Source organism: Phycisphaerales bacterium (assembly GCA_016716475.1).
Lineage (GTDB): Bacteria > Planctomycetota > Phycisphaerae > UBA1845 > Fen-1342 > JADJWG01.
Genome location: JADJWG010000004.1, coordinates 403,701 through 519,043, shown reverse-complemented (window position 1 = coordinate 519,043; position 115,343 = coordinate 403,701). Strand labels below are relative to the sequence as shown.

Sequence of the window (115,343 nt, the reverse complement as noted above, 5' to 3'; positions counted from 1 at the left end):
GATCGTGGTCATTGCATTGCTGGGAGCAATCTGCCGGTTCTGCAATGAAGGATTCGTAGCCCTGGCGGTGCAGCGCACCATGCATGACCTGCGGACGTCGCTGGCTGACCACACGCTGCGATTGCCATTGACATGGCACAGCCGGCAGCCGGCGGGCGACACGCTGAGCCGTTTTGCGACCGATCTAAACAAGGTCGAAGTAGGTGTCTCGACATTGTTCGGCAAGGTGGCGCGCGAACCGCTCAAGGCCATCGGCGTACTGGTGCTGGCTTTGGCGTTCGACTGGCGGATGCTCGTAGCCGCCCTGGTCGGATTACCGATCGGGTACTTCGTCATCCGGCTGTTCGGCCGCATGGTGAAGCGGGCCCAGCGGCGGGTATCGCAGTCATGGGGCCGGTTGCTTGATCATCTCGATGAGCGGCTGGCGGGCATCCGGGTGGTGAAGGCGTCGAATATGGAGGCGGCGGAAAGCCGCCGGTTCGCCACCGAAGGGCGCGAGCTGCAACGGGCGCAGACGCATATCGAACTCGTAGATGCGGCGAGCAACCCGGTGCTGGAACTGTTGGCGTCGCTGGCCATCTCCGCATTCGTATTGTACGGCGGCAGCCGCGTGTTCCAGGGTGAGTTGGAACCCCAACTGCTGTTCGGTGCGGTGATCTGCCTGGGCGGCGTGTTCGACCCGCTGCGCAAGATGGGTAACGTGAACAATCGCCTGCAGGCCGCCGAAGCTGCCGCACGGCGCCTGTTCGAGTTGCTCGATCTCCCGATGGAGGAGCATGCGAACGAAGCGGACCGGCCGGCGCTGCCGCGCCTGACGGAAGCCATCGAGTTCCGCGACGTGACGTTCGCGTACCCGTCCAATCCCGGACAACCGGTGCTTGAGGGGATCAATCTGCGGATTGAGAAGGGGACCGTCGTGGCGCTCGTGGGGGGCAACGGCTCCGGAAAAACGACACTGATGTCGTTGCTCTTGCGGTTCTTCGAGCCGACGAAGGGGACGATCCTGATCGATGGGCGGGATATCCGCGCCCACAACCTGACGTCGTTGCGGTCTCAGATCGGGCTCGTGACGCAGGAGGCGATCATCTTCTCCGACAGCGTGCGTGCGAACATCGCCTACGGCGCCAACGGCATCGGTCCGGATGCAGTGGAACAGGCGGCCCGGCGGGCCTTCGCGGACGAATTCGTACGCGCGCTGCATGTGGAGGCGGACGGGGTCCTGACGACCGGCTACGACGCACTGGTCAACGGCCGGACACTCTCGGGCGGGCAGCGACAGCGAATCGCACTGGCGCGCGCGATCCTGCGGGATCCCCCGATTCTGATCCTGGACGAGGCGACGAGCCAGATCGACACGGAATCCGAGCAGCGCATTCAGGCGGCGCTCGAGGACGTGACACGAGACCGCACAACATTCATTATTGCCCACCGCTTCAGCACGATCGCGCGGGCCCAGTTGATCGTCGTGCTGGAGCAAGGCCGGCTGGTCGGTTGTGGAGCGCACGAAGAGCTGCTGCAATCGTGCCCGGCCTACGAGGTGCTGGTACGTACACAGTTTGCCGGCGCGCGGTGAGGAGCAGGCGTGGTCACCCGGGAGGGTGGGAATGTGGGCAGGAGGAGCACCGCCAGGACGGTCCGCGATCCTGGGCTTGCACCCGCACAACAAGCCCCCCTTACCCGGCGGGACCCGCCAACTCGCTGCGTCACGAGACCCACGGAGCGTAACCGATGACACCTCACGACCGGTTGCGACAACTGCCCAGTGTCGATGTCCTGCTCAACCACCCGGCGGTCGCGGGCCTGCTGGTTGATCAGCCCCGCGCGGAGGTCCGGGCGGCCCTGCGCGAGTTGCTCGCCATGCGGCGGAGCCAGCTCTTGGCGGGGGAGGACTGCAAGCTGGACACCGCCACGCTGGCGCGCGAACTGCGCGAGCGTCTCTATGCACGGGCACAACCCCGGCTGCGGCGCGTACTCAACGCGACCGGAATCGTCCTGCACACGGGCCTTGGGCGGGCGCCGCTGGCCGAGGAAGCGATCGAGGCGCTCGCAGAAGTTGCGGGGGGCTACTGCAACCTCGAACTGGACCTCGAAACCGGTCAGCGCGGCGACCGGCAGGGCCACCTGCGCGCGCTGCTGTGCGAGTTGACCGGGGCCGAGGACGCGCTCGTCGTCAACAACAACGCCGCCGCCACGTGGCTCGCGCTGCATGCACTGGGCGCCGGCGGGGAGGCCCTGATCGCCCGCGGTCAGCTGGTCGAGATCGGCGGCTCGTATCGCCTGCCGGATATCATGGCCGCGGCCGGCTGTCGCATGGTCGAAGTGGGCACCACGAACCGCACGCGCATCAGCGACTACGCCCGGGCGCTGACGCCCGAAGCGCGGTTGCTCGTGCGGGTCCACACCAGCAATTACCGCATGGTGGGTTTCACCGAAGACGCGACACTCGCCGAACTCGTCGCCCTCGCGCGGCAACACGGGCTGGTGGTCATCGACGACCTCGGGAGTGGTCTGCTGCGGCGCGATCTGCCCTGGGACGAAGACGAACAGAAGATGCAAACCCCCGCAGGCGGTAGGGTCTCGGACCTGTTCACCGCGCTTTCCGATCCGGTCGCACCGCCCGCAGCACGGCTGAAGCTGCCTGGCGACGAGCCGGTCGTGTGCGAGAGTGTCGCGGGCGGTGCCGACCTCACGCTCTTCAGCGGCGACAAGCTGCTCGGCGGGCCGCAGGCGGGAATCCTCGTCGGCCGGCGCGCGCTGCTGGAGCGTCTGAAGCAGAGTCCCCTCACCCGCGCGCTGCGGCCGGACAAACTGACGCTCGCCGCGCTGGAGGCCACACTGCGGCTGTATCGGGATCCCGAAACCGCGGCCCGGCGCCTGCCGGTCTACCGCTTCCTGCTGCGGCCGCTACCGGAGATCACACGCCTGGCGGAACAACTCGCGGAAACGCTGGTGACGGCGGGTTTACCTGCGCAAGTCGCGGCGGTGCCGGAAATGTCGGAAGTCGGCGGCGGTGCCGTTCCAGAGCACGCATTGCCAACGCGTTGCGTTGCCGTGCGCCCGCATACGACGCCATGCAACGTAGTGGCGGAACTTCTGCGGCAGCGCGAGGTGCCGGTGCTGTGTCGAGTGCGTGCGGGGGTGCTGTTGTTCGATCTGCGTACGATCGAGGTGGAGGAACTGGATGTGCTGGCCGGGGCCATCGCCGAAGCGCTCCGCGAAGCAGACGCGGCGGGCGACTGAGCGCGTCGTTCAGGGCGCGCGTCGTTCAGGGACGCGGATCGCGGCGGTGGTCGCGCCGGCTGAAATCCCCGCGCTCGCACGCCACGACGAAGCTCTCGGCGTGGTACTTCAAGCGCTCCCAGGACTCGCGGATGACGATGCTCTCGTCAGCGGTGATGAGTCCGTCGTTCTCGATGCTGCGACTGATGTTGGCCAGCAGTTCACTGAAGCTCTGCACGAAGCGCTGGGTGGTGCCGAGCAGGTGTTCCTCCCGGTCGCCCAAGTCCACCTTGGGATTATGGACGAAGAAGCCATCGGCCACCTGGCAGAGCCAGTTGATGATGCGCGGGTCGCAGGTTTCCTCAAAGAGAATGCGAATGCGGTCGAGCGGATTGCGGGCGCCGGAGGCGTCGGGGTCGTCGCCGGCGGGTTCCTGGCACCACTTGTAGACCAGCGCGGTGCTGATTTTCAGCTTGGCCGCGATGGCTTTCACACCGACTCGATCGGTGGCTTCGCGCAGGATTTCCCAGGACTTCACCGGCACAACACCCAACACCCTTCTGCACCGACCGCAGGCGCGGTCGCGGTGCGTCTTCTTCCGGACGCGTACTCGACCCGCCGCATTCTGGAATCCAACGGGCCGGGCGTCAAGGTGTCCGGCCACGACTACGATCGGGTTATGGCTCGTGCCTTCACCCTGATCGAACTGCTGATCGTGGTTGCGATCCTGGCCCTACTGCTGGCCGTGCTGCTCCCCACACTGGGACAGGCGCGGGCAGCCGGACAGGCGGCGATCTGCCTTTCGAACCTGCGGCAGGCCTTCCTTGCCTGCCGCACCTACGCCGATGAGCACCGCGGCTACGGGCCGGCCATCGGCGAACCTTATGGGGAATTGCCGAACTGGGGGCTCGTGGTACAACGCTTCGCCCACGAGGATGGGACCACACCTGCGGAGCTGTTTCGGGTGAAGTCCGTGCTGGTTTGTCCGGCAGCACAACGGATCTACGGTGGCCTGATGACACGCACCTACGCGATGAATGCCACCGGCCATGGCGGAGCGCCGGGTGACCCCGACGACTTTGACGATCCGCAACGACGCGGGCACATCCACCTGGACCGTGTGCAGCGGCCGGCGGAGCGTGTCCTGCTGGTCGACGCCGCCCGCGCGCCGATCCTCGGGGACGCCCCGCCGCCCACGCGCACGGCCAGTGTGCTGGACTTTCGACGGCCTGAGCACGTGACGCTCCGCCTGGGGTGGCACCACCAGCGCGGGCGGGCGTTTCAACTTGTGCGGCTCGATGGGTCGGCCGGCGCGGAACGCCGGGTGACAGCGGCCTGGACGGAGCCGCTACCCTGAGAACCTACGGGCCCGCCGGCAGGCCGGCGCTAGAGCTTTCAACACCGCCGGACACGATGGTTCCGAGCTACAATCCCGCATGTCCCCCAAGGAACGCGATTTACCCAGGACGTTAGGCGCTTTACGGGCAAGTGGCTGGCAGCCCCGCAGTGTGAAGCGCGAACTGCACGACAATCTGCTGCGCATGCTGGCTGCCGGGGAGCCACTGTTCCCCGGCATCGTCGGCTACGACGACACCGTCATCCCGGAACTGTGCACGGCGCTGCTCGCGCAGCACGACCTGCTGGTGCTTGGTGAGAAGGGGCAGGCCAAGAGCCGCCTGATGCGCGGTTTGCGGGACCTGCTCGACCCACTCGTACCGTTCATCGCCGGCAGCGAGTTACACGACGACCCCTGCGAACCCATCACGCGCTTCGGTCGGGCGCGGCTGGCCGAAGCGGGCGAGGATACGCCGATCGACTGGTGGCCACGGGAGGAGCGCTACGTGGAGCGGCTGGCACCCGGAACGAAGTTCGCGGACGTCATCGGCGAAATCGACCCCGCGCGGCTGGCGACCGGGACGAGTCTGAGCGCGGAGGAGGCGCTGCACTTCGGCCTGATCCCTCGGATGAACCGCGGGATTTTCGCGATGAACGAGATCCCCGAGTTAGACGAGCTGGTACAGGTGGGACTGTTCAACATCCTCGAAGAGCGCGACGTGCAGATCCGCGGCTACCCGGTACGGTTCAACCTCGATGTCGTGATCCTGTTCTCCGCAAACCCGGCAACCTACAACCGCAGCGGCAAGGTGATTCCGCAACTCAAGGACCGCATCGGATCGATCATCCGAACGCACTACCCGCGCGACCGGGCCTACGGTATCGCGATCATGGAACAGGAAGCGGGCCTCGACCTCGGGGGCGACTTTCCCGTGCATGTGCCGCTCTTCATGCAGGAGATCGTCGAGCAAATCACGATCGAAGCGCGCAAGAGCCCCTATGTGGACCACGCCTCGGGCGTCAGCGCGCGGTTCTCGATCGCGAACTACCGCACGCTGATCGCCGCTGCCCGCCGCCGGGCCGTGCTGCTCGGCGAAAAACCCGCGGTGCCACGGATCAGCGACCTCGCGCACCTGCTGGCCTCCAGTCTCGGCAAACTCGAAATCGACCTGATGAGCAGCCACCAGTTGAGCGAACCTCAGGTGCTCGAAGCGGTGCAGAATGCGGCCATCAAGCAGGTCTTCGATGAATATGTCGATCGCCACGGACTGGAAGAAATCGCCGATGTGTTCGGCAAGGGCGTCAAGGTCGAGGTCGGCACCCTGCTGCCGAGCGGACACTACGCCGAACGGCTGAAACGCGTGCCCCCGGCGTGGGCTAAGGCGTTCGAGGTAAGCGCCGCAACGGATTCGGCCATGCGGGCGAGTTGCGTGGAGTTTGTTCTGGCAGGCCTGTACGCGCACGAGAAGATTTCGCGCTCGGCGCGCCACGGCGTGATTCGCTACGACGTGTCCTGAACCGGCTGGATTCGTGCCGGTCGCGGCGCGCAGGAAAGCAAGGCGATGTCCAATACTCCCCGGCTCGTGGGCGGCGTCATCCACACCTACCGCAAGTACGATCCGCAGCGATTCCCTCTGCCGGCCGCGGACCCGCCCGACATGCTTTCACCCGCGTTCGAGCATCTCCTGCTCTACGGTCGGGCGCGGAAGCTGACCCCCGAGCAACTTGCTGACGCGGTCGAGCTGGATCCGCGACAGATCGCCGGGCTGGGTCCGAGTCTGGCGGCCCTGCGGGCACTCCTCGAGGAGCGCAAGCGCAAGCTGCTCAGCACATACGAGACCCAGACGGTCCGGCGGCTCGCGGAGCAGGTGTTTCGAGCCGCGCTGCGCCAGGCCCGGCCACCCAGAGAGCTGCGCGACGCGTTTCAGCGGGCCGCCCGGGATGAGCAGAACCTCGATTTCGAACGGCTCTGGTACCGGGTGCCGCAGCGCAGTCCGTTCGCCCGGGAGCTGGTGCAGATCAACGAGCGGCTCGTCGAACGGGATGAAGTGGAGGAGTTGGCTACCCAGTACGCCTTCACGGGGCGCACTGCTCTGGACGTGCCCCGCGCACTGGAGGTGAAGGAAGAGCTGGAAACGATCGACCGGCTGCTGAAACAGATCGCGGAGGCGGAGAAGAACGCCCGCGTCTACGTGATCGACCAGGAAGCACTGCGGCGCTTCGCGGATGAAGAACAGCTCGAGGGCCTGCGCGAAACTCAGAAACGGATCGAAGAACTGCTGCGCAGACAGGCCGAAGAGCAGGGCCTGCTGGAGGAGCAGGGCGAGCTACGGCTCTCGCCGAAGGCCTACCGACTGTTCCAGGGGCGGCTGCTCGAACAGATTTTCAGCGAGCTGCACGCCGCCCGGTCCGGCCGGCACCACGTCGTGCTCGCGGGCGATGGGGCGGTGGAGCTGCAGCGCACCAAGCCGTATGAGTTCGGCGACTCGCTCGGCTCCATGGACGTGACGGCGACCCTACTCAACGCGCTGCTGCGGGAGCGCAGAGAGCCGGCCGCGGGTGTCGCCCGAGAGGGAGGAGGTCCCATGCAGCCGGTGCGGCTGCGGCCGGGTGACATCGAGATTCACCTCACGCGGAACCAGCCGAAGTGCGCGACCAGCGTGTTGATGGACATGAGCGGCTCGATGCGCTGGGACGGCCTGTACGTGCATGTGAAGCGCATGGCGCTGGCGCTGCACGGGCTGATCCGGAGCGAGTATCCGGGCGATTTCGTGGACTTCGTGGAGGTGGCGACGCTGGCGAAGCGGCGACACGTGGCCGAGATCATCGAACTGCTGCCGCGGCCTGTCACGATCCGCGAACCGGTCGTGCGGCTGCGCGCGGACATGGGCGACCCCAGCTTCTCCGAACTGCTGCTGCCGCCGCACTTCACCAACCTCGAACACGGTCTGCGGCTTGCACGGCAGGTGCTGCAGGTGCAGGATACGCCGAACCGCCAGATCGTACTGATTACGGACGGGCTGCCGACTGCACACTTCGAGGGACAGCAGCTCTACATGCTTTTCCCGCCGGATGCACGGACGGCGGAACACACACTGCGGGAGGGACTGCGCTGCCGTGCGCAGGGCATCGTGATCAACATCTTCCTGCTGAGCACGTGGGCCCAGAACGAGGAGGATGTGCGCTTCGCGCACACCCTCGCCGAAAGCACTACGGGTCGCGTCTTCTTCGTGACGGGCGGGGAACTGGAGCGCTTCGTGGTGTGGGATTATGTCAAGCGCCGCCGCTTCATACTCGGTTGACCGCGTAACACGGTTGCGGGGGCACGGCCCATCCGATTCACGCACGATAGCGCGCACCGCCGCTATCATCTGGGTTGGATGGGGGTATGAAAGAGCAGGTGATGATGCGGTTCGTGGTTGCGGGGTGCAGGTACATCGGCAAGTGGGGGACTCATGGTTGGCTGGTGACTCTGGTCGCGGGGGTGTGCCTGCTGAGCGCGGCGCGTGCGCAGGAACCACCGCCGCCACCGACTGACCAGGAGCCCGCCACCGCAACCGCCGGCGCGGCTCCGCTGATCATCCCGCCCGCGTCCACACAGGCCGCCACGCTGCTGCGGCAGGTCCCGCAGGGACCGGGCGACCTCCCGGCGCGGGTGGAACTCGCCGAAGCACGACTGACGGTACTGGCACCCACAACCCAGCCGGCCGAGTCACCCGAAGCACCGGATGCGGCCCTGCGGGCGGACGCGTTGGCGCTATATGACGCCTGGCAGAATTACCTGGGGCGCGTGCAGCGCGCGGCGGGGTTGTACACAGCGCTCGAAGAGCTGGGCAGCCCCGCACAAGTGGAATTGCTTTCGGCGGAACTTGTGCAGATCGAGGCCCAGGCGCTGGAACTGGCGGCGGCCCTGCCGATCGAGGAGTTGCGGGCCGTCACCGCGGCCGACGTGGAGGCGTTGCGGCAGCGCGTGCAGGGTATCGAAACGGCGCGGGGGATTCTGGCGGATGAACAGGCGCGCCGTGCTGCGCAACTCGCCGGGGGTTTCGCACAGCGGCGGGCGCAGCTCGAAGCCGAGCTGCGCGCCCTGCGGCAAGAGCACGAAGCGGCCGTACAGCAGCCGGAGGCGGAGGCGGCCGTGACGACCGCACCGGCAACCGAGTCGCTGGGGGAGCGGCGGCTGCGCGTGCTCATCGGCGCGCTCGAGCTCGCGCTGCACAACATCGCTCTGGATGAGCGGCACACCGAGCTGTTACAGCGCCGGGATGAGCGCCGGCTGACGGTCCAGCGTGAGCTGCTGACCGCGGCCCAGGCCCGCCTGGCACAACTCACCGAAGAACTCGGACGTTCACAACTTGAACGGCTCGAGCTGGAGCGCCAGGCCACGACACGACCGTTCGAGCGGGCGCTGCTGGATACCGAGGTCTTCGTCGAGCGCGTGCTGCAGCGCTACTTCACCGGTCCGGAGCGCGTCCAAACACTCCAGAGATATGCTGCCGACACGCGCGCCGATCGCCTGATCGAGCGGATCAACACCGCGCGCGCTGCCTGGGAACGCATCGTTGACACGCTCGACTATCGCTCCAGCGAGGAAACCCGCACGCTCTACCTGCGCAGCGAAGCGGACCAGATCGACATTACCCGCCGCGCGACCGAACTGCGCCGCGCGCAGGTGGAACTGCTCACCCTCCAACAGAGCATGCAGACCGCACGCGATCGCGCGTTGCTGCGTTTCGTGGAACTGGCGGCGGCGGTCGAAGTAGAAGCATTGGGTACCGATGCCGTGGAGCGCACGCGCCTCGATGCCCAGCTCGCGGAACTCCGGGCCCGGTTCGCGGAAGCCATGTCCGCCGCATTGACGCCGGCGGGCCCGGTGCTCGACCGCTTGATCACCGCGCTGGAACGCGCGGATGAGCATCTCTCCTACCTTGAAACCGTGAACCTGTCGCTGTTCTGGCGGCGCATCGGTAGTCGCGATGCGGGCGTATTGCGCACCGACTGGTGGCGCGCCGGCACCGAATTGCGGGCCGTCGTCGCCGCGTTTGGACCACCCGCGGCGGTCCTCGCTGCGGCCGAAGCCGACCTGGACGCCACGCTTTTCGGCGGCAACGATGATGAAGGCCGTGCCCGGACGCTGCTGGCCGCGCTCGCCGCACCCCTGCGGGTTCCGGGGAGTGCGGTCTGGACCTGGGGCCCCGCGCTGCTCGCGCTGAGTGTCGTGTGCGGAATCGTTCTGACGGTTCTCGCACGTCGTCGTGGCGTCGTACTGGCACGTCACATCGAAGCGGATTACCTTCGTCCGCGGCCCACCGACGGCGAATCCGCACCTCCGCCAGCCAGCGGTCTCAGCGACCGCATCAATCTGCTCGGCTGGAACATGCTGGGTGATCTCGCGATCGTGGTGCTGGTGACGGGCGCTGCTCGTGCTCGTCTGGCAGGCGTATCCGGAAGGGCGGGCCCGCCTCGTGGCCGCCGCGCTGCTGGGGCTCGCAGCCGCAGCACCGCTGGCAATCCGCCTTGTGCATCACCTTTTTGAGGACAACAGCCCCGCCCACCGGCCATTGCCGTGTTCAGACCTTGTGGCACAGCACTACCGCTGGTGGCTCGGCACCATCATCTTCTATTCCGCCTGCGTGCTGGCGGTGCCGCTCGCGCTGGATGTGGGCGGCTTCGCCCTGACACTGCGCAACGCGAGTTACGAGGTCTTCAAGACCGGTCTGCTGGTGCTGCTGCTGCTGTTCCTGCTGCCCAAGCAACGCGTGCTGGGAGTGTTCGATGCCTGGCAGGGCCAGTGGGTCGCGGCGTTCGCGGTGCTGTTGTACCCGGTGGTCACGCTGGTCGTGGTCGCGTTGCTCGCGCTCCAGGTGGTCGGCTTTGGAGCACTGGCAACCTACATCGGCTTTGGGATTCTGGTGACGGGCCTGCTGTTGATCGTCGCTCTGACCGTGTCCGAATACGTGGTCGACCTGCTCGACCATTACGCCGAAAGGGAACCGCGGACACGGGTGAACACCGCCGCTCCCCTGGCGCATTCGACGGGCACGGAGCGCGACGGCGAACCGGAGGATCCCGTCCTGGCCGAGAGTCGTTCGCGGTATGTGCTGGCGCTCTTGCGCGCCGCCGTCCGGCTGGCGTTACTGGCGACCTTCCTGGTGGGATTCCTGTGGATCTGGAATATCCGCCTCCCACGTGAGTGGCTCGACCTGCGCATGCTGGGAACGGGCGCTCTGGTCCTGATCGCGGCGCTGGTACTGGACCGGCTGGCGTATGCGGCGCTTTTTGCGCTGCACCGCGGCGGGCGTCTGCCGGAGAGCATCGTCAATCTCCTGCGCCGCTGGCTGCGGGGCGTCTTGACGGTGCTCGCAGCGCTCAGTTTCATCGCCCTGTCGGGCTGGCGCATCGACAGCATCTGGACGCTGCTGACGACCGTGGTCGCGATGATCGCCGTGGCCTTTGTGGCGGTCTGGAGTATTCTCAGCAACCTGCTGGCCACCATCGTGATCCTGATCTGGCGGCCGTTCAACATCGGCGAGCAGGTGGAAATTCTCCCCGAGGGGCTGCAGGGCCGCGTGGTGGACATCAATTTCATGTACACCGTTCTGCAGGGCGAAGGCGGCACCCGGATGTCCGTGCCCAACAACCTCTTCGCACAGAAGTTCATCCGCCGCAAGACGCTGCGCGGCGTGCCGGTTCGGACGCTGGCAGAGCAGATCGAGAGTAAAGCGGCGCTGGGTGAGGACACGGCGGCGCCACCGGCGCGCTGACCGGACGGGACACGATACCCCCCGCGCCGGCCGGCGGATTGCCCGGCTGGCGCAACACCGCGCCCGGCCGTCAGGCCCCCCAGCGCGTGCGCAGCCGTTCGGCCGACCAGAGGCAGACGTCCCAGAGGTTGGCGAGTGGCTGGCGCGTGTAGGGCAAGGCCGGCATGTAGCCCGGCGGGCCGTACTCCGGTGTGAAGGTCAGCTCGACGGCCTGACGCTGCTGGTGCGCAGCGCGAATGCGATCCCAGAACTCCTCGTGTCGTGCCACGTAGTGTGCTACCTCGGGCGCCCGTGGATCCGCCACCTGCGGTCCTTCTTCCCAGCCGACACGCCCGTGCACATGCACGGCCCGCTCGCAGGTCAATTGCACCCAGTCCTCCATGTCCTTCAGCAGCGACTCGCACACGCAACACCAGTGGCTGAAATCTGCACAGACCCGCAAGCGCGGGAATCGCTCCAGGTAGCGGGCCGTGGCCCACGGCGCGTAGAGCAGCCGGTGGCGGTGGGTTTCGTGTGCGATCGGAATCCCGAGATCCTCCTCGAGCGCCAGGGCCGCTTCGAAAAAGTCACAACCCTCCTCGAAAGTCATTTTGTCCCGGCCGCTGTGCATCGTGATTTTGACAGGGCCGTAGGCGCGGACCTTCTGCACCTCGGCCGCAATCTCTCCGGGCGTCAGCGGGAACACCATGGCGATGTACTCGAGCCCCAGTTCACCGCACCAGTCGCGCCACGCCGCCGGGTCGGCCTGGGGTGCCGACCACTCGATGCCGTCGTACCCGGCACCCCGAATGCGCGCCAGGTCCGCCTGTGTGGCATGCCCCTCGGCGTCACCCCACAGTCCCTTGAAGATCTTGAGCTGCATGCTGCTCCCTTGCTTCTTGCCTTGCTTGTGGCGCAGCAACCCTGCGCCACCGCAGGGTTTGTTCAGCGCTCGCCCGGCGGATAGTAGCGCGCCACGCAGCCCGGCGCCTCGACGACGGCCACGCATGTCAGCCGAGCCCCGTGACCTGCGAAGCCCACGAGTTGCTCGGCTACATACAGGGCGACATGCTCCGCCGACGGGGAATGGTTACGGAAGACGCGAACATGATTGAGATTCTGCTCGTGCAGGACGCTCAGAATCTCGTCCATCCGCTGCGCAAGCGGCACGAAATCGACCAGCAGGCCGGTCGCATCGAGCGCGGGCCCCGCATAGGTCACCGTCACCTCCCAAACGTGCTCGTGCAACTCTTCGAGGGTGCCGTCCGGGTAGCGAAGCTGGTGAGTCGCCACGAAGGTCCGGGTCACGCTGACATCGTACATGTTCGGAACACCTCCACACGCATGATGCCGACAGCGCCGCGCGGGGACAAGGGGACGGTTGGAGCGGCGTGGGGCTGGAAATGGCACGCGAACCACGAGCCGGCACCCCTCCCGGTGCACTGCGTGCTCGGGACGAATCCGGCCGACAGGGGAAGACCACCGGGGGGAATTGCTGCAATGTGCTTGTTGAGCGTATGCGCAGCGATCCCACTACTCCGTTCCACCAGGCGGAACGATCCGGTGAAGGGCGCCATTCAACGGAACTTGACCCGCTCCCCCAACCCCTCCCTGCACGGGCGGGGTGCGCGGGGGCGAAGTTCTAGAGCCCTGCAGCTTTGCGCAGCGCCGCGGCCTTGTCGGTCTTCTCCCAGGTGAAGTTCGGGAGTTCGCGACCGAAGTGGCCATGCCGGGCGGTGTCGCGGTAAATCGGGCGGCGCAAGTCGAGGTGTTCGATAATTCCACGGGGCGTCAGCGGGAAGAATTCCCGCACCAGTTCCGCGATTTTGCGCTCGTCGATCTTCGCGGTACCTTCGGTGGTGACGAACACACTGGTCGGGTCCGCGACCCCGATGGCGTAGGAGAGCTGGAGCTCACAGACGTCGGCGAGCCCGGCCGAAACAATGTTCTTCGCGATGTAGCGCGCCATGTAGGCCGCCGAGCGATCCACCTTGGTGGGATCCTTGCCCGAAAAGGCCCCACCCCCATGGCGCCCGCGACCGCCGTACGTATCAACAATGATCTTGCGGCCCGTCAGGCCACAATCGCCGTGCGGGCCGCCAATCTCGAAGCGGCCGGTGGGGTTCACATGCACCTTGACCTGCGAGTTCCACCAGTCGCCAAGAACCGGCTTGATGAGCTTCTCGGTGATCTCACCGCCGAGTTGCTTCTGGCGGTCGTTCCAGGTGGGCTCGTGCTGCGTCGAGAGCACGACGGTATCCACGCGGACGGGTTTGCCGTCGGCGTACTCGATCGTGACCTGGCTCTTCGCATCGGGTCGCAGGCCGGTAATGACGTTTTCGCGGCGAATGTGGACGTGCGTCTCGACCAGGCGGTGCGCCAAGCGAATCGCGAGCGGCATGAGCTCCGGCGTTTCGCGGCAGGCGAAGCCGAACATCATGCCCTGGTCTCCGGCACCGTCGCGATCGACACCCATGGCGATGTCCGGCGACTGCCGCTTGATCGAACTCAGTACGGCGCAGGAAATGTAGTCGAAGGCCATGTCGGCCGAGGTGTATCCGATTTCATGGACGGTCTCCCGGACCACATCGGGGATCTCGACGTACGCCTGGGTCGTGACCTCACCGGCAACCACAACCATGCCGGTGGAAACGAGCGTCTCGACCGCGACCCGCGAGTACGGATCCTGCGCCAGCATCGCATCGAGAATCGCGTCGGAGATTTGATCCGCCACCTTATCCGGGTGCCCCATGCTCACGGATTCGGACGTGAACAGGTGCTGATCTCGCTGGGCTGCCAAGTTGGGCTCCTTCTCTGCGGCTTTTTCCGGGGAATCCGGCACATCCCCCACCGGCTCAAGTCGACCATGCTAGCTTGCCGGAGGGACGCCGACAAGGTTATCGTGCCTCGTGGGTGTGGCTTCCGCGTTCCTGCCTCCAACATACCGGGCAGGCCGCCCTACCGAACACCTGAGACCGCCCAAGGCCTGTAACCGACCGGAACCGGTCGCGGATGCGATGAATTCGTCCGACACCCCATTTCGCGACGGTGCTGCCGCTTCGGTACTGGCGTTGCTCGTCAACGCCTGCCTCGGTACGGGCAAACTCGTAGCCGGCATCCTGGGGAATTCATTCGCGCTGGTTGCCGACGCCGTGGAATCCCTGCTCGACTTGGTTTCCTCTGCCGTCGTGCTGCGCGGCCTGCACATTGCGGGACAGCCCGCTGACGACGACCACCCTTACGGCCACGGACGGGCTGAATCGCTCGCGGGACTGATCGTCGCACTGCTGGTGTTCGGCACGGGTGTGAGTATCGCAGTGGAATCGGTGCGCGGCTTGTTCAACGAGCGCCTGCCACCGGCGGGGTATACGCTGTTCGTGCTGCTGGGCGTGGTTGTGGTCAAGGAGGGTCTCTTCCGGTTTGTGCGGCGTGTCGGGCGAAAGATTGACAGCGGCTCGGTGGAGGCCGACGCGTGGCACCATCGCAGTGACGCCATCACTTCACTGGCGGCGGCGGTCGGCATTGCGGTGGCGCTGCTGGGCGGTCCGGCCTGGGCCCATGCGGACAACTGGGCCGCACTCGTCGCGGCCGGACTGATCCTCTTCAATGCCACGCGGCTCGTGCGGCGTCCCTTGCGTGAATTGATGGATACGCAGGCCCCGGAGATCGGCGCGGCGGCGCGGCTGGTCGCGCGCGCGGTCCCTGGTGTAGCGGACATCGAGAAAGTCTACGCCCGCAAAGTAGGGCTGCATTACCTGATCGACATGCATGTGGAGGTAGACGGCGAGATGTCCGTACGACATTCACACGAGGTAGCGCACGAGGTGGACCACGCCGTGCGCGCCGTGCTGCCACAGGTACGGCAAGTGCTGGTGCATGTGGAACCCCACCGGGCCGGGGAGCAGTCCACCGGGGATTGAGGGGTGCATGCCACCCGGGCAAATCGGCGCCCAAGGGGGGGAGCCCTTGGCGGTTTCGCGATCACCGAGCCCTCTGTTTCTCGCCCTACCCCCCTGCCCGGTCTCAGGCACTGCTGTCGGCGCCCGTGTCCTTCGGTCGCCGGAAAACCGCGACCACATCCTCCACAGGCACGACGAAGAGCCGGTTGTCACCCTCGAAGTCAACTGGAATCGCATTCTTCGGGTTGAACAGCACCTTATCGTACTGCGCAATCGGATAGTCCTCATCCCGCGCGACCTGCGCCGAGACGGCGACGACGCGGCCGGTAATGGTGGGAATCTCGATGTTCCCCGGCAGTTGTATACCGCCCTTGGTGGTTTTCTTGTCCTCGTCCTTGCGGATCAGCACGCGGGTGCCAATGGGCTCGACGGTCTCGATCACGGGCTTGCGACTGGTCTCGCGCATACGGCTCCTCTCGTGACGGCAGCGTACCGCTCGTATACTAGGCGCTGCCGCCGCGTGATGCGAGTTCTACAGCGCGCCCGGTACCCCAGGTGCCTGCGGCGCTCTACCGGAGTCCTGCCCCGATGCAACCCGCTGCCATCCGCACCCTGCTCGACCAGGTCGCCGCCGGCGATCTCGCGGTCGGCGAGGCACTGCGCCGACTTGAAACATTGCCCTTCGAACAACTCGACTACGCCTGTCTCGACCACCACCGCGCGCTGCGTTGCGGCTTCCCGGAGGTGATTTTCGGACAGGGTAAGACCGACGAACAACTCGCCGGAATCTTTGCCAAGCTGGCGATCACGGGGGCGAACGTCCTCGCTACACGGGTGGCGCCCTCTGCCGCCGAGCGGGTGCGCGTGGCCTACCCTGCTGCGGAATACCACGCCTTGGCACGAACATTGACACTGCGGCAGGCGGCCCACACCGCGGCAGTTGCTGCGCCGCCGGTGGCGGTCGTTTGTGCCGGCAGCAGCGACCTGCCCGTGGCCGAGGAAGCCCGCGTGACGCTGGAGATCATGGACCAGCCGACGCAGACCCTGTACGACGTCGGTGTAGCCGGCCTGCATCGCCTGCTGGCAAGATCAGGCGAATTGCGCGCCGCGCGGGTGCTCATCGTCGTGGCAGGCATGGAAGGTGCCCTGCCCAGTGTCGTAGGCGGACTGGTCAGCGCACCGGTGATTGCCGTGCCGACAAGCATCGGGTACGGCGCGAGTTTCGGCGGGCTTGCCGCACTGCTCGCGATGCTCAATACGTGCGCTTCGGGAGTGTCCGTTGTGAATATCGACAATGGCTTTGGGGCCGGTTATCAGGCCGCCCTGATCAACCGGTTGGCGACTGGCCGCCCACGGCCCTCCGGCGAGCCCGATTTCAGCCCCCCAACCTGAACGGATGCAAACTCCAGGCAAGGTGCACGCATGAACCTGCCCGAACCGATTGCGACGATCCCGGGCCTGCCGGCGCGCCACCTGCAAACCCACAAGGGACAGACGGGCCATGTCGCACTCTTCGTCGGCAGCCCCGGGTTGTCGGGGGCCGCGGTGCTCAGCGGCCTCGGAGCGTTGCGCGGGGGCGCGGGGCTCGTACGCCTCTACTGCCCGGCCACCATCCAACCGCCGGTGGCTGCGGCCGAGCCCAGTCTGATGGTGATCGGGCTGCCGGACGACGATCCCACTGCGGCACTCGTCGCAGCCGGTGATCCCTGGTCACATGTCCTGGCGGCGGGGCCCGGCTGCGGGCAATCGCCCGGGTTCGTTGCCTTTGTCAGGGGCCTATGGAAACAAACTCGGCCGGCGCAGCCACTCGTCCTCGACGCCGATGGGCTCAACGCACTCGCACTTGTGATCTCTGGCGAAGAATGCGAGGAGTGGGAGCGCGCCCGCGCGGCGCGGACCGGCCTCACGACCGTACTCACACCACACCCCGGTGAACTTGCGCGCCTGCAGGTGGCAGCAGGTCAACCCCCCTTGCACGACAGCAGCGATGAAGCGCGCTGCCGCGCGGCGTACGACCTCGCGGGCATGCTCGGCGCCGTCATCGTGCTGAAAGGCCACCGCACAGTCGTGGCTTCCGCGGATCATCTCTTCATCAACACCACCGGCAATCCGGGCATGGCGACGGGGGGCATGGGTGACGTGCTCACCGGGCTGATCGCCGCCCTGCTCGGGCAGGGACTCTCGGGCTTCGACGCCGCCTGCCTCGGCGTCTACGTACACGGCCTCGCCGCGGACTACTGTGCCCGTCAGATCGGCCCGCGTGGTTACCTCGCACGCGAGGTCGCCGCCAGCATCCCGGCGGCGCTGGAGGAAGCCACACGGCCACGGATCGGATTCGGCGGGCGTGGTTCCTGATCCGTTGCGTGCACTCTGCACAATACGCGGCATGACCCTTGCATCACAGCGGATTTCCGCCAGAACTAGCGGTGCAACTCCGCGACACTTCCGACACTTTCCAACGCGCGCTTCCTGAAACCTGCCGTCCTCACCGTAAGTCTACTGTAGTAGCCACCGCCGGCCATGCAGCCGCGCAGGAAGTTGGTCGCTTGACGTTCAATGGTCGCACCCTCCAGACCCGAGTTCGCATCGTGGGTGTGTGAGTGTGCGGCATCTGCAGGAGGAATGATCGTGTCTGGTAGTACAATTTGTGGTGCACTCGCCGTGGCGGGTTTGGTTTTCTCATTCACAGCGGGTTATGTCGCGGCGGTCGATCGCTGGTACGAGATGGAATTACTGCGCCTGGCGCAGCCGAGCGCTACGCGCCCTGCCGGAGTCAGCTCGAGCCCCCAGCTAAGGGTTCCAGCGATCGTCATGAGACCGATTCTCGAAGGGCTGCCTTCAGAACGCGGCGCGCATTGGTTCACGCAACCACTCGGCTGGCAACCTGCCTGGGAATCAACGGCGGCATCGTCTGACGAACCGAAGTCCGCAGGGGCCGCCCTCCTGATCTGAGTAAAGCACCGGTGCGAATCAAGGGCCGGCGACCGGAAATACAGAGCGGCGTTACCCGCAGGGCTTGTACGACCGGCCCTTCGCACATCCCAGGTGTCTGCCACTACACTCTCAGGCATGTCGGTCCCTTCGCCCATGCGCGTCGTGCTGCTGGTGACCGACCTGCAGCCCGGTGGTACGCCGTTGCGCATCGCACGGTTGGCGCGCGGGCTGCGCGCCGCCGGTGACGAAGTGCATGTCGGATGCCTGGCGGCCGCCGGTGACGTATCACAAGAACTTGTCTCCGACGGTGTTCCGACCTTCGCCTGCGGCGCGCGCGGCTGGTGGGACCTCGTCGCGTTCAGCCGCCTCGCTGCGCACTTGCGCCGCATTCGGCCGACCCTCGTGCATGCGACCCTGTTCCACGCGAACGTCGCGGCGCGGTTGGTCGGCCGGCGCCTGGGACTGCCCGTACTCGGCAGCACGGCGACGATCGAGGTCGAGCGCCATTGGCATCGCGTGGTCGAGCGGTTGACGATTCGCTGGGAAGGCGGCCACCTCGTCACGAGTCGGGCGCTCCAGCAGCACGTGGTAGCCGCATTCGGCGTGGCCGCTGCGCGGGTACACGTCATTCCGCCCTCGCTCGATCCACCGCCGCACCGTACGGAGCGCAGTGCCGCGCGCCGTGCGCTGGGGTTGCCGAGCGACGCTTTCATCCTGGGCTGGGCCGGACGGTTCGACCCGGTCAAGCGACTCGAGCGACTGCTGGACTTCGTGGCTGCGAGCAGTTCAGACACGCACGCGCTGCTCGTCGGAGCTGGGCCCGAGTCGGCGCGTATCGCTGCCGCGCGCACCGCCCGGGGCCTCGCCGCCCGCGTACATCTCGTCGGTTGGCAGTCCAACAGCGCCGCGGCACTCAGCGCTGCCGACGTGTTCGTGCTGCCTTCGCGAACGGAGGGGTTGCCGAACGCTTTGCTCGAAGCGCTGGCCATCGGGCTGCCTGTGATTGCAAGCGAACTGCCGGCGCTGCGCGAACTGCGCGCGGACGGCGCCCCGCTCGAACTTGTGCCACCTGAATCCTCGACGGCCGCGTGGCTCGCCGCCTGGGCGCCCCTGCGTTCCGACCCCAACTTGTCCGCGGCGCGCGGCAACGCCGCGGCGGCCTGGGCGGCGGAGAACCTGCGGCCCGAGCGCACCATCGCCGCGCTGCGCGCCGTATATGCCAGCGTGGTGGAGCGCACTGCCGGGGTATGACCGGCGGTGGACCATGCGAGAATCAGCCCCCCGTCACTACTCTCAGAGCGGTGTTCCGAAGTATACACCCGGCCGAATGCATGCCCCCTTGGTCGCCGTTTACCCGCTGCCTGGTATTCCCCTACCGGACTCACCCTCCCAGCAACGCAAGCCAATTCGGTCGCGTCACCAACAGGTTCGCACCACTGCCTGCCACTGGCCGAGGCAGGCGCATCTGTCTGCGGCCATGCATGGCCTGCAATACCCGCGGTGTTGGTTGGAAGCGCTCGCGGGCCGTGACGCTGTCGGAGTGGATAGTCAGCTCGAAAACCGAAGCCATGCCGATCTCGAAGCGGTCGCCGCTCGACAACTCAAGCGTTTCTGGCACACCGGCACGGTGCCACGGCACATGCGGCAGATAGAGCGCCGAGCGCAACAGTGCGAGGATCGGCGATGCGTGGCTCACGACCACCGCGCAAGTTTCCATCGTTCGAAGCCAATGTATCAGCCAGCGTGTGAGACGCACGCCCACCGAGGAGAGCGTCTCCGTGCGCTGCCACTCACCGATCTCGGTCGAGGTCTGCGGTGTAAGACCCAACGCCCGCCCGAGGGGTTCGGCGGTTTGCTGCGCACGCGTCAGTGGCGACACGAACAGCGCCTGAGGGCGCGGCCAACAAGTCGCTAGGAACGCGGCCGCCTGGTGGGCCTGGTCCCAGCCCGTCTCGGAAAGGACGGGGCCGGGAAGTATGTCTCCGGCCTTCCGCGCACGGTAGTCCGGCAGTCCGTGGCGTACCAACAGCAGGTGACGCGCCGCAGGTGTCATGGCTGCTCCGCGGCGCCAGCAGGGGGCGGCGCGGCCCGGGACCGGGCCTCTGCGGTGGATAGCAACTGCACACCGCGCCGCAGTCGAGCACGGGCCTTCTCCAGCAGCAAGTCGGGATTACGCTGCAGATCGGAGCGCGCGAGTTGCCCGGTGGCAAGCTCACGTTGCAGCAGATCAAGCCCGGTGCCCAATTCCTGAAACGCCTCCGCAAAAGCCGGAGCCCCCGGGCTCTCGGGGATGAAGAACCAGCGCTCCTGCACCTGACGAAACGTAATGCGCTGCACGGGCAATTGGTCGTCGACAAGATACGATACCGTCGCGGTGCCATCGCGGAGGTGGGCCTCATCCAGTACGCGTACACGGGTACTGAACACCGCCAGGTCCGGACCGACATAGGGGCGTAAGTCGGCCACCAGGTATCCCTGATCCACGTCATGGGCGGCCCCCGGCCCTAGGTTTTCGCGCAACCAGCGCGTCAGCTTTGCATTGGCATCCTGAAGTCGGTCGACGGCCTGAACAAACGCCAACACCTCGTCGGCGGCTTCCGGTCCCAAGTGCTCGCGGACCTGCGCATACATCCGCCGTTCGCGCGCTGCGAGCAGCGCCATCAGCACCTCGCGTGGCCCCATTTCCGCTTTACCAACCGCCGTAACCGGCGGTCGGGCCTCGCAGCCGGCTAGCCCGATCAGTGCCAGGGTAAGCCACATCACATTTGTTCGTCGGTTGGCTTTCGACCCGCCGAAGTGCTTTGGCATGCGGGATTCCGCCACTTGCTGTGCAGGTGCATCGCCGCCAATACCAACATCAGCGCGGCCGGCGCGGCCCAGCACCAGTGCTGTTGCCAGATCTCGAACGTGAGCCAGACCGCCGCCGCGATCAGCAGAAACAGGGCCCAGGCCATGTTCCACTCCTGCCGTTCCCGGTCCGGTCAAGCGCCGGTGCTCCGGCAGGGTGCCTGAAAGGGGACTTGAGCGGTCCATTGTGCGTTGTGAATCTGCCCTTAAGTCGATCGTGCAAAATCATTTAGAGAGAAGGTAGCAACTCCCGGTGGAGATCGCGACCTACTTTTCGAAAAAAATCCGAGGGGCCGATAAGTTTTGGTTGACAGGACGTGAGCAACAGGTAAAGTACGCACGCTTCTTTCCCCTCCGGAGAGCACCGGGCTGCCGCACGGCACTCGGTGCCCTCTTTATTATGGGATGTTGCCGCATGTGGGGGGCCGCAACTTGGGTGTGTCGCCAGCTCGCTTCAAACCGTGCTGCAAAGGTCGGCACACCCCGCCTCAAACGATATACTCCCGCACGAGCGCCAGTCAGTCGGTAGCCGAGCGCGGGCCGAAGTCTCGTATGGGGCGTGCAACCAGCGACAAAAGTCGGTGGGTGCGCCCGGCAGGTCAGAGCCATGAACCTGAAGCTGCCACCGCTTTCCTGTGCCTTATGCACAGGCGCACTCGATCCATTGGAGCCGTTCTTCCGCGCCACGGGTGATTTCCTTTCGCCGCGTGATCCGCTCGCCAAGTACGCCAATTTACCGCTGCACTGGTCCTGCTATGCTGATTGGTCGGAGCGGCCACGCTTCGCGCAGTCATACGTACAGGCGTGGGTGGTCGCGAACCGGCGGAACCCGTTCTGGTGGACGGCCTGCGCCGACGACCAGATTTTCATCTCCGTCAACCCGGAACCCCCGGTCGAAGAGGCAGCGGTGCGCCTCATGACCGTTGGGAGCGACATTCGCGTCCCCCTCGTACAATGGAAGGAGTGGCTCCGCGATCCGCAGTGCATCACGCCGAATCTGCAACCCGTAGAAGTGGAAACACTCCAGACACTCCTGCCACGCCTCCGTGAACGCTTCCCCGATGATCACGCCGTCGTGCAGGCGATCGATCCGGAAGAGAAAGCGCGTTCGGCCCGCGGGGGAGCCCGGCAGCGACGCGCCGCCGGCACCGAAGACGAGCAGTAGCGCTTGATTACTCTTCCGGTCGCACCAACACCCCCGGCCTGTGGCCGGTTGCGGAGGATGCGTCCATGACGGGTTCTTATTGTCCGTGGGGGGTGAGGCCGGCTACACGCAGCGTAGTCCTCGCGCGCCGTGGCATGGCCGCAACCAGCCAGCCCCTGGCGACCCAGACCGCACTGCGGCTGCTGCAAGCCGGGGGGTCAGCGGTTGATGCAGCCATCGGGGCCAATGCGGTGCTGGGATTGGTCGAGCCCACGAGCTGCGGGATCGGTGGAGATCTCTTCGCGCTGGTCTGGGAAGGGGCTGCCCGGCGTCTGCACGGTCTCAATGCGAGTGGTCGCGCCCCGCGCGCGCTGACGATCGACGTGTGCCGAGCGCAGCGGCTGACGGCCATTCCACCGCACGGACCGCTGCCTGTGAGTGTACCGGGCTGTGTAGCTGGGTGGGCGGAATTGCACGCGCGTTTCGGTCGGCTGTCCTGGTCCGATGTGCTGGCGCCGGCCATCGCTTATGCCCGCGAGGGGTTCCCCGTCACCGAGGTAATCGCGCGGGATTGGGAGCACGGCGGGCGAATTCTTGGTGCACTGCCGGGATTCGCAGAGACGTTTTTACCGAAGGGGCGCGCACCGCGCTGCGGCGAGGTCTTTACCAACCCCGGCCTCGCCGACACGCTGGCTACGATCGCAACGGCCGGTAGCGCTGCGTTCTATCGTGGTGAACTCGCGGCACGTCTCGGTACATTCTGCGCACGCGTGGGGGCGTACCTGGGAACGCACGATCTGGCCACGCACACTTCGACGTGGGTGACTCCGCACACGACCACCTTCCGTGGGTGCGAGATCTGGGCGCTGCCCCCCAACGGCCAAGGTCTCGCCGTGCTGCAGATGCTTAACCTTCTCGAACCTTACCCGCTTGGGAAGCTCGGTCACAACAGCTCCGCGTACCTGCATCTGTTGATCGAGGCGAAGAAGATCGCCTACGAAGATCGAGCACGCTACTACGCCGATCCAGATTTCGTCCGGGTGCCATGGGAGCGTCTGATCTCGAAGGGTTATGCGGAGGAGCGCCGCAAACTGCTCGGTGAGCGCGCCAGCCGGGCGCTGCCGCCGGGGGAAATCGCCGTTACCGCGGCCGACGCACACCTGCGCGACAGTGATACGGCCTACCTTGCAACGGCCGACGATGCCGGGAACATGGTCTCCCTCATCCAGAGTAACTACCGCGGGTTCGGCTCCGGTTTGTGTCCCGACGGCATGGGTTTTTGCCTCCAGAATCGCGGCGAACTCTTTGCGCTGGACGAGCGGCATCCGAATGTCCTCGCACCCGGCAAACGCCCGTTCCACACGATCATCCCCGGTTTCGTGACGCGCCACGGCGAAGCATGGCTGTGCTTCGGCGTCATGGGCGGCGACATGCAGCCACAGGGACAGGTGCAAATCCTTTGTAACCTGCTCGAACATGGCATGGACTTGCAGGCGGCGGGGGACTCCGCCCGCTGTCATCACTCCGGCTCGTCGACGCCGACCGGTGAGACCATGACGGACGGCGGCAGCGTGGCGCTTGAAGCGGGCGTGGCAGCACCCGTGCGCCATGAACTTGAGGGGCGCGGGCACGTACTGGTCGAGCGCCCCGGCGTGTTCGGCGGGTATCAGGCGATTCTGCGCGACGCCGTAACCGGGGTGCTGCATGGGGCGACAGAATCGCGGAAGGACGGTCAGGCCGCCGGCTACTGACCCCATCCGGTGTGCCGCATCCGCCGATGTCGAAGCCGCCTACCGGCTGGTTGTCGATTGGCGGAGGGGCTCCTAGAATCCCGCGTCGAGCCCGCCCGAACGTCCGCCCACCGGCGGGGCATGGAATTGCGCACCATGAGTAGAACAACCGGTCGTCGGCCCCATTCCCTCGGGGTGCTTCTCGTCTGTGCCGCGGGTCTGTCTGTGGCCAGCGCCCAGCAGCGCCCGCCCACGATGGTCGCCGTAACCACGGTGCAAGAGCGTACGATCCCGCCGTCCCTGCGGCTGGTCGGTTCCATTCGGCCGGATCGAGCGGTGGTCGTCGCGTCGGAAGTCTCCGGCGTGGTCGCCGCGTTCGAGGCGGAAGAGGGGCAGTATCTGCAGGCGGGGGACGTGCTGTGCCGGCTGGATGACGCCGTCGCCGAGTACCGTCTGCAAGAAGCCGAGGCCACGCTCCAGGCGCTCTCTGCGGAGCTCGAGGAACTTGAAAACGGGGAGCGGCCCGAGGACCTCGCCCGGCTGGAGGCCGTGGTGGCCGAAGTGGAAGCACTGTTGAGGAAAGCGGAGTTCGACCTGGAGCGGTTGCGCGGGCTTCATGAACGGCAGCAGTCCAGCTTCAAAGAGTTTTTCGACGCCGAGATGGATTATCTCGCCAATCGTGGGCGGCTCGCCCAGGCCCGCGCACAACTCGATCGAGCCCGCAATGGTACGCGTCCCGAGGTCCTGGCCCGCGCGCGGCAGGCCGTGGCCGCCCAGAAGGCCGTCGTAGCACGGCTGCAGCGCGAGTACGATCGCACGGTCGTACGGGCCCCCTTCGCCGGCGCCGTCGTGTCGAAGCGCACCGATACCGGCGAGTGGCTCGGCGAGGGCGGCGCCGTGTGCGAGTTCATTGCGCTCGACACGGTGAAGGTGCGCGTGGATGTGCCGGAGAGCGCCATCATGTTCGCACAGCGCGGAGCCCCGGCCACGGTCGAAGTCGAGGCGCTGCGCAAGTCCCTCGCGGCGCAGATCAGCCGCATCATCCCGCAGGCATCCCCGGCAGCGCGCACCTTCCCGGTCGAGGTCGACCTGCCAAACACGGACAGAACCCTGCTGCCGGGGATGTTCGTCTGGACCTACGTGCCGTCCGGCCCCAGCGCGACGCGCCTGATGGTGAATAAGGATGCCATCGTCGCGGACCCGACCGGCAAGCGCGTCATGCTTGTAAGGCCCGGTCCGGAGGGCCAGGCGATTGCCAGCCCCCTCCCGGTCACCACAGGGCTTGAGATCGGTGGCGAGATTGAAGTGCAGGGTACCGGCTTGCAGGCGGGTGACGTGGTCGTGGCCCGGGCCAACGAGCGCCTGATCCCGGGTCCCGTCATTCCGCGCCCGATGGAGGAGATCCTGCCGCAACAACTGCCCGGCGCGCGCTCGGCCGGTGAGCCGGCCACGTCCAACCAGGGAGCGGATCGTTCGTGAGCATCATCCAGTTCTGCATCGCACGGCCGGTCGCGGTCTCGGTCGGTGTTCTTTACATCGTGTTGTTCGGCGTGCTGGCGTTGTTCAACATTCCGGTGCAACTCACACCCAACGTCGACATTCCGGTAATCAAGGTCGAGACCCGCTGGACCGGTGCCACGCCGCAGGAAGTCGAACGCGAAGTGGTGGAGCGCCAGGAGGAGCAACTCCGCAGTGTGCAGGGGCTGCGCGAGATGCGCAGCTCGTCGTTCGACAACCGCGCCGAGATCGAACTGGAGTTCTACAACGACGTGAACAAGGACACCGCGCTGCGCGACGTCACCGACAAGCTGCGGCAAGTGTCCGGCTATCCGCTCGAGGTCGAGCAGCCCACTGTGGTCGCCACGGATGCGGCGGCGGATTCACCCATCGCCTGGCTGGTGCTGTACACCCGGGACGGCTCGGACGTCGACACTCCCAAGCTGCGTGACTTCGCCGAGGATTACATCAAGCCGTATCTCGACCGCGTGCCGGGCGTCGGGTCGACGGACGTCTTCGGTGGGCGCGAGCGCGAGATCGAAATCTTCGTGGATTCCGGCGCGCTTGCGACGCGCGGGCTCACCTTCCAGCAGCTCGACGCCGCCCTGCGGCAGCAGAACATCAACCGCTCCGCCGGCACGATGGCCCAGGGCAAGCTGGATTACTCGGTACGCACCGTCGGCCAGTACGAGGACCTCGACCAGATCCTGAACACGGTCGTGGCCTACACCCCCGGCGGGCCGGTCTACGTACGCGACGTCGCGCAGGTCCAGAGCGGGTTCAAGAAGCAGCTCGGCTTCGTCCGCAACAAGGGCCAATACGTGCTCGCGTTTCCCGTGCGGCGCGAGGTGGGGGCGAACGTGATCGAAGTCATGCGGGGTCTGCGGAGCGCCATTGAGCGCGTCAATACCGACGTGCTGCAGGCCCGCGGCTTATCCATGGAACTCGTGCAGGTCTACGACGAAACCGTCTATATCGACCAGGCCATCGCGATGGTGCGCAACAACATCGTGGTCGGCGGCCTGCTGGCGATCGGCGTGCTCTTGCTGTTCCTGCGCAACTGGCGCGCGACGGCCGTCGTGGCGATCGCCATTCCGGTCTCGGTCATCGGCACCTTCCTGCTGGTGGCGTCCTTCGGTCGCACCATGAACGTCATCATGCTCGCAGGCATGGCGTTCGCCGTCGGCATGGTGGTGGACAATGCGATCGTGGTGCTCGAGAACATCTACCGCCATTTCCAGATGGGCAAGCGGGCGATCGAGGCGGCTTACGAGGGGACCCGGGAAGTCTGGGGCGCGGTCGTTGCCAGCACGCTCACCACCATCGCAGTTTTCGTCCCGGTGATCTTTGTGCGGGAGGAGGCCGGCCAGCTCTTCCTCGACATCTCCATCGCCACCGTGGCCGCCGTCGGGCTCTCGCTCGTCATCTCCCTGACGGTCATCCCGACGCTGGCCACACGGCTGCTGGCGATCGGTCGGCGCCCCACCGCGGCCGCCCTACCCGCGGACGCACAGCGCAGCGCTGTGTCCGGCGGGGTCAGTCGTACAGCGGCGTGGGTGGGTGCCCGCATTGGCGGTCTCCAGGGGCGGCCCATCTGGCGCGGGCTGGTCGTGGGGGTGATGGTGATGCTGTGCGTCGTGCTGGTGCCGTTCTTCGTCCCGCCCACCAGCTACCTGCCGCAGGGCAACCGCAACCTGATCTTCGGGTTCATGATCACGCCGCCAGGTTACAGCGTGGACGAGTTCCGCCGCATGGCCTTGATGGTCGAAGACCGCATTCATCGCTACTGGGAAGTCGCGCCCGGCTCGCCGGAGAAAGCCGAGCTCGATCGGGAGTGGCGGGCCGAGGTCGAAGCCCGGGTCGCAGGACAGCCGTTACCATCGCTGTGGCAGGGGCTCGGCGCCTATCTGCAGGCACGGCGCGACCGCAATGAGCAGCTCACTCCACCGCCGCTGATCCAGAATTTCTTTTTCGTCGTGCGCGGCACGGGCTGCTTCATGGGCGCTGCGAGCCAGGACGATGCGGTCGTGCGACCGCTCGCGAACCTGCTGCGATCGGCGGGCGCGCGGATTCCGGGCGTCATCCCGATCTTCAACCAGGCCTCGATCTTCCGAATCGCGGGCGGCAACAATGTCCAGATCCAGGTGCGCGGCGACGACCTGGATCGCGTGCGCGAAGCCGCGACTGCGCTGCAAATGGAGTTGTTGAACGAACTCAAGGTCTTTCCACGGGCGACACCGGCGAACTTCGATCTGGGGCGCCCCGAGCTGCAAATCTTTCCGGATCGCGAGCGGGCCGCGGATGTCGGCCTCAATGCCCGGGATGTCGGGTTCATCCTGTCGGCGTGCGTGGAAGGGGCGTACGTGGGCGACTACCGCTTCGCCGGCGGGGATACGGTCGACATCCGCCTGAAGGTGCAGGGTCAGATCGACCGGCCCACCCAGGCCCTGCGCGACGTGCCGATCGCGACACCACTGGCGGGTATCGTGCCGCTCGGGTCCGTGGTGCGGCTGGTGGACACGACGGCTTTGGAGACGATCTACCGGGTGGAACGGCAGCGCGCGGTAACGCTGGAAGTGACACCCCCGGAGTCGCTTGCGCTCGAGGAGGTGCTCACGAAGATCCGCGATGGAATCCTGCCGAAGCTGCGTGAGACGGAGCGCATTCACCCAAGCGTGATCGTGCAATTCACGGGCAACGCGGACAAACTGCAGACCGCCCGCGAGACGATGGTCGGGGCCTGGACAGGGCCGAATCTCAAGACGCTGCTGAACATCGTCTCCAGCCGCTTTTTTCTTTCCCTGCTGATCGTGTACCTGCTGATGGCGGCATTGTACGAGAGTTGGGTGTATCCCTTCGTGATCATGTTCAGCGTGCCGCTGGCGATCCTGGGGGGCTTCCTCGGGTTGTCACTGGCCCACTGGGGAACGCTGCTGACTACCAGCCAGCCGGTGCAGCAACTCGATGTGGTGACCTTCCTCGGGTTCGTGATCCTGGTCGGCATCGTCGTGAACAACGCGATTCTGCTGGTGGACCAGGCGCTCCAGAACTGGCGCCTGCACGGCATGGCGCAACGCGACGCAATCCGCGCGGCCGTCAGCGCCCGCCTGCGCCCGATCTTCATGACCAGTCTGACCACGATCGCGGGGCAGTTGCCGCTGGCGTTGTGGCCAGGGGCGGGCAGCGAGCTGTATCGAGGGCTGGCCTCGGTGATGGTGGTGGGCCTGCTGGTGAGTTCCATCGGGACACTGGTACTGGTGCCGAGCGTGCTCGGCATCGTGTTCGACACGCAAGGGTGGCTGGCGCGGCTGTGGCGCGGCGGCGCAGCTCCAGCACCGGCCACGACGACGCGGGAACCGTAGTCGTAGCGGCTCGGACGCCAGGGGGGGCCGCCACCGCACCACGCGTGGGGGCTGCGCCGTGCATTCTCCGCGCCGGCGCCGCACCACCCGGAGTTCTGCTAAAATGCCGCCCGGACACCGTGGCCGCGTCGTGGCGGCGAAGTGCCCGCCGGGGGTCAGGTTGCAGCGGAGGAGCGCGTGATGCGGTTCAGTTGTTTCGTCCTCACCCTCACGATCGTACTTGCCTGGCATGCCGCGGACCTCACCACCGCCCAGACCACGGCCCCGGCGGAGGCCACCCGCGCCGCGGCGCGGAAGCTGCCCCCCCCGCCCGGATTGGGGGACGACCTTTCCGTCTGGCCTAACCGGGTCAGCTACCGTAATTCCGATCCGTGGCTCATCGAACACCACGACCGCATCCGCGTGCTGAAGCCGCGCCTGCTCGTGCTCAACTTTTCAAATGACCGCGACCCGGCCTGGATTCAGCAGCGCACCGAGGAAACGATCCGCGCGCTGGCCGAGTCCTCCCGCTACCACGGTTTCAGGAACCCCGACGCACCGGCTTTCCTGCAGTACGAGGTGGTGAAGTACGTCGATCTGCGTGACATGCCGATCCCGGAGGGGCGCGCGGCACGCAACAGTGCGAAGTATCCCCGTGGTCCGCGCCAGAACACGCTCTACGCACCGTTTTACAGCCCGGAGTTCGCGCGGCACTACGGCTTCGTCGACCCGGAGCAGCCCGACCGCCACCTCGACCTGCACGAGCTCATCCACGCCGGCCTCGTGCATGAACTCTGGTTCTACGGGGTGCATGACGACGAGGGCGCGGCGTTCGAAAGCGTCGAATTCAAGCAGTATTACGACGAGGCGTTCAAGCCGCTCCCGGAACGGTTTGGCCGCAGCGGCAACGGCCACCCGCGTGACATGCCCTGGTCCGGACGGAGCTTTCGCATCTCGTGGTTCAATACGAACCGTGGGCTGGGCTGCGCGCTGGAGAACTTCGGCCATGCGTTGGAAGGCACGGCGAACGCGAACGCGATTCCGTACTTCAAGAAGTACTTCGACGAATTCGCGGAGTTCAACCTGAATACGCGGTTTCCGGAGTTCCCGGTGGACCGGCTGTACGCCGTCGGCCCGGACGACAAGATCGAGTATCCGACTCCGACCACGCTCGTGATGCACAAGGACGGCAAGACCCATACGATCGAGAACTACGTCGCGATGGGCGGCAACGTGCATTTCCCGCCGGGGGCGCGCAACCATTACGACCTGGTGAGCCCCTATACCGTACAGACGACCATCGAGAACTGGCGACTGCGCAACGGTCCGGATGGCCAGGACCGGGTGCACGAATTCGAGCGGGCACGTTTTGAGGCGTATCACGAACTCGCGCCGGACTGCATGGGCCGCTGGCTGGTTTATTGGCGGCAGTGCATGCCCGGACTGGATAATCCGTGCCGCGACGACGACGGCAAGCCCATGAAGAACTGGTGGGTGTTCCTGTTCTATTAAAAGCGGAAGGTCGCGTGTCACCGGCGCACCCGCCCTATGGGGCTGCTTGACCGCGGTCCCGGAGAGCGCAAGAATCCAGTCCATCGTACCGTTGCCGATCCTGATCCCGGCCCTGGCCGGCGCCCGCGCGTGGGGTGTCCGGGCCGGGCCCGCCAGCGAGGTGCCCGCATGCCGCGCCAACCGCGTTCGGCTCGATCCGCCCCCGCCACCAAGTCTCCCTTGTCGGCCGATGCCACGGTCCTGCTCGCCCGCTTCCACGAGCACCTGCGCCTGACACAAGGCGAAGCGTGGGAAACAGCGCAGCCCTTCGACCACTTCGTGAGTCTGGCACGCGCCACGCGCGACCAGATCGTCGACCGCATGATCGCTACGCAGACGCTCTACAGCCGCCGCGACGTCAAGCGCGTGTACTACCTCTCGTTGGAGTACCTGCTCGGCCGCATGCTCAAGAACCACCTCGTCTGCCTCGGCATCTACGACGAGTGTGTGCCGCTCTTCGCCGAACTGGGCCTCGAACTTGACACGATCTGCGAACTGCAGCCCGACGCCGGACTCGGCAACGGCGGCCTCGGCCGGCTGGCCGCGTGTTATCTCGACTCGGCCGCAACCCTCGGCCTGCCTGTCTACGGCTACGGGCTGCGCTACGAGTTCGGCATTTTCCGCCAGGAAATCATCGACGGCTGGCAGGTCGAGCGGCCGGACTACTGGCTGCGTTTCGGCTCACCCTGGGAGATTGCCCGTCCGGAGTGCTCCTGCCCGGTCCGGCTCTACGGTCACGTCGAACCGGCCACGGATCGCCAGGGACGGTACCGTCCGCAATGGCGTGGCTACAAGGTCGTGATGGGCGTGCCGTACGATTGGCCGATTCTCGGCTACGGCGGGGAGACGGTGAACTTCCTGCGGCTCTGGTCGGCCCGGGCACCGGAGATGTTTGATCTCGCCGCTTTTAACCGCGGCGGCTACGTAGAGGCGGTGGCGGAACAGGCCCGCACCGAGACGCTGACCAAGGTGCTGTACCCCGCCGACGACAATGATGCCGGGCGGGAGTTGCGGCTTGCGCAACAGTACTTTTTTGTGGCATGCACGCTGAACGACGTTCTGCGGCGTTTCCTCGATCGACACCAGGACTTTGCGCTGCTGCCGGACCGTGTGGCTGTCCAACTCAACGACACGCACCCCGCACTGGGCGTGGCGGAACTGATGCGCATCCTCGTGGACGAACGTGGGCTCGAGTGGGAGCAGGCGTGGGACATCACGCAGCGCGTCTTCCATTACACGAACCACACGTTGCTGCCGGAAGCGCTGGAGAAGTGGCCCGTGGCCCTGCTGGCGCGCGTGCTGCCACGGCACCTGCAGATCATCTTCGAGATCAACCAGCGTTTCCTGGATGGCCCGGTGGCGAGCCGTTGGCCTGGCGACGGCGCCCGGCGGCAGCGGTTGTCGCTGATCGAAGAGGGCCCGACCCCCTTGGTCCGGATGGCCAATCTCGCCATTGTGGGCAGCCGCCGGGTCAATGGCGTGGCCGCGCTGCATACCGATCTGCTGCAAGAGCGCGTGGTGCCGGATTTCGCGGCGCTGTGGCCGGAGAAGTTCCTGAACGTGACCAATGGCGTCACGCCACGGCGCTGGGTGCTGGCGTGCAACCCGGACCTGTCACGGCTGATTAAGGCGCGCCTGGGTCCGGGCTGGGTACGGGAGTTGGCGGAGTTGCGGAAACTGGCACCGCTGGCGGATGACCCGAGCTTCCGTGCGGAGGTGCGGGCCGCCAAGCGGGCCTGCAAGGATAACTTCGCCGACTGGCTACAACGGAATCTGCACATCGCTGTCTCGCCGGATGCCTTGTTCGACGTGCAGGTCAAACGGTTGCACGAATACAAGCGTCAATTACTCAACATCCTCTACGTCGTGATGCGCTACCAGGCCATGTGCGACGATCCCGGCACAGATTTCGTCCCGCGGGTCGTTTTCTTCGGTGCCAAGGCCGCCCCGGCCTACTCCCGCGCCAAGCTGATCATCAAGCTGATCAATGACGTGGCACGCACGATTCAGCAGGACGAGCGCGTGCGCGACCGCCTGCGGGTGGTGTTCCTGCCGAACTACGACGTGTCGCTGGCGGAGCGCGTGATTCCCGCCGCTGACCTGTCGCAACAGATTTCGACGGCCGGGCACGAGGCCTCCGGCACGGGCAACATGAAGTTCGCGCTGAACGGCGCGCTGACGATCGGCACACTCGACGGCGCCAACATCGAGATTCGCAACGCAGTGGGAGCGGAGAACTTCTTCCTGTTCGGCCTGACGGCCGAAGAAGTCGCGATGCGGCGCATGCACCACGATCCGTGGGCGGTATACCAGTCCCATGCGGCCGTACGGCGGGCGCTCGATTCGATCGCGGATGGGGCCTTCAGCCCCCGGGCACCGCATCTCTTCCAGCCGATTCGTGATTGGCTCACTCACGAGCGCGATGTCTACATGCTGATGGCGGATATCGAGTCGTATGTCGCCGCACAGGACCGCGTGGATGCGCTGTGGCGCGACCCCGCCGCCTGGGATCGCGCGGCCGTGTTGAACATCGCCAACATGGGGTACTTCTCGAGCGACCGTTCGGTGGGCGAATACGCAGAGCACATCTGGGGTGTCGCGCCGATCGTAGCACCGGCCGCACCACGGCGCATCCTGAGCGAGCCGGTCGCCACCGCACCCGCGCAGGCAAAGGCCACCGGCAGCGGGCGCCGGACGAGTTCGAAGGCACCGGACAAGAAGGGATAGGTGCATGACCGAGCCGGAAAATGCCATCGGCATGGCACAGTCGCGAATGATCTGAGTCGGCCCGGCCCTCAGAGTTTTCTCTCGAGCTGCTTGCGTGCCGCCTCCAGCGTGTTCCGTAGCAGCATGGCCACCGTCATCGGCCCGACGCCGCCTGGCACCGGCGTCAGGTGCCCGGCCACCGGCGCGACGGAGTCGAAGTCCACATCGCCCACGGTCCGCCGCACGTCGCGCCCTTCCGGGCCGCGCTCCGTTACACGGTTGATTCCGACGTCGATCACGACAGCCCCCGGTTTCACGTGCTCTGCCCTGATCAGCCGTGGCTTGCCCACGGCCACCACCAGGATATCCGCCGCCCGGGTATGCGCCGCGAGGTCCCGCGTCGCGATGTGGCAGCCGGTCACCGTCGCCATACGACTCAGCAGGAACATGGTGACCGGCCGGCCGACAATCCGGCTCTGTCCCACGACCACTGCGTTGGCGCCGCGCACCTCGATACCGCTGCGGTCGACCAGCTCCGTCACGGCAAGGGCCGTACACGGCGCAATGATCGGTTCACCGTAGAAGAGCAGCCCGATGTTGGCCGGGTTGACCCCCTCAACGTCCTTGTACGGATCGATGTGGTACTGGGCGACGGCCGTGTCAATGTGCGCTGGCAATGGCAATTGCAGGATGATGCCGGTGACCGTGGGGTCGGTATTCAGGCGCTCAAGAGTGCGCAGCAGCTCGGCCTGGGTCGTACCGTCGGGCAATTCGACCAGCTCATACTGCACGCCCACCTTGACGCTGAGCTTACGCTGTGAAGTGGCGTAGACCCGGCCGGCATCATCACTGCCCACCAGCACGGCGCAGAGCTTCAGAGGTCCGTGGTGCGCCGTAAAGTGGGCGACACCCCGCGTGACATCGGTGCGAATCTCGGCTGCATACGCCGCGCCGTCGAGTAGTTCTGCCACCATGCCGCTCCTCGGAAACCATCGGCCAAGAGCAAGCCCGTGATAATCGCCGTGCGCCGGCCGGCCCGCAACCAGGCAGGGTCTTATGCCAGCCGCCGCACGGCAACCCGCCGCTCTCCGCGACTCTGGCACCTGCGATCCCGTCCGGCTACAGTGCCCGCACCAATCGCACGGCCCCTCTCGAGCCCACACCATGCAGCTCACGACGCTCGACTGGATCGTCATCGCCGCCAGTCTCCTCCTCGCGTTCACGCCGGCGCTGTTCCTCGCCCGCCGCGCCGCGCGTGGCACCGTCGACTTTTTCGCCTCCGGCCGGGCGGCGCCCTGGTGGCTCGTCGGCACCTCCATGGTCGCCACGACTTTCAGTACCGATACGCCCAACCTCGTGACCGACATCGTCCGCCGCGATGGCGTGGCCGGAAATTGGGTCTGGTGGGCCTTCCTCCTCACCGGCATGCTTACAGTCTTTTTTTACGCCCGCCTCTGGCGCCGCTCCGGCGTGCTGACCGACCTTGAATTCTACGAGCAGCGCTATTCCGGGCCCTCCGCGAAGTTCGTGCGCGGCTTCCGCGCCGTCTACCTGGGCTTGTTCTTCAACTGCTGCATCATGGCCACCGTCACCCTCGCCGCAGTCAAGATCGCCAACATCATGCTCGGCTGGGAACGCGATCAGACACTGCTGTTCTGTGCCGTGGTCTGCATCATGTTTTCCGCCGTTTCCGGTTTGTGGGGGGTCATGGCCACCGACCTGATCCAATTCTGCATTGCCATGTTCGGCGTGCTCGCGGCGGCCTTCTTCGCCCTCCAGCATCCCGCCGTGGGCGGGCTGTCGGGTCTCCTGGCGCAGATCGAGCCGGCGCGGCTCAGTCTCCTGCCTGACTTCGGCAACCCCCAGCTCGTGCTGGCGGTGCTGGTGATCCCGCTCACCGTCCAGTGGTGGTCGGTCTGGTATCCGGGCTCCGAACCCGGCGGCGGCAGCTACGTCGCTCAGCGGATGCTCGCCGCGAAGGACGAGCGCCACGCCCTCGCCGCCACGCTCTGGTTCAATATCGCGCACTACGCCCTGCGACCGTGGCCCTGGATCATCGTCGCGCTGTGTTCCCTGCTGGTCTTTCCCGAGCTGGACGACATCCAGCGCGCGTTTCCACGGCTCGACGCCCGGCTGCTTGGGCACGACATCGCGTATCCCGCCATGCTGACGCTTCTGCCGGCCGGCGTGCTGGGACTGCTGATCGCCTCCTTGCTGTCGGCGTACATCTCAACCATGTCGACGCACCTGAACTGGGGTGCTTCTTACCTCGTGCATGACCTCTACCGGCGCTTCGCCGTGCGCGACCGCAGCGAGCGGCATTACGTCTGGGTATCACGCGGTGTCACGGCGGGACTGATGATCGCGGTCTGCGGGCTGGTCCCTTGGCTGGATACGGCCAAGGACGCGTTTGATCTATTGCTGACACTCGGGGCCGGCACCGGCCTGCTCTACCTGCTGCGCTGGTTCTGGTGGCGCATCAACGCGTGGAGCGAGATCGCCGCGATGGTCAGCTCTTTCGCGATCGCGGCGGGGGTCTTCACGCTGAATCGTGCGCTGCTGGCGGGGCACGACCTGGGCGCGTGGCACCAGCAACTGCTGGCGGCGGGGGTGCTGCAAGCGGACCCGTCGGGCGGAGCGATGGTGGCGAGCACGGCCAGTCTGCTCGTGACGGTGTTCGCGACCACGGGGGTGTGGGTGGCGGTCACCCTCCTGACGCGCCCCGCTGCCGAGGCGACGCTGGTGGCGTTCTACCGGCGCGTGCGGCCGGCGGGGCCGGGTTGGCGGAAGATTCGGTTGCTGGCGGGGGTGGGGCCCGCACCGGACAGTGTGCCACAGGCGCTGCTCGGGTGGGTGCTGGGGTGCCTCTTCGTCTATGCAGCACTATTTGGCACCGGGAGTTTCCTGTACGGCCACTTGCTCACCGGCACGATCTGCGCGGCGGTATGTGTGTTAAGCGGGTGGCAGGTTGCGCGGATCGTAAACGGCATCTGGCGGGCGTAGGTGCCGATGGTTCCGGGTCCCCGAAGCCCCCGTCGCCAGGTGCCTGCCCGGCGTCTACGATGCGCACATGGACTGGCTCACCTGGATTTTCCTCGAGAATGCCTACGCATTGTCGGCCGCGTGCGGCACGGCTCTCTTCATCCTGCTCGTACTCTGGCGGCGCGGCGGGTCGCCCCGGCCACTGCTGATCGGCCTGGCGTTGACGGCCCTGCTTTTCGCCGTCCAGACATTCGTGACGACTCCACGTGAGCATGCGCTGCAGGCGCTGCGGGCCATCGAGCGTGACCTGCGCGCGGGCCGCTCCGACGCTCTCGCCGGCTGGCTGGCGCCGGAGTTCGACGCCGGCCGGTTCGCGGGCGAACCGCTCAACCGGTCCTCCTTCCTCGCCTTGGTCGATCGACAACTCGCGGAAACGCGTGTCCGCGAGTTATACCGCACGTCGCTGAGCGTTGAACGCGAGAGCCCGGAGCGCTTCACAGCGAGTGTTGCCTACCTGGCCGAGATTGTGCGTGGGCAGATGGGCGGGAGTTTCCGTTCGCGCTGGGAGCTGACATTCGACCGAACACCGCGCGGGTGGCGGATCACATGCATCCAGCCCCGGTTTGTCGACGGCTTACCCAGCGCCACGTGGGATGCGATCGACCGGAACTGAGCGGGCCACGCCGGTGGGCGGCCAGGCCCCGCGGCCCGGAACGAGCCCCCCCGGGCCGACCGGAGTGACCGTCCTGCCTTGTGCCCGCCCCGCTGCCGTACAATAATGCCCGCAACATAGGCGCCTGTAGCTCAACTGGATAGAGCATCGGCCTTCGGAGCCGAGGGTTGGGGGTTCGAATCCCTCCGGGCGCGTTTGGGACAGTCGTCACCGTGTAGGTTCACGGCGCATGACAACCCCATAGTCGCAACCCGGACTGGTTTCCGACCACGAATTCATATCCTCAGAAGAATTGCGCACCAGCGGCCGCAGTTAGCCGCAGCACATGGGGTGGATCCGGTTACTTCTCCGCAAACACCCGCACCTCGCTCAGGTGCGTCCCGCCCGGCGCCGTCGCTTCAATCCGGATCACCTGGGCCGTCACTGGCGCGCGGGCGTAGGTAATCCACCGTTCACTTGGCCGGTCGGGGTTGATATCACGGTCGTTGCCCATCGCTCCATTGAAATGCAGCGGGTCCTGCGCACCGAACCACTCCGGCTCCGCAGCGGCGACATCTTCAACCATGCGCGTCGTGATCGTGAAGTGCTGGAAGAAATCTCCGTGCCGGCCGTCCTGCACGATGTCGATGCGGCCGACGCGCTGCGGCGCGGGCAGCGTGATCTCGATCCAGTCACCGACCTCCGCCCGGCCGCCCTCCCAGGCCGTCTCCACGTTCCCGTCGACGACCCGGCCGGCGGTGTCCGCGCCGCGCGACGCCCGCACCTGCGCTCCCTGCGCAACGTTCGTCGCGAGGTCCAGCCGTTCCGACGGGCTGATACGGCACACGACCGGCAAGTCGTACGAATCGGTATGCCCACCCCAGAACGCCCGGTTGAACTGCGTCACGTCGATGAACTGGTAGTCCCGCTGGCCGTAAGCGTCGATCCGCAGGCAGAACGTGATGTTTTGACCCACCACGTCAAGGCGGCCCCACGGGTTCCACTTCCGCAAGGTGTGGCCGGTGGCCGTGGTCGCATCGGTGGGATGCAGACTGTCCTGGTTGGGCAGGGTGAGGACGCCATAAGGGCCGCTGTCAAGGTTGGCTGCCACGACATTCGTATCGCGCATGCCGCTCCAGTTCTGCTGGAAGATCGTGACCTGGGCGTGGCGGATCGGCGTGCCGTCGGCGGAGATCAGCTTCACCCCGCAGCGCCGCGGCGTGTCGTACTGCCAGTCGCCGTAGAAACCGTTGCGGAAGCGCGCGTTCGCATTCGCCCCGCCGACGCTGTTGGCGGAGTAGAGACCCGTACCGGTGCGATAGCGCGGGTCCGGCCGTGTGTCACACCCGCCCATGAGTCCGGCCCAGTGCCACCAGCGACCGCGCGTCATGAACTTGCCGTTCTCCTCGCGGATCTGGCCCTTGCCGCGGGGCTGGTCGGGCTCGGCGGCTTCGATGGCCGACCAGTAGATGTCGTAGGCACCCCAAACCTGGTGCGAGCCCTCGTGCAGCAGGGACGGCTCGAGGACGATCTGCCGCGATTCGACGAAGCGGAAGTAGTTGCGGCGTTCGGCTTCGTTCGCGTCGTCCCGAATCCAACGCGAGCCCCACTCGCCATCGTAGCGCGGGTCGAGACGGTCCTCGGCCCGGTGAATCCCGCCGCCCGCGAGCCCGTTCGGCATGATCTCGATGGCGTCGAGCGTAACGCGCAGCACGCTGCCGTCCGGGGCGAAGTCATCGAAGCGTGACTTGTCGAAGTAGGTTTCGTTCCAGACATCGACGTGCCATTGCAGGTAGTCCTCGAAAGCGTAGGATCCCCATGGCTTCGGGTGGTTCTTCACGTGTTCGTAAAGCCCGGCTTCAACCCAGTACTTCCAGGTCTTGCCCGCGACGTACTTGTTCAAGGCGTTGTTGTTCTTCGTGATTTCGTCCGCGAGATTCTCGTGGTCGATCTCGAACTGCACGACGACCTTGCGCGGGTCTGCCAGATCCACGTCCCAGTGCCATTCCAGCCGCGTGGTGAACTCCTCCCACGGCCCCAGCGTGATCTCCTGGACCGGCTGCGCACGCCGTCCACGTCGCCCTTCACCCGCCACACCCGATTTTTCCAGCACGACTTCGTCGTTGATCTTCCACCGGTAATTCAACGTACCCTTGAACGGCACATCGCTCGCGTTCTTCACATGCGCGATGAAGACCACCAATTCGCCCGGTTCCGGCCACTTCTTGTCGTCACCGTAATCCGGATTCAGCATGATGCCCGGCATGTCGCCGCGGAACGGTTGCCGGAGGTAGCTTGTTTGCCCGTTATCGTTGTAGCGGTAGTACTTGGGCGTCCGTTCGATGTAAGTCACCGTCAGATCCGGCTTCGCCGGCCGCACGATCGGTCGCTCCTGGAACCGCACGCGCAGTCCGGGGCGGTCCGCTTCCTCAAAAACGTCTGATGCAAAGAGCTTCAGGGGTTCGGACGGCTTCTCCTCCGTGGCCAGCGCAATCATCCAGCCGTGGTTCTGCCAGTGCCGCTCCAACCACGCGGCCACATCCGCCTGTAAGCCCGGACCCGTCAGCACGTACGCACCCAGCTCCGCATCCCAGCAGTCCGCCAGCTTGCCACGCCAGCTCGGTTCCTCCAGCCGGTCACGATCCCCCCCCGGCGCCGTCCAGGGTCGGGCGAATTTGCACAGTTCCGCCCCTTCCGAGTAGCGCTGGTTGTAGGTGACGGTCTGCACCATCTTGATGCCGTCACCGCCCCCATCACGCCAGGGCTGCGTGACGCGGTAGACCACGATCTCCGTCTCTGGGTCGGGCGTGCCATCTGGCTTCAGAATCAGCGCCACGTCCTGCACATGGCTCCCGACCGTAATCCAGCGATACAACCGCCCAAACTGGATCAGAATCTTGTCCTGCGGCTCGGTGAGTACGAGTCGCTCACTGCGACCATAGTTGAGGTCGGGGTTCGCTCGGCTGAGGTACGTGTCACCCACATCCATGTACGGCATCGTGCGCCCGGGGTCGCTGTCGACCGCCGGACTCCAACCGGTGTACGGCGTAAGCGGCACATAGCGCCGCAGCAGCAGTGTCTTTTCCTGTGGATCGGCGGGGAAGGGCAGGGTTTCGTCGCCCGGGGCTTGGGCACCGGCATAAAAACCCGTAGCAGCCACGAAGAAGAGCACGGCCCACGTGGCGAAACGGTTCATGGAGCGATTTGACGGCATCGGGAAACTCCTCACGGGCGATCCGGTGCACAGGGCAGCGGAGACGTTACGCACCTCAGCCATCCAACGGACCGAGACTGCGCACGAAGGGCGGGGTCCGGCGGCGCAGTACCACCGCGCGCCGGTCAACGGCAGCCGCGCGACTTTGGAAGCCACCAACACCGGCTGCCACGGGTGGAAAGAATACGACGATTTGTGGTGCGGTTTCAATCCCGAAAAACCGATTTCCTTGTCGCGAACCCGTACCACCATCCGTATACTGATGACGCGTGTATCAGAGCCGCACCGTGGCTCGAAGCTGTAGCAGGTCTAACCCCCGCCGGATGAGCATCCCATGAAGCCCGACACGCCCCCATCACAAGCGGCCCGCCGGAACCCCATCGTCCGGCTGTTTTCGAGCGTCTGGTTCGGCATCACCTTACTGACGCTGATCCTCGTTTACAGTTCGCTCTTCTCGGCATACGCCCCCGCCCGGTGGGAAGTCGAGATGACGGATATGCAGACGTTCGCGCATCCGTTCTTCGTGGTGCTTTGCGCGCTCTTTTTCGCGGCCATCGCCACCACGACGCTGGTGCGATCGCGTTGGACCTGGGTCAATGCGGGGTCCGTCACGGCCCACCTGGGCCTGCTGATCCTGACGCTGGGTGCCACGACCTATTTTTCGAGCAAGATTGAAGGCAACGTGTTGCTGCAATCGCCACTGATCGCGGTACGCGACACCACCGCGCCGCAGGCCGGCGTGCTCGGTCGGCTTCCGGCTTACGCGGGGGCGACCTGGGCCCGGCTGCTGCCGAACCAGATGCAGCCGGTGCAACTCGAAGTGCTCAGCGTAGAGGGTGAGGGTCTGGATGTCGCGCAACGAGCCACGGTGCGCGTGCATGTCGCCGGCCGCCAGCCGGAAGTCGTCACGCTCGACGACAACCGCGGCACATGGCAGAGCGTCGGCACGCTGCAACTCGCGCTGGCAGGGTCGCCACCGGAGCGCACGTTCTATGACGATCAGGGCGCGACACTCTACTTCCGCCACCTCGCCAGCGGCCAGGAGATCGTGCGGCAGGTGCCGAAACTGCCGATCTACCACGAGCGTTACCTCATCGGACCCGAGGGCGAACTGCTCGACAGCGACGGGAACTCCATCCGCCGCCACCGCCCAAGGCCGCGCATCCAAATGGCGGGCTGGGACATTCGGACGTCGTGGTTCGAGCGGTGGGACATGCCGCTCGTTGTCGAAAGCGGTAATGAGCTGCCCTACCGCGTGGAAATTACGGGTTACGTCCCGTTCGTGACCGGCACGCAGCGGCGGCTCGGCACGGATGGTCGTCAGCGTGATGTCCCCGTGCTCATGCCGCTGCGTCAACGGCGCGGGGACTCGCTCGCGCGGTCGAGCTCGGCCATCCGGGTACGCATTTCTTCGCCGGAGGGTGTCGAGCCGGCCTGGGGTGATTCCCAGTGGGTCATGTTCAGCCAGTTTCCCCATCTCGGAGCCCAGCCGCTCGAGATCACGCTGCCCGGCACCCAGGACCGCTGGCAACTGATCTACTCTCGGAAGCGACACAGTCTCGGTGCCACCGTGACCGCCACGAAGCTCACGGTGGATCACTTCCCGGGCATGCGCAGCGTGAAGAGCTGGCACAGCGACATCGCCGTGCAGTCGCCCGCGGGACACGTGGATTACGCCACGGTACAGACCAACGAGACCCAGAACATCGCCGGTTGGACGCTTTACCAGAGTGGCTTTGCTGAAGACGGCTGGAGCTGGACGATTCTCGGCGTCGGCAACCGCAAGGGCATGCTGCTGATGAACATCGGCTGGATCATCGTGACCCTGGGCTGCTTGTATGCCTTCTATGTCAAGCCGGTCCTGCTGCGCCGTCGCCGCCAGCGTGTTGCGGTCATCGAGAACGCAGCACCTTCGCTGCGCGCCCCGGAGGCCGCCTGAGCCACGGCGATCGATCCAACCGCCGTATCCCTAGAACTGAACGCCACATGCGGAGCATGAGGATGAAGACCAAGCTGATTGCACTGGGTTGTGTGACACTGCTGCTGGCGGCCGCCGGCCTGACGGGCTGCCGCAAGCCCGACCCGATCCCCGGCACGGACGAGCTGCGGGCCATGGACAGCCAGATCGACTGGAGCCGCGCCGGCCTGATCGCCGTGCAGGACGGCAACCGCTACAAGACGCTCGATTCCTTTTCACGCGAGGCGCTGGCCATCATGACCGGGCGGGAGCACTTCCCCGGTGTGTCGCCGGTCGGCTCGATGCTCGAATGGAATTTCAACCGCAACGCCTATCGGGACATCCCGCTGGTGCGCGTTTCGAGCGAGTCGGTCGTCTACGGCCTGCTGGATGTCGTCCCGGCGAAGCGTCGCACCGACATCCTGAAGGACAAGCGCTTCACGCTGCGGCAGGTGTCGGCCGACGCCTTCACGCAGGCGCTGACGCGCATCGAGTCTGACACGCGCAAGCGCTCGGCCGCGAGCCGGGCGCGCCACGCGCAGGTCATCGCCATGCACATGGACGCGTTCCTCCAGATCGTGCCCCAGCCGGGTGGTTCCGAGAAGGAGCCCTGGCACACACCCGAGACCGTGCTGGGCTCGCTGACCGATGCACACCTCGGGGAACTGGGGCTCTCGCGGGCGGCGCTGCCGGTCGAGTCACGTTTCCCGATCGACGGACTGTCGCCGACCCAGGCGCTCGAGATCACCACCGCGTGGGCTTCGCTGCGCAGCGCCTGGATGCAGCGCGACGCCACCCGCGTGCAGCAGTACCTGGAGCGACTCGCGACGCAGTTACCGGCGCTCGCTTCCGCCCAGGTCTACCCCGCACTGAGCCAGCGGCAGGCCGAAGCCCGCTATTACGCCCAGGGTAAGTTCACCTACGCCTGGATCCTGTACTTCGTCGGCGTCCTTTTCAGCGTGGTCGCACTGGTCACGCAATGGCGCTGGGCTTGGATCGTCACGCTGCTGTTCACCCTCTTGGGCCTCGGGATTCATACTTATGGCATGAGTCTCCGCTGGTACATCCTTGCCCGCATTCCCGTCGCGAATATCTTCGAAGCGGTCATGGCCGCCAGCGTCATCGCCATCGTGGTCGGTCTGCTGGTCGAGGGCTTCCACCGCACGCGCGTGCTGCTGGTCGCGGCCGCGGCGGTCGGTTTCATGGCCTGCATCTCGGGGCAGTACATTCTGCCCAACAGCGAGCTCAACACGATTCCCGCAATTCTCGACGACATCCAGCTTCGTATCCACACCGTCATGATCATCACGGCATACGCACTGAGCTACATCGGCGCGGTTGTCGCGCTCGTCTATCTCGGCGGCTTCTACGGGTGGAAACTGCAGAACTTCGCGGCTCTTGCGCCCGCCCCCGCCGCCACGCTTGACCAGGGCGGCGCGCTCGCCCTCGGCAGCGGACCGAGCACGTTGCGGCCCATCATGGCCGGCGGCGCCCCGGGGGACGACACGCGCCACAGCAGTATCCCGACCTGGCTGAACAACATCGACATGGCACACCTGATCATCCTGAACATGATCTTCGTGCTGCTGTTCGTCGGGGGGATCATCCTCGGCGCCTGGTGGGCGGACTACTCCTGGGGCCGGCCGTGGGGCTGGGATCCGAAGGAGGTCTTCGCGCTGAACACCTGGATCATCTACGCGATCCTGATCCACCTGCGCTTCGCGGTGCAGAAGAACAAGGGCCTCTGGACCGCCTGGCTCTCCATCGCGGGCTGCGCGATGGTGACGTTCAACTGGTTCTATGTGAACTTCTTCATCGTGAGCATTCACAGCTACGCGTAAGAAGATCGGAGGGAATGGGCAAGACGAACCCGCGTCCGATCGGGTGAGGCGGCCGCGCGGGTACCGGCCTTGTGCTGCGCCGGCCGCTCATTCCCCGTACGTGAAGTTCATGTGCCGCACCCCGTGGCACGTCAGCGTGCATGATCCCTTGAAGCGGCCCAGGTCAATGAACCGCCGCTCACCACCTACAATCGCCGTATCGAAGTTGATCAGGTGACTGTGTTCCGTCGGGCTGCCGCTCACGCCGTGCGCGGTATGACAGGCGCTGCAGGGCGTCCGGCTGCGTACGACGTGCAGGTTGTGGAACGCGAAGCTCTCGTCGTTCAGGATCGAATTCCGGTCATGGCACTTGTAGCACAAGTCGTACGCCTGCTGAGATTCGATCGTGAAGTCCCGAGTCTCGTACCGTGCCACCAGTAACGGCTCGAACCGTGAAGTGTGCGGCCCCGCCGCCTCCGATCCGCCCACATCCCGCGCATCCGGGTTGTTATGGCAGTCCTGGCAACTGACAAACGCCTGTCCGCGGTACTCCGGCCGCAAACTCGGCACCTCTGCGCTGTTCCGTGCCGGAAAAGCCACCGGATGCGCCGACGCCGCCGTGGGAAGAAACTGTCGCCGCACATTCCCGCCGGCATCCCGCGCCCGGATGATCCGGTTCGGCACCAGCGCGGGCCAATCCGCGTGGCAGCGGAAACACACCTCATAATAGAAGCGCGCCCGCTCCACCTCCGCCCCCGTGATGCTGATGCCCGGCACCTCCGCCATCGCCCCCGGCACGAACGGCCCATCCGCCCCAAACCGCCGTGCGGCCGTCAGCACGTCCTGCTGCACCGCGTGCGGATTGTGGCAGTCTGTGCATTCGACATGACCGGTATTGCCCGGCCGCCACTCCGGCGAGGAGCGGTGCGCCCGCCGCCGATCGACACGGTGGCCACTGCGCTGCCCGGCAACCGTCAGGATGTTGGAACCACCGATTCCGTCGTGACAATTCAAGCAGAGTTGCGACGGCCGGTCATACAACAGTTGTTCCCGGTGCGGCGCACTGTGCGATACGTGGCAGGCCGCACAGGCGTTGTCCGCCAGCGAGCGAAAGGGCAGTTTCTCGCCATGCGTCACGGTCATCGGCACGCTGCGCGCGCTCAGGGCATGCGCGCTGAGCCGCCAACCGCGCAGGTCGTGGCAGCTCAGGCACAGCGCCCCCTCGCGCTCCGTGATGCGCAGGAAGTTGCCCAGTTCGTTGTTGTGCGGGTCGTGGCAGGCCGTGCACTCCACCTCGCCCCGGCGCCCCAGCACAATCCGGGAATCCACCAATTCCACCGGCCGCAACTGCGGGTCGCGGTTCGACAGGGCACGGTCGTAGCGGAAGCCGATCGGGTGATCGTCGGACAGGTCATTCGTCAGATCTGATGGTCCGCTCGGCATGTACAGGTGCGTCATCGGGATCGGTTGGGTCAGTGGCCGATCCAGGGTCAGCCCCAAAGCGATGCTGCCGTCGTGACAACTCAGGCACAACTTGCTGGCCGGACCGGGCTGATCAACGCGTGCGTCCAAAGATGTACTGCGGTAGATACGGTAGTGCGTGGTCGGATTGTGCCGGTTCCACAGCGGCGCCACCGGGCTCGCATTGTGCGGGGCATGGCAGAAGATGCAGACCTGGTCTTCCTCCAGCGCCCGCACCGGACCCGGCCCGAAGACCGAAAGATCATGCTTGGAATTCAGCACACTGTCGTCTGCCCACGCAGCCGTCACCGCGAGGAGCAGCGAAACAAACAGGATCAGGGCGAAGCGGGCCATGCCGTGCCCTCCGGCAGAAATTCGAATACCTGAACGCGGCGATTGGCACTGTCTGCGATCCAGATCCGGTCGCGCGCGTCGATCACGAGACCCGACGGCAGCGAAAACTCGCCCGCCGCCGCTCCGCCCTGGCCCCAGGCCAGCAGCAGCCGTCCTTCACGGTCAAAAACTTGCACGTTTTCGAACTGATTGTCCAGTACATAAATGTGCCCACCGGCATCCACCGCCACCCCGCGCGGCAGCGCCAAGTCACCGGCCGCGTCACCTTTGCGCCCAAAACGGCTCCGGGGGGTACCGTCCGGCGCGAGTGTCTGAATGCGGAAGTTCATGGCGTCCGCGACGACCAGGCCCACTGCCGGCTGAAACGCGAGCGCGATCGGGAAATTGAACTCACCCGGCGCCAGACCACGTGCCCCGAACGCCTGCACGCTCCCGTTCGCGGCAACCGCAAAGACCGCGTGTGCCTGGGCATCTGCGAGCCAGAAACGCGGCCCCTCCGGCGGTCCGGCCGCGATGGCAACCGGCGCCGTGATCTCCGGCCAGCGCGCCGTGCGCAACCAGCGGCCGTCCGGGGTGAAGAATTCAACCGCGGCCCGTACACGGTCCACGACCGCTACTTCGCCCCCCACGATGGCCAGCGCGATCGGAACGCGCAGGGGATCCTCCGGGTCGCCCCGGACGAACAGGTACTCGCGCGTTGCGAGGTTTAGCACATGGACCACCGCGGCGCCGGTGTCGGCGACGAAGACGCGCTCTCCAGCCACGGCAACCGCTGCCGGCTTCACGAACACCGCTCGCGGCCGCAGCCCGGTGACCGCCGCGCCAATGGTTTCCCAGAAACCGGGCTGGGCGCCGAGACTCTCCTCCCCGGTGAGCGTGCCCACGTAGCGAATCCGGGGCGTCTCCGGCGGTGCCGGCCACACCAGGGGCGGATCCACCGGCGGGAAGATGGGGCCCGGTGTGACCTGGCAACCGGCCAGCAGCGCCCCCAACGCCAACATGGTGGTGCTACGAACCAGCGCCGCGCAGGGACGGGCGAACAGGGACGGTGGCGGCAGCGCGCGTTCCGTCGACATCAGCGCGCCGCCTTTTTCGCGATGATGGGGAAGTCGCGGCGCAGTTTCAACCAGAACGCCATGGTGTTGTCCCGCGAGCCGGGCAGGTCGAGCATGTCGTACTCGGCCTCGAATAACAGGGTGAAGTACCCGATGCGCCACTCCATCCCCGCCGTCACATCCACGCCATGGGTCACGCCGTAAAACGAGTCATCCTCAAACCGGTAAAGCGTTGCCACGCTCGCTTCGAGCTGCTGAGTCAGCAGGTGGCGATAGTTGAGTCCCACGTCCAGGAGGAGCGCATCCCGAGCGTCCAGGTAGCGCGTCCCATCGTACCAGAAGTGTGAAAAGGTGGTTTTGCCGTCGAGTTGGTTCTGCCCGCGCGCCCAAAGCACTACGTCCCCGTTCGCATGCAGGGCCTGGTACGGATCGATGGAATCGTCGTTGTACTCATACTCGAAGCCCGCCGACCAGCCGGACCGCCGGTACGTCGCCCCCAACCGGTGGCGGTTTACATCGCGCGGCTCGTACCGCAGGAAACCGCGTTCCGTGATCCGCTCCTCCTGGAGCGAGCCCGCGTAATACGGCGTCAGGCCGAAGTCGAACGCTTGCTGAATGCGCACGTCGAACCGGTCGCGATCCAGGGCGTAGTCGCGGTACACCTCGTATACGTAGCTGACGAGCACCGTCTCACGATCCGCGATCGCCCCCGTGGCAAGCCGCCGGAGCGCGGTGAATCGACCGATGCGCAGCGCCACGTAATCCCGGCCGCGCAGGTACGTGCGGGTGCGACTCGCATCCGTCACCACGAGACTGAAGTGGTCGACATTCTGTTTTGCGAGATAGCTCGCCTGCGGATCGCGCATGCTCACCGCTTCGGCGATCACGATGCCGCGGCGATCGCCGTTGCGGGTCTGGATGGAGGCGTGGTTGTAGCTGACGTTGGCCGAGAAGCGCCCCCAGTCATTCTTCTGCGAGTACGACAGGTCGGCGACCGCCCCCCACTCGGACAGGTCCGCGTTCGCGTTCTGTTGCTGTTGCAGACCGTATAACTGGGCCGAAGCCGTCAGGGCTTCGCTGAACCGATAGGCGGCTCCCACCTCGCCCCGCCAGGTTTCGGCCTCCAGATCCTGGAATGCGTCGCGCAGCCACTGGGCCCGGAAATCCGTACTGAACTGGTCTGTCCATTGCAGGCGCAACCGTGACGACGCCTCGGCGGTGTCGCGCGAAAGATCACCGGATTCGTCCTGCAGCCGCAGCAGGTTTTCCCACGAACTGCGATTGTCGCGCCCGAAACGCAGCAGATGGTTCAGCGTGAGATAATGCCGGTAAGTGTCGAAACGGGTTCGCGTACCCGCGTAGCGCTCGGAACGGTCGTCGTACTCGTAGCGGAACTCAAGCTGCTGGTTCCGATCGAGATTCCACGTCGCCTCGTAGCGGAATGTGTCTCGGCCGCGCTGCTCGTCATCGTAAGGGCTGCCCGTACGGCTGCGCAGCTCTTCCCATTCGTGCTCGAAGGAGAAGCGCATCGACACCACGCGATCATTGAGGGTGAGCACGGTGCCGTAGCGCTCGCGCGTGCGGTCGAGACTGGGTTGGAACGCGCGCGGCACCCGGCTGTCGAGTCGCTGGGCATAGGCGGTCGCACTGACCTTGCCGCGGGGGAAAAGCGTCAAATTCAGGTCGTATTCAAACAACCCGCCGTCGTCATGGTCTCGGCGCGCCGGCCAGCGTCCTGTTTCCGCGAAGTAATCCTGCGACAGGCCGCCCCGCACAGCGATGTCGAACAGTGCAAATCTTTCATCCAGTAGCGCTCCCCGGGTCGCAACGCCGAGGGTTTCCTCGAAGCTTCGGCTGCGGTTATTCTGACGCTCGGTGCGGGTGCCGAATGCGCGCCGCCGCTGCGCAGTGACGCTGCGCTGGTCGTAGCTCGCTTCAAAACCGAGCTGCAACTCGAGCAGCTCAATCTCCAGCAGCCGATCGTAGGTCGGCGCCGCGGCCGGACCGGGCGGTTCGTCCGGCGGAGGACGCACTTCGGCCTCCGGCTGCGGCTCGGCCGTTGCGGGCACCGCCGGTGCCGCAGTCTGTGACCAGGCCGGCAGCGTGCAGGCCGTCGCCACCAGGACACTGGCTGAGAGGAGTAAACGCACGATGGCAATCCGCAGGCTTAGGCCGTCGACCGCACACGGACCCCGGGAGAACTCCCGGGTTGTGTCGCAACGTATCGCTCGTGCACGAACTTGTCTACCCTATGACGGACTTGTCGATACTTTTCTATTGTAAATTTCTCCACGGCCGATATAGTCGGCGCCCGGTGGCGCGTGCCGCCCGGTCCCAGGAGGTTCGCATGCCGGTCATCCTGCGCCTCACCGTGCCTGTCGCCGCGCTCGCGCTCCTCGTCGGTGCCGTCCGCATTCAGTCCGCGGATGAACCAGCCCCTTCCTCCGGCACCCCACCAGCCGCAACGCAACCGGCCTCCACGACCCAGCCCGGGGTCGGCCTGCTGCCGGTCACACTGACCGACCCCGCTTCCGACCTGGTCAGCGGCCTCATCGGCAGCAAGCACGACTTCTCGCACGGCGGCCGGACCGGACGCGACCTGTGCCTGCCCTGCCACGCGCCGCACCTCGTGAGCCCGCCTCCGCCACAGCTCGACGCCCGCCCTACCACGACGCAACCGCTCCGCCCGTACGAAGGCCCCGGAATCGTGCTCAACTCTTGGTCCATGCTCTGCCTCGGCTGCCACGACGGCATCACCGCCCACGACGTGTATTCCGGCTCGCACGCCCTTGCGACCGGCGATCAGCTCGCGAATTCCCGCCTGCCCGCGACGGCCCGTACGAGCCACCCCATCGGTATCACTTACCCGCTCGCCGCACCGGGCTATCGCACGCGTGCCGAAGTCGAGGCCGCTGGCCTGCTGCTGCCCGACGGCCGCATTCAGTGCACCACCTGTCACGATGCCCACAACACGCATCGCCACCCAGGCATGCTGAAGATCTCCAACAGCCGCAGCCGGATGTGTCTCGCATGCCACAACATCTGACCCCATCGCGCCGCCTTTGCCGAGCCCGCTTCGCCTACTGGGCGCTGGGCCTGGGTGTGGCCGCGTGCGCCCTTGCCGTCGCCGTCCCCGCCGGCTGCGCCGGCGCCGGGCGCACCCGGCCGTACCAGTACGCGGGACTCTACCCGCCGACACCCCAGCCGCCACGGGTTGTGGCACTCGGCACCCTGCGCGGTACACCTCCACCCACCCGGGCGGAAGTGGCCGCCTCGCAGGTTCTCTTCGGCACGGACCCCCCGCCGCCGCTCGCGATTACGAGTCCGTACGGTCTCGCCGTGCAAGAGCGTGCTTTGCTGATCTGCGACACCGTACTCAACACGGTCTTCCGCTGGCACGCCGACTCCAACACGCTCGACGAGTTCCCTTTCGCGACTCCGCCGACGGCACCTTTCGCGCTCGATCCCCTGCCCGATGGGGAACTTCTCCTTGCGGACCAGAAGGGTGTCCATCGCATCGGCTCCGACGGTCGCATTCGCGTCACCTACCGCCCCCCTGACGAGCCGTATCGCCCTGCCGGCGTCCTTGCGGTCGGCGACGCCGTCTGGGTCACCAACACCCTCGGCCATCGTATCGAGGTGTTCGACCTTGCCGGCGGCACCTACCGCGGCGCGCTCGGTCAGTACGGTACCGGGCCGGGTGAACTCGCGCTGCCACGCGGCCTCACGCGCACACCGCAGGGTGAGATCTGCATCGTGGATATGCTGAACAATCGTGTGCAGGTGTGGTCCCCGGACGGCACCTGGCTGCGCACTCTCGGCCAGCCCGGAATCACCGACGGCAGTTTCGGCCGGCCGCGCGATGCAACCGTCGGTCCCGATGGCACTATCTTCGTGACCGATGCGCTTTCGCAACGCGTCCATGCCTTCTCCGCCGATGGCGCCCCGCTGCTGGCCTTTGGCGAGCCCGGTTCCGGCGTTGGCGAACTCCGCATGCCCAGCGGCATCACGATCACACGCTTCGCCCCACCAGCCGAGCGTCCGCTGCCCATCGACGTACGGCCGCGCTACTACGTGCTCGTCGCCGAACCGCTGCTGCGCTCCGGCGTCCGCGTCTACGCCTGGCTCGGTGCGGAAGCGCATGAGCTGGGCGTGCCCGTGGCGCTGCCGTCGGGCGCTGCACTCGCCTGGCAGCCGCGCTCCCCCGAGATGAGCGCCATCAACCCACACTGGGATCCGCAACGCTGCACCACGTGTCACACGAGCACGGCCGGCCAGATGGCACCGATCGCACCGCTGGAAATCGACGCGCTGTGCATTTCCTGCCATGACGGCGTGCGGGCTCCGGCCGATCCGCACCCCATCGGTCGCCCGGTCACGAGCGCGGGCGTCCACGTGCCGGACGAATATCCGCTCCCCGGCAACCTGATCGGGTGCATCACCTGCCACGACATTCAGCGCCACTGCGACGTCAGCGTGCAGCGACCCGCCGTCAACGCCGTGCTGCTGCGGGGCTTTGACCCCCAGCGCCCCCTGGCATATTGCACCAACTGCCACCAACCCGAGGGGGGCGGACGCTTCAGTCCGCACCTCCAGCACGATGCCACCGGCCGAGTGCGCGAAGACGCGTGTCTATTCTGCCATACGCGCCGCCCGCCACCCTCGCTGGACGGCAAGCGCCGCTTCGAACCCTACCTGCGCGACAACACGTCACGCCTGTGCCTCAACTGCCATGTGAAGCACTGGGATCTATCCCCCGAGGGGCACGTGGATCGCCCGGTCTCTGAAGAAACCTACCAGTGGATGATCGTGCGCGAACTCGCCCGCGCGACCAACGGTACGCGCCGCGAACTGCTCGAACTCGCCGCCCGGCATGAGCGCCCGCCGGCCTGGCTGCCACTGGGTGATGGCATGGTGACGTGCTACACCTGCCATAATCCGCACTACCATGGCCTGTTCCCCGAAAACACCGAGCTCGGCGCACTGGCAACCAATCCCGCCGATCGCGCTGCCGGGCTACGGACCGATTGGATTCAGATCTGCAGCGAGTGCCACCACCGCTGACGACCGCCAACGCGGACGCCCGCGACACGCGGCGGTCCGTGCAGGAGCCCCTGTGATGCCGCGGATGCCATCTCATCCTTGCCCCTTGCGGATGACCTTTGCGCTGCTGCCGCTCGCCGCCGTTGCGCTGGCGTTCCCGCTCGGACTCGGCGGTTGCCCGCGCCCCGACTCCGACGGCAACAACACTGGCATCTACCGCAACACGTCAGACCCCACGAATGCCGGTGCCACTTTCGTCGGCTCGGCCGCTTGTGCCGCCTGCCATGCGGAAACCGCTGCCACCGCCGCCCGCCACGGCCACGTGCATGCCCTGCAGACCGTGCGCGGCGCTGCACCCCGCTTCGACGCAGCCAGCACAGCGGCCGGCGTGCCCGCACCGCCGCCCGGCTTCACCTGGAACGACATCAGCTATGTCATCGGTGGCTACACCCGCGGTGCGCGATTCGTCAATGCTGCGGGTTTCGTCCTGACTGACGGCACCGCCGGCACGCTCACGCAATGGAATCTCTCATACCCCGCGACCGGTACACTCACCGGCTTTGCCGCGTTTCTTCCCACGCAGGTGATTGCCCTGCCCTTCGCGTTTGAAGACTTCCGCCGCCTCACCACCGGACCCCGCGAGCGCACCGCCCAGCATCCGAAATCGCAGGACAGCCGCCCCGGCATCCTCGGCACCTGGTTCGAGACCGGCGTCGGCTGCGAGGCCTGCCATGGCCCGGGCTCACGCCACGTCCCCAACCCGGGCGCACGCGATCTCTTCGTCGGTTCGCGCGCGTCCGACTGCGGCCAGTGCCACACCGCGAGTTCCGACCCGCGCACCATCCCAACAGCCGACGGCTACCTGCACCCGTACGCACAGTACTCCGAGCTGCTCGCAAGCGGCGGACACGCCGGTTTCAACTGCACCTACTGCCACGACCCACACGCTTCCACGCTCCACGACCGGTCGGTCGGCATCCGCAACCAATGCACCGCCTGCCACACGGATGCCACGATGGCCGCCCACGGTGGTGTCGTTTTCCGCCGCGGCGACTATGTCGAGCCGGTCACCTGTGAAAGCTGCCACATGCCTTTCACTGGCCGGAGCTACACGGCAGCTTCCACAGCCCTCGTGGGTTCCACCGGGCGGATGGGGGATGTGCGCGGTCACATTTTTCGCATCGACCCGGCCCGGGCGACAGTTGCGGACATGCTCACCGCCGACGGGAGTACCGTGGCGCGCGATACAGCGGGGCGAGCGGGTGTAAGTATCGACTTCGCATGCCTGCGCTGCCACACCACCGACAACACCGTGCCCAACAACGCGTTTCCCCTGACCCCCGACCTGGCCGGGCAGATTGCGCAGAACGTGCACCGTCTACCGCGCGGGAATGCTGCGGAGTTCCGGCGGTAAAGCGCTGCCGCGGATTTCGCCCTGTTTGCAGGCGGTGTCCGTTCCGGCATCCACCCTGCAGATCACAGCCCGCGCACGAACTGCTCCGCCGCCGGAAGCACCCGCCCCAGCACCGCTTCGAACGCGCTATCCACGACCGCCCCCGCGCTCGCGTAATGTCCACCGCCCCCGAACTGCTCCGCCAGAGGCAGTACCGAAACGCCCTGCTCGCCGCGGAAGTTCATCCGTACCCGCCCGGGCGTACCTTCACTGAACAGAATCGCCACACGCACACCTTCGACACGGCGTACGATTTCCACCTGGTCGTCGATGTCCTGCGCCGTGCAACCCGCCTCCAAGATCTCAGCGTGAGTCACGGTACTCCACCCCAGTGCTCCGCCAGCCCCGATCCGCGTATTCGCGTAGACCGTCTTCAGCAGCGCGAACTCCGCGGCCGTCTGGCTCCGAAACAGCTCCTCGCACACACCCGCCACGTCCGCGCCGGCCAGCGTCAGCGCATGGGCGACCGCCAGACTGCCCGTGCTCGTGTTGGCCAGCGAGAAACCCTGCGTGTCCCCGGCCAAGCCCGCATACAGCAGCGTCGCCACGGCGGCGGAGAGGGTCGCCCCGAGTCCCACCAGCAGCCCGTACACGAGCTCCGATGTGCTGCTCGCAGCAGGCACGATCCAATTCCACTTTCCGAAACCCGGGTTGGTCGCGTGGTGGTCGATGTTGACGAGCGGCACACCCGCGAGCGCGGCCAGCTTGCCGGGCACGTTGATGCGCTCAGGTTTCGCGGTGTCGAACACAATCGCCAGATCGCAGGCGCCGAGCCCCACGGGCAAACCGGGCACGACCCCACCGCGCCGCGCGAAGCGTTCCATGCGCTGCGAGGCCGAGTGCTCCGGCAGGACCGGGACAGGGGTGATTCCCAGCGTGGGGAGTGTCAGCGTCAGAGCGGCAACACCGGCGAGCGCATCGGCATCCGGGCTTACATGGCAAAGCAGCGCCACGCGGCGAGCTCCGCGAATGGCGCCGCACACTTCCGCGGGCGGCAGGTGCAATACTCCGATCCGCGGCGCCACACTCATTTCGACGTCCGCATGGAAGCGATCAGTACGTCGGCAATTTCCGACCGGGTGAACTCGACCGGCGGACGCTCGCCACGGGAAAGCATCTCCCGCACGAGCGTGCCGGACAGGAAGACGCGCTCTTCAGGTTTACTGTTCGTGGTCTTCTCGCTCGCCATGGCACCGGACTTGCGGCACCAGAACGTATGCTCGAATTTGAGCGGCGTAATGCCAATCTCCGCGAGATCGAACTCGTCGAAGATACGCTGGGCATCGTACGTGCCGTAATAATTGCCGACGCCGGCGTGATCGCGACCGACAATGAAGTGCGTGCAGCCGTAATTCTTCCGCACTAGCGCGTGCAGAATCGCCTCCCGCGGACCGGCATAGCGCATCGCCGCCGGCCAGACCGTCAACAACGTGCTCTGGGGGTGGTAGTAGCTCTGCAGCAACACCTCGTAGCACTGCATCCGCACGTCGGCCGGAATGTCACCCGCCTGCGTCTGCCCCACCAGGGGATGCACGAGCAGGCCATCACAGATCTCCAGGGCGCACTTCGTGATGTATTCGTGTGCGCGGTGGATCGGGTTCCGCGTCTGGAAAGCAACCACCGTCCGCCAGCCGCGCTCGCGAAACAGCGCACGCGTTTGGGCCGGGGCTTTCCGGTAGGAACCGAACTCCGGCGCATGCCGCGGCGTGAGCACCTCCACCGGCCCGGCGAGGCACACGTCGCCTTGCGCCAGCGTCACGGCCACACCGGGATGAGCCGGGTCACTCGTACGATAGACGCGCTCGACTTCCAGCGCCTTGTCGTGGGCGTACTTCTCGTCGACGGTCAGAATCGCCAGTGGCCGATCCTGCTCATCCGTCAATACCACACGCTGGCCAGTCTCGATGTGCTGGGCGGTCGCGGCGTCGACCGAGCAGGTGATCGGGACGCTCCATGGCAGGCCGCCGGACAGGCGCATCTCCTCGCAGACCCGGTGGAAATCCGCCGAGCCCATGAAGCCGCGCAGCGGACTGAAGGCGCCGATCGCAAGCAGCTCCAGGTCACACTGCTCCCGTTCCGGCAGCCGGATGCGCGGCAGGTCGGTCGCGGATGACTCCAGATCGGCCCGGCGCGGACCCTCGACGCACAGGTTGACGAGCGCGCCGCCATGCGGAGCGATGAGATCGGTCGCGGACATGATATCTCCAGCAGTGGACCGCAGGGCCCGTTTCTACGCGCGGAGCAGCTTACGCTCCGCCAGGAGGTCAAGCAGCTTGATCGTCGCGTCCTGCGGCGAAAGCGTCGCGGTATCGAGAATCAGCTCGGGGGACAACGGCTCCTCATACGGCGCCGAAATACCGGTAAACTCGGGAATCTGGCCGGCCCGGGCTTTGGCGTAAAGCCCCTTCGGATCACGCTGTTCGCACACCTCGACACTCGCCCGTACAAAAACTTCGAAAAACGGCAGGCCGGCCTCGGCATGCAGCTTCCGCACCAGGTCGCGATCCGCGCGGTACGGGCTGATGAAACTTGTCAGCGTGACGACACCCGTGTCGGCGAAGAGCTTGGCCACCTCCCCAATGCGGCGGATGTTCTCAGTCCGGTCGGCCGGCGAGAAGCCCAGGTTGCTGTTGAGCCCGTGCCGGATATTGTCACCATCGAGCACATACGCGAGGTGTCCGCGCTCGACCAGCGCGTGCTCGGTGGTGAATGCGATCGTGCTCTTGCCACTCGCGCTCAGGCCTGTGAGCCAGATCGTGGCACCCGCCTGCCGCAACAGCTCGTAGCGGGCCGTTCGCGCCACGTGCCCTTCGTGCCAGGTGATGTTCGTCGCCTTGAGGTCTGCCATGCTGGATTCCTATTGCGGCTGTAGAGCGCGGCCGGCCGGTGACAACGCCCCCCACCCCGGCGCGACCGGTGCGCCGCATCCGCGGAGGATAGAAGCGCCGGCGGTTCCCCGCAACTCACACGTTTGGAACCGGTCGTGTCCGCTGGTCGGGGGCGCGCCGGGCGACTACACTGTGCGACCGGTGTCCGATCGGAACCTCGACGTGGCCGTAGCGGCGCGGCGCGGGTGCGGATTTGCGGACACGCACCGGAGGTGGTATGGCCCGAACGGCTCCCGCCCGTGGACGCCCGCAGCCCCCAGAACCGCAAGCCACGCGTCTGGCGCAATTGCGGGCCTGGATGCGGCAGCAACGGCTCGATGCGTTCCTCGTGCAGGACCGCTTGGATCAGTTCTGGCTCACCGGTTTTACGGGGGAAGACGGGACGGCCTTGATCACGGCACGCGAGGTGGTGCTGTTGACCGACGGGCGTTTCGACGAAACAGCCGACCGTGAAGCGCCCTATGCCCGCAAGGTCATCCGTAAGCGCCGTACGCCGGATGTCACCGCCCTTGAATTGCGCCGCCGCAAGCTCACGCGCGTCGGTTTCGCTGAAAATCAGATGAGCGTGGCGGAATTCCGCGCCTTGGGAACCCTGGCGAAGCCCGTGCGGCTGGTGCCGGGATCCAGTCCGCTCAGCATGCTGCGAGCGGTCAAAACCTCCGCCGAGGTAGACCAGATCCGTGTGGCGATTGATATCGCCCAGCGGGCGTTTCAGCGCATGCAGGCCTGGCTGCGGCCGGGGCGGACAGAGCGGCAGATCGCGGCCCGACTCGCGTACGAGATGCAATCGCTGGGCGCGGAAGGCGAGTCGTTCCCCGCCATCGTCGCGGCGGGCGCAACGTCCTCATTGCCCCATTACCAACCCCAGGATCGGCCTTTTGAGCCGAATCAGCCGCTGCTGATCGACTGGGGCGCCCGGGTGGGTTGGTACGTCAGCGACTTGACCCGCGTTCTGTGGGTCGGTAGTCTCCCGCCCCGCCTGCGGAAAATCTTCGACGTGGTGCGCACGGCCCATGATCAGGCGATTGCCGCCGTGCGTCCTGGAATCCCGGCGCGGCAGGTGGATCGTGTGGCGCGGTCGGTCATGCGCGCTGCGGGTTACGAAAAGAAGTTCAACCACGGCCTGGGACATGGCATCGGACTCGCGGTGCATGAAGCGCCGCGGGTTTCACGGGTGTCGACAGACGAATTGCAGCCCGGCATGGTCATCACCATTGAACCGGGGATCTACGTGCCGGGGCTCGGCGGCGTGCGCTTGGAGGATGATGTGCTTGTAACCGCTTCTGGTTGCGAAGTCCTGTCATCCCTGCCCCTGGACGGTTCCTAGCCCGCCTGCGAAGACGTGCGAACGGCAGCGCGGCGCGTGCGAGAAAGCCTCATGGAAATCGATCATCTCAGGAAGCTCGTCGAACTCATGGTCGACAACGACCTCAGCCGCATCGAACTACGCGAGGGCGAGACCCACATCCTCCTGCGGCGCGGGCAGCCGGTGATCCAGACCGGCCCGCTGCCCGTGGCGAGCCCGGTCGGACCGCCGGCGGCACCGGCCCACGTAGCGGCGCCCCCGGCTTCGCCTGCGCCGGCCCCGGCGCCCGACAACGAAGTCCTGATCCGCTCGCCGATGGTCGGCACGTTCTACGCCGCGCCGGACCCGGAGTCCCCGCCCTACGTCAGCATCGGCTCCGCTGTGCAGCCCAACACCGTCGTCTGCCTGATCGAGGCCATGAAGGTGTTCAATGAATTGAAGGCGGAGGTCGCGGGCCAGATCTCCCGCGTTCTGGTGAAAAGCGGACAGGCCGTCGAATTTGATCAGCCGCTCTTTGCGGTCACCCCGGCCTAGCGCGGAGCGGCGATGTTCACACGAATTCTGGTGGCCAACCGGGGCGAAATTGCGCTGCGGATCATCCGCGCCTGCCGCGACATGGGCATCGAGGCCATCGCCGTCTACTCACGGGCGGACCGTGACGCGGCGTACCTCAAACTCGCCCATGACGCGATCTGTATCGGCGGCGAGTCCCCGGGGCAGTCGTACCTCAACGCCGCCGCGATCATCTCGGCCGCCGAGATCGCCGACGTGCAGGCCATCCATCCCGGGTACGGCTTCCTCGCCGAGAATCCGCGCTTCGCGCAGATGTGCCGCGACTGCAAGATCGAGTTCATCGGCCCCTCGGCCGAGGCGATGGAGAAGCTTGGCGACAAGGTCGAGGCGCGCAAGCTTGCCAAGCTTGCCCGCGTGCCGCTCGTGCCGGGCAGCGGGGGGATTGTCGCGAACGAGGACGAAGCCGTCGTCGTGGCCGAGAAGATCGGTTACCCCATCATGATCAAGGCCGCCGCGGGCGGTGGGGGTCGCGGCATGCGACCCGCACACAACGAGGCCACGCTGCGCAGCAGTTTCCGCAACGCCCGGGCGGAGGCGGAAGCCGCTTTTCGGGACGGCAGTCTTTACATCGAAAAGCTCATCGAGCGTCCGCGTCACGTTGAAGTGCAGTTGCTCGGTGATCCGCGCGGGAACGTCATCCACCTGTGGGAGCGTGACTGCTCCCTCCAGCGGCGGCACCAGAAACTGGTCGAGGAATCGCCTTCACCGCACATCAGCAACAAGACGCGCACCAAGCTCTGTACGGCGGCGGTACGCCTTGCGAAAGCAGCTAATTATTACTCGGCGGGTACGTGCGAGTTCCTCGTCGATCAGAACGACGATTTCTACTTCATCGAGGTGAACGCCCGCATCCAAGTCGAGCACCCCGTTACCGAGCTCGTCACCGGTGAAGACCTGATCCAGTGGCAGATTCGGATCGCCGCCGGTGAGCCGCTCAAGCTCAAGCAGGACCAGATTCGCCAGAACGGCGCCGCCATCGAGTGCCGCATCAATGCCGAGGATCCCGAGGGTGGCTTCCGGCCAAGTCCCGGCCCGATCCACGAGCTGATCGCCCCCGGAGGTCCCGGGGTCCGGCTCGATACGCACGCCCACGCGGGTTATACGGTCAGCCCCTACTACGACTCGATGATCGCCAAGCTGCTGGTCCACCGCCCCACGCGACAGGAGGCCATTCGGGTGATGGCCCGGGCGCTGAGCGAGTTCACGATCCGTCCGATCAAGACCACCATCCCGATTTTGCGGGCCATCATGGATAATGCGGATTTTGTGAAGGGCAACGTGGACACGGGCTTTATCGAGCGTACTTTCTCGGCGCCCAGTCCGCGCTGACTGGCAGTGTGCCCAGGGCAGTCCCTCATGCCGGAGGGGCGGGTGTGAATCCGAACCCACGACTGTGCGCGGCTTCTTCCGCCCGGTTAGGATGACACTGTGGGGCTGTTGTGTCCGGAGGCCGGCCCATGAAGATCCTGATTGCCTGCGAAATGCCCGAGGCCGCCCGGGAACAGTTCCGGGCACTCGCGCTCAACGTGGACTATCGGCCGACCGTTGCTTTACCGGAGTTGCGTGACGCGTTGGCCGACGCGAGTGTCCTCGTGGTCGGTGACCTACGCGTTTCTCCTGAAGCGCTGCGCCGCGCAAACGCTTTGCAGCTCATCGTGCATGCCGGCCCGGGTCCGGGCGACATCGCCATCGACGATGCTTCGACCCAGGGCGTCTTCGTAGCGCATTGCCCCGACCAGCACGCGGTCGCGGTCGCAGAACACGCCTTCGGGCTGATTCTCGCCCTGGATCGACAGATTGCGACCCACACGACGGAATTGCGCGCGGGCAATTGGAATCGGGCGGCCATGGGCGATGCCCGCGGGCTGGCTGGTGCCACACTCGGCCTGCTCGGATTCGGTACCGCCGGTCGTCTCCTTGCCCGCCGCGCGCGGGCGTTCGACATGCGCGTCCTGGTTTGGACGCCGCAACTGGCCCTGAGCGGGGCCCACGAGCGTGATATCGAGTTCTGCAACTGGCCACGTGAACTCGCCCGGCAGGCCGACATTGTCGTGGTGCTTAGTGTACGGGATGAACGCGGGGTGCTGGTGGATGCCGACTTTGTACAGGCCCTCCGCGATGGTAGTTACCTCGTGCATCTCGGCGCACCCGGTGCCGTGGACGAAGCTGCCGTGGCGCAGGCCGTCGAGCAACGCGGCTTGCGTGCCGCTTTCGACGTCTTTGCGTCGGAGCCCGGAACGGGGACCGGTCGATTCCGCTGGCCGTTTCCCGACTTACCGCACGTGGTCGCGACACCGCACGTCGGGGCACTGACCGCTCAGGCGCAGACGGCCACGTGTGCCGAGGTTGTGCGGATCGTCCACGACTTTATGGTCACCGGCGAAGTGCATAACTGCCTGAACGTGTGCGATCGGAGTCCGGCGACATGGCAGCTCGTTCTCCGGGTTCGGGACCAGGTCGGTGTCATGGCTTCGATCCTCGAAGCGGTACGGGCGGACGGCGTGAATGCACAGGAAATCACCAGTCGGGTCTTTAGCGGCGCCAAGGCCGCCTGGTGCACGATCGCCCTCGATGAACGTCCGAGTAGCGAGGCACTGGAGTCGATTCGTGCTCTTTCCGACGTACTGCATCTGGAATTGCGGGCGGTCGTCTGATAGCTTGCGGCACGTTGGCCGGCTGGCAGAATTTCGATCGGCCGGCGTCACCGTGTGAGCCCAAGCGGGTATAAGGACCTGGAGTCGCATGCACCCAAGGCGAAGTGGTCATCTCGGTCGGCCGGAGCTCCTACTGGTCGTTTTGGGCACGCTCAGCGCGCTCGGCCTCCTGGTGGCCCCCTTGGCCGCCAGCCCGCGGCCGGACGGCTGGGTGCCCGCAGACCGCGCGCCCGCCGTGCGGCTCGCGCTCGAGCCGGTCCAACCGTTCTATTTCCCCGACGATCCCGCGCGCTTCCGCTTCATGATCTACAACAACAGTGACGAGGTGCTTGAGTTGCCGATCACCTCGGCGGATGGAGATACCGCGGTCGGCCTGCCGCTCGAACTCATGCTCGGCACGGAGAATGAACCCGCCCTCATGCTCGCTTACGAGAATGAGCCGCTGCGGGCGCTTGCGGTCCGCGCGCGGGGTGAACTTGCGTCGACGGCTTCCGCCCAGACACCCCCGCCGGAAATCCCAACGATTCTGCGACTGGCGCCCCGCGCCGTGCTTGGCGGCGAAGTCGACCTGCGCCCCCACCACAGCATGCTCCGCTACACCGGTCGCCACCGGCTGGAATGGCGGCCGCTGGGTGGCCGTTTGGGCGCCGCCACCGCGGCGGTGGACGTCGATCCGCGACGCGAGATTGTGGTCGTGACGGACCTCGGGAAGATGACCTTTCGCGTGGCCTACGACGAGGCCCCGCAGAACGTGCGGAATTTCCTTGAACTCGCCCGCTCCGGGTTCTACGACGGCAAGTCGTTCCACCGCCTGCTGCCGGGCCAGTTGCTGCAAGGCGGCTGCCCCGAGGGCACGGGCCGCGGCATGCGCCCGGATCGCAAGACGGTCCCCGCCGAATTCAGCGACTGGCCGATCGATGCCGGTACGCTCGTCATGGCACGGCTGCCCAGCGACCCCGATTCCGCCAGTTGCCAGTTCTTCATCGGGCTCGCACGCCTGCGTGAGCTCGACGGGACCTTCACCGTCATCGGTCAGGCAAGCGATGAGGAAAGCTTGGCGACGCTGCGCCGGCTGAATCAACGCCCCGTCGATGGCCAGGATCGACCACTCGAACCCCTGCTGATCCGCTCGGTGAACCTGGTCGTTGCCGCCGAAGCCCGCGTGCGACGCCTCGAAGTCAGCCCGACTCCACGCCCAGTGCCTCCACCGCCGGTCTCCACGCCCGACGAAGAGTGAGCCCCTGCCCCACCCCTGTTGTATCCAGAACACCCGGGGCCCCTGCTGCGCGCCATCACCCCCAGCTCCCGACATACCTGCGCATCCCCATCGCGCAGTAGCGACACAGCACTTCGTGCGGGCGAATGTTGTGATGGGTGGCCAACGCCGCTACATCGAGACCGTCACCCAGGAGCACCACTTCGTCACCTTCACGGTCTGATGCCGCCACACTGACGAAGGACGTGTTCATGCCGACTTCAAGCAGGCGCTGCGGGCGGCCGTTTACGAGCACCGGCCCCGGTGCCAGCAGGTTGCTGTAGCCCGCGAGGATGATTCCTACACGACCGGCATCAAAGCCGGTGTACCCGATCGGGCCCACCGTCTCACGCACCGCACGCAGTCGTGTGGTCACTCGAACCGCGCCGCGATAGAGCGCCAAGCCGGGCCGCACGGCATCGAGCCACGCTGCGGGCTCGTGCAGCAGCGCCGTCGCTGCCGCGTGCAGGGGCCGGCCACGGTGTCCACACGCCGCTTGCAGTTTCTCAACCGCCGTGAGCGTTACGGCATGGCAGAAGTAATCGGCCACCTCACACGCCGCGGCCAGCTCATCAATCTGCTCGGCACGACAACCGAAACGCTGCATGCCCGTGTCGACCTTGATGGCAACCTGGTGGCCGCGGAAGCGGGCCGCTTCGCTCAGCGACGCGACGGCCGGCCGGAGCCGCAGTTCCCGGTACTCGGCGGGATCACCGTCCGGCGGTCCCAGCGCGAGTCCTGCGCGCCGTACCTCACGGGCTTCATGCACCGAGAAATAGACGAACTCGTCGGCGACCGCGGCGATCGCATCCGCTACTGCGGACGCTCCGAGGCCATAGGCATCCGCCTTGATGACGGGCAGCAGACGCACACCGGTCCGCGCCTTGATCGATTCGGCGGCAGCCCGCACCTGATCCAGCGCGACGACGACATCCACAAGGGGGGAACGCATGGTACAAATCCTGGCGGACCTCCGTGTCCGGGGCGGAGTATACCACGGTGCCCCCATCTGCCAGACGCTGGGGGGATCGAGCTGGCTGCGCAATGTCAGAAAAAGTGTGACGGAGCCGCCGGCCACCGAGACCGACCGCTCCGTCACATGCTGAAGAAGAGAGATTCGTGGCCCGCGGGGTGGCGGGCATCAGAAACTTACCAGCGTAGCGACCGTGCCTGGACCTGAACCCGCCGATCACTCGACCGGTACTGCGGCGTGTAGTAGCGCGTGTGCGATTGGACGAGACGCGGGTCCTGATAGACCGGACGATGGTACGAGCGGTACTGCGGCTGCACTTGGACAAAGCGCGGACTGCGGTCCACGTAGACGTAACGCGGGCTGCGATCCACATAGACCACGGGCGGGGCGCAGTCGTTGTACACGTACCGCGACCGATGTACGATCACGGGCGGGGCACAGTCACGCACCACGACCGGCCGGTGGTGGTACCGAGGGGCGTGAACATGCCGCCCACCACTGCCATAGCTGAAACCGAAGGAGAACCCGCCAGCCAGTGCCGGCGCTGCAGCCGTAGCCAAAATCAGGCCGGCTGCTGCCCACAAACTCTTGGTTACCCGCATGTCAGTATTCCTCACTTCCGGGCGCCCGAGGATTCGAGTCGATTATAGCTCGCCCCCAACTGAGACACTGCTGAATCTCCCGAAGTTAGCCCGAATGCGGGAAAAACCGCAGTTCGACGCCGGGAGCGGTTTGAGTGGCCAAAGGGTCGTCGCGACCAGGGCGGGGACCTAGGGAAAAAAGGTCCGCAAAAAGCCCGGTGAGACGCCTATCATCCCGCAAGCCGAGAGGAGAGCCCATGCTCGAAACGTTTCATACAAGCCCGGTCACCGTCCCGCGGAATCTGGCGGCCGCTGTCCGAACTTTCTGCTCAGGGTCGGAAGCTGCCTGGCTGGACGGTGGCACCCACGCCTTCAGATCGTCCGGCGTACCGCGCCGCAGCGTCATTACCCGCACTCCGCTTGCGGTGCTCGAACAGTTGGCCGGCGAACCGGCACGGCTGCGTGTGCGATCCACCACGGTGGCCGAAGCTGCGAGTGCATGGGAACTTTGGCGCCATGTGCAGCGCCGTCTGCCCCCGTACGCGCCACATCCGACACTCGCCCCGGGGTGGATCGGTTACCTGGGGTTCGAAGCCGTGCACCAGCTCGACAAGCTCGCGGTCGCCGCGCCACAGGCCCCCGGCTTGCCACTCGTACGACTGGCACTCTTCGACCAGGCGATCACCCTCAACCACGATGACGGCACCGCACAGCACACCCACGCGCCCAACCTGGCGGCCGCGCTCGGGGCACTCTTCGAGGTCACTCCGCAGACAGATGCCGCTTTCGAGCGGGACTGGCGTAGCGCCTGTGACCAGTCGCCCGGACCGTTCCCGGTGCATCCGCGCCCGACACTGACCACAACCGTGGACCGGGCCGAGCACGAGCGCCGTGTCGCCCGGGCCCTGGAATACATCGCCGCCGGTGACGTCTACCAGGTTAACCTGGCCCATCCACTGCGGTTGTCGGGTTGCGGCGATGCCTGGGATGTTTTCACGAGTATTCGCAGCGCCAACCCGGCCCCCTACTCCGCCCTGTTGACGTGGGACGGTGGCGCAGTGGCGTCATTTTCGCCCGAGTTGTTCCTGCACCTCGATCGCGACCGCGTGCTTACCCGCCCCATCAAAGGGACCCGCCCGCGCTGCGGCGAAATGGAGATTGACGAGCCGGCAGCCGCAGCGCTGCTCGCTTCGCGCAAGGAGGCCGCCGAACTCGCGATGGTCGTCGACCTGCACCGCAACGACCTGGGGCGCGTGTGCGAATACGGCAGCGTCCGCGTGGTTCATCCGCGGCGGCTGGAAACGCACCCGACGGTCTACCACACCGTTGCCGACGTCGCGGGGATTCTGCGGCCGGAGTGCGACGCCATCGACCTGATCGCGGCGGCGTTTCCGGCGGGCTCCGTGACCGGGGTCCCGAAACTGCGTGCCCTGGAGATCATTGCGGAGTTGGAGCAAGCACCCCGCGGCGTTTACACCGGCAGCATCGGGGCACTGGGGCTCGGCGGTCGCATGACAATGAATGTCGCAATCCGCACGCTGCAGATTCGCGGCGATGAGGCCACGCTTTACGTCGGCGGTGGCATCGTGGCCGAGTCCAACCCCACCGCGGAGTACGACGAGACACTCGCGAAAGCCGCGGGCATCCTGCGCGGACTCGGCCTGGCAACACCCCACGTACAGACCCCGGAGTTCGTCGTCGCGCCGCAGCCGGCCAGCATTGCACATTGACAGGCGCGTATAGATCAGCACGTGGCGTCCCCGCGGGCGTGATAACACGGATACAACCCCGCATGCCAGCCCACCCAACGCGAGACGGGGGTGCGGACAGGCGATCTGGCCTGCTGCGCTCAACGGGTCAGGGCATACAGCACAATATTACTTGTCAGGCGCAAGGCATCTTCGCTCGCATAGCCCCAGCAACCATCGAAGGCCGGCCCGCTGAGGCCACAACTCAAACTATAGGGGCTGAAAACCACTACCAGCCGGCCGGCGCTGCGCAGACCCCAAAGTTCCGGCGCGCGCAGATCTCCCTTGGCTCGCACGACATCCTCCGAGTACGACACCTGCCGCACGTCGAAGCCAGGTGTACCGGTGTAAATAGGATGGTCTGGCGGTAGCCGCTCCAGCGTGCTGTCCGGGAACATCGCACCCAGCAAGGCCCGTAAATCGGTCGCGAAGGGTTCAGTTCCGCAGCACGCATCCGCGAGCAGGAATCCGCCGCGTTGCAGGTGTGTCCGCAGCGCGGTTTGTTCCTCTGGGGACAGACGCAGTGCCCCGTGGCCGGCAAGCACGAGAATCGGGCTGCTCACCAGTTCCGGCGCGGTCGCCCGAAGCTGGCGATACTGGGTGACGACATCGACGCCGGCCGCATCACGCAGGAATTCTGCCAACCGCACGAGTGCGGTCGGGAACGGGCGCCAGTCCCCCTCGTGGACCAACTGCGTGAGTCGCAGCGCGTCGAGCGCTGGCGGACCGGCAGTGGCGGCGGCGGAATCGGATGGCAGTACAACCGCATCTAGACGATCGCGCAGGGGACGGCGGCCGGTGGCGTAGGCGGCAATGTTGGCTCCGAGTTGCAGCGGTCGTTCGCTCGGACCCGGCACATCGCTGCGTTCCCATGGGCAGGCGAGATCGTGCGGGCTGAACAGGATGCTCGTACGGCAGCCGTAGTCGAGGCCGAAGAGCTCGAGTGCGCCGTCCTGGTCCCCGAAGAGCACAAGCGGATAGAGCAGGCGGTACACGGCGTGTTCCGCTCCGATGCGCCGCAACGGCACTTCGGGAAAGGTCTCGGCCACAAAGCGCTCGAAGCCCTCACGAAAGGCGGGCGCGCCATCGGCGGCTTCGAATAGCACCGTGCCGCCGTTTTCGACGTACGCACGCAGCTTGGCACGGCGATCCGCGTCCCACGAAGGAAATCGCGACCCGTGGACAAACAGCAGCGGCGCAGCGAGCCAGTCCTCCAGAGGCGCTTCGAAACGCACCGTCTGCCAGGTCACCGGCTGACCAAGATCCTGCCCGAGGAATACGACCAGCCCGGCCAGGTCAAAACGTGTCGGACTCCAGGCATCCGGGACGTCGGACCATTGCAGCTTCTGGACAAGCAGCGCGCGATACCCCTTCGTGAGGAAGAGCACGGCAAAGCACGTGTCGGTCAGGTCGCCGCGCCAGCGACCGTCACGGTCCTGCGCACGCACCAGGAACGACGCCCCCAGGCGATACCAGTCGTGCCGACCCAAGTAACGCTGGCCCGCGAGGATGCCGCAGCGTTCGACCGCATAAAGCCAATAGTAGAGGTGTTGCCCGCCTGCGATGGGGTTGGTATCGCTGCGGAAGTGTTCGGCCAGCCAGGCCATCCCACGCGCCAGCGGCGCGCTGGTGCGGTAGTTCCCGCAGCCACGGCTGCGTTCGCGCTGCTGAATCGCATGCCCCAGAATGAGCAGGTCGGCGACACCTGCCGCTGTCATGCTGCCGTAGCTCGCACCGCCTTCCTGGTAGGACCAGCCACCATCGGGGCGCTGGGTGCGCACGACCGTGGCCAAGGCCCGGCGCCAGACGACAAGGGGCACATGGATGCCGGCGTCAGCCGCCGCCTGCAAGCCCAGCAGTGCAAACTGACTGTTGGAGTGGTCGAAACGCTCACCCCCGTCGACGGTGTACGACCACAGGCCCGAACGATTCTGGGCCGCGATCAGAAAGCGGGCGCCTTCTTCCAGGTCGGGGCGAAAGCGCTGGGGATCGGCCAGCGCCAGGGCCATGAGCTTGAGACTTACCGTGTAGACATGCCGATTGGGCAACGTGCGGAGGTGCTCAAGCCCGCGTACCACGGCCGGGTCGCCGGGCGCAACGTCGGCCTGGAGCAGTGCGAGCAGTGCGAGGGCGGTGTTGCCGCCGGGCTGACTGCGTTCGGGCCAGGAGCCGTCGGGGTGCTGGAGATTGCGGATCGCCTGCACACCACGGCGAACCGCTTGCTGCACCTGCGTGCCGGAGGCCTCGGGCTGCGCAGGTGCGGCGGCTCCGGCGGCGAGCACGACCAGCAAACCGCAGGACCACCACCCGTTTCGACCTGTCTTGAAAGGCCCCATGACGACGGAGTATACGCGGGCCGGGGTGCGGCGGCGGTGGGAATCGGGAGACGCGCTGCGCTCCGGGCGCATCCCCGGATCCGTGATCTCTGTGCCGCGCCCTCGTCCCGCCACACAGACCATGCTATATTTTGACCATGACCGCAGGGCACACGGAAGGCGGCGCGTGGACGGTGACGCGCCTGCTGGCATGGACGCGCGAGTACCTGCAGCGGCACGGCGTGGAATCCCCGCGCCTGTGCGCGGAAATCCTCTTGGCGCACGCGCTCCAGTGTCAGCGGATTCACCTGTTCACCCGGCATGAGGAGATCCCCGCCGATGCTGCGCTCACAACTTTCCGTGAGCATGTGCGACTGGCCGCCGGCGGCACACCGATCGCCTACCTCACCGGTGAGAAAGAGTTCTTCTCGTTGCCACTGGAAGTCAACCCAGCCGTACTCATCCCGCGCCCCGAAACCGAGATCCTCGTTGAGCGCGTCATTTCGCTCGTGCGGACCGGACAGCGCGCGGACCCGACGATCCTGGACGTCGGCACCGGCAGCGGCTGCATCATCATCGCGCTCGCGCGTCATCTACCGCAGGCCCGGCTGGCCGCGAGCGATGTGTCGGAGGAAGCCCTCGCCGTGGCGCGCCGGAATGCCGCCCGGCACGGTGTCAGCGAACGCATCGACTTCCGCTGCGGCGACCTGCTCACCCCTTGGAACGGCGGCCTGTTCAACCTGATCGTGAGCAATCCGCCCTACATTGCCACTGCGGGCGCCCCCGTCGATCCGCAGGTGCGGGCCCACGAGCCCCACGCGGCCCTCTTCGCCGGCCCCGACGGTCTCGGAGTGATTCGCCGGCTGGTGGCGGCCGCACCGCAGGCCCTCTGTCCCGGGGGACACCTGCTCATGGAAGTGGCTTACGACCAGGCCGCGACCGTCCGCGACCTGCTCGCGGCAGAAGTGTGGCCGCAGGTGCGCACCTATCGCGATGGTGCCGAGATCGAACGCGTGATACACGCACAGCGGGCGAAGGCCGGCTGTGCTCAAGTGGCGTAAAGGAGCGACCGGTGGCACTGCCGTATTTCGAGATCAATGGCGGCGCGCGGCTGCGGGGCACGGTGCGGATCGGCGGCGCAAAGAATGCCGCCCTACCGATCATGGCCGCGGCGATTCTGTGCGACGGCGAAGTCGTGCTGCACGACGTGCCTGGTGTGGCCGACGTGTACTCGCTGTGTGAACTGCTGCTGAAACTCGGCGTGGAGCATGAGTGGCGCAACGATGGAGCCCTGCGGCTGGTCGTACGGGATGAAATGAACTGCAAGGCCGAATACGACATTGTGCGCAAAATGCGTGCGTCGATCTGTGTGCTTGGTCCGTTGGTGGCCAAGCGTCACAAGGCCCTGGTCGCGATGCCGGGGGGGTGCGCGATCGGTGACCGGCCCGTGGATCTGCACGTGCGGGCGCTGAAACACCTGGGCGCCGAGGTGGAATTGGTCAATGGCGACATCGTCGCCAAGGTCAAGAAGCTGCGTGGCACGGAGATGTTCCTCGGCGGGCCATTCGGGTCCACCGTGCTCGGAACCGGAAACGCCATGATGGCCGCCACGCTGGCCGAGGGCACGACGGTCATCGAAATGGCCGCCTGTGAGCCGGAGGTCGTCGACCTCGCAAACTTCCTGAACGCCTGTGGGGCCTCGATCACCGGACAGGGCACGCCGCGGATTGTGGTCGAAGGCGTCAAACAACTCCACGGCTGTGAGTACCGCATCATTCCCGACCGCATCGAGGCGGGTACCTTCATGGTCGCAGCCGCGATTACCAACGGCGAGCTAACCCTGGAGAATTGCCGGCTCGATCACCTGATGGCCTTTGTGGACCGGCTTGATGCGATCGGAATCCAGGTGGAGAAGCAGGAGCGTGGCGTGGTCGTGTCGTCGGCTCGTCGGCTCGAACCCGTCGATGTAACCACGCAACCGTTTCCCGGCTTCCCAACCGACCTCCAAGCCCAACTCATGGCGCTCCTCTGCCTCGCGGATGGCAACAGCATCGTTACCGAGAAGATCTTCCCGGATCGCTTCATGCACGTCGCGGAGCTGAACCGCATGGGTGCCCACCTCCGCAAGGAGGGCCCCACGGTGATAGTCGAAGGCGTGAAGCGGCTCGTCGGCGCCCCCGTGATGGCTTCTGACCTCAGAGCGTCCGCGGCCCTCGTGCTGGCAGGGCTCGCCGCGCGGGGCGTCACAAGGGTAAACCGCGTGTATCACCTGGACCGCGGGTACGTGAAGTTCGATGAGAAGCTGCGCAGCGTCGGGGCGGACATCCGGCGCCTGATGGGTGAGGAGGGGTAAACCGGTTCGGCCCCCCGACCAGAGTCTATTTGTTGGGCACCGTACGGCTACGTAGAAAAGCCCATACGCGTGGCGCACCCGTTCCCGCAAGGTACGGAAGTCAAGCGGGCGGGCCAACCATCTCTTGCGTTGGGGCTCGTGCCGAGTAGAGTAGTCAGGCCATGATTCCCCATCTTCAACCCCATCATTCGGCGGATTCGATGCAACCTTCCCGGCGAGTGCTCCTGAGGAGCACCGTTATCCTCGCACTACTGAGCGGCGCGATTCCTGCTGTGAACGCGGCCTGGCCGCCGGCCGAGCCGCTGGCCGAGGCAACCGACGGCGGCAACGCAGCGTTGCCGGAATCGATCCGGGCCGCGTCCCTCGGCAGAGATACCTGGTCCTGCACCTTCCGCTTTCGGGCAGAAGCCGGAACGCGACAGGTGGCGGCTGTCGGTTCGTTCAATGCCTGGGATCGAACGGCAACACCATTGTCAGGTCCGGACGAAGACGGGACCTGGTCCGTCAAGTTACAGCTCACAACGGGGCTGTATGAATACAAGTTTCTGGTCGATGGCGAGCGCTGGTTCCCCGACCCTGCCAACCGCGAGCGTGTGCCGGACGGCTTCGGTGGCCAGAATTCCATCCTGCGGCTCGGCCGCCTGGCACAACTGAGCAGGTCCGATGCTCGGCGCGGCGACGGCCAGATCGATATCGTGGGGCTCGCACATCAACCACCGCAACCGCTCTACGTGCAGGCGGTCGGCCCGGATGAAGTCTCACTGCGTTACCGCACGCTCAGCAATGACGTGGAGCGCGTCACCCTGGCGGTGCAGAATGTGGGGGAGTTCCCGCTCGAAGCCGTGGTGGTTGGGCCGGTCTTCACCTTCTACGAAGGCCGTGTGCAGGTCCCCGCGAACGGTACCGCCCGTGTGCGCAGTCTCGTCTACACCTTCGTGCTGGAGGATGGCGACCTGCGCCGCTGTGACCCGAACATCTACCGCTACAGCTTCACGGCGGCGAGTGTCTTCACCGCCCCGGACTGGGCCCGCGATGCGGTCTGGTACCAGATCATGCCAGACCGTTTCCGCAACGGCTCATCCACGAACGATCCGCAGTTGCTGCGGCCGTGGACGAGCGAGTGGTTCACGCTTTCTGACTGGGAGCAACGCGGCGGGCAGACGTTCTACCAGAACGCGGCCTTCGAGCGCAGCTATGGCGGTGATCTGGACGGGATCGAGCAGCAACTGCCCTATTTGCGCGCACTTGGCGTCAACACGCTGTACCTTACACCGGTGTTCGTGGCACCGTCGTACCACAAGTACGACGTCGGCAACTACCTGCACATTTGCCCTTCCTTCGGGGTGAAGGAGGACCTGTCGGCGGTCCTCGCGAGCGAGGACCTGCTCGCCCCGGACACGTGGCAGTGGACCGCCTCGGATCGCCGCTTTCTCGACTTCGTGCAGGTCGCGCACGAGCAGGGTTTCCGCATCATCCTCGATGGGGTTTTCAACCACGTGGGCATCACTCATCCGGCCTTCCGTGACGTGCAGACCAACACGCAGCGATCCCGCTTCGCAGACTGGTTCGACATTACCTCCTGGGAGCCGTTCGCCTATCGCGGCTGGGCTGGCTTCGCCCACATGCCGGTCTTTGCCCGCAACAGCACCGGTTTTGCGAGCGATACGCTGAAGGAGCACCTCTTCGCGATCACGCGCCGCTGGATGGCGCCCGACGGTGACCCCAGCAAGGGCATCGACGGCTGGCGGCTGGACGTGCCGAACGACGTGCCGCGCGCCTTCTGGTCCGAGTGGCGCCGCCTCGTCAAGAGCATCAACCCCGACGCACTCATCACGGGCGAAGTCTGGACCCGTGCGGACGCCTGGCTCGACGGTGAGCACTTCGACGCCGTGATGAACTATGAGTTTGCCCGCACGGCCGTGCAGTGGCTCTTCGACCGAGAGCGGAAGATCCCCGTGAGTGTCGCGGCGGCACGCTTCGCCGAATTGCGACTGGCCTATCCACAGGCCGCCAACCATGTCGTCCAGAACCTGATCGGCAGCCACGACACGGACCGCATGGCGTCGATGGCGCAGAACCCTGACCGCGAATTCGACCGCCAGAACCGCGTGCAGGACAACAATCCGAACTACGACAATCGTAAGCCGTCGGCCGATTCATATGCTCGGGCACGTCTGGCCGCCCTGCTGCAGATGACGTACCTCGGTGCCCCGTTGATTTACTACGGGGACGAGGTCGGCATGTGGGGGGCCGATGATCCCAGCAGCCGCAAGCCGATGCTGTGGGAAGATCTCGGACCCTACGACCAGCCGGAGGAAAATGCGGTTGACACCGCGCAGCTTGCCTTCTATCGCGAACTGATCCGGCTGCGCCACGCGCAGCCAGCCCTGCGGCGCGGGGAGTTTCGCTCCCTGCTGACCGACGACACTGCGGATGTCTGGGTGTTCGCACGGCACAGCGACGGCGCTGCCCCCGTCATCGTCGCGCTCAACGCTTCAGAGTTGGAGCGCAGCGTACGAGTTCCGCTGCCCGAGGGCCTGCCGGCCACGTGGACTTACCTGTACGGCGGACAGGGGGGGATCTCCGCAACCGCCGGTCACGTTACGATCCGCGTGGCCCCGTTGAACGGGACCATCCTCGTGGGTGGTGAACCGTAGGACGGTGCTCCCGCTTCGCAACCGCCACCGGCGTCGTGCTCTCCCCGGCCCGCCGTGGCTAGCAAACAGGTTATGGCTGCGGGCCATTCCACTCCGCCACCAGCCAATGCCAGTCGTCCGGGTCAATGCGCCCATTCTCGTTCAGGTCCGCCCCCAAGCCGCAGCCCGCCAGGCCGAGATCCGCCTGCAATCTCGCAAGATCCCGCAAATCGACGGACCCATCACCGGTCAGGTCCGCCGAGCGACCACGCGGCGCTTCGTGCCGCAAGACGAGCAACCCCATCGCGGGCACCGTGATCCACGCGGAGGCGGGCTGGCTATGCAGCGGACCACCGTCGGCATAGATCACCCCACCGTTCCCGCTACCGCTGCCCCAGTAATCCACGTCCTGCGAGTTCAACAACTCGTACCAGGTACCGCTGTGCGGCAGGCCGATCTGGTAGGTCGCGTGGTCGCTGTTGCCCAAATGAGCAAGAACGACAATCTCCCGGCCCAAGCCGCGCCAGAAGGCCAGCACCCGCCCACCCTGGTTCACATGGTAGATCCCGTAGGGCGCATCCGACCGCAGGCCGCACTGGCTCCGCCGCAGGCCGATCGCGGCCCGGAAGAAGTCGAGCAGTGGGGTGCGGGCCGACGCCTTTGCCCAGTCGAGCCGATGCTGAGCCCCACTCCCGAAAGCGGCCTCCTCCAACCACTCTCCCCCCATCAGGAACATCGGGATGCCCGGGACGAACATCGTTAACCCCTGGCCCAGCTTGCTGCGCCCGACTGCCCACGGCCCCAGCGGGTTCGCGCTGTCGAGAGTCATCGTCAAGCGCTCGTAGTTACCGGCTTCGTCGTGGCTCTCGATGTAGCGCACGAGCTGCGTCTTGTTTGGGTAGGACGACGCGTTCAGTGCCGTGGCCAGGGCCCCCATATTCGGATTGCCGAAAGCCGCATCCACCAGCGCACCGCGCAGTGTCCACTTCCAGTGATCGTCCCACTGGCTGTCGAATCCCGCCCCACCGGCTGTAACGGGTACCGTGATGTTCACCTCGTTGGGTAGCTCTTCGGCGATCGAGATCGCGTCGGCGGCCCGCTGCCGGATGCGCCGGTTGATCTCCTGCATGAGCCCCCAGCCCGCCGGATAGCCCTGCGGGAAGATCCAGTTGTCGCGCATGAAGCGCGTGGCATCCATGCGGAAACCGTTGAAACGGTACTCGTCCAGCCAGAGCAGCACGTTGTCCGCAAAATAGTCGCGCACCTCCTGCTTCCAGAAGGCCGCCTGCGCACCCCACGGTGTCTCCACGGCGGGCACGTCGAAGTAGATCTGCGTGCCGTCGTACTGCCACATGAAGTTGTCACTGGGAGAGAAGTGATTGTAAACGATGTCGAGCGTAACGGCGATGCCGGCTCGATTCAGACGGTCGATCAGGTACTTGAGGTCGTCCGGTGTGCCGTAGGCGTGCTCGGGGGCCCAATGGCTGATCGGGTTGTAGCCCCATGACTGGTGAAATGCGAATTCCGTGATCGGCATGAGTTGCACGACATTCACACCGAGGTCGAGCAGGTGGTCCAGGTGCCGGTCAACCACGTCCCGATAGCGCCCCATGCGATTGAGACCGTCGTTCAACCCCGAGAAGGTGCCGACATGCAGCTCATAGATCACCATCTCCTCGAACGGCGGGACGCTGAAGTCATCGTTGCTCCACGCAAAAGCATGCGGATCGACGAGAAACGTATTCAGATTGTCCTGCGGGTTCAGGGCCCGCCCGCGCGCATCCGGCCGCCATGTCCCCAGCCCGCTGAAACGGTACTTGTACTGCTGATTGGCCTGCACCGGCGGCAACACCCGCCGCAGGAAATCACCGCCCACCCGCTGCATCGGCAGGGAGGTTCCACTCCAGCCGTTGAACTGGCCCGCAACCCATGCGCCGGGCGCCCCGGGTGCCCAAACACGAAACACGGCGCCGCCGTCACTCGTGAGGGTTCCGCCGTAGGGCGCATGGGCCAGTGTCGCGAAGTCGATCGTCCAGCCGCTAGAGGGCGGAGTGCTGCTAACCCCGCTCGGGCCGCAGTACGCCACCGCCGGCGGATCCAGCAATTCCAGGTAGTATGTCAAGCTTGCCGTGGGGGTCGTGGCTGGCAGCGGCGCCTCCCAGAGGTCATACGGACCGCGCTGACCGACGACCTGCGCTTCGACGACCGTCGTGGCGTGCCCCCCCAGGTGCACACGGGCCGCCACCAGATCGTTGCGAAAGGCCTGGAACCGCACCACAAACGCCTCGCCACCAACCGGACAAAGCGGCCGGCGGTCGAGCCAGGCCACGTGCGAAATCCCATCCCATTCCACGTTGCCGTCGGGTCCGGTCGCAGAGGCGCCCGCGACGCCCGCCAATACACCCAGCAAGCATCCCAGCCGCACCACCAGCGCACCTCCAACCCCGCCGGAAAAGCAGGCGCGAGGGCGACCGATATGCCGGCCGCACCCGCGCCCGAACAACCCTGGTTGTCGAACCCGCGGCCCTTAGCGGCGGCGGATCAAGCCGGCAACTACCAACAGCGCGAGCGCCGCGGTGGGTTCCGGCACGACCACGAAACGGTTGTAGTTCCCATAGCCGGCGCTCGTGTCGCCGAAGCCAGGGTTGTCCCCACTGTTCAGAGGAGAGTACGCCGGGATCGACTCGTTCGAGCCGAAACCACTGTCCGCGATGTATGCAACGAAGAAGTCCACCGCCCCGCCGGGTGCCACCCCCAGCGTTGCGAGCGGAATCGCATACTCGCGCGGCAAAGCGCCGCTGCCGTTGAAATCCAGGAAGTTCAGGTGACCCGGGTCTGTCCCGGCCGTCAGCTCGAACAGCACCGAGCCCCAGCTTGCGAAGACCAGCCCGAAATCCGGCAGAAAAGCCGGGTCAAACGGATCGTTCGCGTTCGCCGACAGGTTCGAAACCGCGCGGCGACCGCCGTCCGCGGTATCGTTCATGTCGGCATCGGTATAGCCACCGGCGCGCGTGTCGAGCATGATCGTCACGAGGTCGTTGACGGCCGCACCGGGCTGGAAGGCAATGTATAGGAAATTGGCATCGCTCTTCATGAAGAGCGTGCCATTGCCGACCGTCCCGCCGAAACCGGAGCCACCACCGCCGTAGCTGTAGCTGTTACCGGGGCCGTATTCGCCGGGGCTGATCACGCCATCGACCACGGCGCCGGTAGGCGACGTATCGATCCGCGTGTCCACGAGGCCAGCGAGTGCGGGCACCGTCAGCCCGATCGCGGCCAGAAACGCTAACTTGCGCATCTTCTTCACACCTCCGAAAAGCACAGACGCCGCAGCGGTCGTTGTCCGGGACTGCCAGATCGGAACGACCAATCCACCCGCAACCGCTGAGAGCACATGTCAACCACTTTCCATTCTACTCTGTGGCATACTCAATGCGGCGCCCGGTGCTCCGGAAAAGGAGACACCGGCGCGCCACACCCTCCACTTGGATGCCAGTTCCACCAAACCGCACAACTGCTACGGAATGGTCACGCAGGGGTCCGGACTCGCCTTGATCTGGGCGATGAAACCGGAGATATCGCCGAAGTTCACGGCGTTGTCCCCGTTCGTATCACCATTCAAGTAGGCACAGACGCCGTTGTCTGGATCGTACGTCCAGTTATCGGGCGAACCGGCCTTGATCGCCGCAATGAACAACGAAATGTCGGCAAAGTTCACCAGCGTGTCGCAATTCATATCGCCCGGGCAGTACTGCTCGGTCGGCGCCGCGGTGATCTCGATCTTCATCGCACCCTTGATGACGTCCGCCGTCATCGTGAAGGTGTCGGTCGCGTCAAGGATCGTGAACTCGAAGTTGCGGGCATCCACGCCACGGCCGTCCGAGCCGATCGCATCCCACGACCCGGTATTCACGATTTTCCACATGTAGGTGCCGGGATTCAGGCCGGTGCCGACGTACTGGTAGACACCCCCGCCCAGCGAGGCCATCACGGTGTTGGGGTTGGCGTTGTTCCAGCCCTGCCAACTTCCGACCGCAGTCCAGGCGGTGGCACCCAGCGGCACCACACTCACCTGTGTGCGATCCTTATTCGGCAGCAGTCCGTCCAGCGTGAGGTTCTGGTCGAAGATGACCGTGAAGTTGCCTTCACCGTCGGCATAGCCCCAGGCATTCGAGAGCGGCCACGCGCCATCCCAGTTCATCCCATTCGTGATCTTGAACTGCTGGCGGCTGTTGGGGTTCAAGCCGCTGAAGGTGATCGTGTAGACCTTGCTGCCGACGGCGGTCTCCGTCAGCGGGTGTGACATGTTATTCCAGCCGTTCGCTTCGCCCGCAAAATGCGGGTTCTCAAAGCGAATCGAGCAGTCGACGGCGGCGCACGCCCCACCGACCCACGTCCCGCTCTGGGCCGTGCACTCGAACCGCAGGACTTCCTGGCACGCGTTTGCGATGCAGCACGCGCCAAAGTCACAGGGGTTGCTGCCGCAGTTCGTGTTGTCACCCGCATAGGTACCGCTGGCGAGCAGGCAGTCCGCTTCACGCAGCAATACACATCCTTCGCCGGTGCAGCAGGCCCCACTCGGCGGAAGGACGCAGGCACAACCCGAGCAGGTGCCACCCAGCTCAAACGTGCCGCCCAGTGTGACGCACTCAGACTCCGTCGTGATGTGGCATTCACCGGCGAAGCCGTCGTCAATGCAGCAACTGCCGGCGGTGCCGGCACACGGATTGCCATCGCAGCTCGCATTGTCACCCAGGTAGGTACCCGTGGCCGCAGCGCAGTCGGCCGCAGTCATCAGTTGGCACTGTGTGCCAAGGCAACATGCCCCGACGACTACTGTATCCAGTGCGACCGTGACCGGCAGGTGGAAGAAGGCGTCGTTGAGGTTGACGTTGCGGGGCTCACCAGGGTTGCCATTGCCGTCGGGGTTCGGGGCCAGGCCGAAGTATCCACCCAGCATCTGGTTCGACATGTAGTCGTGCTGTTGGCCGTTGATGAAGATCACCACCTGGATCGGACCGGTCGGATTGCCGAGCGCACTCAGTGGAATCGCCAGCTCGACGCCGGTTTTGACAGCCGCAATGTCCTCAAACGAGGCACTCGTCACCCCAGGCCCGCCGGCGACGCCGCCCCGGTTGCGGTTGTCAAGCGTAGCACGGATGGCCGGGGCGCCTTCGTCACCCGGAGCCAGGATGCCGTTGTCGGTCTCGCAGACAGCTTGACCGGCCCCGACGTAATAAGCCACGCCGGGGTTGTTCGCATCGACGTACAACTCGGCATAATCCACGTAGATCGAGACCGGATTGCCGAGGGCCGCAACGCTCACCCAGAAGTCGGCCTCGAAGCCATCCTTGAAGGTCAGACCATTGCCGGAGCCGTCATCGGCCATGCGGCGCACACCGGCGTTCGGGAAGCCGGGATTGGTCTCCAGCAGGCGGTTCTGCCCGCCGGCGCGGGTGTCGAAGAACAGCTCGAGCTTGTTGCCGTTCGTCTCCAGATTGCCCGCAATGACGAGGTACAGCGTGCCGTCGTAGACGGCCGCGTACAGTCCGTCGATCTCTGAACCATTGGCGACGTCCGGCCGGCCGAGTGAAGCATTCCCGAAGCCGGTGTCGGTGTCCTGCACGGCTAGCGGCGCGCCGTAGAGCACGTCGCGGGCGGCACCGTCCATGACCAAGTCCGCGTGTAGCCCGGCGACGCCCCAGACAGCCACGAGTGCTAGACAACAAACCAGGTTTCTCATCTTCCACTGCTCCGATTTGTGGCCGCTAAACCGTAGGCCCGCGCTGGACGGCCGGCGGCACAACAGGGGCCGGCGCGGGATAAAACGCGCGGGCAACGCGCCGCGCGGAAGGTGTCCGGGGGAGCGGAGAGAGCAGGTGCGCTCGATTGACACGGAACGCCATGGCTTTCCCATCTCCGGAGCTGCGCGTGACAGCCAAGAAGGGCGCTTCCGACGCAGAACTGCGCTCCGCAGCCGGCGCAGGAAACACGCGCGACAGGTCCACTGAACGTATCCCGCGCGCTGGCGCGTGTCAACAGAAAACGCTGTGTTTACAGGGGTTTGGCGACAAAGAGCAGACTGAAACGATTCAGTTTTCGGCCGATTGAGCAAGCAGATCCGCATCCATCTTGTACGGATTTACACCAGCGAACTTTGGCATTGACGTCGCACTCTCCACCGACCGGTGTCCCGACACCGCCCGTCGTTGGCTTCTGGACTTCCCCGCTACAATCCGATAGAAGATCACTGCGGCCTGTCCGTCACCATGCCGCGCGCGAACGGCCGATCCGAGTCGGCTATTCGTTGAGCACACTTCATGACCGCGGAGTACCAGTCATGCCCTCCGGCCTGCGCCAACCACATCGGACACACCACTCAGCTTTCACGCTGATCGAGTTGCTGGTGGTCGTCGCGATCATTGCACTGCTGATCTCCATCCTGCTCCCGAGTCTGGCCCAAGCCCGCAGCCAGGCCCGCAAGGCCAAGTGCGGCGCCAACCTGCGCTCGATCGGACAGGCCGTCGCAAGCTGCTACGCGACCTACAACGACTACGGTCCAAGTTGGGACGACGGCGAAGCGAATCCGGCCGCGGGTTCCGAGTGGTTCATGTTCTCATGGGCCGACACACTTTTCGACCTTGGTTTCCTCGGCAACCCCAACGCCCAGATATGCCCCGATGACCAGCGGCCGGACGATCCGGTCCGAGCCCGGGCCGATACGAACAACTGGAACTACAAGTTTGTCCGGGAATTCGGCAAGGGCGAGACCCCGCGCGCGGGCATCCGCTCGAGCTATGCACTCAACGCCATCATGCACTTCAACTTCTACGACGATCGCTACAAGGATCCCGCGCGCCAGATCTACGCGGCCGACGGCTGGTGGACATGGTTTGGATCGTTCAACGCGGCCTGGCTCGCTTCGGACCGGGTCCTGCCTGCCCAGCCCCCGGGGTACAGTTGGCCGCATGCCTACGCCAACATGGTCGCCTGGCGCCACGGAAAACAGCGCGAGACGGGGCTGCTGATGCGTGACGGTTCGGTCAGCCATGTCCGCCCCAACTTCGGGCAATTGACGAATGCCGCATCCCTTTTCTTCACCACGACTGACACCAATCGCTACTTCACGTGGCTCCCGGGTGAGCATCCGGTCCGGAACTATTACGACGCCTACGGGGTTGGGCCAGGCGGCGCAAACCCCAAGCGTGACCCGCTGCTCGACCAGAAAGCCCCCGGTCAGCCCCGACTTCCGGACTGGCGGGAGCGCAATCTGCGCGGCACCGGTTACAAGCAGCTTGGCAGCGCAAATAACATCCACCCTTATGCCTATCCGGATGAACTCAACGCCGTCTGGCGCACGAGGAACAAGGCCTGGAAAGAACTCCCGAATGAGCAGATCGATCGGCGGTAGGGCATGAATCAGCGCCAAACCGTTGCGGCCGTCGTCGCCGTCATCGCCCTGGGAGGTGCGGGCTACCTCTATTTTGTGCGCGGCAATGATGGACCCGGGCAGGCGCAACGGCCGCGCACTTCCGGTGTCTGCCTGGCAACCGGCTGGCAGGGTGACGCTTACGCGCACTTCACCGAGTATCCGCCACTCACCTGCCCCGATTGCGGAAAACAGACCTTCTACCCGTACTGGTACTGCGAAGAGAGCGGCGTCCGCTTCGTACCGGATCTGCGCGTATTCCAGCCCGGCGGGGGCTACCCTTACAGCGTGCGCTGTCCACGATCCGGCAACCCGAGCTGCACACCCTGGATCCCCGAGATCAACACCACCTTTACGGACCATCCCCTGCCCAAGCTGCGGCCCTGAACCCCGCGGGTGGCACAACCGGAGCACGATTCCGTCCAGGTTGTGTTGAAACACCCAGTGGGTTGGTGAGGTCCCGCCCCGCTCCGGCGCCCTCGTGGTATACTGCGAGGTTTGCGAAACACCCGTTCCGCCAGGTTGTGGCCCCGGACCGCGAGTGGCAGCGCCTGGCGAACGCTGGCATGAACTTGACCGGGGAGAGAGCAGCGTGGAACCGAGAATCATTCGCGTCGTCGGCGCGCGCCAGCACAACCTTCGGGATGTCTCCGTCGACATTCCCCGGGACCAGCTCGTCGTCATCACAGGCCTGAGCGGCTCCGGAAAGAGCAGTCTCGCCTTCGACACGATTTACGCCGAGGGCCAGCGCAAGTACGTCGAATCGCTCAGCGTGCACGCACGCCACTTTCTTGAGCAACTCAGCAAGCCCGAAGTCGAACGGATCGAGGGTCTGCCGCCCACCCTCGCCATCGAGCAACGGGCCACCGCGACCAATCCACGATCCACCGTCGCCACCACGACCGAGATCTACGACTTCCTCCGTGTGCTCTTCGCCAGAGTCGGCACCCCGCACTGCCCCGGCTGCGGCAAACCGCTGCTCCGCCGAACGGTCGACCAGATCGTCGATGTCGTGCTGTCCTACCCGGAACAGACGCGGGTACTGGTGCTCGCTCCACTTGCCCGGGGGCGTACCGGCGCGCTCGAGCCGGTCCTCCGGCGAATCACGCGCGAAGGGTTCGTCCGCGCCCGCATCAACGGGATCCTCTGCGACATCAAGGAGCTCGGCGAAGCGGAGCAGGCCGGCCCGGCGCGCAGCCAGCGGCGCGTCCACGACATCGACGTCGTCGTCGACCGCCTCGTCGTGCGCCCCGACGTCCGCTCCCGCCTGGCCGACGCGGTTGAACTCTCGCTGGCGCTCGGCGATGGCACCGCGATCATCGCACGCCAGAACGGCCACAGCCCTTCAGAGCAGGGCAATGGTGGACGGGCGCGCGACGAGGCCTGGGTCGATGAGGTCTTCAGCGAGCACTTCGCCTGCACCGCCTGCGGGCTGCACTTGCCCGAACTCACACCGCGCATCTTCAGTTTCAACTCACCGTACGGCGCCTGCACGCAGTGCAGTGGCCTGGGCACGATCCAGCGTTTCACCCCCCAGCTCATCGTCCCGGACGAGACGCTCTCCCTGCTGGGCGGGGCGATCGCCCCGTGGGCCAGCGGCACGAAGCGCATCGCGGCCACCCATCAGAAGTTGGTGCGCGAGCTGTGCGCCGCACTCGAAGTCAAGCCGGAGACACCCTTCAGTCAGTTGCCGGAAGAGCTGCGGCGGATGATCCTGCAAGGGACCACGCACAACGATACGAAGAAGTTCGGGGTCAGCTTCGAGGGCGTGATCCCCAACCTGGAACGCCGCTTCCGTGCCGCCGGTGCCGAAGCCGGCCGCAGTCGCCTCAGCAACTACCAGGCCGAGCAGGTCTGCGACCAGTGCCGGGGGGCCCGGCTCAAACCCGGCGCCCTGGCCGTTCGCATCGCCGACCACAATATTCACACCGTAACGCAGATGTCGATCGCGACCGGGCACCACTGGTTCGAAGCGCTCGCCTTTGCGGGTGAAGCCGCCCTGATCGCCGAACCGATCTTGCGCGAGATCCGCCAGCGATTACGCTTCATGTACGACGTGGGTCTCGGCTACCTGACCCTCGACCGCACCAGTGCCACGCTCTCCGGCGGCGAGGCCCAGCGCATTCGTCTCGCCACCCAACTCGGCAGCGGTCTCGTCGGCGTCTGCTACGTGCTCGATGAGCCGACCATCGGCCTGCACCAGCGCGACAACGAACGCTTGCTCGGCTCCATCCGCCGACTGGTCGATCTCGGCAATTCAGTCATCGTGGTCGAACACGACGAGGATGTCATCCGCGCTGCCGACTACCTCATCGACATGGGCCCGGGGGCCGGGCTGCACGGCGGCCGTATCATTGCCGAGGGGACCGCCGCCGACGTGCTCGCCAATGAACGTTCCATCACCGGCCGCTTTCTGTGCGGCGAGTTCGGCATCCCTCTGCCCGACGAGCGCCGCACGGCTCGCAAGTCGGACTACCTGCAGGTCCTCGGCGCCCGCGAGAACAACCTCAAGAACATCGACGTCAGCATCCCACTTGGGCTCTTCTGTGCTGTTACGGGCGTCAGCGGCAGCGGCAAGAGCACGCTCGTCTCGCAGATTCTCCTCCCGGCGCTCCGTAAGCGTCTGTACCGCACCAAGGAGCAGCCCGGTGCCCACGAACGCCTGGTCGGCGCCGGCCGCATCGACAAGGTGATCGAGATCGACCAGACGCCCATCGGCCGGACTCCCCGCAGCAATCCGGCCACGTACACCGGAGTCTTCGACGAAGTTCGTCGACTCTACGCCAAGACGCGCGAAGCGCGCATCCGGGGCTTCAGTGCCAGCCGCTTCAGCTTCAACGCGAAAGGCGGCCGGTGTGAGGCCTGCCAGGGCCAGGGCACGCGCCGCATCGAGATGCACTTCCTCCCCGATGTCTTCGTCGAGTGCCAGGAGTGCCGCGGCACGCGCTACAACCGGGAGACACTCGAAATCCGCTATCGCGGGAAGTCCATTGCGGACGTCCTGAACATGCGGGTCGAGGAAGCGCTCCGCTTTCTCGACAGCTTCCAGCGCATCAAGCAGGGGCTCCAGGCCCTCTCGGATGTCGGTCTCGGTTATGTCCGCCTGGGCCAACCCTCCAACACGCTTTCCGGCGGCGAGGCGCAGCGGGTCAAGCTCGCGGCCGAGCTCGGGCGCGGCCTGCTCCACCCCATCACTCCCAACGGTCCACCAAGCGCATCCGCCACGCAGCGTGCCAAGTTCGACAGTCACACCCTCTACGTCCTGGACGAGCCCACGACCGGCCTGCATTTCGCCGACATCCAGACACTGCTGGCGGTGCTCAACCGTCTCGTGGATATGGGCAACACCGTACTTGTGATTGAGCACAATCTGGACGTGATCAAGACGGCCGACTGGATCATCGACCTCGGCCCCGAGGGCGGCGAGCGTGGCGGCCAGATCATCGCGGAGGGCACCCCCGAGGAGATCGCATCCAACTCCGCCAGTCACACCGGGCACTACCTGGCAGCGAAGCTGCGCTGAAGCGCAGAGGCGCAGCGGGCTACGCCTGGGGCGCCATCCCCGGCGAGCGGTACAGGGCCTCGAACAGCGGACAGCGCGCGAGCAGTTCTGACCGCGTTCCGACATCCACCAGCCGCCCCTGATCCATGACCGCGATCCGGTCGGCCATATCCATGACCGTGTGGCGATGTGCGATCAGGAAGGTCGTCTTGCCGCGGCGCAACAAGTCCAACGCCACGTGAATCTTGTGCTCGCTCTCTGCATCAATCTCGCTGGTGGCCTCGTCGAAGATCAGGATCGTCGCCGGCTTCAGAAATGCCCGCGCGATCGAGATGCGCTGCCGTTGCCCCCCGGACACGGAGGTGCCGAACTCGCCGAGCGGCGTATCGTAGCCGTCCGGCCACTGCTCGATAAACTCGGCGGCGTAGGCCTGCTGGGCCGCCGCGCGCACCTCCGCGCGCGTGGCGTTGTCCTTGCCGTAGGCGATGTTCTCGAAAACGGTCCGCGCGAAAATCACCGGCCGTTGCGTCACTACCGCGATCTCCTGCCGCAGATCGCGCAGCGACATTTCCGCGACATCGTGCCCGGCGATCAGCGTGCGACCCGCGGCCGGCGTGATCAGCCGCGGCAGCAGCTTCACCAGCGTGGACTTGCCGCTGCCGTTGGGGCCGACAATCGCCAGGCACTCACCGGGCGCGACCTCCAGCGTGACACCGTTCAACGCCGGCGGCTCCTGCGTCGGGGTGTAGCGGAAGCACACCTCCTCGAACCGCACCGCCCGCGGCTGGCCGTACGGCAGCTTGGGCCCCTCCCGGCGCGAATGCTCCTCGGGCAGGTCCAGGAACTCAAACACGCGCGTGCCGGCCGCCCCCGCCCGTTGCACCATGTTGTATACGTTCGCAATCTTGCGGATCGGATCGAGCATGGCGGCGAGCAACCCGACCATGGTGAGGAAGAGTTGCGGAGAAATCTCGCCGCTGAACTGCCGCGCCGCGAGCCATACGATGCCGGCCGCCGTCACCAACACCCCGACCACTTCGATCAACGGTGACGCCACCGCCTCGATCCACGCGAGTTTCAGCAACTGCCGCAACATGCCGCGCTCGATCTGCCACATGCGGCGCCGTTCGTATGACTCGCGCCCGTAGCCCTTCACCACGTCCACACCCTGGAGGGTCTCTTCGAGGTTGCCGAGCATGCGGCCGTAGCCCTGCAGCAGCCGGATAGTCGCTTTGCGGACCTTGCGGCCGAAATACCAGAGCAGGCCGACGGCAAACGGTGCGATGGCGAGAACGATCAGTGTCAGGCGGGCATCGAGCAGCAAGGCGACCGCCAGCACGCAGATCGCCTTGAGCGGTTCTCGGGCGACCTTGCCGAAGAGCGTGGTCACACCGAGAAAGATCTCGCGCGTGTCGGAGAGGAACTGGTTGACGCGATTAGAGACGTCACCGCTGAGGGCCGCAACGGGCACACGCAGCGCCTTGCGATACATGTGCCGCCGCAGGTCCATCATCATGCGATGCGAAGCATTCAGGATAAGGTACTGGGACAGGCAGCGCAGCACGTTACCCGCAACGTTTACCGCGAACAGCGCCGCCAGCAGCATGAGCAGCGTCTGCATTCGCTCCGGCGGCGAGATCCCGGCCGGGAAAATGGGAGCGAGTTGCCGCAGCAGCGGCGCGTACCAGCGCTGCGCCACCCCGGCGGAGTCCTCCCCCGGCGAGCTCACCGGCAGCCCCACGGTCAGCGCGCCGTCGTCTACGGACACCGCCGGGCGGGCGGGCCGATCCCCGGCCGCGCTGAGCAGGGCATCATGCAGACTCTGTTCGCCGATGATGACTTTCAGGATCGGGAGCATCCCACCGAGACTGGCGGCATAGGTGAGTGCGACTCCCAGACCAAGCACCATGCCGAGGATCATGTTGCGGCGGTGCGGGTACACCAGTCGCAGCACGCGCCACATCGCTTGGCGCGACTCATCCCGGGATGGCTTGCGGACGTTGCGCTGCGCGAGCGCCCCCTGGGGCGTCGGACTCGGTAATGGTCCGACACTCATCGCCACACCCGCCCGAAGTGCCGCGCCGCCCGGTCGACCAGCCCAACACTGCAATCAACCACACTGCGTCTGCGGCGGGTCGCGAAAGTCTCACCTCTGCAGACGTGCGGGCCACCGAGATTCGGAAGTACCGGCCCCGCGGGGGCAAACATAAGCAAGGCGTGCGGCCTCATGGGGTCAGGGGCGCTCCAGAGCCCGTCGCAGGCGGCGCGCCACCGCGTGCGTAGCAGGCGTAACCGGGCACCTTAGCGGCGGTCCGTACCGCGAGCAACCGCCCCCCGCGACTTGCCGAGGACTCCTGGAGCCCCACGATTCCGGCAGTCGCTGTGCCGCCCCCGCCGCGTAGTGAACTCCACGGTGGGTGGTCTCACCCGACGACCGCAGGCCCCCGTCTGGCTTGTACTTCAAAATACAAGGGTCTCTATCCGCGAATTCTCGACCTCTCTCTAACCCCTCCTGGGGGGAGGAGAGGTTCCCGGATCGCTGCTAATCCCTGGGCTGCTCAGCCGGGGAGGCCTCAACACTTTCCGGCTGTGCTTGCAGCGTCGTGGCAGGTGCTACGGCACCACGCTCGACACGAGCATCGGCGCCGGCCGCCGGCCGCGGATCAAGCCGCACAGGTTGGGCCTCAGGCACCTCCGCCCGCAGAGCCGCAATGCGCTCGTCGTACCCGCGTACCTGCGCCGGTGTCAGCACCGCGCGGAGATCCCGAATGAGCTGCTCGACCGCCTCGTCGTTGGGACGGGCTTCGTCGCTGCGCAGCGCGGGGGCCTGGGCACGGAACTTCGCCAGCACCACTTCCACGTTCCGGTGCTGCTCCTGGGTGAGATCGGATGCACGCACCGCCAAGAGTGCATGCACGGGCCGCAGCGTGATATCCTTCACCGTCTTCGCCCGCTCACGGATCGCCGGCAACTGGGCCAACTGCGTATCGGACAGGATCAGGGTCAGGTTTTGGAAGAACTCTTCTTCCGCGGCCATCCCCGGCCGCATCTCCTGAAGTTGCTTCTGAATCTGGGCGGCCCGGACCTGGTCACCCTCCTGGTTGGCGGCATCACGCTGCGCAACCAGTCGTTGCATCTCCTCAAGGAAGGCGAGCGGGTTCTCGGCTTCGGCGGTGGCCTTGTAGATGTCGAGCAGGTCACGGGCCTGGGCCATCTGGTCGTCGTCGAGTTGCAATTGCCGGCACACCCAAAGCAGCAACTGCTCCCCCGTGGGGGCGGTCTGCGTAAGCGCCGGGCGCTGCGGCCGAGGCGCGGCCTGGACCCCTTGGGCCGTGGCGAGGGTGCTGCCAAAGAGCAGTGTGGTGAGCAGGACGATGGTGCGCATGGGAAACCTCCGGTCCGAATCAACTTACGCGGCCAAGGGGTTCACGGCGGGACGGCATGAGCACGTCCGCCGCCGGGCCCTCTATCAGCTTAGCTGTCTGGCGCGGCGACGCAACTCGCCGAATCCGTGCGGCCCGGCCGATGGCGTGGTATCTTATCGTGCTTCCGTGCCGGCTGCGCGTGCCGCCGCCCGCGCCGAGGAGTAGAACACCCCCGTGTGGCGTAAGCTGCTATCCCGCCCCGAAGCGCTGCTGGTGCTGAGCTTCGCGACGTTGATCGTGGTCGGTACGGGCCTGCTCGCACTGCCGGCCGCACAAGCCGGCGACCCGATCCCCCTGCTGGATCTCTGGTTTACCGCTACCTCGGCAGTATGCGTCACGGGACTCGTGACGGTCGATCCACCGACGGTCTATTCGCGCTTCGGCCTCACGGTCATCATGGTGCTGTTCCAGTTGGGCGGACTCGGCATCATGAGCTTTGGAGTGCTGGCTGCTCAACTGTTCCGCAAACGGATGACTTTCGTCTCCCAGGCGGCGGTGCAGAGCGCCTACTTCGAGTCGCAGGCGGCGGGCAATCTCGGGCGTGCCCTGCGCTACATTCTGCTGCTGACACTGGCGTTCGAAGCTGGCGGCGCACTGCTCCTCTATCGTGAACTGCAAGCGCGGGAAGCGGGTGGCTTGTTCGAGGCGACCTTCCTGTCAATTTCCGCTTTCTGTAACGCCGGCTTCTCCGTCTACCCAGACAGTCTCATGCGCTTTGCCGACGCCCCGGTGTTCCTCGGCACGGTGATGGTGCTGATCGTCGTCGGTGGGCTGGGCTACAGCGTCCTCATCGAGGTTACCAGCCGTACGACGCGCGCCGTACGGCGGCGTCCGCAGAGCACGGTGCGCTGGACACTCCAAACCCGTGTCGTCCTCGGCGTCAGCGCGGGATTGCTGTTTGGTGGCGCGGCAGCACTGTTCCTGTTGCGGATGCCCAGCTCAGAAACCGGTTACGGCCGGCAGGCCCTCGATGCCCTCTTTCAGTCCGTCACGGCCCGTACGGCGGGATTCAACACGATCGACATCGCCGGCCTACCAATGGCGGCCCTGCTGCTACTCATGGCGCTCATGTTCATCGGCGGTTCGCCCGGTTCGTGCGCAGGCGGAGTGAAGACCACCACCGCTGCGGTGTGGGCCGCGCGGCTGTGGGCGCGGCTCACCGGACGCGATGACGTCGTGCTCGGTCAGCGCGTGATTCCGAACGATATCGTCCGGCGGGCCACGCTCCTGCTCTCCGTGGCCGGCGCGTGGAACATCATCGGACTGGTCATCCTGTCGATCAGCGAGGGCCAACAGCCGGGTGCGAACTTCGAGTTCCTGGTCTTCGAGCAGTTCTCGGCCTTCGGGACGGTGGGCCTGTCGGCGGGCGTCACACCCACCCTTTCCGCCGCCGGCAAGGGCTGGATTATCCTCACCATGTTCGTCGGCCGGCTTGGGGCGCTGACGGTAGCATTGGCCGTTCTGCGTCCCCCCCGCACGCTATACCATTACCCGCGCGAGCGCCTGATGCTCGGCTAGTCGCGAAGGTACCACCGCCATGGCACGACAGGTCTGCGTCATCGGTCTCGGACAATTCGGCATGCACCTCTCCCGTGCGCTGGTGAAGCTTGGTTGCGAGGTGCTGGCAATCGACGTCAACGAGGCGCGTGTGGAGCAAATCCGGGACGACGTACACCGCGCGCTGATCGGCGACGCCCGCAACTTCGCCATGCTTTCCGGCGTACTCACCGCCTCGGTTCGCGAGGCCGTCATATGCCTCGGTGAGAGCAATGTCGAACCGAGCATCCTCTGCGCCCTGCACCTGCGGAAAATCGGCATCCCCATCATCCGTTCGACGGCCACGACCGATGATCACGCCCGGATCCTCCTCGCAGTCGGCGCCACCGAAGCCATCTTCGCGGAGCGTGAGGCCGCCGATCGCCTCGGGCGTCGGATCGCCAACCCCGACATCCGTGACGTCTTTCCCCTTGCGGATGATTACCGCATCATGGAGATTGACGTGCCGAAGAAGACCGTGGGCAAGTCGCTGGCGGAACTCGACCTGCGTTCGCGCTACGATCTGCTCGTACTCGCTTACCGCAACCCGACAGAGGAACACTTCCACTTCCTCCCTCTGGCGGACAAGCGGATTCAGCCGGCCGAAACCCTCATGGTGCTCGGCCGCGAGCTGGATCTCGTCCGCTTCGCGAGCCAGGGGTAGTGGGCCGGTGCGACCGGCAAGGGAGCCCCCAATGCGTACATGGTGCTTTCACCAGTTTGGTTGCGAGCATTTGCAACTCTGCGATCTTCCTGAGCCGGTGCCTGGCCCAGGCGAAATTGTCGTCGACGTGCGGGCACTGAGTCTGAATTATCGCGATCTGATGGTCGTGAAGGGGCTGTACAACCCCCGTCTCAAGTTGCCCGCCACACCGATCAGTGACGGAGCCGGGGTGGTAACCGCGGTAGGCACGGGCGTGACGCGCGTCCGGGTGGGTGAGGAGGTCGTGTCCCACTTCCTGCCGGGGTGGATTGACGGCCCGTTTCGCGGCGATGTCCCGAACTCCGCGCTTGGCACTCCGGGCGAGGGCCTCGCGACCGAGCGGGTGGTGCTGCCGGCCGAAGCCGTGCTTCCGCTGCCGGCGGGTTACACCATGGAACAAGCGGCGACTCTACCGATTGCCGCATTGACTGCGTGGAGCGCACTACACACCGTGGCCGACTTGCAATCGGGACAGACGGTCCTGACGCTCGGCACAGGCGGCGTCGCGATCTTCACGCTTCAATTGGCCAAGGCACTGGGTGCCCGGGTCTTGATCACGAGCAGCAGCGACGCGAAGCTCGAGCGCTGCCGGGCGCTGGGGGCAGACGGACTCATCAACTATCGCACCACGCCGGAGTGGGACGCCGAGGTGCTGCGGCGCACGGACGGACTGGGTGTCGACGTAACCGTCGAAACCGCTGGCCCGGGCACACTCGATCTGTCCATGCGGGCTACGCGGGCGGGTGGTATCATCGCGCTCTTGGGCGCCTTGACGGGCCGGCAGGGTGGGGTGACCACCGGGCTGATCCTCATGAAGCGGCTGCAAATCCACGGCATCATGGTGGACTCGCGGGCGGCCTTTCAGGAACTCATCCGCTTCCTCGAAACGCACCAAATCGCACCGGTGATCGACCGTCGTTTCGGTTTTGATGAACTCCCGGCCGCGTTCCGTTGCATGGAGAGCGGGGCGCATTTCGGCAAGATCGTCGTCTCGCGGTAGTGGCAGAGGTGACGCAACACGATTCAGGCCGCCTCGACCTCCTGTTCGAAACATTGCAGCCATTCCAGCGCCTCGGTCACCGTACCGACCGGTGCGCCGGGCACGCGCGCGCGATCATCAATGGCGCGCAGCAGTAGCAGGTCGTCGAACCACTCCGAGGCACGCAACCGGCGCCGCAACTTCGCCCCCAGGGTTCCCTGCCGGTAAGCCAGCGCATCCATGTGGTGTGCAATCAGGAATTCCTCGCGTTCCGTCAGTGTTCCGTGCAGAGCGTCGAGTCCGGCTGCCACGTGATCCGTCGGATCGATTGCCTTGCCCACATCGTGCAGCAGGGCCGCAGCAACCAACTCCGCATCATAGGGACACTCGCTTCGAGCCAGTTCAAACGCTTGCAGAGAGTGGAACAGAGCATCCCCCTCCGGGTGCAGTCGCACGTCCTGCCGAACGGCTTCAAGGGGTGGCAACAGCAGCGCCCACACGAGAAACGGATCGGCATGCAACAACGCCGGACCGCCGCCGCTATCGCCCGGTGAAACGGGGGCCGCCGTAGCGGCCTGCCGCTGGGTGTACGCCGCCATCTCCAACTCGATCTCGGCGTCGGAGGGGAGCTGATGCGGCTGGGTGCGCAGGTGCACGCCGAAGCGCCAGGCGGCCTTACGCCGGGCGTCGGCGATCAGGGCCGCACCTTCCTCGTACATGAGGCGCGCGGCTTCGGAGGCAATGCGGCGACGGAGTTTGCTGGATTTCATGGGGCAGGCACCTTGAGCGGACCGGCATGGACGGCAAGAGCGGGTCCGGGTTGGAAGTGAGCGGCAGCACGCGACACTCCTTCGTCAACGTGTAACCGAATGGCAAGGTTACCCTGCTGAAACCATTTCCACACCCTGCATCAGAAGATAATTTCGACCGATTCACGAAAATCACCCCCTGCCCTGCTGGACCTTGTCATCGGAATAGAATACTCTGATATATGGAAATCAGTATCATCCTGTTCCGGGGTGCTGGAGGACCTGATGCAGCGCAACACATCTCAGCGCCGCGCCATCCGGCTCGCATTCGACCGTACCGATCGCCCCCTCAGTACCGAGGAAGTTCTGGCCGCCGCGAAACGGTATCACCCCAGTCTCGGCATTGCGACCGTTTATCGCGCCCTCAAGGATCTTGTTGCCGAGGACTGGCTCAGGATTGTGAAGCTTCCGGCCATGCCCCCGCGCTACGAGCTGGCCAACCGTCCGGCTCACCATCATTTCTACTGCAACACCTGTGGGCGGGCATTCGAGGTGCCATGCTCACGTGTCCTGCTCGACGCGTTGATCCCAGACGGTTTCGAACTCGAAACTCACGACCTGGTACTTTACGGCCGTTGCAACGAATGCGAGCTTGCCCAGGTATCAGGGCGCCAGGCCGTGGAAGAGGTGTCCCGACCCAGTGTGCGTTTCCGACAACCGCGCTACGTGTCGGCCGAACGTTGAAGAATGGTGCAAGGCGCGCTATCCATCTGGATGCGGTGCAACAGCGGTGTAGACGGACTCGCGGCGCGCCGACGAAGGTTTCCGGAGCGTGCCGATGCCGATCTATGAGTATGAAATTGTCCGGGCTGACGGCAGCGCCGGTCGGCGGTTCGAGATCCAGCAGAGCATCCACGCCGCACCGCTGACCCACCATCCCGAAACCGGCGAACCGGTCCAACGCTTGATCAGCGTGCCACGGGTTGCGGGACGTTTCTCCGATATGAAGCTTAACCGCACCCTGAAAGACGACCGCAAGCTCGGTGAGTTGGGTTTCACAAAGTACGTGCGTAATAGCGACGGTAAACTCGAACGCCGTGCCGGCCAGGGACCGCCGACCCTCACTCCCTGACCCATGCTACTCTTGCCAAATCCGCCCTCCACGAAGTTGCGAGGCCGAGAGCCAGCGATACTATCGCGTTCGTGAAACGAATTCCGTCTTTACTGTCGGTAGGTGTACTGCTCGCTGCGATCGGCTGCGCGAGCCCCCAGCCCACGTCACCTCTCGGTCCGCCCCCGTCGCCCGTCCTCGGTACGCGCGAGCCGGAGCCGATCCTGCCGATCCCGCCACCCGTGATTGCGGAGCCCACTCCGCCACAGATACGCGACTTGCCTAACGTCACGATTGTCGTCGACGCCGGGCACGGCGGGCGCGATCCCGGCGCATTGGGCGTCGGACCACAACCGGAGAAAGTTGTGGTGTTGGCGATCGCGCGCGAAATCGCGCGGCAACTGGAGGGGCGCGGTGCCCGCGTGGTGATGACCCGGGCAGACGACCGCTTCCTCACGCTCGACGCCCGCGCCTCCGTCGCCGAGCAGCGCCGTGCAGCCCTGTTCGTATCTATCCACGCGGATGCTGCGAGCCGGGCTGAAGCCAGCGGAGCAACCGTTTACATCAGCCGGAGCGCCTCGCCTCAGAGCCGTAGAGCCGGAAACGCGATTGCCGCAGCGTTGGAGCGTGCCGGAATTGAGTCGCGCGGGGTCCGGACAGCCGGCTTCCGTGTGCTGGTGGCCCACTCCCGCCCAGCCGTTCTGATCGAAACCGGTTTCCTGACAAACCGTCGAGAAGCACGCCTGTTGGCCGACCCGACGTACCAGCGGCGCGTGGCAACCGCCATCGTCGAAGGCATTGCACGGTACTTCAACTCGTAGCACACCCTCGTATGGGTGGAAAGATAGACCGGCCGTTGGATGCGGTTTACGGCATGATACACCGCAGGGCCCGCACAACCTCCTCAGGGGTGATATCCGCCACCTTCTGCGTTTGCCCCAAACCCCGTAATAGGACAAAGTTCACCGCGCCGGCATGCACCTTCTTATCTACCTGGCAGGCCTCCCAGACCGCGGTGGGTTCTAGCGGTTTTTGGAGTCGTAAGGGTAATCCCAGGGCCTGTAGCAGTTCAGCAATCTGCTGCGCAGCAGCACCGCTCAGTAGCCCCCGCTGCACAGCAAGCTCGTTTTCGACGCGCATCCCTAGCGCGACGCATTCACCATGCCGCAACTCATAATCGAGCAGATGCTCCAATGCGTGGCCGATGGTGTGGCCGTGATTCAGGATCGCGCGCAAACCTGATTCGCGCTCGTCGCGGGCCACGACCTCGGCCTTGATCTCGCAGTTTCGGGCGATTAACTCCTCGAGCCGGCCTCCGTCGCGCGCGGTGATGGCTTCGGCGTGCGTGGAGTGCCACTCCAGCAGTTCAACAGAGCGGATTGCGCCGTGCTTGACGCTTTCCGCCAGACCGGCGCGGTAATCGCGCTCTGGCAAGGTCTCAAGGAACGCAAGATCGACATACACGCCCGTGGGCTGGTGAAACGCCCCAACAAGGTTCTTCCCCGCCGGGAGGTCCAGACCGGTTTTCCCCCCCACGGCCGCATCGACTGCCGCCAGAAGGGTGGTCGGCACCTGGACAAAGGGAACACCGCGGAGCCAGGTCGCAGCGACGAAGCCGGCCAGATCTCCGGCCACTCCCCCTCCGAATGCCACCATGACGGCCCGCCGCTCTACACGGGCCTCTGCGAGCTGATCGTAGAGCCGTCCCGCAACAGCAAGCGACTTACTGGCTTCACCCGCCGGGAAAGTCAGTATGAGGGGTTCCGCCGGTAGCGCCGTAACCAAAGCTGGTAAATGCAGTTTGGCGACACGGTCGTCGGCAATCACCACGAGTTGTGGAGCAGCCAGGACGCTGTTGCACTCACGCAACTTGGTCCGCGCATGGTCACCGATCACGATTGGGTATGAGCGGTCCGCAAGGTTCACGGGGACGGTTTTCATGGCTGAATGGTGTACCCGGAAAATCTTCCAACGTCACGGGGCTGAACCGTAGCACGGCGGGGGCGTAGAAAGATGTGAGAAGGCGGCCATGATGCGGTCATCCTGCCTGTGGAAAAGTGTCGTCGATAGAATGTAAGTGTATTATACAAATAACTTTGCGCATTTTCTTCCTTGTGCACAGGCCCCCTGACGCGGGCCTGCTGAACTTGACGAAAACACAGCTTTCTGGTAACCTGCACACCCATGTCGCGAACCCTAACGAAGCGGCCCCGAGCCGCGACCACGAAGTCGGCCGGTGGCACTTCCTCGAAGCGGGCCAAGACCTCGCGCGCGAGCACCACCAACCGCAACAAGACCATCCGAACGTACCGCGCCGCGCTTGATTTTCTCAATGCGCAGACGGACTACGAGAAGATGATCCGGGTTGGCTACAACCATACTAACTTCAACTTGGCCCGGATGTTACGCATCCTGGCCGGCTTGGGCAATCCGCATAAGAAGCTCCGTACCCTGCATGTCGCCGGCACCAAGGGGAAGGGTTCGACCTGCCACATGCTGGCATCGATGCTCGAGAACTCCGGTTATCGGACCGGCTTGTATACCTCGCCCCACATCGTCGACCTGCGGGAGCGCATCGCGATCAACGGCAAGCTCGTCACCGAGGCCGAGTTCACCCGGCTGATGGCAAAGATCGTCCCTGTCGTTCGCAAGCTCGAACGCGACGCCCCGACCTTCTTCGAGATTATGACTGCGGCCGCGTTCCTGCACTTCGTCAATCAGAAGGTTGAGATCGCCGTGATCGAGACGGGTCTCGGCGGGCGGCTGGATTCAACCAATGTGCTGAAACCCGAGGTGTGCGGCATCACGAACATCAGCTACGACCATGTGGCCCAGCTCGGCAATACGCTCGAAAAAATCGCCGAGGAGAAAGCGGGCATCTTTAAGCCCGGCGTTCCGGCCATCAGTGCACCGCAGCCGCCGGCTGTGAAGCGGGTGCTGAAGAAGGTTGCCGAGCGGGTGGGTTGCACGTTGCGGTTCATTGGCGACGATGTGGAATTCAGCTACCGCTTCGAATCATCCCGCGCGAGCGGCCCGCACACGCGTGTCTGCCTGGCAACGCCGCACACACGCTTCGACCACCTCCAGGTACCGCTACTGGGTGAGCACCAAGCCATCAACTGCGGCGTGGCCCTCGGCATGATCGACGCACTTCGCGCCAATGGCTTTGAAGTGCCCGAGCAGGGTGCAATTGACGGCCTCGCCAAGGTACGCGTGCAGGGCCGGCTGGAGCTGGTGCGCGACATCCCCCGGACCATCGTTGACGGCGCTCATAACGCGGCCAGCGTCGCCGCGTTGATGCGGGCCATCGGACAGAACATCTCCTATGACTCGATGGTCGTGATCTTCGGCTGTTCACAGGACAAGGACATCGATGGCATGCTGGCGCAGCTCCAGCTTGGGGCTGACAAGATCATTTTCACTACGGCGGGCACACCGCGTTCGGCCGACCCGTATGAGCTGCACGCCCGGTTTGTGGAAAAGAGCCAGAAAATGGCCCAGATCGGTCCGACGCTGGAGGAGGCATACACGATCGCCTGCAAGAGCGTGAGCCGCGAAGATCTCATCTGCATCACCGGATCGTTCCACCTGGTGGGCCGGGCCAAGCAGAAGCTGGTTACTCCCGCACCTCTGAACTAACGAACCCAGCGCTCCCATGCGGGCCTGCGGTGGCGGCATGGTCCCGGTGCCGGGTATTTCGGGATCGCGGGGCGAGGTGCTGTCATGGACTTTGGCGGTCGGGAATGCGTCGTGACCGGGGGTACGGGGGCGCTCGGCCGGGCAGTCGTCGCGCGACTGCTGGCCGGCGGCGCCCATGTGACCATTCCCGTGTATCGGGCTGCTGAACTCGATGGTTTTGCGCACCGCGAAGATCCGCGAGTCACAACCGTGGCGGGGATCGATCTGACCCACGAAGATCAGGTTTCCGCACTCTACGAACGCGTCGCCGGACGACTGTGGGGGTCGATCCATCTCGTAGGCGGATTCGCACTGCAGCCGCTGTCGGAGACCACGGCCACCGACTTCCTGGGGCAGTTCCAGCTCAACACGCTTACGGCCTTTCTCTGCACCCGTGCGGCTTTGAAGTCGATCGACGGGGCGGGGCGCATCGTCAACGTGGCCGCACGTCCGGCCCTTGAACCACGCCTGGGGGCCGGCATGGTGGCGTACACGGTATCGAAAGCGGCCGTCGCGGCGCTCACCATAGCGGCCGCCGAGGAGGTCGCTGCCGCCGGCCGCGCCGTATGGATCAACGCCGTCGCCCCCGCGATCATCGACACGCCGGCGAATCGGGCCGCGCAGCCCGCCGCGGACTTCGGCACATGGCCCAAGCCCGAGGAACTCGCCGAAACGATCGTGTTCCTCGCTTCGCCCGACAACCGGGTAGCGCGCGGCGGAATCGTACCTGTGTACGGAAATGCCTGAAGGTCAAGCCACATCAGCGGATTCAATACACAGAACCATGCTGGCCAAGCGCGCGTGAAGTCACTGCGTCGCCCCGCAAGATTGGAATGGCAGAATGGGCGGCGGCGGCGGTAGCATACGCCGCCTTATGGACACCGCAGACTCACGGTCTTCGAACTCGAACTCCGCCCCACCCCCCGCGGTTGATTCACCCCCCTGGTATGCCGCGTTTGCCCCTGCCCTTCGCCGCACCCTGCGCGAGGGGTACGGCTGGCGCGATCTGCGTGACGATCTGCTCGCCGGGCTCGTGGTTGGGGTGATCGCGCTGCCGCTCTCCATGGCGCTCGCAATCGCGAGCGGCGTGCCTCCCCAGTACGGCCTGTACACGGCCATCGTCGCCGGTGCCGTCACCGCGCTGTGCGGCGGCTCACCGGTGCAGGTCACCGGACCAACGGCCGCTTTCGTGGTGGTGTTGGCGCCCGTAGCCGCAACCTATGGTCTGTCAGGACTGCTGCTGGCGACACTGATGGCCGGAGCACTGCTCATGCTGATGGGCTTCGCGCGGCTGGGGCGCCTGATCGAGTTCGTGCCTTTTCCGGTGACGACCGGTTTTACCGCCGGTATCGCGCTGGTCATCGCGACGCTGCAACTGCGCGACTTTCTCGGGTTGCAGGTGGACGAACTGCCCGAGCACTACATCGAGCGCGTCTACGTGCTGGGCTATGCCCTACCGACGCTGCGCTGGCCGGACCTGCTGATCGGGGCCATCACCCTGCTGGTGCTGTTGATCCTGCCACGGATCGTGCGGCGGATGCCGGCCGCACTGGTGGCACTGCCGCTGGCCGCCGTCCTCGCCGTGGCACTCGCGCAATGGCTGCCGGAGTTCGGCGTAGAAACGATTCAATCCAAGTTCAAGGGGATTCCGCAACAGCCCCCGCAATTCGTGCTTCCGTGGGACTTCTCCGATCCAGAGCATCCCCCGGTACCGGTGACCCTCGACACGCTGCGGCGGCTGATGCCGTCGGCGGTCGCCATCGCACTGCTGGGTGCCATCGAATCCCTGCTCTCGGCCGTCGTAGCCAGCGGGATGTCGGGCAAGGAGCATGACCCGGACGGCGAACTGATTGCACAGGGCATGGGCAACCTCGTGGCGCCGTTCTTCGGCGGATTCGCCGCCACGGGGGCCATCGCGCGCACCGCGACGAACGTGCGCAGCGGCGCTCGCTCACCGTTTGCGGCGGTGTTTCACGCGGTATTCCTGCTGGTTGGCGTGCTGCTCGCGGCGCCGCTGCTGGGCTATCTGCCGATGGCGGCACTGGCGGCCCTGCTGCTCGTGGTGGCGTGGAACATGAGCGAACTGCGGCACGTGTTCCACACACTCCGGGTGGCGCCGCGCGGCGACGTGCTGGTGCTTGTGACCTGCTTCGGGCTCACGGTGATTTTCGACATGACGATCGCAGTCAGCGTAGGCGTAGTTCTGGCAGCGCTGCTATTCATGCGGCGAATGGCGGAGGTCACAGGCGTGCGCGAGGTCGCGCGGCCGATGACCGGCGCGACGCCAGACCTGCCTCCGGGAGTGGTGGTCTACGAGGTCGCGGGACCGCTGTTCTTCGGGGCCGCGACGCGCGCCATGAGTGCACTGCGTCGGGTGGATCGCAGCATCTGCGTGGTGGTGCTCGATCTGCGGGCCGTACCGGTGATGGACGCCACGGGCCTGGTCAACCTGGAGTCGGCCCTTGGGCGGCTGCACCAGTCGGGCATCTACACCGTGCTCGCCGGTGTGCAAGCCCAACCCCTGGGATTGATGGCGCGGGCGGGCTGGAAGCACCGTGATTGGATGTCTGTCTTCCGGTCCTTCGAACACGGCGTGGAGGTCGCCCGGCACCTTGCCCACCTGACGCACTTCGGCACCTCTACCTCTCCTCAGACCCGTTGAGCCCAGCCGCCCTTCGTATTTTGCAAGGTCCGCCGCTGCGATCGCAGAGCGACGCACCCCGGCACTGGCACAACGCCCGGTTCGGTCTATAGTGACGCGGACGGCGGCACACCGGTGCCGGACCGGCCGCGGGTCCGCTGCCCAGCGGACCGTGCGACGGCTCAAGATCTGCTGAGGAGCGCGCATGAGTACGATCCGACCCCTCCGCCCCCTGCGTTACGACACCCGCCGCAACCGCGATCTATCCAAGCTGCTGACCCCTCCCTATGACATTCTGGACGCCACCGACAAGGCGGAGCTCCTGGCGCGCGACCCGCGCAACTTCGTGGTTGTGGATTTGCCGCACCTGCCGCCGAAGGACGCCGGCCCGCAGCACCTGTATGAACAAGCCGCGGCCACCCTGCGACAATGGCTGGCCGAGGGAACGATGGTGCAGGATCAGGAGGCGGCGCTGTACGTGTACCATCAGGCGTACACGTACGAGGGACGCGCCTACGTCCGCAAGATGTTCTTCGCCGGGTTGAAGCTGGAACCCTTCGGCGCGGGTTCGATCTATCCTCATGAACGCACTTTCGGTGGTCCGAAGGAGGATCGTCTCGCACTTACGAAGGCGACCCAAGCGCATCTCAGCCCGATCTTCGGCCTGTACGAGGATGAGTCCAACGACGTCGCACGGCGCCTGGAGGAAGCACTGCCGCCTGAGCCACTCGCGATCGGAACGCTCGACGGCGTGGAGAACCGGCTGTGGGCTGTCACCGACACGGTCGCCATCGCGGATGTCGCGCGCCTGATCGGCCCTAAGCCGACGTACATCGCCGACGGGCACCACCGCTGCGGCACGGCGATGCTGTACCGCGACTGGCTGACGGCGCAGCGCGGTTCGCTGCCGGTTGATCACCCGGCTAATTTTGTACTGTGCGTTTTTTGTGCCATGGAGGACCCTGGGCTGCTGATCCTGCCGACGCATCGCGTGCTGCCCGGCCTCGCGTTCCTGGCGGACGACCTCGCCGGTCCCGAGGTCACGGTCACCAAGCTCAGTGTGAACGACCCCGAGAGCGCCTTGGCCGCCCTGCCGGCGCACGGACCGCAGGCCGTGGCCTTCTTCACAACCAGGGATGACACGTACTCCGTGGTCCGCCCCACCCGGGAAGGGCTGCTAGATCCACTCGAGCCGGAGCACAGCCCGAGCTGGCGGCGACTCGGCCTGGCTTTCCTGCATGCGTACCTGCTCGACCGCATCATCACACCGGGTCCCGCCGGGGGGCAGGCCCCGAAGATCGAGTACATCAAGTCGAACTCCGGGGCTGTCGCGGCTGCCAGGCAAGCGGGGGGCTGCGCTTTCCTGCTGCAACCCACGACCATGGCGGAATTGCGGGCGGTATGCACCGCGGGAGACCTGATGCCGCAGAAGAGCACGTACTTCTACCCGAAGCTTGCGAGCGGGCTGGTGATCCACCGCGTGGTCGATTGACGCAGCCGGCACTCGGCCGCCTCGAAGGTGCAGCGCGATAAGCACTGCACCCAGGCGGTGTGGCAGGTCGATGCTACGGTTTCCACCGATCACGCAACTCTGACTTGGTGACCGGCACGCGCTGCACCGCCAGTTCGACGCCGACCCGCACTCTGGTCTTGAGCAGCGGCGTTCCTGCTACCGCCGTCCCGTCGCTCTCGACTTACCCCCTCCTTCTGTGCATCCGGCGCCGTGACTGCCAATGCATCGGCGAAACCAAGCATTTCGGCCCGCACGTTCTCCGGAGCACAACCCCTCATCGTCGACGAGATGTCCCCGCGCAACTTGGGCATTGGGTATACTGACCGCGAGCAACCGTTCCTCTTGCGAGAACCGCTGATGTCCGCGCCTTCGGGCCCACCCCCCACACCCGCCGAGCGCTCCGCCAGCGAGTATGACTGGCGGCTGGGCCGCTTCCCCAAACTGATGATGCGCCGTATCCAGGAGGTGCTGCTCGTCTCCAGCGCGTACGACTCCTTCATCCTCGAGGAGGACGGCCTGCTCACCGAGATGATCTACAACGAGTACATCGATCTCGGCCTGACCCATGCCCCGAACATCACGCGCGTGCCGAACGGTGAAGCCGCCCTCGCGCGGATCGGTCCGCGCAAATTCGACCTCGTCATCACCATGCTCCGGCTCGGCAACATGGACGTCGGCAACTTCGAGCGCGCCGTCCACCGGCTCGATCCCCAGGTACCCGTCGTGCTGCTGATGTCCAGTGAATGGGAACTTTCCCGGGTGATGCACCAGCACCCGCAGTTCGGCGCCGACAGTCTCTACGTCTGGCATGGGGATGCCAAGCTCTTTCTGGCGATCATCAAGTCGCTCGAGGACCGCCTGAACGCCGAGCACGACACCCGTGCCGCGGATGTCGGGGTGATCATCCTGGTCGAGGACTCGGTCGGCTTCCGGTCCTCGTTGCTGCCGCTGATGTACAGCGAACTGGTCAAGCAGACCCGCGCCGTGATGGCGGAGAGTCTCAACCCCATGGATCGGCGCGTACGCATGCGGGCCCGACCGAAGATTCTCGTAGCCGACACTTTCGAACAGGGTATGGACTTCTACCGGCGCTTCCACCGGCACGTCTTCGGCGTCGTCGCCGACGTCTCCTTTCCCCGCGCCGGGCGGCTGGATCCGCAGGCCGGCGTGGACTTCATCCGCGAGATCAAGCACGACATGCCGGACGTGCCGGCCGTGCTGCAATCCTCCGACATCGCCAATGCTCGCTTCGCGGACCAGATCGGGGCGAGCTTCCTGCATAAGCGCTCAGCGACCCTGCTCGACGACCTGCGCAATTTCATGCTTGAGAATTTTGGTTTCGGAGACTTTGTCTTCCGCCTGCCGGACGGGCGCGAAGTCGGGCGGGCGCGGGACCTCCAGTCGATGGCAACGGCGCTGGAACAGGTGCCGCTTGATGCGATTCTCTTTCACGCCCGCCGTAACCACTTCTCCAACTGGCTGCGGGCCCGCACCGAGTTTGCCCTGGCACGCCGTATGCGCCCGCGGAAAGTCTCTGAGTTCCGCGACCTCGAAGCCCTGCGCGCGTACCTCGTCCGGAACCTGAACGAAGCCATCCGCCGCAGCCGCCGCGGGGTGGTGGAAGACTATGCCCGGCAACGTTTCGATCCGTCGTTCGGTATCGCCCGCATCGGGGGGGGCTCCCTCGGCGGCAAGGCCCGCGGACTCGCCTTTGTCGACGCGCTGCTGGCCGGCGCCGGCCTTGAAAAGGAGTTCCGCGGAATCGAAGTGCGCGTCCCCCCCTCGGTCGTGCTCGGCACCGACCTGTTCGACGAGTTTCTCGACTTCAACCGGCTGCGCCACGACGCCCTGCGCAGCACCGACGATGACTGGCTGACGCATGCCTTCCTGCGCGCCCGGCTGCCGGACAGTTTGTACGCCGACCTGCGCACTTACGTGGAGAACGTCCAGGGGCCACTCGCGGTGCGCTCCTCCAGTCTGCTCGAAGACTCCCAGTACCACCCGTTCGCTGGGGTCTACTCCACGTTCATGCTGCCTAACAACCATGCGGATGGGCGACTCCGCCTCGCCCAGCTCGGTGACGCCATCCGGCTGGTGTACGCCTCGACCTTCCGCGTGCTCGCCCGCCGTTACCTCGATTCCACACCCCATCGGATCGAGGAAGAAAAGATGGCCGTGATCCTGCAACCGCTCGTCGGGGCCCGGCATGGCGATTGTTTCTATCCTGACATCTCCGGCGTCGCCCGCAGTTTCAACTACTATCCCTACGGCGCCATGCGACCCGAGGACGGGGTGGTCTCCGTCGCGCTCGGCCTCGGCAAGACCGTAGTCGAAGGCGGACAGACTCTGCGATTCTGTCCCGCCTGGCCACAGGTGCTGCCCGAACTCGCCGACGCGGAGGAGTTCCTGAACCGGTCACAGCGCGCCTTCTATGCCGTGAATGTCGGCACGACCGAGTTCGTACCCACGCTCGACGGTGAACGCTCGCTCGTGCAGCTCGAGATTGAAGCGGCCCGGGCCCATGGCACGCTTGCCGCTGTCGGCTCCGCCTGGTCGCCGGATGACAACACCTTTCACGACGGCATTCACCGTCCAGGTGTGCCAGCCGTCACCTTCGCACCCATCCTGAAGCACGAGGCCTTTCCACTCGCCGCGTTGCTGCAACGGCTGCTCGAAATCGGTCGTACCGGCATGAACAGCCCGATCGAGATCGAGTTCGCGGCAAATCTCCAATCTCAGCCGCGCTCCTTCGCGGTGTTGCAGTTGCGCCCGTGCGCCACCGCAGTCGAGGTTGCCGATGTCGAGCTGGGAGACTGCACCCGGCCGGAATTGCTGTGCTACAGCCAGCACGCGCTGGGCAACGGCATCATCCGGGGGTTACGCGATATCGTGTACGTGCGGCCGGCGCATTTCGATTCCGGCCTGACCATGCGCGTGGCGGAGCAGATCCGCGCGTGGAACGACCACCTGATGCGCGCCAACCGGCCGTATATCCTGATCGGTCCCGGGCGGTGGGGCTCTTCGCATCCGCGGCTGGGCATTCCGGTGCAATGGCCGCACATTTCAGCGGCCCGCATCATCATCGAAACCACGCTGGCGGACTTCGTGGTCGAGCCGTCACAGGGGAGCCATTTCTTTCAGAACCTGACCGCGTTCGGCACCGTGTACCTCACGATCAATTCGTTCTCCGACGATGGCTTCATCGACTGGGAGTGGCTGGATGCGCAGCCGGCCACGGCGGAAACGCCGTTCGTGCGGCACGTGACGCTCCCGGTGCCGCTTGAGGGCCGGGTGAACGGCAGCGTCTCCCGCGCGGTGATCCTGAAACGGGCACCGCACGTCCTGGGAGGGGCGTGAGAACCGGCCTGTGAGGGGTTGGCCCTCCGCTTGACAGCGCCCCCCGCGCCCGTAGAGTGAAGGGGATGCAGATGCATGCAGCGCACGGGCCGAGCCCCAGTTCCGACCCTTCCGGGGGCGGCGTCCGATGACGACCGTCCTCCACGGCTACTTCCTGCGCGAGTTGCTCAAGACGTTCGGGCTCACGCTCACCCTGCTTACACTGGTCCTGACCCTCGGCGGCGGACTGTTTACTTTCGTCCAGTTCGAGGGGATCTCTGCTGCCGACGTCGCGGGCTGGGCTCCCCAGATGGTGCCCCTCTCCGTGACCCTGGCGATGCCGATTGCGGCTCTGTTTGCCGTCACGATGACCTATGGACGCTTCGCCGCCGACAACGAGCTGACCGCCTGCAGTGCCGCGGGCGTGAACGTGCATCGGCTGTTTACTCCGGTCGTAGTGCTGGCACTCTTTGTCGGCGCCTTCGAGCTGTTGTTCTTCAATTTCGTAATCCCCGGCCTCGGCCGGGAGTACGAGGTCATGGTCCGCCGCAACGTCGGCGAACTGGTACGCCAGCGGCTTCAGACGCGCGGGTTCGTACATCGCGGCCGCGAGGGCGAGGACCGGGTCACCATCACGGCTGAGCGCGTGCAGACTGTCACTGACGAGGCGCTCCGGGAGAAGGGTTTCGAGGTGGGCTCCGGCCTGCAGTACCTGCTGATCACCCAACCGACCTTCCTGCACATCGATCGCCATGGGAGTCTCGTCCAGTTCATCGTCGCCAGGCAGGTGCTCTGCCTGTTCGACTCGCGCAGCGCCGCGCTGCGGTGCGAGTTTCACGTGCGCGAAGGGCAGAACTTCGAGCTCGGCAAACGCATGGTCGAGATCCGCGAGCAGCGTTTCCGCTATGAAGAGAAGCTCCCGCCCCTGGTACGGCTGAGCTGGACCGACTTGCCGACCCTGCTCCGCTGGCGGGCCCATCCGTGGGAGGAACACCGCTTCAGCATGGAGGTCGAGCGGTTCCTGCAGCGCGTGCTGGTGCAGTGCTTCAACGCCTACGCGAGCGGAGAGGTTCAGGCCGGCCGAGATCTGGTGCTGACGGATAATGGCGGCTGGTCGTACACGCTGCGGGCCACGGAGCTGCGCTGGCGCGACACGCAGCCGGTGTTGGTGAACACCCGAGTTGAGCTGCGCGATGCCGACGGACGCGTGCGCGAGACCTACCAGGCACCGCTCGTTGAAATCCGCGCGGGAGCCCAGCGCGGCGATGACGGACCGCATCTCGCCATCGCGCTCTTCCTCATGTCCGACGCGCGCGGGCGCGTCGTGGATCAGCGACCGGAGCGCGGAGGCACGCGCGAGCGGGAAGACCTGACCTTCGACCTGGTCCAACGCCCCACGGCCCTGGCGGCGACGCTGGCGCCACTGACCGCGGCGGAGGCATTGCGGCCTGGCGCGGGACTACCGGTGGAGAGCAGCGGGCTGGAGCTCGAACAGATCAGTCTGCGGCGCTCGGCCGAGCGCATGCAGCGGCGCATCGACGCCACGATCCACCTGCGGCAGTCGTGGGCGCTCAGCGCGCTGGTGATGCTGCCTATGGGTGCCGCCCTGGGGGTGATCTTCCGCGGCGCGCGCATGCTCGCCGCCATCGGGCTAACGTTGATTCCGCTCTTTGCGATCTGCATCCTGCTCGTGCTCGGACGACAGCTCACCGAAAGCGGCAGCACGCACTTCGTCGGCCCCTTCATCACGTGGGGGGGCCTGGTCCTCGTCCTGTGCGCAGATCTCCTGATCATGCGACTGGGTGTCCGCAGATGAACCGGAGCGTACGCCCATGACGACCATCGACCGCCTGATCGTGCGGACCTTCCTGGGCAGCTACGTACTGCTGCTGGTGCTTTTCAGCGGGCTCTTCATCTTCTTTGACCTGCTCGTCAACTTCGACGAGTTCAGCGGCGAGCAGGGCCTCCCGCTGCCGGTCATGCTGCGTAACATGGCCGATTTTTACGGGCACAACCTGCTGATGTACTACCACCTGCTCGGCGGCCTGCTGCTGGGCATCGCCGGGTCCTACACCTTCGCGATGATGCTGCGTAACAACGAGTTGATGCCGCTGATCGCGTCGGGGGTGCCGTTGCAGCGGCTGGCGACGCCGGTACTGGTGGCTGCGATCGGGCTGGCCGGACTGTGGATGGCACACGCCGAATTCGTACTCCCGCAATTCGCCGAGAAGGTCAGCCGACGGCATGGCGAGCTGATCGAGACCGGTCGCACCGAGGTCCCGCTGGTCATCGACGACCACGAGGCCAAGCTGAACGCCGCCGAGCTCAAGCCCGAACTGGGTATTCTACAAAGCGTGTACATCATCGAACCGGCACCCGAAGGCGGGCTGCCATCGCTCGTCCGGGCCGACTCTGCCAAGTGGGACCCCGAGGCCCGCACCTGGCGGCTCGTACGCGGTGCACGGCAACGGGTGGGGACAGCGCTCGCCGACGTCGAGCTGGGCGCCACCGTTTTGTGGGAGGAACTGGACGAGTACCCTTTCAGACTGGCACCGGACCAGATCGTGCTGCGGCAATCCGCGCAGTGGATCAACTTGATGAGCATTCAGCAGATGACCGCGCTGCTCCAGAGCCGGAACCTGCCCAACCTGCCCGAAATCGCCCGGCAACGCGACATCCGCTTCACCCAGCCCCTGCTGAGCTGGGTACTCCTCCTGCTGTCGATCCGGTTCTTCCTCACCCGCGAACAAGGTCACGTGCTGGTCGCCGGCGGCTGGGCGCTGCTGGTCGCCGGCGGCTGTTTCGTGTTTACTTTCTTCTGCCACAGCCTGTCAGGCGATCCGCGTTTCGTGCGCCTGGCGGTGTGGCTGCCGGTGCTCGTGTTCGGCCCGGCTGCCGTCATCCTTTTTGGCAATGTGAAGACCTGACATGGCACGTATCGTCATCATCGAGGACGAGCCCGATCTCGCGATGGGGCTCCGCGACAACCTGGAGTTCGAGCAGCACGAGGTCGCCCATGCGGCCGACGGCGAGGCGGGCCTGCGCCTTGCGACCCAGCAGCCAACCGACCTGGTCCTGCTGGACATCATGCTGCCGAACATGGACGGCTTCGAGGTTTGTCGGCGGCTGCGCGCCGCCGGTTACACGATGCCGATCATCATCCTGAGCGCTCGCAGCCAGGAGATCGACAAGGTGCGGGGACTGGAACTGGGTGCCGACGACTACGTCACCAAGCCGTTCAGTCTCCGCGAGCTGCTGGCTCGCGTGCATGCGGCCCTGCGGCGCGCCACGAGCGGACCGACCCCACAACCCGCCCGCTTTCGTGTCGGGGAGCGTGAGATCGACCTGGCCCGCCAAGTGGTGCATGGACCCCAGGGTGAGCTGCCGCTGGGGTACTATGAATCGGAAATCCTGCGGATGCTGCACGAGCGTGTGGGCGAGGCCGTACCGCGACAGGACATGCTGCAGCGTATCTGGGGCGTCGGTGTCGGTCCGGCGGACCGCACCGTCGACAATCACATCGTCAGTCTGCGCCGCAAGATCGAGACCGATCCGGCCCACCCGCGGCATATCCTCACAGCGCATGCCGTCGGGTATAAGCTTGTGCTTTGAGGCCTGCGCGCCGGCGCGATCGACCACCACCGCGCGCCCGCCTATCGCTGGACGCAATCCCTGAAAGTCTGTCTATTCACATCCTCCCCCCGCCTTGATGCGCGCGATGAACGCGCTGATGTCTGCGAAGTTCACGTTTCCGTCGCCGTTCGCATCGCCGTTGAGATAGGGGCAGGGTCCCGGCCAGTTGTCCGGGTTGCCCGCCTTCAACGCCGCGATGAAAGGTGAGATGTCAGCGAAATTCACCACCCCGTCGCAGTTCATGTCACCCGGGCACAGCGCCGGACCCCCCGCGCAGGTCCAACTCGCGATATAGCTCACCGGCTGTCCACCCGCCGCTCCGATGAACCCCCCGACGTAGAGCGCGCCGGCGTGCGGTGCCAGGGTGAGGACCGGGCTGTTTACGCCACCGTCGAGTGGCTGCCAAGCGACGCCGTCCCAGGCCGCGATAAACGTCGTTGGGCCGCCATTGGTGCCCGTAAACTCCCCACCGGCGATCAGCGTGCCCTGGTACGCTGCGAGTGTCAGCACGAGGCCGTTCAGACCAGCCCCGAGAGGAGCCCAGGCAATGCCATCCCACACAGCCAGGTTGCGCGCCGGCTGTCCATCGGCATGCTCGAACTGCCCACCGGCGATGAGCACACCGTCTACGACCAGCAGCGCCCGGACACCCCCGTCGACACCGCCTCCCAGCGGCGCCCAAGTGGTGCCGTCCCACCGTGCAATGTTCGCCACAGAGGTGCCACCCGCGGCCGTGAAGTCACCGGCCGCAATCAACTCTCCGCCGTAGCTCGCAAGGGCATACACGATCCCATCGACCCCACCCGCCAGCCCCGACCAGGCAGCGCCGTCCCACCGTGCGACTCCCTGTGTCGGTACGCCCCCAGCAGTCAGCAATTCGCCGCCTGCAAAAAGGGCACCGGCATGGAGACCGAAGGCCCGCACGGTGCCATCAACACCGTCGCCCAGAGGCGCCCAAACCGACCCATTCCACCGTGCGACACGACTTGCGGGCACAGCACCGGCCTGGCCCAGAAAGCCACCCACGACCAATTCGCCGCCGAACTCGATGGCGGCATAGGCCCAATCGTCGAGCCCGTCGTCGAGTGGGCTCCATGTGAAACCATCCCACTGGGCGATATAGCTCGCGGGTGCTCCACCGGCCTCGGTAAACAATCCAACGGCGATCAGGGCCCCCTGGTAGCTTGTGAGGCCGGCGACGGTGGCGTTGGTCCCTTCACCGACCGGCCCCCAGGTGCAATCGTCGCCCCGGGCGAACGCGACCATCCCACCCGCGACCAAGCCCGCGACCCATACAGCCCTGCTTATTCGTTGCATGCTTCGCTCTCCTCAGTCCCCCGCCGGTTCCTTCGACCCGGCAGCCGCCACTTCGCCGTTGCGTTCTGCCCCCTTCATCATACCCGGTGTGGGGTGAGAGCGGATACGAAACGAGTAAACGGTCCCCGGGTCATAGGTTCCGCGCAATATTGGCGCTACCTGTCGCGCCGTGGGCGAATTCCTTCGGGCGGGCACCGCGGGCGCGCCGATAATCCTGCTGTGATCCTGCTGGGATCATGCCGTGTCAGGGATGATGCGGCCTTGGCGCGCGAGGGCGCGGCCTGGCGGACCGGCGGTCCGCTTGCGGTTCGTGATCAAGGCACGGATGCCCGGGTCTGCGAATCGGCCCCCTCGCGGTCCAAGCAAGCTCCGCGGTATGGCAGCCGGCGTCCACACCGCTTTGCCCACAGCCGTCGTCAGCGCTGGACAGTGTGCCTGTTTACGGGTACCACTTCGATCCTTGGCTGGCGCGCTGCGCCTACCACGGTCGCCGCGCCGGACCGCCCCCCCGCGGTCCGGACCCCGCAACGGCCCGAACACCCTGTACGCAGCCGGACAACGCTTCCGCATGAGTAGTCGCCCACCCGAAATCATAACCACGCAAGCCGAGCTCGAAGCGGCTTGCCGCCGCTGGCGTGAAGCGGGGCTGTTCGCCTTCGACACCGAGTTCATCCGCGACGACACCTACGACGCCATCCTGTGCCTGATTCAAGTCACGGTTGACGGCGAAGCCACGCTCGTCGACCCGACCTGCGACCTCGAACTGGCGATGTTCTGGGAGTTGCTGCTCGACCCGAACGTGACCACGGTGGTGCATGCCGGGAAGGAAGACTGTGAACTGTGCCTGCGCCGCACCGGGCAGCCGCCGCGAAACGTCTTCGACGTGCAAGTGGCCGCGGGTTTCGCCGGACACGGCTACCCCCTGTCCCTCGTGCGACTGGTGGAGCAGCTCCTCGATCGTCGCTTGAGCAAGGGGCAGACCTTGACGGACTGGTCGCGGCGCCCCCTGACACCGGCGCAGGTGCGCTATGCGGTGGACGACGTGATCTACCTGCCACAGCTGCATCGCCGGCTGGTGGACGATGTGAAGCAGCTCGGCCGTTACGAGTGGCTCGCGGATGAGTTGCAGGGCTTCGAGGACGCGCGCTTCTACCAGGCCCCCCCCGAGGAGCAGGCCCACAAGCTCAAGGGAAGCAAGCGTCTCGATGGGCTTGGGCTGCTGGTCCTTGCGCGACTGGTCGAGTGGCGGCATCGCTGGGCGAAGTCGCGCAATCGCCCCATCCGCGCACTGATGCGTGACGATATTCTCGTCGAGATCGCCCGCCGCCGGCCGGAGCACGAGAGCGACCTGGAGGTGATGCGCGGCTTCCCGCAGGCCCGCAATCGAAAAGTCGTGCAGGAACTGCTCGCAGTAATCACTGAAGCAATGCAGACGCCGCGGGGCGAATGGCCGCAACCATACCAGCATCGCGAAGACTCTCCGCTCGACATCGCGGCCCTGGATCTGCTGTCGGCCGTCACCCAGGCAATCTGCTACGAGGAGCGCCTGAGCCGGAACCTGCTCGGCGGAACACAACGTCTGCGTGAGCTGCTCGACCACGTCGCCGGCGTGACGGCCGCACGCCCACTCCTGCTGACTGGGTGGCGGGAACAGTTCATCGGTCGCCGACTGGTGCAAATCCTGGAAGGCCGCAGTGAAATCCACCTCTCCGGTTGGCCCCGTACACCCCGACTGGAAATTGTCGCGGGCGCTCGGGAGAACGCGTAAGCTTGCGTGCCCCCCCAGCCCCGGAAACCGATGCGCAGCCGGATGAATACCGAACACCAAGTCCCCGACAACTCTCCACTCCGCCTCACCCTGTAATGGCCGCAGCGCCGGAGCGCTCCTGAGCCCGGATAACGGCTCGCACAGCCGCAAGAGTGTCCGTTTCTCCTAACCCAAGCTTGCTCTGGGCAGCAACGGTTGGAACACTCTGCTTGACGACGGCGTGGACGCTGGACTGTCGGGGCGATCAGGGCGGACAGGAGCTTCCCGGGATGCCACTACTCATCCCCACATCCGAGTTGCAGGCGGGCATGCGCCTGCTGGAGCCGGTCCGGCTGGCGGGGCTCACCTTGCTGGCCGCCGGCAAGGTGCTCACCGCGACCGATATCGCGGAGCTGGAGCGGCGTTACCCGGACCTGGCCGTGCAGATCGCCGACCCACTGCTTGATCAGCTCGCGGAATTCGAGGACGACGGTCGCGACCGGGCCGTGGCGGAGCATGTGCGGCACCAGATCACGGGAGCCATGCGGGAGGTGCAGCACCGTTTTTCGGAGCGCGCGTCGCTGAAGTCCGTGGATTTTCCGCGCCTGCAGCGGGTCGTGGCGGAAATGCTCGAATATCTGCAGGTCAACTCCGGGTCCGTGGCCCTGCTGTCACGGGTACTGGGGCGCGAGAACTACCTCGCCCACCATACTGGCAACGTGTTCTACCTGGCGATGATGCTCGGTGCCGCGATGCGCGACTACGTGTTCACCGAGCGGCAGCGACAGGCCGCGATGAAGGGCGCCGACCCACGCACATTCCTCGACCTGACACCGCTCGGACTCGGCGCAATGTTCATCGATGTCGGAATGTTGCCGGTGCAGGAAATCCTCACGCGGCCGCGGCCCCTGACCCAGGAAGAGCGCGCCCTCGTGCGCGAGCACCCGATCGTCGGCGCGCAGCTTCTGCCGGATAATTTTTCGGCCGTGGCGCGGTCGATCGTCAAGACCCACCACGAGAACTTCGACGGCACCGGCTACCCACAGGCTTTGCCGGGGGATCGCCTGCAGATCTTCACACGGATCGTGCGCATCGCGGACGCCTTCTCCGCAGCCACCTCCTCCAACCAGTATCGCGAGGCCAAGAGCGCGCCGCGCGCACTGTGGGAGATGACCGTCGGTCCGTACGCGCGCTTCTACGATCCGGCCCTGCTGAAGGTGTTCGGCACGCTGTTGCAGCCGTTCCCGATCGGCGCCCGGCTCCGTCTCACCGACGGCCGCTCGGCGGTCGTGGTGAAGTACAACCGAACCAACCCGTTCTTCCCGCACGTGCTCATTGCGTTTGATCGTGATGGTGTGCACCTGCCGGAGGCGCAGATTACCGGGCCGATTGCGCTGGACGCATGCAGCGGTGTGCGGGTCGCGAGCTGGGGTGACGAAGACCTTTCCTACCTCTACTCCGACGGCTCTGAACACATCGTACCGCGGCCGGCCGAATTCCGAACGGCGTTCGAGGCCTGCTATCCGTGAGGCCGTACGACGGGGGGGGTACCCGTCAGATCACGATACCGTTTACACGCGCATTCAAGTAAGTCGCAGACACCCGGCTGACTGGTGACAGCGCCCCGGCGGTGGTGTACGCCGGCGAGAAACGGCGGGCCAAGGTCGCGCCGGCCAGGGTGATGGTCGCGCGGGTTCCCACAACGTGGGGAACGTCGTCGTCTCGCCGGCTGCGCTCGACACGGCCGGGGACTCAGCGGGAACTCGGCCGTGTGGGATCGGACGGAGCCGGAGGATTTCTGCGTTGCGCTCCCAGCCCCCACAACGCCTCCAATCTGTATAGGGCCGCAGCAAGCTGAAATGCATCTTCAAGGCATCTCCTGGGCTGGGCCAATGAATGTCGGCGCCCAGCGTGGACGTCGGTACGGTCTCGCACGCTCTGTCTGGAGGAGAACCGATGAAGTCTCGTGGGATTACGCCGAATCTTCTGTTGGGCATCAGCATGGTCGTGGTGCTGACCACAGACCTCGCTCCTACCTTGGCCGATACCCTGGTGTGGCAGCTCAGGAGCGTGGCCGGGCCCAGCCCGCGCAGACTTCACGCGATGGCGTACGACAGCGGTCGGGGCGTAACCGTGTTGTTCGGAGGGTTCGACGGTACCAGCTATTTCGGCGATACCTGGGAGTGGGACGGTCAATCGTGGAGCCAGCGGGCAGCAACGGGCCCGGCTCCGCGTGGGGAGCACGCCATGGCCTATGATAGTGTTCGAGGCCGCGTCGTCCTATTTGGTGGGAGAGACTTTTTCAGCAACGTCGTATTCCGTGATACCTGGGAATGGAACGGAAACAATTGGACGTTTCGTACAAGCAACGGCCCTACGGCAAGATACAGGATGGCAATGGCATACGACCAGAACAGAGGTCGCACCGTCATGTTCGGAGGTAGTGATTGGAGCCGCGAGACATGGGAATGGAACGGCAGCACCTGGACTTGGCGCTCCAATACAGGGCCGCCGGGGCTGTTCGCTCACGGGATGGCTTATGACGGCAATCGCTTCGTCACCGTCCTGTTCGGTGGATCCGATGGCGGGGTGAATAGCGGTCAAACATGGGAGTGGAACGGCACAACTTGGCTGCAACGTGCAACGACTGGCCCGAGCCCCAGACGTTTTCACGCCATGTGCTGGGACGCAAGCCGCGGCGTTGCCATTTTGTTCGGCGGGTTCACGACAGACTTAGTAGGAGACACATGGGGGTGGGACGGCACGACCTGGTCGGAACTGGGGACGGGCGGCCCAGGTCCACGGAACGATCACGCCATGGCCTTTGACAGTGACAGGAACGTCACGGTGCTGTTCGGTGGACATGTCGGCGGTGGCGTGTGGAGTGGCGAGACGTGGGAATACGGCGCAGGATCTGATCCCAACCCGATCATGGGCGACTGGAACGGCGATGGGCTGGTGAATTTCGCGGACTTCGAGGCGCTGGCGTTATGCCTTGCGGGATTGGACGAGCCGGTCGATGGCATGTGCGTCGAGCTCTTTGACTTCGATTTCGACGGTGACATCGATCTGTGGGATTTCGCCGGCTTCCAGTTGGTGTTCGAAGGGTCCGATGAATAAACCCGCCTGTGGATGACCCGCCCCAATACATCTACCCGCTGCAATGAGAGTCTGGCCGTGCTCAGTTTCCCCCGCCGCTCGCCAGCACGTCCGTCTCCAGCAGCATGCGCCAGCCGGACCACAGGAACTTCCGATCCAGCGACGGCGCACCCGCCCAGTTGCTCGTCTGCTCGTCCCACGGCGTCACGGTCTTCCGCACCCGCCGCCAAGCCGAATCGTATACGAAATCCACCCGACTCATCCCGGCCACCTCCGTCCCCGCGATCGGCCGCACCGTCACCAGGCGGTTCTCGGCATCCCAATCATAGGCCGCCGACGGCCCGGTCCACCCGGCCGTAATGCCAGCGATAAACATCGACTGGTCCGCGAAGTCCACGACACCGTCGCCGTTCAGATCGCCGTTGAGAGCCGGGCAGTCGAAGGGCCAGGTCTCCGTGCCGGCAAAATACTTGATCGCCCGGATGAAGAGCGTCAGGTCGGCGAAGTTCACCACCCCGTCGCAGTTCATGTCGCCCGCGAGTGACATCATGGTCAGGTTGCCGTCTTCATCATGATAGTACTTCGCCTTGCCCGGGGAGCCACCGGTAAGAATGCCGTTGCTTATGGGGGCATGTTCTCAATGAATGCCTCAAAGTCTCTCCTCTTGAGCAACCACCATTCCCTAAAGTCGTCCAAGTTCGTCCAGTCTCGAGGATACTCCTCAATCTCCAGGTCGTGATAAAACGCGAATGGCGCGCCCACTCGTCCAAACAAGAATGCGCTCCATTTATCTAGCGACTCACGACCATCGCAAAGGTAAACACCGCTCAAGAAGCGCCCAATATCGTCGTTCGAGACATTAGGCCACGCATGGCGCCCTGGTCCCGTGTAAACCGTACGCGCAAAAAAGAGTCCGCGCCGCGCATCCACCAACACCCATTTATCGCTTCCCACGGAATCTGCAACACCAGCAGCGACAAGGTGCTCGGATACAGCAGTAGAGTGAATCGTTGATCGCCTCCACAACGTGCCGGAGCGAGGGTATAGCCCCACCGCTCTGGTTACGCGGACCTCTCCCATTGGTATCTGTATCTCCCGCAACTCGACATAGCCACATTCGGCCACAAGAGCCACAGAAAGCGGAACCGCAATGCCACACAATGCTACAAGTCTTCCGCCGTGCAGCCATTGCGCCCGATGATACCTATGCCTGCTGTACGTTATCACCACGGTTCACCGCAAAAACGGTTGCGCATGTTCAGTAGAACCCTGTTCGCATGCCCGCGCAATGCGAGACAGCCAAACTACGATTAATCCATCATTCCCAACCCCAATACAGTTCGAAGGCGCCACCCCTTCCAACAACAGTGCCTGAACGAGTGTCTATCCCACCCTCCTGTCGTCGCGGAAGGGTCTCGCACGTAAATATGGGGCAGTCACAACCCCTGGCAGCTAATCGATTGTTGTAGCATACCGCCAACTCGTGACACGACACCGAGAAGGAGAAAAAGACCTGAGGCTATCTCAAAACCGGGACACCTGTTGACTTTGTACAATGATGCATGTTGACACTCACGAATGAGCAATTGGATTGGCTGGCGGACAGGATTCCGGATCGGCCGAAGAGTCCGAAGGGCGGCCGGCCCGTCGCGGACAAGCGGCGGACGCTGCGCGGCATCTTCTGGATGCTGGACAACGGCGCGAAGTGGAAGGACCTGCCGCGCGAGTTCGGCGCGCGGGCCACGGTGCACCGTTGGTTCCAGCGGCTGGACGCGCGAAGGGCTCTTTGAGCAGGCCATGCGGGCCGCCGGACGCCTGGTCGAACGGCGCGGCGCGTACCGCGTGTACGAATGCTTCATCGACGGCACCTTCGCCAAGGCCCGGGGCGGCGGTGATGGGATCGGGCGCGGCCACCTCGGAAAAGGCGTGAAAATCATGGTTCTGGTCGATGCTCGCGGGTTGCCGGTGGCGATCGATACCGCGCTGGCGGACGCCCACGAGAGCCGCTGCGTGCAGGCGGCTGTTCGACTTCGTGCTGACGCGCGAGACGCCGCCGCGCGTGATCGGCGACAAGGCGTACGACAGCGACAAGCTCGACGAAGAGCTCGCACAGCGCGGCATGGAAATGATCGCGCCGCATCGCGGCAACCGCAAGCCGGAGAATGTGACACAGGACCGCCGGCCGCTGCAGCGCGCCAAGCGGCGCTGGACGGTGGAGCGGACGATCTCCTGGATCCAGAACTACCGTCGGCTCTGCATCCGTTGGGAGAAGTCGAGCTGCCTGTTCAGCGGCTTCTTGCATATGACCTGTACGCTTCTCTTGCTTTCAGAGGTTTTGAGATAGCCTCCTGTGCATTGCGTAGGTCAATATTGTTGAGTTGCCACACCCCACCGGCATTCCATCCACATGCAACCTCTCCATTGAGAGCCATCCAAAGACCGCTCCACCCCTTCTGGAGTATTGCGCCACTTGGGCAAATATCCTCCTCGAATGCGCGCTCAAGCAAGCCTCCCCACCGATTGAAAGCTGTGAACCACGCTTCGACCATGTGCGCAATGCCTTCGTCAAGCCGCTCCTCGGGTGTGGTGCCGCCGAATTCCAGGTGAACGTATGCATGCGCAAGTTCGTGCACGATAACAAAATCATCAGCGCCATACGGATCTACGCCAAGCTTGTTGCCCCAATGCCTATATGTCCCCATGGCGGTAGACCTGCTTGAAGCACC

86 protein-coding genes and 1 tRNA gene (2 of these 87 cut by a window edge) are annotated in these 115,343 nt (G+C 65.6%); 58 read left to right on the top strand and 29 right to left on the bottom strand.

The annotated features are described in order from the left end of the window. Together IPM18_16190 and selA are read left to right on the top strand one after the other, a co-directional pair. Positions 1–1,573, top strand: partial view of an ATP-binding cassette domain-containing protein gene (locus IPM18_16190; GenBank protein ID MBK9121122.1) — the 3' portion only. 569 nt of this gene lie to the left of the window's left edge; the window shows 1,573 of its 2,142 coding nt (coding positions 570–2,142); its start codon lies off the left edge, out of view; it ends in the stop codon at positions 1,571–1,573. 173 nt (positions 1,574–1,746) lie between these two features. Continuing rightward, positions 1,747–3,240, top strand: a complete 1,494-nt coding sequence (gene selA / locus IPM18_16185) for an L-seryl-tRNA(Sec) selenium transferase (protein ID MBK9121121.1) — start codon at positions 1,747–1,749, stop codon at positions 3,238–3,240. 25 nt (positions 3,241–3,265) lie between these two features. Here selA and IPM18_16180 read toward each other — a convergent pair whose 3' ends face one another. After that, a complete protein-coding gene (locus IPM18_16180) occupies positions 3,266–3,757 on the bottom strand; it encodes a hypothetical protein (GenBank protein ID MBK9121120.1) in 492 nt (163 codons plus the stop codon). Positions 3,758–3,898: 141 nt separating this feature from the next. Between IPM18_16180 and IPM18_16175 the strand changes: the two genes are divergently transcribed. The 5 genes from IPM18_16175 (at position 3,899) to IPM18_16155 (ending at position 11,318) form a co-directional block, all read left to right on the top strand. Next, complete coding sequence (locus IPM18_16175; protein ID MBK9121119.1) at positions 3,899–4,576, top strand: prepilin-type N-terminal cleavage/methylation domain-containing protein; 678 nt, start codon at positions 3,899–3,901, stop codon at positions 4,574–4,576. 79 nt (positions 4,577–4,655) lie between these two features. Next, positions 4,656–6,071 (top strand): magnesium chelatase, encoded by a 1,416-nt coding sequence (locus IPM18_16170; GenBank protein MBK9121118.1) that lies wholly within the window; start codon positions 4,656–4,658, stop codon positions 6,069–6,071. Between the two features lie 45 nt (positions 6,072–6,116). Next, positions 6,117–7,856 carry a hypothetical protein gene (locus IPM18_16165; GenBank protein ID MBK9121117.1) on the top strand — a complete coding sequence of 580 codons (1,740 nt, stop codon included), beginning with the start codon at positions 6,117–6,119 and terminating at the stop codon, positions 7,854–7,856. An 86-nt stretch (positions 7,857–7,942) separates the two neighbouring features. Next, positions 7,943–10,090, top strand: a complete 2,148-nt coding sequence (locus IPM18_16160) for a hypothetical protein (GenBank protein MBK9121116.1) — start codon at positions 7,943–7,945, stop codon at positions 10,088–10,090. Next, positions 9,978–11,318 (top strand): mechanosensitive ion channel family protein, encoded by a 1,341-nt coding sequence (locus tag IPM18_16155; GenBank protein ID MBK9121115.1) that lies wholly within the window; start codon positions 9,978–9,980, stop codon positions 11,316–11,318. The genes IPM18_16160 and IPM18_16155 overlap by 113 nt, the downstream gene beginning before the upstream one ends. A 70-nt stretch (positions 11,319–11,388) precedes the next feature. Here IPM18_16155 and IPM18_16150 read toward each other — a convergent pair whose 3' ends face one another. The 3 genes from IPM18_16150 to IPM18_16140 form a co-directional block, all read right to left on the bottom strand. Next, the gene (locus IPM18_16150) at positions 11,389–12,180 is read right to left on the bottom strand and encodes a sugar phosphate isomerase/epimerase (protein ID MBK9121114.1); all 792 of its coding nucleotides are present in this window, start codon (positions 12,178–12,180) and stop codon (positions 11,389–11,391) included. Positions 12,181–12,242: 62 nt separating this feature from the next. Then, positions 12,243–12,620 carry a 6-carboxytetrahydropterin synthase gene (locus tag IPM18_16145; protein MBK9121113.1) on the bottom strand — a complete coding sequence of 126 codons (378 nt, stop codon included), beginning with the start codon at positions 12,618–12,620 and terminating at the stop codon, positions 12,243–12,245. A 319-nt stretch (positions 12,621–12,939) separates the two neighbouring features. Next, on the bottom strand, positions 12,940–14,049 hold the full coding sequence (locus tag IPM18_16140) for a methionine adenosyltransferase (protein ID MBK9121112.1): 1,110 nt from the start codon (positions 14,047–14,049) through the stop codon (positions 12,940–12,942). Between the two features lie 265 nt (positions 14,050–14,314). On the opposite strand from IPM18_16140, the gene IPM18_16135 reads away from it, so the two are divergent. After that, entirely contained in the window at positions 14,315–15,217 is a 903-nt protein-coding gene (locus IPM18_16135; protein MBK9121111.1) for a cation transporter, read from the top strand. 103 nt (positions 15,218–15,320) lie between these two features. Here the strand turns inward: IPM18_16135 and IPM18_16130 are convergent, their stop codons facing one another. Further along, a complete protein-coding gene (locus tag IPM18_16130; protein ID MBK9121110.1) occupies positions 15,321–15,662 on the bottom strand; it encodes a co-chaperone GroES in 342 nt (113 codons plus the stop codon). 122 nt (positions 15,663–15,784) lie between these two features. Here IPM18_16130 and larB point away from each other — a divergent pair, with 122 nt between their 5' ends. The 4 genes from larB (at position 15,785) to IPM18_16110 (ending at position 19,381) form a co-directional block, all read left to right on the top strand. Next, the gene (gene larB, locus IPM18_16125; protein ID MBK9121109.1) at positions 15,785–16,588 is read left to right on the top strand and encodes a nickel pincer cofactor biosynthesis protein LarB; all 804 of its coding nucleotides are present in this window, start codon (positions 15,785–15,787) and stop codon (positions 16,586–16,588) included. 30 nt (positions 16,589–16,618) lie between these two features. Beyond that, positions 16,619–17,551, top strand: a complete 933-nt coding sequence (locus tag IPM18_16120) for an NAD(P)H-hydrate dehydratase (GenBank protein ID MBK9121108.1) — start codon at positions 16,619–16,621, stop codon at positions 17,549–17,551. A 273-nt stretch (positions 17,552–17,824) separates the two neighbouring features. Further along, entirely contained in the window at positions 17,825–18,148 is a 324-nt protein-coding gene (locus IPM18_16115; GenBank protein ID MBK9121107.1) for a hypothetical protein, read from the top strand. Positions 18,149–18,283: 135 nt separating this feature from the next. Then, the gene (locus tag IPM18_16110) at positions 18,284–19,381 is read left to right on the top strand and encodes a glycosyltransferase (GenBank protein ID MBK9121106.1); all 1,098 of its coding nucleotides are present in this window, start codon (positions 18,284–18,286) and stop codon (positions 19,379–19,381) included. Positions 19,382–19,511: 130 nt separating this feature from the next. Here the strand turns inward: IPM18_16110 and IPM18_16105 are convergent, their stop codons facing one another. From IPM18_16105 to IPM18_16095, 3 genes are read right to left on the bottom strand one after another with little or no spacing between them, the layout of a single operon-like run. Beyond that, positions 19,512–20,183 (bottom strand): histidine phosphatase family protein, encoded by a 672-nt coding sequence (locus IPM18_16105; protein MBK9121105.1) that lies wholly within the window; start codon positions 20,181–20,183, stop codon positions 19,512–19,514. Beyond that, entirely contained in the window at positions 20,180–20,890 is a 711-nt protein-coding gene (locus IPM18_16100; GenBank protein MBK9121104.1) for a hypothetical protein, read from the bottom strand. The genes IPM18_16105 and IPM18_16100 overlap by 4 nt, the downstream gene beginning before the upstream one ends. Further along, the gene (locus IPM18_16095; GenBank protein MBK9121103.1) at positions 20,890–21,084 is read right to left on the bottom strand and encodes a hypothetical protein; all 195 of its coding nucleotides are present in this window, start codon (positions 21,082–21,084) and stop codon (positions 20,890–20,892) included. Before IPM18_16095 ends, IPM18_16100 begins: the two co-directional genes overlap by 1 nt. 500 nt (positions 21,085–21,584) lie before the next feature. Between IPM18_16095 and IPM18_16090 the strand changes: the two genes are divergently transcribed. From IPM18_16090 to IPM18_16065, 6 genes are all read left to right on the top strand, one after another. After that, the gene (locus IPM18_16090) at positions 21,585–22,142 is read left to right on the top strand and encodes a hypothetical protein (GenBank protein ID MBK9121102.1); all 558 of its coding nucleotides are present in this window, start codon (positions 21,585–21,587) and stop codon (positions 22,140–22,142) included. A 65-nt stretch (positions 22,143–22,207) separates the two neighbouring features. After that, a complete protein-coding gene (locus IPM18_16085; protein ID MBK9121101.1) occupies positions 22,208–23,872 on the top strand; it encodes a gamma-glutamyltransferase family protein in 1,665 nt (554 codons plus the stop codon). A 135-nt stretch (positions 23,873–24,007) separates the two neighbouring features. Beyond that, entirely contained in the window at positions 24,008–25,330 is a 1,323-nt protein-coding gene (locus tag IPM18_16080) for an efflux RND transporter periplasmic adaptor subunit (protein MBK9121100.1), read from the top strand. Continuing rightward, a complete protein-coding gene (locus tag IPM18_16075; GenBank protein ID MBK9121099.1) occupies positions 25,327–28,710 on the top strand; it encodes an efflux RND transporter permease subunit in 3,384 nt (1,127 codons plus the stop codon). Before IPM18_16080 ends, IPM18_16075 begins: the two co-directional genes overlap by 4 nt. A gap of 180 nt (positions 28,711–28,890) precedes the next feature. Beyond that, positions 28,891–30,201, top strand: a complete 1,311-nt coding sequence (locus IPM18_16070; GenBank protein ID MBK9121098.1) for a hypothetical protein — start codon at positions 28,891–28,893, stop codon at positions 30,199–30,201. 168 nt (positions 30,202–30,369) lie between these two features. Then, positions 30,370–32,967, top strand: a complete 2,598-nt coding sequence (locus IPM18_16065) for a glycogen/starch/alpha-glucan phosphorylase (GenBank protein ID MBK9121097.1) — start codon at positions 30,370–30,372, stop codon at positions 32,965–32,967. 68 nt (positions 32,968–33,035) lie between these two features. On the opposite strand, the gene IPM18_16060 is transcribed toward IPM18_16065, so the two are convergent. Then, positions 33,036–33,920 carry a bifunctional 5,10-methylenetetrahydrofolate dehydrogenase/5,10-methenyltetrahydrofolate cyclohydrolase gene (locus IPM18_16060; protein MBK9121096.1) on the bottom strand — a complete coding sequence of 295 codons (885 nt, stop codon included), beginning with the start codon at positions 33,918–33,920 and terminating at the stop codon, positions 33,036–33,038. Between the two features lie 190 nt (positions 33,921–34,110). On the opposite strand from IPM18_16060, the gene IPM18_16055 reads away from it, so the two are divergent. The 3 genes from IPM18_16055 (at position 34,111) to IPM18_16045 (ending at position 36,795) form a co-directional block, all read left to right on the top strand. Further along, the gene (locus IPM18_16055) at positions 34,111–35,949 is read left to right on the top strand and encodes a Na+:solute symporter (protein ID MBK9121095.1); all 1,839 of its coding nucleotides are present in this window, start codon (positions 34,111–34,113) and stop codon (positions 35,947–35,949) included. 67 nt (positions 35,950–36,016) lie between these two features. Continuing rightward, positions 36,017–36,601: a hypothetical protein gene (locus tag IPM18_16050; GenBank protein MBK9121094.1), complete on the top strand. Its 585-nt coding sequence runs from the start codon at positions 36,017–36,019 to the stop codon at positions 36,599–36,601. 120 nt (positions 36,602–36,721) lie between these two features. Continuing rightward, positions 36,722–36,795: transfer RNA gene (locus tag IPM18_16045), tRNA-Arg, on the top strand. A 146-nt stretch (positions 36,796–36,941) separates the two neighbouring features. Here IPM18_16045 and IPM18_16040 read toward each other — a convergent pair. Next, positions 36,942–39,794, bottom strand: a complete 2,853-nt coding sequence (locus IPM18_16040; GenBank protein ID MBK9121093.1) for a discoidin domain-containing protein — start codon at positions 39,792–39,794, stop codon at positions 36,942–36,944. Positions 39,795–40,128: 334 nt separating this feature from the next. Between IPM18_16040 and IPM18_16035 the strand changes: the two genes are divergently transcribed. After that, positions 40,129–41,733: a hypothetical protein gene (locus IPM18_16035; protein MBK9121092.1), complete on the top strand. Its 1,605-nt coding sequence runs from the start codon at positions 40,129–40,131 to the stop codon at positions 41,731–41,733. A gap of 62 nt (positions 41,734–41,795) precedes the next feature. Beyond that, a complete protein-coding gene (gene ccsA / locus IPM18_16030; protein ID MBK9121091.1) occupies positions 41,796–43,592 on the top strand; it encodes a cytochrome c biogenesis protein CcsA in 1,797 nt (598 codons plus the stop codon). An 87-nt stretch (positions 43,593–43,679) separates the two neighbouring features. Here the strand turns inward: ccsA and IPM18_16025 are convergent, their stop codons facing one another. The 3 genes from IPM18_16025 to IPM18_16015 are packed head-to-tail and all read right to left on the bottom strand — an operon-like array spanning position 43,680 to position 48,591. After that, positions 43,680–45,386, bottom strand: a complete 1,707-nt coding sequence (locus IPM18_16025) for a hypothetical protein (protein ID MBK9121090.1) — start codon at positions 45,384–45,386, stop codon at positions 43,680–43,682. Continuing rightward, positions 45,368–46,462 carry a hypothetical protein gene (locus tag IPM18_16020; protein MBK9121089.1) on the bottom strand — a complete coding sequence of 365 codons (1,095 nt, stop codon included), beginning with the start codon at positions 46,460–46,462 and terminating at the stop codon, positions 45,368–45,370. The genes IPM18_16025 and IPM18_16020 overlap by 19 nt, the downstream gene beginning before the upstream one ends. Then, positions 46,462–48,591 (bottom strand): hypothetical protein, encoded by a 2,130-nt coding sequence (locus tag IPM18_16015; GenBank protein MBK9121088.1) that lies wholly within the window; start codon positions 48,589–48,591, stop codon positions 46,462–46,464. Before IPM18_16015 ends, IPM18_16020 begins: the two co-directional genes overlap by 1 nt. Positions 48,592–48,788: 197 nt before the next feature. On the opposite strand from IPM18_16015, the gene IPM18_16010 reads away from it, so the two are divergent. From IPM18_16010 to IPM18_16000, 3 genes are read left to right on the top strand one after another with little or no spacing between them, the layout of a single operon-like run. After that, a complete protein-coding gene (locus IPM18_16010; GenBank protein MBK9121087.1) occupies positions 48,789–49,487 on the top strand; it encodes a hypothetical protein in 699 nt (232 codons plus the stop codon). Further along, positions 49,472–51,505, top strand: coding sequence for a hypothetical protein (locus IPM18_16005; protein MBK9121086.1), 2,034 nt, complete (start codon positions 49,472–49,474; stop codon positions 51,503–51,505). The genes IPM18_16010 and IPM18_16005 overlap by 16 nt, the downstream gene beginning before the upstream one ends. A gap of 55 nt (positions 51,506–51,560) precedes the next feature. Then, positions 51,561–52,898, top strand: a complete 1,338-nt coding sequence (locus IPM18_16000; GenBank protein MBK9121085.1) for a hypothetical protein — start codon at positions 51,561–51,563, stop codon at positions 52,896–52,898. Positions 52,899–52,960: 62 nt separating this feature from the next. On the opposite strand, the gene IPM18_15995 is transcribed toward IPM18_16000, so the two are convergent. From IPM18_15995 to cysC, 3 genes are read right to left on the bottom strand one after another with little or no spacing between them, the layout of a single operon-like run. Next, entirely contained in the window at positions 52,961–53,968 is a 1,008-nt protein-coding gene (locus tag IPM18_15995) for a bifunctional oligoribonuclease/PAP phosphatase NrnA (protein ID MBK9121084.1), read from the bottom strand. Further along, positions 53,965–55,134, bottom strand: a complete 1,170-nt coding sequence (gene sat / locus IPM18_15990; GenBank protein MBK9121083.1) for a sulfate adenylyltransferase — start codon at positions 55,132–55,134, stop codon at positions 53,965–53,967. Before sat ends, IPM18_15995 begins: the two co-directional genes overlap by 4 nt. 33 nt (positions 55,135–55,167) lie before the next feature. Further along, on the bottom strand, positions 55,168–55,785 hold the full coding sequence (gene cysC, locus IPM18_15985; protein MBK9121082.1) for an adenylyl-sulfate kinase: 618 nt from the start codon (positions 55,783–55,785) through the stop codon (positions 55,168–55,170). A 257-nt stretch (positions 55,786–56,042) separates the two neighbouring features. On the opposite strand from cysC, the gene IPM18_15980 reads away from it, so the two are divergent. The 5 genes from IPM18_15980 to IPM18_15960 all read left to right on the top strand — a co-directional run bounded on the left by IPM18_15980 (position 56,043) and on the right by IPM18_15960 (position 61,595). Beyond that, positions 56,043–57,152: an aminopeptidase P family protein gene (locus tag IPM18_15980; protein ID MBK9121081.1), complete on the top strand. Its 1,110-nt coding sequence runs from the start codon at positions 56,043–56,045 to the stop codon at positions 57,150–57,152. A gap of 51 nt (positions 57,153–57,203) precedes the next feature. Further along, on the top strand, positions 57,204–57,665 hold the full coding sequence (gene accB, locus IPM18_15975; GenBank protein ID MBK9121080.1) for an acetyl-CoA carboxylase biotin carboxyl carrier protein: 462 nt from the start codon (positions 57,204–57,206) through the stop codon (positions 57,663–57,665). A gap of 12 nt (positions 57,666–57,677) precedes the next feature. Next, complete coding sequence (gene accC, locus IPM18_15970; GenBank protein ID MBK9121079.1) at positions 57,678–59,033, top strand: acetyl-CoA carboxylase biotin carboxylase subunit; 1,356 nt, start codon at positions 57,678–57,680, stop codon at positions 59,031–59,033. Positions 59,034–59,161: 128 nt separating this feature from the next. Beyond that, on the top strand, positions 59,162–60,358 hold the full coding sequence (locus IPM18_15965) for a hydroxyacid dehydrogenase (protein MBK9121078.1): 1,197 nt from the start codon (positions 59,162–59,164) through the stop codon (positions 60,356–60,358). 88 nt (positions 60,359–60,446) lie between these two features. After that, complete coding sequence (locus IPM18_15960) at positions 60,447–61,595, top strand: peptidylprolyl isomerase (protein ID MBK9121077.1); 1,149 nt, start codon at positions 60,447–60,449, stop codon at positions 61,593–61,595. 55 nt (positions 61,596–61,650) lie between these two features. Here IPM18_15960 and IPM18_15955 read toward each other — a convergent pair whose 3' ends face one another. Together IPM18_15955 and IPM18_15950 are read right to left on the bottom strand one after the other, a co-directional pair. Then, positions 61,651–62,565 carry an alanine racemase gene (locus IPM18_15955; protein ID MBK9121076.1) on the bottom strand — a complete coding sequence of 305 codons (915 nt, stop codon included), beginning with the start codon at positions 62,563–62,565 and terminating at the stop codon, positions 61,651–61,653. A gap of 197 nt (positions 62,566–62,762) precedes the next feature. After that, a complete protein-coding gene (locus tag IPM18_15950) occupies positions 62,763–63,188 on the bottom strand; it encodes a hypothetical protein (GenBank protein ID MBK9121075.1) in 426 nt (141 codons plus the stop codon). A 236-nt stretch (positions 63,189–63,424) separates the two neighbouring features. Here IPM18_15950 and IPM18_15945 point away from each other — a divergent pair, with 236 nt between their 5' ends. Next, positions 63,425–64,897, top strand: a complete 1,473-nt coding sequence (locus IPM18_15945; protein ID MBK9121074.1) for an anthranilate synthase component I family protein — start codon at positions 63,425–63,427, stop codon at positions 64,895–64,897. A gap of 119 nt (positions 64,898–65,016) precedes the next feature. Here IPM18_15945 and IPM18_15940 read toward each other — a convergent pair whose 3' ends face one another. After that, complete coding sequence (locus IPM18_15940) at positions 65,017–67,206, bottom strand: DUF4159 domain-containing protein (GenBank protein MBK9121073.1); 2,190 nt, start codon at positions 67,204–67,206, stop codon at positions 65,017–65,019. A gap of 182 nt (positions 67,207–67,388) precedes the next feature. On the opposite strand from IPM18_15940, the gene prmC reads away from it, so the two are divergent. The 3 genes from prmC to IPM18_15925 all read left to right on the top strand — a co-directional run bounded on the left by prmC (position 67,389) and on the right by IPM18_15925 (position 72,240). Further along, positions 67,389–68,291 carry a peptide chain release factor N(5)-glutamine methyltransferase gene (gene prmC, locus IPM18_15935; protein MBK9121072.1) on the top strand — a complete coding sequence of 301 codons (903 nt, stop codon included), beginning with the start codon at positions 67,389–67,391 and terminating at the stop codon, positions 68,289–68,291. Between the two features lie 17 nt (positions 68,292–68,308). Next, positions 68,309–69,583: a UDP-N-acetylglucosamine 1-carboxyvinyltransferase gene (murA, locus tag IPM18_15930; GenBank protein MBK9121071.1), complete on the top strand. Its 1,275-nt coding sequence runs from the start codon at positions 68,309–68,311 to the stop codon at positions 69,581–69,583. A gap of 200 nt (positions 69,584–69,783) precedes the next feature. Next, the gene (locus IPM18_15925) at positions 69,784–72,240 is read left to right on the top strand and encodes a DUF3459 domain-containing protein (GenBank protein MBK9121070.1); all 2,457 of its coding nucleotides are present in this window, start codon (positions 69,784–69,786) and stop codon (positions 72,238–72,240) included. A 70-nt stretch (positions 72,241–72,310) separates the two neighbouring features. Here IPM18_15925 and IPM18_15920 read toward each other — a convergent pair whose 3' ends face one another. The 3 genes from IPM18_15920 to IPM18_15910 form a co-directional block, all read right to left on the bottom strand. Next, positions 72,311–74,644 carry an alpha amylase C-terminal domain-containing protein gene (locus IPM18_15920; protein MBK9121069.1) on the bottom strand — a complete coding sequence of 778 codons (2,334 nt, stop codon included), beginning with the start codon at positions 74,642–74,644 and terminating at the stop codon, positions 72,311–72,313. Positions 74,645–74,746: 102 nt separating this feature from the next. Next, complete coding sequence (locus IPM18_15915) at positions 74,747–75,517, bottom strand: hypothetical protein (GenBank protein ID MBK9121068.1); 771 nt, start codon at positions 75,515–75,517, stop codon at positions 74,747–74,749. A gap of 219 nt (positions 75,518–75,736) precedes the next feature. Next, a complete protein-coding gene (locus IPM18_15910; GenBank protein MBK9121067.1) occupies positions 75,737–77,962 on the bottom strand; it encodes a hypothetical protein in 2,226 nt (741 codons plus the stop codon). Between the two features lie 188 nt (positions 77,963–78,150). Between IPM18_15910 and IPM18_15905 the strand changes: the two genes are divergently transcribed. The 4 genes from IPM18_15905 (at position 78,151) to uvrA (ending at position 83,171) form a co-directional block, all read left to right on the top strand. Next, positions 78,151–78,330, top strand: coding sequence for a hypothetical protein (locus tag IPM18_15905; GenBank protein MBK9121066.1), 180 nt, complete (start codon positions 78,151–78,153; stop codon positions 78,328–78,330). A 229-nt stretch (positions 78,331–78,559) separates the two neighbouring features. Further along, a complete protein-coding gene (locus IPM18_15900; GenBank protein ID MBK9121065.1) occupies positions 78,560–79,630 on the top strand; it encodes a prepilin-type N-terminal cleavage/methylation domain-containing protein in 1,071 nt (356 codons plus the stop codon). Between the two features lie 3 nt (positions 79,631–79,633). Then, complete coding sequence (locus IPM18_15895) at positions 79,634–80,035, top strand: hypothetical protein (GenBank protein ID MBK9121064.1); 402 nt, start codon at positions 79,634–79,636, stop codon at positions 80,033–80,035. A gap of 205 nt (positions 80,036–80,240) precedes the next feature. Then, entirely contained in the window at positions 80,241–83,171 is a 2,931-nt protein-coding gene (uvrA, locus tag IPM18_15890) for an excinuclease ABC subunit UvrA (protein MBK9121063.1), read from the top strand. A gap of 19 nt (positions 83,172–83,190) precedes the next feature. Here uvrA and IPM18_15885 read toward each other — a convergent pair whose 3' ends face one another. Next, positions 83,191–85,206, bottom strand: a complete 2,016-nt coding sequence (locus tag IPM18_15885; GenBank protein MBK9121062.1) for an ABC transporter ATP-binding protein — start codon at positions 85,204–85,206, stop codon at positions 83,191–83,193. Between the two features lie 486 nt (positions 85,207–85,692). Continuing rightward, a complete protein-coding gene (locus tag IPM18_15880) occupies positions 85,693–86,535 on the bottom strand; it encodes a hypothetical protein (GenBank protein ID MBK9121061.1) in 843 nt (280 codons plus the stop codon). A gap of 214 nt (positions 86,536–86,749) precedes the next feature. Between IPM18_15880 and IPM18_15875 the strand changes: the two genes are divergently transcribed. The 3 genes from IPM18_15875 to IPM18_15865 are packed head-to-tail and all read left to right on the top strand — an operon-like array spanning position 86,750 to position 89,814. Then, on the top strand, positions 86,750–88,093 hold the full coding sequence (locus IPM18_15875; protein ID MBK9121060.1) for an ATPase: 1,344 nt from the start codon (positions 86,750–86,752) through the stop codon (positions 88,091–88,093). A 19-nt stretch (positions 88,094–88,112) separates the two neighbouring features. Further along, positions 88,113–88,775 carry a TrkA family potassium uptake protein gene (locus tag IPM18_15870; GenBank protein ID MBK9121059.1) on the top strand — a complete coding sequence of 221 codons (663 nt, stop codon included), beginning with the start codon at positions 88,113–88,115 and terminating at the stop codon, positions 88,773–88,775. 31 nt (positions 88,776–88,806) lie between these two features. Then, positions 88,807–89,814: an NAD(P)-dependent alcohol dehydrogenase gene (locus IPM18_15865; GenBank protein MBK9121058.1), complete on the top strand. Its 1,008-nt coding sequence runs from the start codon at positions 88,807–88,809 to the stop codon at positions 89,812–89,814. A 23-nt stretch (positions 89,815–89,837) separates the two neighbouring features. Here IPM18_15865 and IPM18_15860 read toward each other — a convergent pair whose 3' ends face one another. After that, positions 89,838–90,563: a phosphohydrolase gene (locus IPM18_15860; GenBank protein MBK9121057.1), complete on the bottom strand. Its 726-nt coding sequence runs from the start codon at positions 90,561–90,563 to the stop codon at positions 89,838–89,840. 264 nt (positions 90,564–90,827) lie between these two features. Here IPM18_15860 and IPM18_15855 point away from each other — a divergent pair, with 264 nt between their 5' ends. From IPM18_15855 to IPM18_15845, 3 genes are all read left to right on the top strand, one after another. After that, entirely contained in the window at positions 90,828–91,286 is a 459-nt protein-coding gene (locus tag IPM18_15855; GenBank protein MBK9121056.1) for a transcriptional repressor, read from the top strand. A gap of 94 nt (positions 91,287–91,380) precedes the next feature. Continuing rightward, positions 91,381–91,674 carry a zinc ribbon domain-containing protein gene (locus IPM18_15850; protein ID MBK9121055.1) on the top strand — a complete coding sequence of 98 codons (294 nt, stop codon included), beginning with the start codon at positions 91,381–91,383 and terminating at the stop codon, positions 91,672–91,674. Positions 91,675–91,745: 71 nt separating this feature from the next. After that, positions 91,746–92,474: an N-acetylmuramoyl-L-alanine amidase gene (locus IPM18_15845; GenBank protein MBK9121054.1), complete on the top strand. Its 729-nt coding sequence runs from the start codon at positions 91,746–91,748 to the stop codon at positions 92,472–92,474. A gap of 46 nt (positions 92,475–92,520) precedes the next feature. Here the strand turns inward: IPM18_15845 and aroB are convergent, their stop codons facing one another. After that, entirely contained in the window at positions 92,521–93,594 is a 1,074-nt protein-coding gene (gene aroB, locus IPM18_15840; GenBank protein MBK9121053.1) for a 3-dehydroquinate synthase, read from the bottom strand. Positions 93,595–93,837: 243 nt separating this feature from the next. Here aroB and IPM18_15835 point away from each other — a divergent pair, with 243 nt between their 5' ends. From IPM18_15835 to IPM18_15800, 8 genes are all read left to right on the top strand, one after another. Continuing rightward, complete coding sequence (locus tag IPM18_15835; GenBank protein ID MBK9121052.1) at positions 93,838–95,292, top strand: bifunctional folylpolyglutamate synthase/dihydrofolate synthase; 1,455 nt, start codon at positions 93,838–93,840, stop codon at positions 95,290–95,292. 84 nt (positions 95,293–95,376) lie between these two features. Continuing rightward, positions 95,377–96,078, top strand: coding sequence for an SDR family NAD(P)-dependent oxidoreductase (locus tag IPM18_15830; GenBank protein ID MBK9121051.1), 702 nt, complete (start codon positions 95,377–95,379; stop codon positions 96,076–96,078). A 127-nt stretch (positions 96,079–96,205) separates the two neighbouring features. Beyond that, on the top strand, positions 96,206–97,993 hold the full coding sequence (gene dauA, locus IPM18_15825) for a C4-dicarboxylic acid transporter DauA (protein MBK9121050.1): 1,788 nt from the start codon (positions 96,206–96,208) through the stop codon (positions 97,991–97,993). A gap of 184 nt (positions 97,994–98,177) precedes the next feature. Further along, a complete protein-coding gene (locus IPM18_15820) occupies positions 98,178–99,464 on the top strand; it encodes a DUF1015 domain-containing protein (protein MBK9121049.1) in 1,287 nt (428 codons plus the stop codon). Between the two features lie 378 nt (positions 99,465–99,842). Beyond that, positions 99,843–102,842 carry a histidine kinase gene (locus tag IPM18_15815; GenBank protein MBK9121048.1) on the top strand — a complete coding sequence of 1,000 codons (3,000 nt, stop codon included), beginning with the start codon at positions 99,843–99,845 and terminating at the stop codon, positions 102,840–102,842. 127 nt (positions 102,843–102,969) lie between these two features. Continuing rightward, complete coding sequence (locus tag IPM18_15810) at positions 102,970–104,637, top strand: LptF/LptG family permease (GenBank protein MBK9121047.1); 1,668 nt, start codon at positions 102,970–102,972, stop codon at positions 104,635–104,637. A gap of 16 nt (positions 104,638–104,653) precedes the next feature. Beyond that, positions 104,654–105,748: an LptF/LptG family permease gene (locus IPM18_15805; protein MBK9121046.1), complete on the top strand. Its 1,095-nt coding sequence runs from the start codon at positions 104,654–104,656 to the stop codon at positions 105,746–105,748. Between the two features lies 1 nt (position 105,749). Further along, a complete protein-coding gene (locus IPM18_15800) occupies positions 105,750–106,433 on the top strand; it encodes a response regulator transcription factor (protein ID MBK9121045.1) in 684 nt (227 codons plus the stop codon). Between the two features lie 72 nt (positions 106,434–106,505). On the opposite strand, the gene IPM18_15795 is transcribed toward IPM18_15800, so the two are convergent. Next, complete coding sequence (locus IPM18_15795; GenBank protein MBK9121044.1) at positions 106,506–107,771, bottom strand: hypothetical protein; 1,266 nt, start codon at positions 107,769–107,771, stop codon at positions 106,506–106,508. Between the two features lie 568 nt (positions 107,772–108,339). Between IPM18_15795 and IPM18_15790 the strand changes: the two genes are divergently transcribed. The 3 genes from IPM18_15790 (at position 108,340) to IPM18_15780 (ending at position 112,638) form a co-directional block, all read left to right on the top strand. Beyond that, entirely contained in the window at positions 108,340–109,539 is a 1,200-nt protein-coding gene (locus IPM18_15790) for an HRDC domain-containing protein (GenBank protein MBK9121043.1), read from the top strand. Positions 109,540–109,808: 269 nt separating this feature from the next. After that, positions 109,809–111,047, top strand: coding sequence for an HD domain-containing protein (locus IPM18_15785; protein ID MBK9121042.1), 1,239 nt, complete (start codon positions 109,809–109,811; stop codon positions 111,045–111,047). A 427-nt stretch (positions 111,048–111,474) separates the two neighbouring features. Continuing rightward, positions 111,475–112,638, top strand: coding sequence for a hypothetical protein (locus IPM18_15780; protein ID MBK9121041.1), 1,164 nt, complete (start codon positions 111,475–111,477; stop codon positions 112,636–112,638). 61 nt (positions 112,639–112,699) lie between these two features. Here IPM18_15780 and IPM18_15775 read toward each other — a convergent pair whose 3' ends face one another. Continuing rightward, the gene (locus tag IPM18_15775) at positions 112,700–113,167 is read right to left on the bottom strand and encodes a hypothetical protein (protein MBK9121040.1); all 468 of its coding nucleotides are present in this window, start codon (positions 113,165–113,167) and stop codon (positions 112,700–112,702) included. 1,012 nt (positions 113,168–114,179) lie between these two features. Here IPM18_15775 and IPM18_15770 point away from each other — a divergent pair. Next, positions 114,180–114,407, top strand: a complete 228-nt coding sequence (locus IPM18_15770; protein ID MBK9121039.1) for a transposase — start codon at positions 114,180–114,182, stop codon at positions 114,405–114,407. A 158-nt stretch (positions 114,408–114,565) separates the two neighbouring features. Then, on the top strand, positions 114,566–114,961 hold the full coding sequence (locus tag IPM18_15765; GenBank protein ID MBK9121038.1) for a transposase: 396 nt from the start codon (positions 114,566–114,568) through the stop codon (positions 114,959–114,961). Here IPM18_15765 and IPM18_15760 read toward each other — a convergent pair. Beyond that, positions 114,903–115,343, bottom strand: partial view of an RHS repeat-associated core domain-containing protein gene (locus IPM18_15760; protein MBK9121037.1) — the 3' portion only. It continues 711 nt past the right edge of the window; 441 of the gene's 1,152 nt are visible here — the last part of the coding sequence; its start codon lies off the right edge, out of view; the stop codon is at positions 114,903–114,905. The genes IPM18_15765 and IPM18_15760 overlap by 59 nt on opposite strands.

Excerpts from the sequence above, each read along its gene's own strand:
- sat (MBK9121083.1), bottom strand. The coding sequence starts at position 55,134 with ATGTCCGCGACCGATCTCATCGCTCCGCATGGCGGCGCGCTCGTCAAC.
- IPM18_15775 (MBK9121040.1), bottom strand. The coding sequence starts at position 113,167 with ATGATGTCACTCGCGGGCGACATGAACTGCGACGGGGTGGTGAACTTC.
- accB (MBK9121080.1), top strand. The coding sequence starts at position 57,204 with ATGGAAATCGATCATCTCAGGAAGCTCGTCGAACTCATGGTCGACAAC.
- IPM18_15980 (MBK9121081.1), top strand. The coding sequence starts at position 56,043 with ATGGCCCGAACGGCTCCCGCCCGTGGACGCCCGCAGCCCCCAGAACCG.
- IPM18_15830 (MBK9121051.1), top strand. The coding sequence starts at position 95,377 with ATGGACTTTGGCGGTCGGGAATGCGTCGTGACCGGGGGTACGGGGGCG.
- IPM18_15965 (MBK9121078.1), top strand. The coding sequence starts at position 59,162 with ATGAAGATCCTGATTGCCTGCGAAATGCCCGAGGCCGCCCGGGAACAG.
- IPM18_16080 (MBK9121100.1), top strand. The coding sequence starts at position 24,008 with ATGAGTAGAACAACCGGTCGTCGGCCCCATTCCCTCGGGGTGCTTCTC.
- IPM18_16060 (MBK9121096.1), bottom strand. The coding sequence starts at position 33,920 with ATGGTGGCAGAACTACTCGACGGCGCGGCGTATGCAGCCGAGATTCGC.
- IPM18_16040 (MBK9121093.1), bottom strand. The coding sequence starts at position 39,794 with ATGCCGTCAAATCGCTCCATGAACCGTTTCGCCACGTGGGCCGTGCTC.
- IPM18_16135 (MBK9121111.1), top strand. The coding sequence starts at position 14,315 with ATGAATTCGTCCGACACCCCATTTCGCGACGGTGCTGCCGCTTCGGTA.
- prmC (MBK9121072.1), top strand. The coding sequence starts at position 67,389 with ATGACCGCAGGGCACACGGAAGGCGGCGCGTGGACGGTGACGCGCCTG.
- IPM18_15900 (MBK9121065.1), top strand. The coding sequence starts at position 78,560 with ATGCCCTCCGGCCTGCGCCAACCACATCGGACACACCACTCAGCTTTC.
- IPM18_15795 (MBK9121044.1), bottom strand. The coding sequence starts at position 107,771 with ATGCAACGAATAAGCAGGGCTGTATGGGTCGCGGGCTTGGTCGCGGGT.
- IPM18_16065 (MBK9121097.1), top strand. The coding sequence starts at position 30,370 with ATGCCGCGCCAACCGCGTTCGGCTCGATCCGCCCCCGCCACCAAGTCT.
- IPM18_16020 (MBK9121089.1), bottom strand. The coding sequence starts at position 46,462 with ATGTCGACGGAACGCGCGCTGCCGCCACCGTCCCTGTTCGCCCGTCCC.
- IPM18_15805 (MBK9121046.1), top strand. The coding sequence starts at position 104,654 with ATGACGACCATCGACCGCCTGATCGTGCGGACCTTCCTGGGCAGCTAC.
- IPM18_16055 (MBK9121095.1), top strand. The coding sequence starts at position 34,111 with ATGCAGCTCACGACGCTCGACTGGATCGTCATCGCCGCCAGTCTCCTC.
- IPM18_15870 (MBK9121059.1), top strand. The coding sequence starts at position 88,113 with ATGGCACGACAGGTCTGCGTCATCGGTCTCGGACAATTCGGCATGCAC.
- IPM18_16025 (MBK9121090.1), bottom strand. The coding sequence starts at position 45,386 with ATGGCCCGCTTCGCCCTGATCCTGTTTGTTTCGCTGCTCCTCGCGGTG.
- IPM18_15835 (MBK9121052.1), top strand. The coding sequence starts at position 93,838 with ATGTCGCGAACCCTAACGAAGCGGCCCCGAGCCGCGACCACGAAGTCG.
- IPM18_15910 (MBK9121067.1), bottom strand. The coding sequence starts at position 77,962 with ATGAGAAACCTGGTTTGTTGTCTAGCACTCGTGGCTGTCTGGGGCGTC.
- IPM18_15820 (MBK9121049.1), top strand. The coding sequence starts at position 98,178 with ATGAGTACGATCCGACCCCTCCGCCCCCTGCGTTACGACACCCGCCGC.
- IPM18_16100 (MBK9121104.1), bottom strand. The coding sequence starts at position 20,890 with ATGTGGCTTACCCTGGCACTGATCGGGCTAGCCGGCTGCGAGGCCCGA.
- IPM18_16110 (MBK9121106.1), top strand. The coding sequence starts at position 18,284 with ATGCGCGTCGTGCTGCTGGTGACCGACCTGCAGCCCGGTGGTACGCCG.
- IPM18_15895 (MBK9121064.1), top strand. The coding sequence starts at position 79,634 with ATGAATCAGCGCCAAACCGTTGCGGCCGTCGTCGCCGTCATCGCCCTG.
- IPM18_15915 (MBK9121068.1), bottom strand. The coding sequence starts at position 75,517 with ATGCGCAAGTTAGCGTTTCTGGCCGCGATCGGGCTGACGGTGCCCGCA.
- IPM18_15855 (MBK9121056.1), top strand. The coding sequence starts at position 90,828 with ATGCAGCGCAACACATCTCAGCGCCGCGCCATCCGGCTCGCATTCGAC.
- IPM18_16145 (MBK9121113.1), bottom strand. The coding sequence starts at position 12,620 with ATGTACGATGTCAGCGTGACCCGGACCTTCGTGGCGACTCACCAGCTT.
- IPM18_15780 (MBK9121041.1), top strand. The coding sequence starts at position 111,475 with ATGAAGTCTCGTGGGATTACGCCGAATCTTCTGTTGGGCATCAGCATG.
- IPM18_15800 (MBK9121045.1), top strand. The coding sequence starts at position 105,750 with ATGGCACGTATCGTCATCATCGAGGACGAGCCCGATCTCGCGATGGGG.
- IPM18_16005 (MBK9121086.1), top strand. The coding sequence starts at position 49,472 with ATGCCACAACATCTGACCCCATCGCGCCGCCTTTGCCGAGCCCGCTTC.
- IPM18_15945 (MBK9121074.1), top strand. The coding sequence starts at position 63,425 with ATGCTCGAAACGTTTCATACAAGCCCGGTCACCGTCCCGCGGAATCTG.
- IPM18_16130 (MBK9121110.1), bottom strand. The coding sequence starts at position 15,662 with ATGCGCGAGACCAGTCGCAAGCCCGTGATCGAGACCGTCGAGCCCATT.
- IPM18_15785 (MBK9121042.1), top strand. The coding sequence starts at position 109,809 with ATGCCACTACTCATCCCCACATCCGAGTTGCAGGCGGGCATGCGCCTG.
- IPM18_15995 (MBK9121084.1), bottom strand. The coding sequence starts at position 53,968 with ATGAGTGTGGCGCCGCGGATCGGAGTATTGCACCTGCCGCCCGCGGAA.
- IPM18_16160 (MBK9121116.1), top strand. The coding sequence starts at position 7,943 with ATGAAAGAGCAGGTGATGATGCGGTTCGTGGTTGCGGGGTGCAGGTAC.
- IPM18_16095 (MBK9121103.1), bottom strand. The coding sequence starts at position 21,084 with ATGGCCTGGGCCCTGTTTCTGCTGATCGCGGCGGCGGTCTGGCTCACG.
- IPM18_15885 (MBK9121062.1), bottom strand. The coding sequence starts at position 85,206 with ATGAGTGTCGGACCATTACCGAGTCCGACGCCCCAGGGGGCGCTCGCG.
- IPM18_16165 (MBK9121117.1), top strand. The coding sequence starts at position 6,117 with ATGTCCAATACTCCCCGGCTCGTGGGCGGCGTCATCCACACCTACCGC.
- IPM18_15880 (MBK9121061.1), bottom strand. The coding sequence starts at position 86,535 with ATGCGCACCATCGTCCTGCTCACCACACTGCTCTTTGGCAGCACCCTC.
- IPM18_15960 (MBK9121077.1), top strand. The coding sequence starts at position 60,447 with ATGCACCCAAGGCGAAGTGGTCATCTCGGTCGGCCGGAGCTCCTACTG.
- IPM18_16175 (MBK9121119.1), top strand. The coding sequence starts at position 3,899 with ATGGCTCGTGCCTTCACCCTGATCGAACTGCTGATCGTGGTTGCGATC.
- IPM18_15955 (MBK9121076.1), bottom strand. The coding sequence starts at position 62,565 with ATGCGTTCCCCCCTTGTGGATGTCGTCGTCGCGCTGGATCAGGTGCGG.
- IPM18_16105 (MBK9121105.1), bottom strand. The coding sequence starts at position 20,183 with ATGACACCTGCGGCGCGTCACCTGCTGTTGGTACGCCACGGACTGCCG.
- accC (MBK9121079.1), top strand. The coding sequence starts at position 57,678 with ATGTTCACACGAATTCTGGTGGCCAACCGGGGCGAAATTGCGCTGCGG.
- IPM18_16070 (MBK9121098.1), top strand. The coding sequence starts at position 28,891 with ATGCGGTTCAGTTGTTTCGTCCTCACCCTCACGATCGTACTTGCCTGG.
- larB (MBK9121109.1), top strand. The coding sequence starts at position 15,785 with ATGCAACCCGCTGCCATCCGCACCCTGCTCGACCAGGTCGCCGCCGGC.
- IPM18_16090 (MBK9121102.1), top strand. The coding sequence starts at position 21,585 with ATGAACCTGAAGCTGCCACCGCTTTCCTGTGCCTTATGCACAGGCGCA.
- IPM18_15865 (MBK9121058.1), top strand. The coding sequence starts at position 88,807 with ATGCGTACATGGTGCTTTCACCAGTTTGGTTGCGAGCATTTGCAACTC.
- IPM18_16140 (MBK9121112.1), bottom strand. The coding sequence starts at position 14,049 with ATGGGGCACCCGGATAAGGTGGCGGATCAAATCTCCGACGCGATTCTC.
- IPM18_15815 (MBK9121048.1), top strand. The coding sequence starts at position 99,843 with ATGTCCGCGCCTTCGGGCCCACCCCCCACACCCGCCGAGCGCTCCGCC.
- IPM18_16120 (MBK9121108.1), top strand. The coding sequence starts at position 16,619 with ATGAACCTGCCCGAACCGATTGCGACGATCCCGGGCCTGCCGGCGCGC.
- IPM18_15850 (MBK9121055.1), top strand. The coding sequence starts at position 91,381 with ATGCCGATCTATGAGTATGAAATTGTCCGGGCTGACGGCAGCGCCGGT.
- IPM18_15950 (MBK9121075.1), bottom strand. The coding sequence starts at position 63,188 with ATGCGGGTAACCAAGAGTTTGTGGGCAGCAGCCGGCCTGATTTTGGCT.
- IPM18_16170 (MBK9121118.1), top strand. The coding sequence starts at position 4,656 with ATGTCCCCCAAGGAACGCGATTTACCCAGGACGTTAGGCGCTTTACGG.
- cysC (MBK9121082.1), bottom strand. The coding sequence starts at position 55,785 with ATGGCAGACCTCAAGGCGACGAACATCACCTGGCACGAAGGGCACGTG.
- IPM18_15860 (MBK9121057.1), bottom strand. The coding sequence starts at position 90,563 with ATGAAATCCAGCAAACTCCGTCGCCGCATTGCCTCCGAAGCCGCGCGC.
- IPM18_16150 (MBK9121114.1), bottom strand. The coding sequence starts at position 12,180 with ATGCAGCTCAAGATCTTCAAGGGACTGTGGGGTGACGCCGAGGGGCAT.
- IPM18_15790 (MBK9121043.1), top strand. The coding sequence starts at position 108,340 with ATGAGTAGTCGCCCACCCGAAATCATAACCACGCAAGCCGAGCTCGAA.
- IPM18_15770 (MBK9121039.1), top strand. The coding sequence starts at position 114,180 with ATGTTGACACTCACGAATGAGCAATTGGATTGGCTGGCGGACAGGATT.
- IPM18_16035 (MBK9121092.1), top strand. The coding sequence starts at position 40,129 with ATGAAGCCCGACACGCCCCCATCACAAGCGGCCCGCCGGAACCCCATC.
- IPM18_16085 (MBK9121101.1), top strand. The coding sequence starts at position 22,208 with ATGACGGGTTCTTATTGTCCGTGGGGGGTGAGGCCGGCTACACGCAGC.
- aroB (MBK9121053.1), bottom strand. The coding sequence starts at position 93,594 with ATGAAAACCGTCCCCGTGAACCTTGCGGACCGCTCATACCCAATCGTG.
- IPM18_16010 (MBK9121087.1), top strand. The coding sequence starts at position 48,789 with ATGCCGGTCATCCTGCGCCTCACCGTGCCTGTCGCCGCGCTCGCGCTC.
- ccsA (MBK9121091.1), top strand. The coding sequence starts at position 41,796 with ATGAAGACCAAGCTGATTGCACTGGGTTGTGTGACACTGCTGCTGGCG.
- IPM18_15765 (MBK9121038.1), top strand. The coding sequence starts at position 114,566 with ATGCTCGCGGGTTGCCGGTGGCGATCGATACCGCGCTGGCGGACGCCC.
- IPM18_15810 (MBK9121047.1), top strand. The coding sequence starts at position 102,970 with ATGACGACCGTCCTCCACGGCTACTTCCTGCGCGAGTTGCTCAAGACG.
- IPM18_16000 (MBK9121085.1), top strand. The coding sequence starts at position 51,561 with ATGCCGCGGATGCCATCTCATCCTTGCCCCTTGCGGATGACCTTTGCG.
- IPM18_16050 (MBK9121094.1), top strand. The coding sequence starts at position 36,017 with ATGGACTGGCTCACCTGGATTTTCCTCGAGAATGCCTACGCATTGTCG.
- IPM18_15925 (MBK9121070.1), top strand. The coding sequence starts at position 69,784 with ATGCAACCTTCCCGGCGAGTGCTCCTGAGGAGCACCGTTATCCTCGCA.
- dauA (MBK9121050.1), top strand. The coding sequence starts at position 96,206 with ATGGACACCGCAGACTCACGGTCTTCGAACTCGAACTCCGCCCCACCC.